Consider the following 115,343-nt stretch of genomic DNA (forward strand, 5'->3'; position numbering starts at 1 on the left):
TGGATGGCCATTTGGGTTGCCCTGATGGCGGTGCTGTTTACGCTATCCGGCCAAAGCTGGCTGGATACGCAATCGACGGCGTTTGGTTTGGTGGTATTGCTGTGGCCGACGGCGGCCATTATGGTGAAACGACTGCACGACCGCAATAAGAGCGGCTGGTGGGCGCTGTTGTTAGTGGTTGCATGGATGCTGGCTTCGGGCAACTGGACGATGTTCTCTGCCGTCTGGCAGTGGGGAATTGGCCGCTTCCTGCCGATCCTGATTGTCGTGATGACGCTGCTCGACTGCGGCGTTTTTCTCGGCACAAAAGGGGAAAACCGCTTTGGCGTAGAGGCGGAACCGTTTCGCTTCCGCCGCTAGTTAAAACAACCGATGGTTTACCAATAGTTTTCAGCGGTCATATGACCGGGTCTGCGGCGCAGGTGCTTGGTCATTTGCCGTTCTTCTTTCAGCAGCAGCTGGGTATCACGCACCATCTGCGGGTTGCCGCACAGCATGACGTGGCTGGTTGCTGCATCCATCGGCAAGCCCACGGCGGCTTCCAGCGAACCGTTGCTGATCAACGTCGGAATACGGCCTGTCAGCGACCCCGCTTCCTCTTCCCGGCTGACTACTGTCTGAATACGCAGCTTGCCGTGGTAGCGCTGCTGTAATTGCTGCATCAGCGGTAGATAGCTCAGATCGTGTGAGAATCGGGCGGCGTGAACCAGCACGATGTTCTTAAAGCGTTCCAGATCCTTACCTTCCTGAAGAATCGACAGGTACGGGCCAATGCCTGTCCCTGTGGCCAGCATCCACAGCGTTTCACAATCAGGAACTTCTTCCAGCACGAAAAAGCCGGCAGCCTCTTTGACGATCATGATGTCTGAACCGGGTTGCAACGCATGCAGATGAGGGCTGAGCTTGCCCTCTGGCACGGTGACCAGATAGAACTCAAGCGTGGGATCGCTGGGCGCATTCACATAGGAATACGCGCGCTGCACTTTCTCTCCCTCAATCTCCAGCGCCAGTTTGCCATACTGTCCAGCAGTGAATGCATCGGTGGGTGCGTGAACCCGAATGCTAAACAGACTGTCTGTCCAGTTTTCTACCTGAACTACTTTGCCTGTCACCCATTCAGCCATATTTTTCTGCTCCTGTTGCCGATATTAGACGCCACTATATTTGAGCGTCTACGATACGCTATTTATTAACAACTGTGAAACAATCAGTCAGCCGGGTAATCGCCTGTTACAGCAAAAATTCGTGCAGGGTGCGATCCTTGCGATCCAGATAGTGCGTCGATTTAATCCGGCGGATCGTGCGGGATTTACCGCGGATCAGCAGCGTTTCCGTGGTGGCCATGTTGCCTTTACGCGCGATCCCGTCCAGTAAGTCGCCTTTGGTGATGCCGGTCGCGGAGAAAATCACGTTATCGTTACGCGCCATGTCATCAAGCTTGAGAACGCCGCCGGCTTCGATGCCCATTTGTCGGCAGCGCGCCAGCTCATCTTCACCGATACGGCGGTTTTCGGCGTTATCGCCTTTGACCTGATGACGTGCCAGCAAACGTCCTTGCATGTCGCCATCAAGCGCGCGAATGACGGCCGCCGAGATCACGCCTTCTGGCGCACCACCGATGCCGTACAGCACGTCAACTTCGCTCTCCGGCATGCAGGTGAGAATGGATGCGGCTACGTCGCCATCTGGAATCGCGAACACTTTCACGCCCAACTGCTGCATTTCCGCGATGCAGGCATCGTGACGCGGTTTAGCCAGCGTAATCACCGTTAACTGGCTGAGTGGTTTGCCCAGTTTGATCGCGACATTACGTAGGTTGTCCGCCAGCGGCAGGTTGAGGTCAATTGCGCCTTTCGCGTCGGGCCCGACGATCAGTTTTTCCATGTACATGTCTGGCGCGTGCAGAAATGCGCCTTTTTCACCGACAGCCAGCACGGCCAGTGCATTCGCCTGACCCATTGCTGTCATCCGCGTACCTTCAATCGGGTCGACGGCGATGTCCACGGCATCGCCATGACCGGTGCCGACCTGCTCACCGATGAATAGCATCGGCGCTTCGTCGATTTCCCCTTCGCCGATGACAATCTGACCGTTGATATTGACCTGGTTCAGCATGATGCGCATCGCCTGTACGGCAGCATTGTCGGCGGCATTTTTGTCGCCACGACCTAACCACTTATAGCCTGCCAGCGCGGCTGCTTCGGTGACGCGCGAGAACTCGATGGCTAATTCACGTTTCATAAATACCTGTCTGTTGTCGATCGGGAAAGGTGTTGCCTTATGTTAGCCACTTAAGTCTGAATTTTAGGGGAAACACGGTGATGAGGTTCCCGCAGGGATGCCTCGCACCGTGGTCGCCCCGGTATCTCGGTTCTTAAACGAGCAACATTAGGATGTGGCAGCGATTTTATCACAACGGAGGGAGAGTGGCGGTTGAGCGGTAGGGAAAAAACGGGCGCGACAAGCGCGCCCGATGTTGATATTTGTGGCTGGATTAATCGTCGTGATCTTCCCAGTTACGGGCGCGGGCAACGGCTTTCTGCCAGCCGCTGTAGCGATAATTACGCTCCACGGTTTCAATGCTGGGGCGGAATTCGCGCTCGATCGTCGCTTTGCTCTTCACTTCGTCCAGATCGTTCCAGAATCCTGTGGCAAGGCCTGCCAGGAAAGCGGCACCCAGCGCGGTGGATTCACGCACTTCCGGGCGTTCCACGCGCGTGCCAAGAATATCGGACTGGAACTGCATCAGGAAGTTGTTGGCGACCGCACCGCCATCGACACGTAGCGCTTTCAGGCGCGTATCGGCGTCTGCCTGCATGGCATCCAGTACGTCGCGGGTCTGGAAGGCGATGGATTCCAGCGTCGCACGGATGATGTGGTTCGCGTTCACGCCACGGGTCAGCCCGAAGATCGCGCCACGGGCATACGGATCCCAGTAAGGGGCGCCCAGACCGGTGAAAGCGGGTACGACATAGACGCCGTTGGTGTCCTTCACTTTCGTTGCGAAGTATTCGGAGTCCATTGAGTCGCCGATCAGCTTCAGCTCGTCACGCAGCCATTGGATAGAAGCGCCGCCAACGAACACCGAGCCTTCCAGCGCGTAGTTAACTTCGCCGCGTGGGCCGCAGGCGATGGTGGTCAGCAGGCCATGTTTGGATAGCACCGCTTCTTTACCGGTATTCATCAGCAGGAAGCAGCCGGTGCCGTAGGTGTTTTTCGCCTGCCCAGGGTTAACACAGAGCTGGCCGTACAGCGCCGCTTGCTGGTCACCCGCGATACCGGCGATAGGAATACGTGTACCGCCTTTACCACCAATGTTGGTCTGGCCGTAAACTTCTGACGACGCGCGCACCTCTGGCAGCATCTCACGCGGGATATCCAGCGCTTCCAGCATGCGGGTATCCCATTCCAGCGTATGAATGTTAAACAGCATAGTGCGGGAAGCGTTGGTGTAATCCGTGACGTGAACACGCCCCTGCGTCATTTTCCAGATCAGCCAGGTGTCAATCGTACCAAACAGCAGTTCGCCGCGTTTGGCGCGTTCACGAGAGCCTTCAACGTGATCCAGAATCCACTTCACCTTGGTGCCGGAGAAGTAGGGGTCGACCACCAGTCCGGTGGTGTTGCGAACGTACTCTTCCAGACCGTCTTTCTTCAGCTTTTCACAAATTTCAGCAGTACGACGACACTGCCAGACGATGGCGTTATAAATCGGTTTGCCGCTCTCTTTTTCCCATACCACGGTAGTTTCACGCTGGTTGGTGATACCAATGCCCGCGACTTCATCCGAGCTGATGTCGGCTTTAGCCAGCACTTCGACCAGCGTGGAGCTTTGTGATGCCCAAATCTCCATCGGGTCGTGTTCTACCCAGCCTGCCTTTGGATAGATCTGAGTGAATTCACGCTGCGAGACGCTCACGATATTGGCATCGTGATCCAGTACGATAGCACGGGAGCTGGTTGTGCCCTGATCGAGCGCGACAATGTATTTTTTTTCCGGGTTCATAAATCCAATCCTGTAATGATTAACCGTGAAATAGGATGGTCGTGGCGTTAAGTTTAACGGCTTTCACGACGCGTGGTAGTTTCTGCCTCGGGTTCGCAGACATCGCATGGCAGATTACGGCCAATTAGCGCGCGATAGCCGAAGGCACCCAGACAGGCACCGATAATGGGGCCGAAGATAGGAACCAGAAAGTAAGGAATGTCGCGTGCACCAGTGAAGGCCACGTTGCCCCAACCCGCCAGGAAAGCGAACAGCTTAGGACCAAAGTCACGCGCTGGGTTGAGGGCGAAGCCGGTCAGCGGCCCCATGGACGCACCGATGACGGCAATCAGAATACCGATCAGCAGGGGAGCGAGTGGCCCACGTGGGATGCCGTTACCATCGTCGGTCAGCGCCAGAATCAGGCACATCAGGATGGCAGTGATGACGGTTTCAACCAGCAGCGCCTGCATGACGGAAATGTGCGGGTTCGGATAGGTTGAGAAAATGCCTGCTAAACTCAGGCTCTCCGTACTGCCACGCACTATATTGTTGGCTTGTTCAAAATCGACAAACAGATTGTGATACAGACCGTAGACCAGTGCGGCGGCACAAAATGCCCCCGCAATCTGCGCCAGAATGTAAGGCACCACCTTGCGACCATCAAAACAGGCAAACAGCCATAGGGCAATGGTGACGGCCGGATTGAGGTGGGCGCCGGAAATGGCGGCAGTCAGGTAGATTGCCATCGCAACCCCCAAGGGCCCCAAATGATGCTGATCTCCCACTGTCCGAAGCTGGCTCCCGCCAGTTTCAATGCGGCGACGCAGCCGACACCGAAGAAAATCAGCAGGCCAGTGCCGAGAAATTCGGCGATACACTGGCCTTTTAGCGTTGAACGTTCTGCTTGGCTCATATTTTTTTCCTGCTGGGTAACGTACAGAGTGGTAGGTCTAAGGATACCGCTTAGTGGCATCCTCTGTTTTAAATGTATTTATGATGTGAATTTATCGTTAATGCTCGAAAACGAGAAATATCGAAATTTAAATGTGTGTTGCGCGTCAAAAAATGATCGTATTCGCTTATTAAATGACTCGTGGTGGTTTTTTGTCCATCGCTGAGAGTAACGCTCAGGTTAAATTTATTAACACCATAGGAGTAATGCGGAAGCGAACAGGAGTCGTTTTCAGTCTATGCCACTCGCTTTTTCCGTTTATGCAGTTTGTTTTTCAGCTCGCGTTGCCCGTTTTTCGGTTTGTACTGCCCGTTTTTCAGTTTGTACTGATAGTGTTACGTAAGAAAAGCTGCCACACTCGCGTAGTGGGGGATGTGCGCTAGACAGGTGGCGGTTGGCTACATACAATTTCGCTATGGTCTGTCTTGCCAGCGGTCCTGCGGTCAGGATTATGTTTACGGGCGGATGGCGACACCGTTGGGTGTTGGTTACAGAGTCCGAAGGCCAGCGTTAACCGATCTTTGCCTTGTTGCGATTAAAAGGGGTTTGAAGAATGTCATTTGAAGTGTTTGAAAAGCTGGAAGCGAAAGTTCAGCAGGCGATTGATACCATCACGCTGTTGCAAATGGAAATTGAAGAGCTGAAAGAGCAGAACAACGCGCTGTCGCAGGATGTTCAGGCGGCAGCGGGTTCACGTGACGCGCTGGTGCGCGAGAACGAACAGTTGAAAGAAGAGCAAGTGGTATGGCAAGAGCGCTTACGCGCGCTGTTAGGCAAAATGGAAGAAGTCTAATAGGGATTGCCGGCTCAGACGAAGGAATCAATTATCGATTGAGCCAAATAAAAAAGGGCGGTTATCGCCCTTTTTTGTGATGATGTTACCGCAATAAAAACGCGGAGATTCAACGATATTATTCAATATCCAGCGGGTCTTCCGCCAGAATGATGCCAGTATTATCGGCATACAAATGATCACCGGAGAAGAAGGTCACGCCACCGAAGTTGACGCGAATATCGCTTTCGCCGATACCTTCGCTACTGGCACCGACCGGAATCGCGGCCATCGCCTGAATACCAATATCCAGCTCAGCTAAATCGTCGACCTGACGCACCGCGCCATAAACGACAATGCCTTCCCATTCGTTTTGCGTCGCCAACCGGGCGATTTCCGCGTTGATCAACGCGCGGCGCACGGAACCCCCGCCATCGACCAGAAGCACGCGCCCCAAGGGCCGTTCTCTTCAAGGAGATCGAACAGCAGGCCGTTATCCTCAAAACATTTCACCGTGGTGATTTTGCCACCAAATGAAGTACGCCCGCCAAAGTTAGAGAACAGAGGCTCAACAACATTCACCTCTTCGTGGTAGATATCGCACAGTTCGGAAGTATCGTATTTCATAGGATTAACGTCTGTTTGCCGCCGGAATCATGAGTATATCCCTTTCTGGCGGCTGTTGGCAAAATCATCAAATGTTAACTTGATGCGCATCAGTAAATACGCGCCGCTTTTCGCCTGCGCTCACTTTACCCGCACTAACTCAGTATCACACCCACGGCGAACAGAATGTTGGTCAGCAGCGCACCTTTCACCGTTTTTTCTAACATCGGGCGCATGCTGAATGCGCTGGTTTCACGCAGCACATAGCGCGCCTGCTTAATCAGCAACGGAAGTGCCAGAATAAAGAGCCAGCCCGCCAGACTGTGCAGATAAAACGTGGCAAACAGACCGAGACAAACCGGCGCCAGCAGCAGCAGCATCGTGTGGTAGAAGCGCGCTTTTTCCGCGCCGAGGCGCACCGCCAGTGTGTTTTTGCCGCTGATGCGATCGTTGTCGATATCGCGCAGGTTGTTGATGTTCAGGACCGCCGTAGCCAGCAGACCGCAGGCCGTGGCAGGCAGCATCACGATGCTGTCGAAGTGGCCGGTTTGCAGATAATACGACCCGGCGACGCTGAGCCAGCCGAAAAAAATCAGCACCGAGATATCACCGAGCCCAATGTAACCGTAGGGCTTGTTACCGACGGTATAGGTGATGGCGGCGAAAATCGCCAGCAGTCCCAGAATCAGGAAACCAAAGATATCTGCGGGCTTTTCACACGCCAGAATCACCAGACTCACGCCGGAAATGATGGTGAGCACCACCGTCACGATCAGTGCATTGCGCAGTTGCACCAGCGTAATGGCACCGGTCTGGATACCGCGCAGTGGCCCGATACGATCCTCGGTATCGCTGCCTTTTACCGCATCCCCATAGTCGTTCGCCAGATTGGAAAGGATTTGCAGCAGTCCGGCGGTCAACAACGCCAGTAATGCTACGCCCGGTTTAAAGCTGCTATGCCAGCTCGCAATCGCCGAGCCGGTGACGATGGACGCGAAAGCTAATGGCAACGTTTTTGGACGCAGACTATCCAGCCAGGCTTTGGTTTTGCTGCTATGGGTTGATAAGGTCATGGTGCGCTTCAATTTTTATTGACGATCCAATTGCGTGAATCATCTGTTTATAAACAAGAAAAGTCAGTGATGGCGGTGTCAGAAACAAAAGTGGGAGGCCAACGCCTCCCACTTTGTCGTTAATCGTGCGATCCGCGAAAACGGATTATAAGATAAATCGACTCAGATCTTCATCTGCTACTAATTCATCCAGATGATTACGTACGTAATCTGCGTCAATGGTAACGCTTTGGCCGTTCATTTCGCTGGCGTCGTAAGAAACGTCTTCGATCAGACGCTCCATCACGGTATGCAGACGGCGTGCGCCGATATTCTCGGTGCTTTCGTTTACCTGCCAGGCTGCTTCGGCAATACGGCGGATGCCATCGGCCGTGAACGAAATATCCACACCTTCCGTCGCCATCAGCGCTTTGTACTGCTCTGTCAACGAGGCGCTAGGTTCTGTCAGGATGCGCTCGAAATCTTCCGTCGTCAGCGCCTGCAATTCCACGCGAATCGGCAGACGTCCCTGCAATTCAGGAATCAGATCGGACGGGCTGGCAACCTGGAACGCGCCGGAGGCGATAAACAGGATGTGGTCGGTTTTGACCATGCCGTGTTTGGTGGACACGGTACAGCCTTCAACCAGTGGCAGCAGATCGCGCTGAACGCCTTCACGGGACACATCCGGGCCGGAGCTTTCACCACGCTTACAGATTTTGTCGATCTCATCAATGAACACGATACCGTGCTGCTCAACGGCTTCAATCGCCTGCTGCTTCAACTCTTCCGGGTTCACCAGCTTGGCGGCTTCTTCTTCTATCAGCAGTTTGAAGGCGTCTTTGATTTTGATCTTGCGGGCTTTCTGCTTTTGGCCTGCCAGATTCTGGAACATGGACTGGAGCTGATTGGTCATCTCTTCCATGCCCGGTGGTGCCATGATCTCTACGCCAACAGGCGCAGCAGCCAGATCGATCTCGATCTCTTTGTCGTCCAATTGGCCTTCACGCAGTTTCTTGCGGAATGCCTGGCGTGCTGCGGAAGGTTCAGGTGTGCTTTCTGCCTGCCCCCAGTTGTTCTTCGCTGGTGGAATCAGCACGTCCAGAATGCGGTCTTCCGCCATCTCTTCCGCACGGAAACGGTTTTTTTCGATGGACTGGAGGCGCACCATTTTGATCGCGGAATCCGTCAGATCGCGGATGATGGAGTCAACTTCTTTACCGACATAGCCCACTTCGGTGAATTTGGTTGCTTCCACTTTGATGAACGGCGCATTGGCGAGCTTTGCCAGACGACGAGCGATTTCGGTTTTACCGACGCCGGTCGGGCCGATCATGAGAATGTTTTTAGGCGTCACTTCATGACGAAGTGCTTCGTCCAACTGCATACGGCGCCAGCGGTTACGCAGCGCGATGGAAACGGCACGTTTCGCTTTATGCTGGCCGATGATATAGCTGTCGAGTTCGCTGACTATCTCGCGCGGGGTCATTTCAGACATAGTTGATCCTTACGCCTTGGAGGCTAATTCTTCTATCGTGTGGAACTGGTTGGTGTAGATACAGATGTCGCCAGCAATCCCCAGCGATTTTTCGACGATATCACGCGCACCCAGCTCGGTGTTTTCCAGTAACGCACGCGCGGCAGCCTGTGCATAAGGACCGCCGGAACCAATCGCGATCAGATCGTTTTCAGGCTGCACGACATCGCCATTACCAGTAATGATCAGCGAGGCATTTTCGTCCGCGACGGCCAACAGGGCTTCCAGCTTGCGTAGCATACGGTCGGTACGCCAGTCTTTCGCCAGCTCGACAGCGGCTTTCACCAGATGACCCTGGTGCAATTCCAGCTTGCGTTCAAAAAGCTCAAAAAGGGTGAAGGCATCCGCCGTGCCGCCTGCGAAACCGGCGATGACGCGGTCATGGTAGAGGCGACGTACCTTACGCACGTTGCCTTTCATCACGGTGTTGCCCAGAGTGGCTTGTCCATCACCGCCAATGACCACCTGGCCGTTGCGGCGTACGCTTACAATTGTTGTCACGAGTTAGTCCCCGTTTGAAGAAAAAGATCCCCGCATGATTCGGGGCGCATTGATGTTATAGATGGGGGAAGGCGTGGGGTTTTTCAACCCCCGCTGGCAAGAGGAATACAGTTTGATGCGCCCGCACTCTTCAGGCGTTGGATCATGCTATCTGCGGCAGCACGATTGTTATAAGGCCCCAGCATAATACGGTTCCAGCCACCGTTGGAGGTAATGCGACTTTCGATACCGGCAAACGCCAGCTGCGCTCGCACCGATTCGGCAGGATCCAGAGTTTTGAAGGAACCACATTGAATCGCCCAACGTTGAGTTTTTTCGACTTTTGGCGCTTCAGGCTGCTTGACCGGCTGTTGCTTCGGCGCTTCCTGTTTTGGCGTTTCTTGTCTTGCAATGTCTTGTTTTGGAATATCTTGTCTTGGAACCGCTGGCGTCGTTTGCGTGACCGCCGGTGCCCGCGTGGTGGGCTGCGTCGTCACAACAGGTGGCTGCTGCATCGGTTGTGTCGGCGGCTTAATCGTCACCTGAGAGCGCGGAACCTGCGTCTGGTCGTTATACGGCACTTCGGAAAGCTGTGTTGGCTGGCGACGCATATCAGACTGCATCTGTTCCAGCAGTTGGCGCTGTTCATCCGTCAACTGCACTGGCGACTGAATCTCGCCCCCCGCGGAAGGCTCCGTTGGCGCCGTGACGCCCAACTGACGATTTTCCAACTCTTTGATGTAGCGCCAGCGTTCTTCTGGCTTGGGTGGCAGCCCGTTACCTTTACCCACGTTTTGATGCGGCAGAACGGGGGACTCGTCGGGTTTGTTATGGGCGATAAAGTACAGACCGCCCGCGAAGGTGACCAAAACGGCAACAGCCAAGGCGATCATCGTTTTTGATGCACCTGAAGCCTTGCCTTTTTTTCGGCTATTTGTCGTTTTCCGACGCGTCCCTGATGAACGTCCCCGGCTCACGTAGTCTCTTTGTGCCACTGTCGTTTCGCTGTGAATTGATTAGGTAATTAACATAATTAGGGGGTCATGTTACTGAACCCTCAAATATTTGACCAGCACCTGAAGTCTTAAAGCCTGTTACGGGCGTAATTCGGCGCGGCGACGCTATCGCGGATAACCAGTTCACTGGACAACAGACGGGAACCGCTTTGTACTGTGTTACCTTGCAACTGCTCTAAGAGTAGCAGCATTGCCTCGCGTCCGATCTGATAACGCGGCTGGGCGACAGACGTCAGCGGCGGCCAGCTGTATCTCGCCTGTTCAATATCATCGAAACCGACGACGGAAAGGTCGCGCGGGATATCCAGCCCCATCTTTCTGGCCTGCGCCAGCACGCCCAGCGCCATGAGATCGCTATGACAGAAGATCGCGCTGGGCGGCTGCGGGTGCTGCATCAGCGCAATCAGGCCGTGCATCCCGGTTTCATAGGTGAAATCGCCCCGGAAGATGTACTGGTTGTCGATGAGAATCCCGTTGCGCCGTAGAGCCTGAATATATCCCTGTAGGCGATATTGGCTCAGGTGCATATGCTCCGGGCCAGCAATGCAGGCGATGCGCTGATGACCCGCCTGATGCAGATAATGTACGGCTTCAAAGGCGGCGGTCAGGTTATCTATATGCACGGTGGGCAGTGCCAGATCCGGTGAGAACTCATTCGCCATCACCATCGGCGGCAGATTACGCTGCTCTTCCTGACCGGCATCAAATGGCAGATGAGAGCCGAGCAACACCATGCCGTCGATCTGTTTGGTAATAATCAGATCGACGAAGGTTTTTTCTTTCTGATGCTGGTGGGCACAGTCGCCAATCAACACCAGATAGCCGTGTTCGGCTGCGGTTTCCTCGATCCCGCGAAAGATTTCAGAGAAATAAGGATCGCAGATATCCGGTACGATCGTCAGGATCGTACGCGATTCGTTACGCTTGAGGTTCCTGTTGAGCGCGTGGGGCGAATAGCCAACGGCGATGACAGCCTGCTCGACCTTCCTGCGGGTGGCCGCAGAGACTTTTTCTGGGTTCATTAACGTTCGGGATACGGTCGCGGTGGAAACGCCCGCCTCATCCGCCACGTCTTTCATCGTCGCCGTGGTGACGCCTTTCTTCTGCTTCAACGCTTTTCTCCTTGCGTCAGCGTTAACTGGCGCTGACTGTCAGCAGAACGCTCCTGTCTACTGACTTTCTATGATGACGGGTAACGATTTTCGGCACGGTATACCGACTGAATGGCACAGTATGTCAGTACACGACCAGCCTCAGCATACTGCCTGCGCAGACAGTGATAACAGATTGAACGCAGGTTTTGTTGCTTAATTTGCACGGAAAGTGTGATGAATATCGTGTTCTCGACGCTGCTCGCAAAAAAAGCGTGGCAAGAAACCGACATGATCTAACAGGAAACGCTAACCGTCCGTGGGATCGACATCCAGCATCCATTTCACTTTACGTGCTTGCGGCAGCGTGCCGATCAACGCCATCGAGGTTCTGACCAGTTTCTGCAATAGCGCTCGGGAAGGGTGCTGTAGTAAAAGCTGCCAGCGGAAGCGCCCCGCGCGTTTGGGTTGTAAAGCGGGTACCGGGCCCAGCAGCCAGAGTGATTCATCTCGCAATGGGCTCGCCTCCAGCAAATTACGCAATTGCTGGAGGAATAAGGCGGCCTGCTGATTATCGTGATCGTCAGCGCGGAAGAGGATATGGCTGGTAAACGGCGGCAGAAAAACGCTTTTCCGTTCGGTAAGCGCCTGGCTGGCAAAGGCATCGTAACCCTGTTGTAGCAGCGTTTGTAATAGCGGGTGATCCGGGTGGTGAGTTTGCAACGCCACTTCGCCCGCCTTGCCCGCACGCCCTGCGCGACCTGCCACCTGAGTGTAGAGCTGGGCAAAACGCTCTGCGGCGCGGAAGTCGGCAGAAAACAGCGAACCGTCCACGTCCAGCAGGGCAACCAGCGTTACGTCAGGGAAGTGATGGCCTTTCGCCAACATCTGTGTGCCGATGAGAAGACGTGCGCCGCCTTGCCTGACTTGTGAGAGCTGCTGCTCAAGCGCGCCTTTACGGCTGGTGGTATCACGATCGATACGGGTGATCGGAACATCAGGAAATAGCGGAGCAAGGCTTTGCTCCAACTGCTCGGTGCCCAGACCGACGGGCACCATATGCGTTGAACCGCAACTGGGGCACTGTTGTGGCACTGGACGCTGGCTGTCGCAGTGGTGGCAGCGCAACATTTTCTGATGCTGGTGGTAGGTATAGTAGTGATCGCAGCGCTGACATTCGGCAATCCAGCCGCATTCGTGGCACATCACTACGGGAGCGAACCCGCGCCGATTAAGGAACAAAATGACCTGATTATCGTTTGTCAGATGGTGGCGAATGCGGGTAATCAGAGGCTGGGATAATCCCGCCGTCAACGGTAGTCCTTTCAGATCGATAACGTGCTGTTTGGCCAATGCGGCATTGCCCGCTCTTTTGGTCAGATTCAAGCGTCGATACTTGCCGATCTGGACGTTATACAGCGTTTCCAGCGCGGGCGTCGCCGTTCCCATGACGATAGGAATGTCTTCTTCTCTGGCGCGGAACACCGCCAAGTCGCGAGCGTGATAACGCCAGCCTTCCTGCTGTTTATAGGAGTTGTCGTGTTCTTCATCAATCACGATCAGCCCCAAACGGGCAAAAGGGGTAAATAGTGCCGATCGTGTCCCGATGACGATCGCGGCTTCACCGCTGCGGGCGCGTAGCCAGACGGCAAGGCGTTCGCTGTCGTTGAGTGCCGAGTGCAGGACATCCACCGGCGCGTTAAAGCGTTCACGGAAGCGGGCGATGGTTTGCGGCGTCAGCCCAATTTCCGGGACTAACACCAACGCCTGTTTGCCCTGCGCCAGTACGTTTTCCAGCACGCTGAGATAGACTTCGGTTTTGCCTGAACCGGTGATGCCCGCAAGCAACCAGGCGGCAAAGTGATTATCTTCGCTGCGGATCGCACCAACGGCGGTGGCCTGCTCGGTATTTAGACGTAGCCTGTCGGTCGCCAGACTAAAGCTTTGACGCCAGTCATGGAGCGTTTGCTCTGCGACCTGTAGTTCGCACAGCCCTTTGCTACGCAGTGCCTGCAACGCCGTTTCCGTCAGCCCGATTTCGCTCACCTGATGGCGATAAATTGGCGACTGAAGTAAGGCTGCCAGCGCCTGCTGCTGCTTCACGGCGCGTTTGAGCGTGCTGAGCGGGGTCGCCCGACCCTGTTCGGTGGCAAACCACTGCCAGAGCGGGGCACGGTGTGCGGGTTTCCCCTGACGCAGTAATATCGGCAATGCATGGAACAGCACTTCGCCAATCGGATAGTGATAATACTCAACAGCCCACAGCAAAATGCGCCACAGGCTGGGTGGGAACAGCGGCTGTTCGTCCAGCACATCATGTACGGGTTTTAATTGCTCAAGCGGAAGTTCGCTGGTGTCGTTCAGTGCGGTAATAATGCCGATGGCTTTACGGTTACCAAAGGAGACGCTGACGCGCGCGCCAACCTGCGGAGCGATACCTCCAGCGGGCAGCAAATAATCGAATGTACGTGCCAATGGCACGGGCAAAGCGACCTGAGCGACAGACATAACCTCTCCGTGATAATCGACGTGGATTAGCGCGGCGATCCACGACACAACCGGGTGGTTTGTATCACGCGCCGAGCAGGGTGAAAATAACGCAAGGTGCTAGTGTACATGCTGCGAGGGATAATGTGTGGATGCGATTGCATCGGGGTATCAGATTCTGTATGATCCGCCGCCACTATGCTGTTTGCACAAATGATGAATCGTTCGCGAAAATCATTGCGCCGTTCGCATAATGAACTTACTTATACAACTTTCGTGTGGTGTCTGGCGGAACAGGGCTGGATAGCGACACGGCCTTAACTGAGGTTTCCCCATGAAAAAAGGTATTCACCCGAATTATTCTGCAGTTACTGTAACTTGCTCTTGCGGTAACGTGATCAAAACCCATTCTACCGTGGGTCGTGACCTGAACCTGGATGTTTGTGGCGAATGCCACCCGTTCTACACCGGCAAACAACGTGATGTTGCAACGGGTGGCCGTGTTGACCGCTTCAACAAGCGTTTCTCCGTACCAGGCGCTAAAAAATAAGTTCTACTGGCCTCATTGGCACAGTAACTTTGACAAAGGCACCGACAGGTGCCTTTGTTGTTTCTGGTGGTTCAGCGTTGTTCATCGAGAAATTGTTCATCGGGAAGACGAGATTTGCTCTAATGCCGCCTGCGCGAGAAACCCTGAGCGGCTTTTAAATTCAGGATTACTCGCCACGCAACGATCAATTCGGTCAATCAGCGATTTAGGCAGCGTGACGTTAATTTTTTCTGAACCACCCATTAAACGCGTCACATCGATATCAACAACCGCCCACGTGTACCCAGCGTATTCTGCGCTTTTTGCCAACTGGCCTACTGACGACACGGTGGGAATATCCTGACCCATCTCTATCAGCAGTTCGATATGTCCGGTAATTGCCTCTTTCGCATTCGTGATGGCATCGTCTAGCGTATCGCCCGCAGAAAAACAGCCCGGTAGATCTGGCACGGTTACACCGTATGCGTGGGTATCGTCGCCTGCTTCAATTGCAATCGGATAAAACATAGTTAAGCCTCTTCGAGTCAGCGATGATCATATTCCTGCTTGTTTCCTGATGCTTTTTACCGTGCCTATCGGTAAATCTTTCTTAGGGTGGGGGATTGTGACTAACCCCGGTTTGCTAGGGTGCATAAAATGGTGGTGGCTGCCGTTCACTCTTATCAGTTCCCACCCATCGGCCTTGATTTCTGCTATTAACGTCCTGCTATCCATCCCTGCACCCCGTTGCCCTTTACTACGATAATGATAACCCCAATAACTCCATCTGGCAATATTTGGGGGTTATTGGAGTTATTTCAAACCTGCATTTTTCATCCCTGCTGACGTTTTACCAGCATCCCCAGAACGAAGACGCCGCCTAACCCCGCCGTAATAATCCCAATGGGCAATTCCTGTGGTGCCAGTAGCTGCCGGCTGAGCCAATCGCCACCGCATAGCAGTATCGCGCCCAATACGGCGGTCATCGGCAGAAGCCGCTTGTGTAGCACGCCGCTCAGCGGCCGGGCCAGATGGGGAATCATCAGGCCGATAAAACCGATCATGCCGGTCAGCGCGACTAGCAGCGAGGTGGCGAACGCGCAGCAGATAAAAATTTCCACCCGTACGCGAGACAGGTTAACGCCCATTGAGGCTGCGGTTTGTCCGCCAGCCAGCAGCGCATCGAGCGCACGCCAGCGTAGGGCAGTGAGGCCGAATAGCAGCAGAACGCTGAATACTGCAAAAGGTAGCGTGTCCCAACGGGCAAGGCCTAGCCCGCCCAGCGACCAGAAAAGAATCGAGCTGGCAGCTCGCTGATCGCCGGAAAACACCAGGTAGTTCGTCAGTGCGCCGAACAGAAAAGAGATCGCCAATCCGCAAATGATCAGGCGTTCTGCGCCTCGCGCCTGTTGCAGCAGGAATAGCACCGTCACAGCAACGGCCGATAAGATACCGCCACAGAAGGCCGCCATCGGCAGCGCCCAGTCACCGAGTTGCTCGCCAAAACGGGTGATGACAGCGACCGCTCCTGCCGAGGCTCCGGCAGACAGGCCAAACAGAAAAGGGTCGGCCAGATCGTTACGGGTTGCCGTTTGCAAAAAGGCACCGACCATTGCCAATCCCGCGCCGCACAGTGCCGCCAGCAGGCTGCGGGGAATGCGCAGTTCCAGAATGATACGTGACGTCATCGGCGAGACATCCGCCGATGATAGCCCTAAGACGCTGGCGACCTGCGTGAGGGGAATTGTCGTGCTGCCTGTCGCAATATTTAACAGCATCAGCCCGACCAGTATTAGCAGCGCAATAACGAAGGTTGCGGCATAACGTGAAGACGTTGGACTCACTGAAAGGCATCCGGGTAGAGTGCGTGCGCCAGTTTATCGACGGCCGCGATATTCGCCGGCCCCGGCGTGAGCTCCGCATATTGCAGCTTTAGATAGCGATGCTGCTGTACGGCGGGGGTAAATTTCATCAGCGGGTGTGATTCCAGAAAACGTCTTAACGCATCCGCGCCGTTGCCCGTCTGGTAATCCAGCAAAATAATGAAATCAGGCTCGCGTGCCGCTACGTTTTCCCACGATGTCGAGGCCCAGCTCGTTGCCATATCGTCCATTACGTTTCTGCCGCCTGCGGCCTCAATGATGGCGGTTGGCATGGCGAATTTCCCGCTGGTAAAAGGTTTATCGTCGCCAGAGTCATACAGGAAAACCGTCTGCTTTGGCCGATCGCCAATACGGGTTTGCAGTTCGGAAATCTGCTGTTTCCAGCCATCAATCTGTTCCTGAGCCTGTTCCTGCTTACCGAAAATTTTCCCCAGTTTCAGCATGTCGCCGTAAAGCAGCTCCATGCTGGCTCGCGGGCGCAGCAGCTGTTGTTCGGTAAACACGCAGCTTTCGCTGAGTACCAGCGTTTGAATGCCGTATTTTTTCAGCGCTTGCGGCGTGACGTCGCCACCGACTTTCATGCCGTAGTTCCACCCGGCAAAGAAGAAATCCGGGTGTACGGCCAACAGGTTTTCCAACGTCGGGTATTTTGCTGCCAGTTCGGGGATCGTGCCCTGCTGTTTGATAAAGTCTGGAGGCGCTTTATACCAGCCAGTGATCCCGGTCACGCCGACGATACTTTTTTGCAACCCAAGCGCAAATGCCATCTCCGTCATATTCAGGTCATGAATCACGGCGCGCTGCGGCGGCTGGGTGAACGTTAATGGTTGCCCACAGCTGTCGACTGTGACCGGAAAGCCAGAGGCGTGCGCCCAGCACGACGTCAATGCCAGCACTCCAGACAGAAGCGTTATTTTCATCATGATTCCTTAGTGCAGTTCAGGGGCTTCAAAGATGCGAATGGGCGAACCGTTTATCGGGTGCGGCACCGTAAAGCTTTCCATCCCAAATACGGATTTCACACAGTCGGCGCTCAGCGCGTGTGCGGGCGTTCCCCAGCGGAGTAGCGTTCCCTGCTGCAAAACGGCGACGCGGTCGGCAAAGGGGGTGATCAGTGGCAGATCGTGCAGCACCGCCAGCGTTGAAATACCGCGTTTCCGTACCAGAGACAGCAACTGCGCACGCGCTAACGGATCGAGATGGTTCGTCGGTTCATCCAGCAGCAGAAGTTGTGGCGTTTGCGCAAAAGCACGTGCCAGCGCGGCGCGCTGACGTTCCCCGCCGGAGAGTGTCCCCAGCAGACGGTGTCGCAGCGGTAATAAGCCGGTATCGTCCAGCGCCTCTTCGATGAGCTGGCGATCGTACGCAGGCGTGCTGAATCCGTGGTGTGGAATTCGCCCCAAAGCAACGTATTCCGCGACTCGTAGACGCAGATCCGGCGTATCGTTCTGGGCCAGAATCGCGATGCGCTTTGCTCGCTCATGGCGGCTGAGCGTATTCAGCGGCTGACCATTCAGATGGATGTATCCCGTCGTTGTGCCGAGTTCGCTGGTTAACACGCGTAGCAGCGTGGATTTGCCGCTGCCGTTGGGCCCAATCAGCGCTAAACGTTCACCCGCCTGCATGGACAGCGAAATATCACTGAGTCTCGGTGCACGATTCGCGTCGGCGACGGAAACATCGTGCAGTTGTAGCAGCACGCGGCTGGCGGAGAGAGGCTCTATCATGATGTGGATATATCACCGTTATATGCCATGAAAATGATATGTTATAACATAATAAATTAAATGCAATCCCGATTCACAACGTGAGTGGAAGAAGAAACGGTCGTAAGAAGAGAACGGCGGACGTTAACGAGAGCGGTGAATTGAGTGGGCATTATCTGCATAGCAAAACCCCGCCGGGGAAGGCGGGGTTAGCGAGAAAATCGATAGCGCAAACGCGATCAGTATTCCCACGTATCCGGGTCGATACCCATTTCACGCATGATGATTTTCGCGGCTTCAGGAATTTCATCGCTGCGTTCTTTGCGCAGGTCTTCGTCATTCGGTAACGGTTGACCCGTGAACGCGTGCAGGAACGCCTCGCACAGCAGTTCGCTGTTGGTGGCATGGCGCAGGTTGTTCACCTGACGACGCGTGCGTTCGTCAGTCAGTATCTTTAATACTTTCAGAGGGATAGATACTGTTATCTTCTTGACTTGCTCGCTTTTTTTACCGTGTTCAGCGTAAGGGCTGACATACTCGCCGTTCCACTCAGCCATGGGATACCTTAAAAATTAATCTAATGAAGACAGCATCTGTCATGAAATGCCACGATTCTAACGGTTATTCTGCCTGTGCTCAATCTATACGCAAAGAGGTTTAGATGTCTAGATGTATTGACGTCCATTGAAACTGCGTTTACTCTTAAGTTCCTATCTTTTCAGCCTCCAGCCAGGAAATGAGCCGATGACGCGTAAACAGGCAACGATCGCAGTCCGCAGTGGGTTAAATGATGATGAACAGTATGGCTGCGTCGTTCCCCATTCACCTTTCCAGCACGTATAATTTTACCGGGTTCAACCAGCCACGCGCACACGACTATTCGCGGCGCGGCAACCCCACGCGTGATGTTGTACAGCGTGCGCTTGCCGAACTGGAAGGCGGCGCGGGTGCGGTAATGACGAGCAGCGGAATGTCGGCGATTATGCTGGTTTGCACGGTGTTCCTGCGTCCCGGCGATCTGCTGGTGGCGCCGCATGATTGCTACGGCGGCAGCTATCGTCTGTTTGATAGCCTGAGCAAGCGCGGCGCGTTTCGCGTCAAATTTGTCGATCAAAGTGATGCCGATGCGCTCAACGCGGCGCTGGCAGAAAAGCCGAAGCTGGTGCTGGTGGAAAGCCCGAGTAACCCTCTGCTGCGTGTCGTGGATATTGCCGCAATTTGTCAGGCCGCGCGGGAAGCGGGGGCGGTCAGCGTGGTGGATAACACCTTCCTGAGCCCGGCGCTGCAAAAGCCGCTAGAGCTGGGTGCCGATCTGGTTGTGCATTCCTGTACCAAATATCTGAACGGCCACTCTGATGTCGTCGCGGGTGCCGTGATTGCCAGAGATGCCGATACCATTACTGAACTGGCCTGGTGGGCGAACAATATCGGTGTCACGGGTGCGGCATTTGACAGTTATCTGTTGCTACGCGGCCTGCGTACGTTGGCACCGCGTATGGCCGCCGCGCAGCGTAACGCGCAACAAATCGTTGAGTTTTTACAGACGCAGCCATTGGTGAAGGCGCTGTACCATCCTTCACTGCCAAACAATCCCGGCCATGATATTGCCCGCCGTCAACAATCCGGTTTTGGCGCTATGCTAAGTTTTGAGCTGGATGGGGATGAAGACACGCTGCGGCGTTTTCTGGCGTCGCTGGAGCTGTTCACGCTGGCGGAATCGCTGGGCGGGGTTGAGAGTCTCATCTCTCATGCGGCAACGATGACGCACGCCGGTATGGCGCCAGAAGCGCGTGCCGCAGCGGGTATCTCTGAAACATTACTGCGTATTTCCACCGGCATTGAAGACGGCGATGATCTGGTTGCCGATCTGGATCGTGCGTTTCAAGCCGCAGCCAAGAGGTAAGAATGAGTGCATTAGGAGTAGCGCCATCGGTAACGGGCCGACAACTGCATAAGTTTGGCGGTAGCAGTCTGGCCGATGTGAAGTGTTACCTGCGCGTTGCCGGTATTATGGCGGAGTATAGCCACCCCGGTGATTTAATGGTGGTATCTGCCGCAGGCAGTACCACAAACCAGCTGATTAGCTGGTTGAAACTCAGTCAGAGCGATCGCCTGTCGGCGCATCAGGTGCAGCAGGCGTTACGCCGTTATCAAAGTGAGCTGATCGCCGGCCTTCTGCCTGCGCAAGCGGCAGAATCGCTGACCGCCCAGTTTATTCGCGATCTGGAGCGTTTGGCTACGCTGCTGGATGGCAAAATTACCGAGGCCGTTTACGCCGAAGTTGTCGGGCACGGTGAAATCTGGTCGGCCCGCCTGATGTCCGCGGTGTTGAATCAGCTGGATATGAATGCGGCCTGGCTGGATGCGCGCGATTTTCTCTGCGCGGAACGTGCCGCACAGCCGCAGGTTGATGAAGGCCGTTCCTGGCCGCTGTTGCAGCAATATCTGACGCAGCATGCGGGGCAGCGTTTGGTGGTCACCGGTTTTATCTGCCGCAATGACGCGGGTGAAACGGTACTGCTGGGGCGCAACGGAAGTGACTACTCAGCCACGCAAATTGGTGCGCTGGCTGGGGTGGAACGCGTGACCATCTGGAGCGACGTTGCCGGGGTTTATAGCGCCGATCCGCGCAAAGTGAAAGATGCCTGCCTGTTGCCGCTGCTGCGGTTAGATGAAGCCAGTGAGCTGGCGCGTCTGGCGGCGCCGGTACTGCATACCCGTACCTTGCAGCCCGTTTCCGGTAGCGATATCGACCTGCAATTGCGTTGCAGCTATCAGCCTGAACAGGGGTCGACGCGCATTGAACGCGTGCTGGCCTCGGGCACGGGCGCCAAAATTGTCACCAGCCACGATGACGTGTGCCTGATTGAAGTTCAGGTTCCTTCAGAACATGATTTCGCGCTACTGCAAAAAGAAGTCGAACAGCTTCTGAACCGTGCGCAGCTGAAACCGCTGGCAATCGGCGTTCATCAGGATCGTAACCTGTTGCAACTGTGCTACACCTCCGAAGTGGTGGATAGCGCGCTGCAACTGCTGGCGCAGGCCGCGCTGCCGGTTGAACTCAACCAGCGTGACGGACTGGCGATGGTCGCGATGGTCGGTGCGGGCGTGGGTAAAAATCCACTGCACAGCCACCGTTTCTATCAGCAGTTGAAAGACCAGCCGATTGAATTTGTCCGCCAGGCCGATGATGGCATCAGTCTGGTGGCGGTGCTGCGTGTCGGCCCGACAGAGCACCTGATTCGCGGGCTGCACCATTCACTATTCCGTGCAGAGAAGCGCATCGGTCTGGTGCTGTTCGGCAAAGGAAATATTGGTTCACGCTGGCTGGAACTGTTTGCGCGTGAGCAGAGCAATCTGTCTGCACGTACCGGCTTTGAGTTTGTTCTGGCTGGCGTGGTAGATAGTACGCGCAGCCTGCTGAACTATGATGGGTTGGATGCCAGCCGGGCGTTGGCCTTCTTTGAAAGTGAAGCGCAGGAGCGGGATGGTGAAGATCTGTTCCTGTGGATGCGTGCGCACCCCTTCGATGATTTGGTGGTGCTGGATGTCACTGCCAGTGATTCCGTCGCCGATCTGTATCTGGATTTCGCCAGCTATGGTTTCCATGTCATTAGCGCCAACAAGTTAGCCGGTGCATCCGGTGGCAATAACTATCGCCAGATCCGCGATGCGTTCGCGAAAACGGATCGCCACTGGTTGTATAACGCGACCGTCGGCGCAGGGTTGCCGGTCAACTTTGCGGTGCGCGATCTGCGGGAAAGCGGCGACAGTATTCTGGCGATTAGCGGGATTTTCTCCGGCACCCTCTCCTGGTTGTTCTTGCAGTTCGATGGCACCGTACCGTTCACCGATCTGGTCGATCAGGCTTGCCAGCAGGGGCTGACTGAGCCGGATCCGCGCGTTGACCTCTCTGGTCAGGACGTTATGCGCAAGCTGGTGATTCTGGCGCGTGAGGCCGGTTATGACATCGAACCTAGCCAGGTTCGGGTTGAGTCGCTGGTGCCGCCGGGCTGTGAACAGGGATCAGTCGATTACTTCTTCGAGAATGGCGATTCGCTGAACGAGCAGATGCTGCAACGTCTGGAAGCGGCACAGGAAATGGGCTTAGTTCTGCGTCACGTCGCACGCTTTGACAGCAATGGTAAAGCGCGTGTGGGCGTTGAAGCGGTTCGCCCCGATCATCCGCTGGCCTCGCTGCTGCCGGGTGATAACGTGTTTGCGATTGAAAGCCGCTGGTATCGGGATAACCCGCTTGTTATCCGTGGGCCGGGCGCGGGGCGCGATGTCACGGCGGGTGCGCTTCAATCTGACCTAAACCGTCTGGCGCAGTTGTTGTAGAACCTGCTGTAGTCGCGACATTATTGTTGGCCGTCTCCGTGCATTAGGAGATGGCCAATACTCAAGAGACCCATTCCCTCGTTTCCCTTCTCGCTAAAACGTTTTCGCTGCTATTTTCACCGTAATTCGTGTCATTGAAATGTCACGGTGACAACACGCCACTGACACGATCTCACCGCACAATCGGCGCATTGTTTGATTATCGCGGAATGCACAGCTGTGCAAAAAAATACTTCCCCTGCGGCAGCCCCGCACATTGTTATCGACCACCTACACGCTGGGTACGGCACGACCGCCGTATTGAACGATATCCATCTGGAGATCGCGCAGGGCGAATTCGTGGCGTTGCTCGGTTCATCAGGATGTGGCAAGACGACGTTACTGCGTACGGTCGCGGGGTTTTCATCGCCGCGTTCAGGGGCAATTCGCGTTAACGGGCAAGATATGACGCAAGCGCCACCGGAGAAACGCGGAATGGCGCTGGTGTTTCAGAGTTACGCACTGTGGCCGCATATGACGGTGGCACAACATATTGCTTACGGGCTGCGTTTGCGCCGCGTGCCGCGTGCGGAGATTGCCAGTCGCGTGGCGGAACTGGAAACCATGCTCGGGTTGACGGGGCTGAGCGCCCGTAAGCCTGCGGAGCTGTCCGGTGGGCAGCGTCAGCGCGTAGCCTTGGGCCGTGCACTGGCGGTGAGACCCGATATTTTGCTGCTGGACGAACCGCTCTCCAATCTGGATGCCCGCATTCGCCTACAGCTGCGCGATGAGATCCGTGCGCTGCAACAGCGGCTGGGATTGACGGCGATCCACGTGACGCACGATCGCGAAGAAGCGATGGTGATGGCGGATCGCATCGTGATTTTGAATCAGGGTCGCATCATGCAGGCGGGTAGCCCGCAAGAGGTGTACCACCATCCGGCCAGCGCGTTTGTCGCGGCGTTTATGGGCGCAGAAAACCGGCTGGTGCTGGAAGCGCGCTATGACGGTGAGACGCTAATGATCCCTGGGGATGCCGAAAGTCACTCGCTGGTGCCAGCGCATACGTCGCTACAGCCCGGCTCGATAGAAGCGCGCTTTCGTGCGGAAGCGGCTTGTCTTTACGATGCGGCAGAGGTTCCGCTCATCCAGCCCGGTATGTTGATGCGTTACGGTACGGTGCAGGCACAAAGTTACCCCGGTGGATACTGGTTGCATACGATTTCCAGCGGCTCTTGGCGGATACAGGTTCACGCTGCGCATCCGTATGCCATTGGGCAGCGGGTTGCGGTGCAGATCCCTGCCGAGGCGCTGTTTCTTTTCCCGCTGGCAGAACAGGCGATGTCTTCGCCAGCGGTACCGGATACCCCTTCACGTTATTCCTCGCTTCCCGGCCTGACGGCCTGATCCTGAATTGGAGACAAATGATATGAAACGCATTTTTGCTGCAACGCTGATGATGAGTACGCCACTGGCTGCTGTACAGGCTCAGGAATTAACGGTGTTGACGGCGGGTGACCAGAACATGGTCGACTATGTTAATGAGTATCTGGGGCCGCTGTTTGAGAAACAGCATCCCGGCGTAAAAGTACGCGCCGTCGGCACCGGACCGGGTGATGCGGGGTCGCAGAAGATTCTTGAGCGTTTCAATGCACAGCAGGCCGCGGGTGCCAAAGTCTGGGACACCGATGTGGCGGTCGTGCATGAGAAATTTGTCGGTCCAATGGTGCAAAAGGGCGACCTGCTGAAATATCGCGATGATATCGCCAGCGGCAAGCTGGTGAGCATGGCCGCGGCGGATAAAGCCATGGGGACGGACGTAAAAGGCTATGTCATGCCGATGTTCAGTAGCCAGACGGCGCTGGCCTATAACCCTGGCATGGTAGCGAATCCGCCTAAAAGCTATGACGAAATTCAACAGTGGGCTGCCGCGAATCCGAAAATGTTCGGCTATAACGGGATTAAAGGCGGTGCGTCGGGTGTGAGCTTCGTGATGGGCTGGATTTACGCTTACGGCGGCGATGCCCAGAAGCTGATGAACGGACCGTTTGATGAGACGGAAGCGAAGAAATGGCAGCCAGCGTTTGAACGCCTGAAAGCTTTTAACAAGAACGTGACGCTGACGCCGGGCAACGCTGGCACGCTCGATATGTTGAGCCGTGGCGAAATCGCGATGGGGCCGGTGTGGGTCGACATGTTCTACTCCTGGAAAGCGAGCGGACAACTGCCGGACAATTTCAAATTGCTGTTGCCTGCGCCCGGTATGCCGGGGCAGCCGATGCACTATGTCATCCCCGCGCAGGCACCGAATCGCGAGCTGGCTAAACAGTTTGTCGAACTGGCAACCAGCGCCAAAGTGCAGGCCGAAGGGATTGTGGAACGCTTTAACTGGTATCCGGGGATCGATGCCAAGTACGTTCAGGCTGAGCTGAAGCCCGCCGTATGGCAACGTCTGTTCACGGATGTGACGCCGGATGAGCTGGCGAGCAAAGGAAAAACGTTCCCTATCGCGCCTTATCACACCGCGATTCTGAACGCCTATGAGCAGGCGATGGCGAAATAGTGCCGCTGGCTTAGATACCCCTTAGCATCACATGCGCTCTGGCGGGATGAAGCCAGAGCGCGGAGACATTCATGTTGCACGTATCCCAATTTTCCTCCCGACTGGCGGGTATCGCGCTTGTGCTACCCGCGCTGGCGGTGGTGGCTGTCTGTTTTATCACGCCGCTGGGGCTGTCGGTTGGGGGCGCTTTTGTCAGTCAGAATGGCGTGGGCATTGATAATTTTGTCACGGCATTGACGCTGTATCTGCCCGATATCCTGTTTACCTTACTGATAGTGAGCCTCTCAACGCTGCTGATTGGCCTGCTATCGGTCATGATCGGCGGTTACCTGACGCTAGGGGAAAGCCCGCGTATGGTGGCGTTGCTGCGCTGTGTCTATCGCTGGCCCCTGTTTATTCCGTTTATCGTGACCGGGCAAATTTTACGCACGTTTCTGGCTAAGAACGGCTGGCTGAATGGCGCACTGGATACGCTCGGCATTGTCGATATGGCCAGTCCCAGCAACTGGCTGGACTGGCGTGGCATTGTGTTCGCCTTTGTCTGGAAACAGACGCCGTTTGTGGCGCTGCTGATCGCTGGTGCGATGGCGTCGCTGGATCGCACAATGATAGAGTCCGCCCGGAACTTAGGCGCGTCGCGCTTGCGTATCCTGTGTGAAATTGTGGTGCCTCAGGTTGGGCAAACGCTGCTCACCGGACTCATTCTCTCTTTTGTCACCATGATGTCGGTACTGTCTGTACCGATGATGATTAATGCCCAGTCGCCGACGATGTTAACCGCCAACATTGCCTTCCGCATTAACGCCTACGGAGATTATGGCGTGGCGAATGCGTTGGGGGTTATTTCCCTGCTGATGACCGGTCTGTTTGCCGTGATTTATCTCCGCTTGAACATGAGGGATAAAGCATGAAGAACGTACTGTGGTGGATCCCGAGAATGCTGATTCTGGGGACGCTGATCTTCTTGATCTTTGGGCCATTGGCTAACCTCTTGCTGTGGTCGGTGGCGGAAAAATGGTTCTACCCTCATCTGCTGCCTAATGACTGGGGCTTCGCCTTCTGGAAACGGGTGTTTTCACCGCGCGGGGTGGCTTGGGAAGCGCTAGGGAATAGCGTGCTGGTGGCGGTGTTTACGGTGCTGGCCTCGCTGTCGCTGGCAATTCCGGCTGGGTATGCACTGGCGCGTCTGCCGCTGCCTGCTCGTGGATTGATACTGCTGATATTCCTGATTCCACAGGCGTTTCCGAATTTGACGGTGTACGTCAATATCGCTCGCCTGTTCTATCAGTGGGGGCTGAACGGCACGCTGCTGGGTGTGGTGCTGGTCCACACGGTTCACGGGTTGGTGTTTGCCGTCTGGATTGCCTCGGCGGCGTTCTCGGCGGTGGGACGTGAAATGGAACAGGCGGCACGCTCGATTGGTGCCGGGCCGTGGCGTGCCTTTGTCGATATCACCCTGCCGCTGGCTATGCCGGGGCTGATGGCGTCTGCCATCTTTGTTTTCCTTGAGTCGCTGGATGAATTTACCGGCAGCTATTTCGTGGGGGCGCCGGATGTGCAGATGATGCCGTTACTGCTCTATACCGCCGGGGCGGGTGGCAACTACCAGATCGCTTCTATTACTGCGCTGGTGCTGCTGCTCCCTTCCGTGCTGTTCATGCTGGTGGTGGAACGTTTTTTGAAAGCCGACGTAATGGCAAGGATAGGGAAATGACGGTAGGTAAACAGGGATACGTCAGCGCACAGGATGTGGCGCGCCGGGCTGGCGTATCGCGCTCGGCGGTATCCCGTAGCTTTACCCCCGGCGCCAGTGTGTCGGCAGCTACCTATGCCAAAGTCATGACGGCGGCGCAGGAACTGGGTTATCAGGTTAACGATCTGGCGCGTGGCCTGCTGACGAACAGCAGCCGTCTGGTTGGGCTGGTGGTGACACACCCCGAGGTTGGGTTTCGTGCCAATCTGGTTGCGGAACTGTCGCAGGCGTTAATTCAACGCGGCTCAATTCCCGTTCTCATCAATACCAGCCATGTGCGGGAAGCGATGGCGGCCGCGCGCTCCATTCTATTTGGGCATCGTGCGGAAGCGACGATTGTGCTTTCCGGCTCGCCGCCAAAAGAATTTGTCGAACTGGCGCAGCTAAATGGCCAGCCGCTGATTGTTATTGGGCGGCACGAACCGGCGTGTGACAGCGTACACATCGATAATGACACCGCCGCGCGTATGGCAGCGCGGCTGTTTGCCTCATCGGGCAGGACACGTCTGGCTTTGGCCGGAGCGGCGTCGGCAACGCCCAATATTATTGAACGCGAGCAGGCGTTTTGTGAGGAGGCACGCGCGTTAGGGCTGCCCGTGGCCGTAGTGCGCGGTACTGATACAGATTATGACGATGGACTGGCAGTGGGGCAGAAGCTGTTTTCGCTCCCGGAAAGCGTCAGACCAGATGCGGTGTTCTGTGTTAACGATTTAGTCGCGTTCGGCGTGCTCGATCGCGCAAAGCAGTGTGGGCTTGCCGTTCCGCAGGATCTTATGGTCATCGGGTTTGATGATATTCCGGCCGCGGGGTGGGATGCCTATGCGTTGACGACATTTCGTCAGGATCCCGCAACGATGGCAGCGCAGGCGTTGGCGTTGCTCGATCGACGCCAGTCTCAGGTACAAGAACCCGCGTGTAGAGCGAAAGTGGCTGCCCCGCTAATCCGCCGCCAGTCGGCGTAACGGTAGTGACGGGCGAGAGCCCGTAGATAGTGAGAACCGAGGATAATATGAAACTGATTCAGCTCTCCGACCTCCATCTGACCGCGCAAGGCGGCAATTTGCATGGTCGCGATCCCGAGCAGCAGTTGAAGGCGGCGATTGCCGATATCAACGCACACCACCGCGATGCCGATTTGGTGGTTATCTCAGGCGATCTGTCCGATGACGGCAGTGTGGCATCCTATACGTTTCTGGCTACGGCGTTGGCTGAATTGCAGCTTCCCTGGCGTGTGACGATGGGGAATCACGACGACCGAGAGGTGTTTTTGGCTCAGTTCCCGACGCTGGCGGATGAAAATGGGTTTGTGCAGAACTCGACGTCTGTGGGGGATGATTGCGTCATTCTGCTGGACTCGTTGCAGGCCGGCGAGGTAGCCGGAACGCTGTGTTCTGCGCGGCTGTCGTGGCTTGAGCGACAGCTTCAGGCTGCGGAAAGCAAGAATGTGTTCCTGTTCCTGCACCATCCTCCAATGTCGATCGGGCTTCCGGCACTGGATAGCGTTCGATTGGCTTCCGAGGCGGCAGACGCGCTGTATCAGGTGTGCCATCGTTTCGGCAATGTGCGGCATATTTCCGCAGGGCACGTCCATCGGCCTGCCAGCGGCGGCTGGCGAGGCATATCGTTCAGCACGGTACGCGGCACCAACCATCAGTCCGCCCTGCGTTTCGCGCCCGGATTTGAAACCAGTCTGGAAGCCCCGCAGTACGCCATTTTTCTGACGACAGAAGAAGGTCATACTGTACATTTTCATGATTTCCCCTGTGGCTGAGGGTGTATCCTCTTTCGCTCATGTAGCCTGAGAGATGGTTTCGTGCGTCACAATCCCGCCATTTTCATGCTACCTCGTAGCACACGCCCGATACGGGGCGGCTCAGCGCCGCTCGCCCCGTGACCCCTGGCTTTCCGGCGCAAATTATGCCGCTAACGCGGTGCCTTCGTCGGTATTAGGCTTAACGGACCGCTTGCGACACGTTCCCTACGTGGCGCAAGCTTGAGCCGCGTCCCTGCGGCTCATCCTAAGCCTGCTATCTCCTCAGCATAATTTTTTACGCCGGATAACGGCAAAACCCACGACATCTCTGGGGTTTGCGTATAAAAGTCACCACGCCTGATCCATCATGAACTTTTTTCATTTATCGTGAGCAATCATCACGGCTTGCGTGCTGAAAAGCGTTGACTCTTTAAGTAGATTACGTCATTTTCTATATAGACGTCTAAACGTATAGACGTTTGGCGAATGATAATAACAATCACGGTCAACGGGGTAGCAGGTATGAGCTTTTTTCACGCAAACCAGCGGGAAGCGCTGAATCAAAGTCTGGCGGAATTACAGGGACGGATTAATGTGTCGTTCGAGTTTTTCCCGCCGCGTACCAGCGATATGGAAGAAACTCTGTGGAGCTCTATCGATCGACTGAGCAGCCTGAAGCCCAAGTTTGTTTCCGTGACCTACGGGGCGAATTCCGGCGAGCGTGACCGTACTCATAGCATTATCAAAACGATCAAAGAACGTACCGGTCTGGAAGCGGCGCCTCACCTGACTTGTATTGATGCGTCGCGTGAACAGCTGCGTGAAATTGCTCAGGATTACTGGCAGAGCGGTATCCGCCATATTGTCGCGCTGCGTGGCGATTTGCCGCCAGAAGGTGGTAAACCGGACATGTATGCGGCGGATCTGGTTTCCCTGCTGAAAGAGGTTGGCGATTTCGATATTTCCGTTGCCGCCTATCCTGAAGTGCACCCTGAAGCGAAAAGCGCACAGGCTGACCTGATTAACCTGAAACACAAGATTGATGCCGGCGCGAATCGCGCGATCACACAGTTCTTTTTCGACGTAGAAAGCTACCTGCGATTCCGTGACCGCTGTGTAGCGACGGGTATTGATGTAGAAATTGTGCCAGGCATCCTGCCCGTGTCGAATTTCAAGCAATTGCAGAAGTTTGCCACGATGACCAACGTCCGCGTGCCAAACTGGATGACGGCCATGTTTGACGGCCTGGATAACGATCCCGAAACCCGCAAAATGGTGGGGGCGTCTATCGCGATGGACATGGTGAAAATTCTCAGCCGCGAAGGCGTAAAAGATTTCCATTTCTATACGCTGAACCGTGCTGAGCTGAGCTACGCGATTTGCCATACACTGGGCGTCCGCCCTGATGTGGCACGCTGAGGCGACGCGCAACATTTCAGGAAGAACGAGGCCGCAGCGGTGATGGAGAATGACGGTATCGGAATACCTTTCAACGTCACTTACCGCGGCCATGAAAAGAGGGACTTTCAGGGATGAGATTCCTATCCAGCGATTTTAGCTTAGCCGTTGGAGACTGAATCGCTTTCCTATCACCTTACTGACCGCCGCTTTACAAGCCTCCAATCCCTATCCGCTTTCCACTGATTCACATGATACATTCTCAGACTACGCATCAAATTTCCTCGCATTCATCATGCTTGCCTGACTGAGAGACACAAAATGCTGTCATCGTCAAATCACTTGAATATATTAGCCTGCTCGGTATAGCGTTACAGGTGGCTGGAATAAGCCGACACGCTTCGGTGGGATATATTATTCATTTTGGATGTTGATAGAAATTGTCGTTCATTGATATCCTATCTATCGCTGTTAGCTATCATAATAAGGAGAATAATAATGAATATTCGGGATTTAGAGTATCTTGTCGCGCTGGCAGAACATCGGCACTTTCGGCGTGCGGCAGATTCCTGCCATGTGAGTCAGCCAACACTCAGTGGACAGATTCGTAAACTGGAAGATGAACTCGGCGTGATGCTACTGGAGCGAACCAGTCGTAAAGTCTTGTTTACCCAAGCGGGGCTGCTGCTGGTCGAGCAGGCACGAACGGTATTACGCGAGGTCAAGGTACTAAAAGAGATGGCGAGCCAGCAGGGGGAAAACATGTCCGGGCCTCTGCATATCGGCCTGATCCCCACGGTGGGGCCTTATCTGCTGCCGCAAATTATTCCGATGCTGCATCGCACCTTCCCCAAACTCGAAATGTATCTGCACGAAGCGCAAACCCATCAACTGCTCGCGCAATTGGACAGCGGCAAACTGGACTGTGCCATTCTGGCGATGGTGAAAGAATCTGAAGCCTTTATCGAAGTTCCTCTGTTTGACGAGCCGATGAAGCTGGCCATTTATCAGGATCACCCTTGGGCGAACCGCGAACGCGTGGCGATGTCCGATCTGGCGGGTGAAAAGCTGCTGATGCTGGAAGATGGCCACTGCCTGCGCGACCAGGCCATGGGCTTCTGTTTTCAGGCGGGGGCGGATGAAGATACGCATTTCCGGGCAACCAGCCTGGAGACGTTGCGTAATATGGTTGCAGCGGGAAGCGGTATTACACTGCTGCCGTCGTTGTCGGTCCCGCGCGAACGCGAACGCGATGGCGTCTGCTATTTACCGTGCTATAAACCGGAGCCCAAGCGCACTATCGCGCTGGTGTATCGCCCCGGTTCACCGCTGCGCGGACGCTATGAGCAACTTGCTGATACCATCCGCGAGCATATGCAGGGCTATATGGAAAACCTGTCAAAATAAGCGGTTCAATCCGTTCAGCGCCGCCACACGGTAAGCTTCTGCCATGGTTGGATAGTTGAAGGTGGTATTAACGAAGTATTCGATAGTATTACCTTCACCTTTTTGTTCCATGATGGCCTGCCCGATGTGGATAATCTCAGCGGCGCGCTCACCAAAGCAGTGAATACCCAAAATCTGTTTCGTTTCGCGGTGAAACAGAATCTTCAAACTCCCCACGTTCATCCCGACAATCTGCGCCCGTGCCAGATGTTTGAACTGCGCGCGCCCGACTTCATAAGGCACTTTCATCGCGGTAAGCTCTTGTTCGGTTTTCCCCACGGAGCTGATTTCTGGGATGGTATAAATGCCGGTTGGAATATCTTCGATGAGATGCGCGCTGGCATCGCCTTTGATAATCGCCTGCGCGGCGAGCCGGCCCTGATCGTACGCCGCTGATGCCAGGCTAGGATAGCCGATGACATCACCAATCGCATAAATATGCGCCAGCGCCGTCTGGTACATGCTGTTGACCTTGAGCTGGCCGCGGCTGTCGGTGCTCAGGCCAATATTCTCCAGCCCCAGCGTTTCCGTATTCCCCGTGCGTCCGTTGGCATAGAGCAGGCAGTCTGCCTTCATCTTTTTGCCTGATTTCAGATTGACGATGACGCCGTCGGACAGCCCTTCAATACTTTCGAACTCTTCGTTGTGGCGGATAACCACGCCGTTATTCCAGAAGTGATAGGACAGCGCATCCGACATTTCCTGATCGAGAAACGCCAGCAGCCTGTCGCGGGTATTGATTAAATCGACCTTAACGCTCAGGCCGCGAAAGATAGAGGCATATTCGCAGCCAATCACGCCCGCGCCATAGATGATGACGTGCTGGGGCTCATGGTCGAGTTGCAGAATAGAGTCGCTGTCGTAAATACGCGGGTGGTTGAAGTCGACTTCTGCCGGATGGTACGGACGTGAGCCTGTCGCGATAATGATATTGGCGGCGGTCAGCGTTTCATGGGTGTTGTCTGGGTAGTGAACGGCAATCGTATGGGCGTCGATGAAGCTGGCCTCGCCGGAGAACAACTCGCACTGGTTACGCTCATAAAACCCTTGTCGCATACGGGTTTGCTGACCGATGACGCTGTCGGCATGGCGTAGAATATCGGAAAATGAGGAGCGGATAATGCGGGAGTTGTCACTGTAGAGGGGATTTTGATTGAACTCGATAATGCGGCTGACGGCGTGGCGGAGGGCTTTGGAAGGAATCGTACCCCAGTGGGTACAGCCGCCGCCGACATTGTAGTGACGTTCAATCACCGCAATTTTGGCGCCGTGCTTGGCTAATCCCATTGCTGCACCTTCACCGCCGGGACCGGAGCCAATCACAATGGCATCATAATCGTATTGATGTTGTAGAGTCATGGTAGGTTAAACCTGTTTTTATACAAAATAATAACGTGGCCTTAACATCGTGCGATTGTAACATCGACTGCGGCAGAACCCAATCATCCCTGCCTTTACTATGGAAACAGATTCTCACATTCTTAATATGGCAAACTTTGTCTCATTCTGCGGACAATAAAGTTTGCTATAGTGCCCCTTTGGAAAGGGGAGTAGATCATTTGGGCAGCATAATGGGTGTCAGAGCACAACAAAAAGAACGGACTCGTCGTTCCCTTATTGAAGCTGCATTTAGCCAGTTAAGCGCTGAGCGTAGTTTTGCCAGCCTGAGTCTGCGTGAGGTTGCCCGTGAAGCGGGTATCGCGCCGACATCTTTCTATCGTCATTTTCGTGACGTGGATGAACTGGGGCTGACAATGGTTGACGAAAGCGGGCTGATGCTGCGTCAGTTAATGCGACAGGCTCGGCAGCGTATTGCCAAGACCGGTAGCGTAATCAGGACGTCGGTTTCCACCTTCATGGAATTTATCGGCAATAATCCTAATGCGTTCCGGCTGTTGCTGCGTGAACGTTCAGGGACGTCGGCGGCCTTTCGTGCGGCAGTCGCGCGCGAAATTCAGCATTTCATCGCGGAACTGGCGGATTATCTTGAGGTGGAAAACCATATTCCCCGCAGCTTTGCGGAAGCGCAGTCAGAAGCGATGGTGACCATTGTGTTCAGCGCGGGAGCAGAGGCGTTGGATGTTTCTTTGGAACAGCGTAAACAGCTGGAAGAACGACTGGTACTGCAACTGCGGATGATCGCCAAAGGGGCGTATTACTGGTACAGAAAAGAACACGATAGTAGTTTTACCGTGCCATAAATCCTCTATACCAACAACATGAAAAGGGAGAAACCATGACAGAAAAACCTCACCAAGAAAAAGGTACGCTGGTGCTGGCGTTGATTGCGGGCTTATCCGTCAATGGCGCATTCGCCGCCTTGTTTAGCAGTATTGTTCCGTTCTCGATTTTTCCCCTGATTGCGCTGGTATTGTCCATTTACTGCCTGCATCAACGTTATTTGCATCACAGTATGCCGGAAGGCATTCCGATGCTGGCAGCAGCCAGTTTTCTGCTGGGATTATTGATCTACAGTGCCATCGTGCGTGTGGAATATCCCGCTATTGGCTCGAACTTTATTCCCTCGATCCTGTGCGTGGCATTGGTTTTCTGGATTGGCCTGAAACTGCGCCGCAAAAAAGCCACGGAGTCAGTTTCAGCAGAAGAGAGTGATACGCTGTAACAGGTGTGCTCTGGCGGGGTGACCCGCCAGTTGATGTGCGGTTACTGACGCTTTTCTAACAGCACGCCACACTCCATATGGTGGGTGTAAGGGAATTGATCGAACAGTGCCAGACGGCGAATGTCGTGGGTTTCTGAGAGCGTTTGCAGGTTATGGCTCAGCGTTTCCGGGTTGCAGGAAATATAAAGAATACGTGGATACGCCTGAACCAGTTTCACCGTTTCGTCATCCAGTCCGCTGCGCGGCGGGTCAACAAAAATGGTCTCGCACTGGTAGCTCGTCAGATCGATGCCCTGCAAGCGGTTAAACTGACGTACCCCCTGCATAGCTTGCGTGAATTCTTCTGCCGCCATACGGATAATCTGCACGTTCTCTATCTGGTTCGCGGCGATATTATATTGTGCTGCCGCAACGGATGGCTTGGCGATCTCGGTGGCCAGTACGCGTTCGAAATTTCTTGCCAGCGCGAGTGAAAAATTGCCGTTACCGCAATACAGCTCCAGCAAATCCCCTGTCGACCCTGCCGTCGCGTCCAGCGCCCACTCCAGCATCTGAATATTGATTGCCGCATTCGGCTGCGTGAAGCTGTTTTCTACCTGGCGGTAAATCATATCCCGACCCGCAACCGGCAGACATTCATCAACATAATCGCGGTCGAGGCAGATTTTGGTTTTTGTCGCACGACCAATCAACTGTAGACGGAACCCCTGCGCCGTCAGGCTATCGCGCAGCGCGCGGGCATGAGCCTGCCACTCCTCGTCCAGAGTGCGGTGATACAGCAGCGAAACGATCACTTCGCCGCTCAGGGTAGACAGATAGTCTATCTGGAACAGTTTGCGGCGTAGAACGGAATCGGGCTGGATTGCAGCAAGCAGCGCCGGCATCAGGCGGTTGATCAACTCGCTGGCTGCCGGAAAGCGATCGACCCGAATGCGCTGTTTGGTTTGCTGGTCAAACATGATGTGGTAAAGCTCATCACCCTCGTGCCAGATACGGAACTCGGCGCGCATCCGATAGTGGCTGACGGGAGAACGAAAGACGGCAGGTTCCGGTGCATTGAACGGTGCCATCAGCCCACGCAGACGCTCGGTTTTCTCTACAAGCTGGTCGTCGTATTGTTCGATGGGCAGGATCTCTGGCGTCATGGTTTTCTCGTCTGAACAGCGTCTAAAAGGGTGTTATTGGCCGGGAATTGTAGGGAATTCGGCCAGGATGTCCAGTTTTGTTACGTGATTATCCTGTAGTGATATAGAAGTCTAGACTTCCACAATTCGCGATTGTAGGATGAGCATCCGGTCTTGTAACACAAGTCAAAAGGGAATCCAGTGTAAATCTGGAGCTGACGCGCAGCGGTAAAGAAAGCCCCGGCGATAGCATTATTATGCAGACACTGTTATGTACCCTAAATAATTCGAGTTTCAGGCAGGCGGCAAGAGAGGGACAAATTCGTCGGGAACGAATTTGACCAGCCAACGGCTGGCCTTCGGTGAGAGACAGGATGTCTCTCATTTCATCCCGATGAGCTTACTCAAGTAAGTGATTCGGGTGAGTGAACGCAGCCAACGCACATGCAACTTGAAGTATGACGGGTATAGATGGGAAGTCATCGCTTTCGTTGTATCCCTTACCGTTGACGGTTTGTGGTAACAACGGCATCCAAGCCCGAAGACCTGCCGGAATACGTCGCAATTGGCTCTGCATATCGCGTGCTATTAACAGAGCCTGCGGCATCCTTATTATTTCTCGGATGCTTTAACAATGATTAAAAAAGTTTCGCTGCTGACAGTGCTTTCTGTCACGGCATTTTCTGGCTGGGCGCAGGAAAACCAAAATTCGCCATCGGAAAAAAATGCCGATGACATGGTCGTAACGGCAAATCGTTTCGCACAGCCGGTTTCTTCGGTGTTGGCACCCACTACCGTAGTGACAAGAGAAGATATCGACCGCTGGCAGGCCAAGTCGCTCAATGATGTGATGCGTCGTTTACCGGGAGTAGATATTGCTGAGAGTGGTGGCCGAGGACAACTTGGTTCGATGTTTATTCGTGGCAGCAATTCTAACCATGTATTGGTGCTGGTTGACGGCGTTCGTCTTGCCTCTGCAGGAGTCTCTGGCAGTGTTGACTTCAGTCAGATACCTATGTCGTTAGTACAGCGTATTGAATATATTCGTGGTCCTCGTTCTGCTGTGTACGGTTCTGATGCTATCAGTGGCGTCATCAATATTATTACTGAACGTGCTCAGGATGGAGGCGTGCTAAATGCTGGTTACGGTTCTCATGCTTATCAAAACTATGATGGTTCAGTACGTGGTCATGTGAGTGACAATACCGTTGTCAGTGTTGCAGGAAGCTATGAAGCTACCCATGGATATAATGTCTATCCTTCCTCGCCTTGGCCAGCTGACAGAGATAATGATGGTTATCGCAGCAAATCTTTTTGGGGATCGCTGGAACAGCGTTTCTCTGAAAATACTTCCGGTTTTCCGTGCCTATGGATATGACAATAATACGGATTATGATGTTGTTGGTACCTATCAAGGAAATGATAAGCGTTATTTGAATACTCGAAATTATGACGCGGGTCTGAAGTTCAACGAAGGTATATATTCAAGCCAATTAATTGCTAGTTACCAAACCTATGATGATCTCAATTTTAATGATGTGACCGGAAAATATAACGGCACGATTACGCAAATTGAGCAACGTAATCTGCAATGGGGCAATGTCTTCAATGTAGGAAATGGTAGCGTAAGTGTCGGAACTGACTGGCGCAATGAACGAGCGCAACCAGGAGGCAGCGCCGCCTATAATCAGGCTCATAGCCGTGACAATACAGGCATCTATTTAACGACTCAGCAGCAGTTTGGTTCTGTTACGTTAGAGGGCGCTGTTCGTGGTGATGATAATCAACAATATGGCCGACATGGCACGTGGCAAACCGGTGCTGCATGGGAGTTTGTTGACGGTTATCGAATTATAGGTTCTTACGGTACGGCGTTTAAAGCGCCAACGTTTGACAAGATATATGACACGGCATATTCGCAGGGAAATCCCAATTTATCGCCTGAAGAAAGTAAGCAGTGGGAACTTGGCGTGGAAGGCTTAAGTGGCCCGGTGAACTGGCGGGTGTCCGGCTACCGTAATGAAGTTGATAACCTCATTAACTTTCGTTCACTCCCTCTGGGCCAGAGTACCTACGATAATATCGGTAAAGCGGTAATGACCGGTGCGGAGTTTACTGCGGCCTATGATACATGGTGGTTGTCGCATCAGGTGACTCTGGAATATTTGGATGCCAAAGATAAAACGACAGATAAAGCTTTAGCGCGTCGTGCCCATAAGAAAGCGAAGTATGAGCTTTCAACTATGTTAAACGATGTGAACATGTCGCTAACGTGGCTTTACCAAGGTGCTCGCTCTGATTCGGATTTCGATCCTGTCACTTTCCAGCCTAAACCCGTCAAACTAGGTGGCTATAGCCTTTGGAATCTCGCTGCCTCATATCCGATCACCTCTCATCTGACAGTTCGTGGTAGAATCGCCAACCTGTTTGATAAAGATTATGAGACGGCATATGGCTACCGCACGGCAGGGCGAGAATACTATCTCACCGGAAGCTATACCTTCTAACCTGCCATCCCGTCCTACGGTTCTGGTCTTCGATTCCGGCGTAGGCGGGCTGTCTGTTTATGATGAAATCCGGCAACTCTTGCCGGATCTTCACTATATATACGCATTCGATAACGAAGCGTTTCCCTATGGTGAGAAATCACAGCAGTTTATTATCGAGCGCGTGGTTGAGATTGTTAACGCAGTTCAACTACGCCATCAGCTCGCACTGGTTGTGATTGCCTGTAATACGGCGAGTACGATTTCCCTTCCAGCGTTACGTGAGCGTTTTGCTTTCCCTGTCGTGGGCGTCGTTCCTGCGGTGAAGCCGGCAGCTAAGCTGACGCGCAACGGCGTTGTTGGCCTACTGGCGACGCGCGCAACGGTTCAGCGCCCCTATACGTACGAACTGATTGCCCGTTTTGCGACGGATTGCCAGATTTTGTCGCTGGGGTCGTCAGAGCTGGTTGAATTGGCAGAAGCGAAATTGCAGGGGGAGACGATTTCCATTTCCGAACTGCAAAAAATCCTGCGTCCCTGGCTGCGTTTACCGGAGCCGCCAGATACGGTTGTACTAGGTTGTACGCATTTTCCGTTGTTAGCAGAAGAGCTGAAAGCGGCATTGCCAGATGGCACGCGTCTTGTCGATTCCGGTGCTGCTATCGCCAGAAGAACCGCGTGGCTCATTGCCAATCTGGATAATCCACCGCTTTCGACAGATAAGAATCTGGTTTATTGCCTGGCGATTACACCTAAAGTCGCTACGCTGTGGCCAATATTGCAGCGTTATGGCTTCGATTCGCTGGAAAAACTGCCACTTTGATAGCCTTATGGGTAAATAGTAGACAAACGATAATTTTTTTGCATTTAGCGCTTGTCAGGCGGCGAGAAGTCCCTATAATGCGCCTCCACTGACACGGCAACAGCGACACGCGGTTGCGGTAACAGCAAAAAAGATTTCATAAAGCAGTCAGCAATGACTTGACTTTAAAGCGGATTCGCATAGTATATGCGACCCACGCCATGAGAGATTGTGGCACTGCTCTTTAACAATTTAATCAGACAATCTGTGTGGGCACTCACAAGACCGTATCTTGACGATACAAAAAGTCTTGAAGAGTGAACAACAGTAAATTCATTACGAATAAACAGTTTTAATTCTTTGAGCATCGCTGACGAGTTCAGCAAATCAAACAAATCTTAAATTGAAGAGTTTGATCATGGCTCAGATTGAACGCTGGCGGCAGGCCTAACACATGCAAGTCGGGCGGTAGCACAGAGGAGCTTGCTCCTTGGGTGACGAGCGGCGGACGGGTGAGTAATGTCTGGGAAACTGCCTGATGGAGGGGGATAACTACTGGAAACGGTAGCTAATACCGCATAACGTCTTCGGACTAAAGCGGGGGACTTTCGGGCCTCGCGCCATCAGATGTGCCCAGATGGGATTAGCTGGTAGGTGAGGTAATGGCTCACCTAGGCGACGATCCCTAGCTGGTCTGAGAGGATGACCAGCCACACTGGAACTGAGACACGGTCCAGACTCCTACGGGAGGCAGCAGTGGGGAATATTGCACAATGGGCGCAAGCCTGATGCAGCCATGCCGCGTGTGTGAAGAAGGCCTTCGGGTTGTAAAGCACTTTCAGCGGGGAGGAAGGCGGTGAGATTAATACTCTCACCGATTGACGTTACCCGCAGAAGAAGCACCGGCTAACTCCGTGCCAGCAGCCGCGGTAATACGGAGGGTGCAAGCGTTAATCGGAATGACTGGGCGTAAAGCGCACGCAGGCGGTTTGTTAAGTCAGATGTGAAATCCCCGAGCTTAACTTGGGAACTGCATTTGAAACTGGCAAGCTAGAGTCTTGTAGAGGGGGGTAGAATTCCAGGTGTAGCGGTGAAATGCGTAGAGATCTGGAGGAATACCGGTGGCGAAGGCGGCCCCCTGGACAAAGACTGACGCTCAGGTGCGAAAGCGTGGGGAGCAAACAGGATTAGATACCCTGGTAGTCCACGCTGTAAACGATGTCGATTTGGAGGTTGTGCCCTTGAGGCGTGGCTTCCGGAGCTAACGCGTTAAATCGACCGCCTGGGGAGTACGGCCGCAAGGTTAAAACTCAAATGAATTGACGGGGGCCCGCACAAGCGGTGGAGCATGTGGTTTAATTCGATGCAACGCGAAGAACCTTACCTACTCTTGACATCCAGAGAATTTGCTAGAGATAGCTTAGTGCCTTCGGGAACTCTGAGACAGGTGCTGCATGGCTGTCGTCAGCTCGTGTTGTGAAATGTTGGGTTAAGTCCCGCAACGAGCGCAACCCTTATCCTTTGTTGCCAGCGGTTAGGCCGGGAACTCAAAGGAGACTGCCAGTGATAAACTGGAGGAAGGTGGGGATGACGTCAAGTCATCATGGCCCTTACGAGTAGGGCTACACACGTGCTACAATGGCGTATACAAAGAGAAGCGACCTCGCGAGAGCAAGCGGACCTCATAAAGTACGTCGTAGTCCGGATTGGAGTCTGCAACTCGACTCCATGAAGTCGGAATCGCTAGTAATCGTAGATCAGAATGCTACGGTGAATACGTTCCCGGGCCTTGTACACACCGCCCGTCACACCATGGGAGTGGGTTGCAAAAGAAGTAGGTAGCTTAACCTTCGGGAGGGCGCTTACCACTTTGTGATTCATGACTGGGGTGAAGTCGTAACAAGGTAACCGTAGGGGAACCTGCGGTTGGATCACCTCCTTACCAAGAAGATGTGGGTTAAGTGAAGTGCTCACACAGATTGTCTGATGAAAATAACGAGCAGAAATACCTTAATAGGCTTGTAGCTCAGGTGGTTAGAGCGCACCCCTGATAAGGGTGAGGTCGGTGGTTCAAGTCCACTCAGGCCTACCAACTCTTCCGTGAGTGGTATGTAAGGTATCTGTAAGCAACGATGGGGCTATAGCTCAGCTGGGAGAGCGCCTGCTTTGCACGCAGGAGGTCTGCGGTTCGATCCCGCATAGCTCCACCATTAAAAAGACTTCAGAGCGTATTGGAAACAGTATGCTGCGAAGTATTTTGCTCTTTAACAATCTGGAACAAGCTGAAAATTGAAACATGACAGCTGAACATGCATGACTGCCTTCGGGTGAGTTGTGATGATTCTGTCTGTCAATGAGTCTCTCAAATAATCACAGCACGATGATGACTTTGATTTATCAAAGACACCTTCGGGTTGTGAGGTTAAGCGACTAAGCGTACACGGTGGATGCCTAGGCAGTCAGAGGCGATGAAGGGCGTGCTAATCTGCGATAAGCGTCGGTAAGCTGATATGAAGCGTTATACCCGACGATACCCGAATGGGGAAACCCAGTGTGTTTCGACACACTATCATTAACTGAATCCATAGGTTAATGAGGCGAACCGGGGGAACTGAAACATCTCAGTACCCCGAGGAAAAGAAATCAACCGAGATTCCCCCAGTAGCGGCGAGCGAACGGGGAAGAGCCCAGAACCTGAATCAGTTTGTGTGTTAGTGGAAGCGTCTGGAAAGTCGCACAGTAAAGGGTGATAGTCCCGTACACAAAAATGCACAGATTGTGAGTTCGATGAGTAGGGCGGGACACGTGACATCCTGTCTGAATATGGGGGGACCATCCTCCAAGGCTAAATACTCCTGACTGACCGATAGTGAACCAGTACCGTGAGGGAAAGGCGAAAAGAACCCCGGCGAGGGGAGTGAAACAGAACCTGAAACCGTGTACGTACAAGCAGTGGGAGCCTACTTGTTAGGTGACTGCGTACCTTTTGTATAATGGGTCAGCGACTTATATTCTGTAGCAAGGTTAACCGTTTAGGGGAGCCGCAGGGAAACCGAGTCTTAACTGGGCGTTAAGTTGCAGGGTATAGACCCGAAACCCGGTGATCTAGCCATGGGCAGGTTGAAGGTTGGGTAACACTAACTGGAGGACCGAACCGACTAATGTTGAAAAATTAGCGGATGACTTGTGGCTGGGGGTGAAAGGCCAATCAAACCGGGAGATAGCTGGTTCTCCCCGAAAGCTATTTAGGTAGCGCCTCGTGAATTCATCTTCGGGGGTAGAGCACTGTTTCGGCTAGGGGGTCATCCCGACTTACCAACCCGATGCAAACTGCGAATACCGAAGAATGTTATCACGGGAGACACACGGCGGGTGCTAACGTTCGTCGTGAAGAGGGAAACAACCCAGACCGCCAGCTAAGGTCCCAAAGTCATGGTTAAGTGGGAAACGATGTGGGAAGGCACAGACAGCCAGGATGTTGGCTTAGAAGCAGCCATCATTTAAAGAAAGCGTAATAGCTCACTGGTCGAGTCGGCCTGCGCGGAAGATGTAACGGGGCTAAACCATGCACCGAAGCTGCGGCAGCGACACTCAGGTGTTGTTGGGTAGGGGAGCGTTCTGTAAGCCTGCGAAGGTGGCCTGTGAGGGTTGCTGGAGGTATCAGAAGTGCGAATGCTGACATAAGTAACGATAATGCGGGTGAAAAACCCGCACGCCGGAAGACCAAGGGTTCCTGTCCAACGTTAATCGGGGCAGGGTGAGTCGACCCCTAAGGCGAGGCTGAAAAGCGTAGTCGATGGGAAACAGGTTAATATTCCTGTACTGGGTGTTACTGCGAAGGGGGGACGGAGAAAGCTAGGTTATCCGGGCGACGGTTGTCCCGGTTTAAGCGTGAAGGTGGGTGACTTTGGTAAATCCGGGTCATCGTTAACACTGAGGCGTGATGACGAGTCACTACGGTGATGAAGTAACTGATGCTACGCTTCCAGGAAAAGCCTCTAAGCTCCAGGTAACACCGAATCGTACCCCAAACCGACACAGGTGGTCAGGTAGAGAATACTCAGGCGCTTGAGAGAACTCGGGTGAAGGAACTAGGCAAAATGGTGCCGTAACTTCGGGAGAAGGCACGCTGGTGTAAGGTGAAGTCCCTCGCGGATGGAGCTGAGACCAGTCGAAGATACCAGCTGGCTGCAACTGTTTAATAAAAACACAGCACTGTGCAAACACGAAAGTGGACGTATACGGTGTGACGCCTGCCCGGTGCCGGAAGGTTAATTGATGGGGTTATCCGTAAGGAGAAGCTCTTGATCGAAGCCCCGGTAAACGGCGGCCGTAACTATAACGGTCCTAAGGTAGCGAAATTCCTTGTCGGGTAAGTTCCGACCTGCACGAATGGCGTAATGATGGCCAGGCTGTCTCCACCCGAGACTCAGTGAAATTGAACTCGCTGTGAAGATGCAGCGTACCCGCGGCAAGACGGAAAGACCCCGTGAACCTTTACTATAGCTTGACACTGAACCTTGAGCCTTGATGTGTAGGATAGGTGGGAGGCTTTGAAGTGTGGACGCCAGTCTGCATGGAGCCGACCTTGAAATACCACCCTTTAATGTTTGATGTTCTAACGTGGGCCCGTAAACCGGGTTGCGGACAGTGTCTGGTGGGTAGTTTGACTGGGGCGGTCTCCTCCCAAAGCGTAACGGAGGAGCACGAAGGTTAGCTAATCCTGGTCGGACATCAGGAGGTTAGTGCAAAGGCATAAGCTAGCTTGACTGCGAGAGTGACAGCTCGAGCAGGTGCGAAAGCAGGTCTTAGTGATCCGGTGGTTCTGAATGGAAGGGCCATCGCTCAACGGATAAAAGGTACTCCGGGGATAACAGGCTGATACCGCCCAAGAGTTCATATCGACGGCGGTGTTTGGCACCTCGATGTCGGCTCATCACATCCTGGGGCTGAAGTAGGTCCCAAGGGTATGGCTGTTCGCCATTTAAAGTGGTACGCGAGCTGGGTTTAGAACGTCGTGAGACAGTTCGGTCCCTATCTGCCGTGGGCGCTGGAAGATTGAGAGGGGTTGCTCCTAGTACGAGAGGACCGGAGTGAACGCACCACTGGTGTACGGGTTGTGATGCCAATTGCATTGCCCGGTAGCTAAGTGCGGAAGAGATAACCGCTGAAAGCATCTAAGCGGGAAACTTGCCTCGAGATGAGTCTTCCCTGGGTACTTGATACCCCTGAAGGGCCGTTGAAGACGACGACGTAGATAGGCTGGGTGTGTAAGCGTAGCGATACGTTGAGCTGACCAGTACTAATGACCCGAGAGGCTTAACCTTACAACACCGAAGGTGTTTTGTGAGGCGACTCATAAAAAACAATACTCAGCTTGTTCGAAGATTGGTTCTGATGGTTGTGCAGAGAGAAGCGAAAGCGACTGAAGTGCGACGGTTGGAATGAAACAGAATTTGCCTGGCGGCGATAGCGCGGTGGTCCCACCTGACCCCATGCCGAACTCAGAAGTGAAACGCCGTAGCGCCGATGGTAGTGTGGGGCTTCCCCATGTGAGAGTAGGGAACTGCCAGGCATCAAATAGTGGAAGGCCCCTGTCGAAAGACAGGGGCTTTTTGCTGTGCGCGTCGATGCAATCAAGCTGATTTTATCCGTACCCATAGTGAAAGACCGCCTCTATCCTGCGTAGATCAGGTAGACTATGTCATATCTGAATTAGTCGGTATCTCTATTATGGCGTCGAGCGTTATTTCATTGAAGTCTTATAACTCTTTCTCATTACCCGTTTCCGCATCTTGTATTAAGGTTGCGGATACTCAGGAGAAATTGATTGAAGGATGGCGCGTCGCCAGTGAATCACGAGAGCCGATTTTGTTGCTAGGAGAAGGGAGTAATGTCCTTTTTCTCGAAGATTTCTTAGGTACTATTCTGCTAAATCGGCTCAAGGGTATAGATATTCGAGAAGAAAGTGACGGCTGGTATATTCATGTCGGAGCCGGCGAGAACTGGCATCAATTAGTTGAATGTACGCTCAAGTGTGGTGTTCCCGGATTAGAAAATCTGGCATTAATTCCCGGATGTGTGGGTTCTGCACCGATACAGAATATTGGTGCGTATGGTATCGAGTTACAGCATGTTTGTGATTATGTTGACGTGCTGGATCTGACTGAAGGTAACGTCATGCGTTTTACCTCTGAGGAATGCCAGTTCGATTACCGTGAAAGCATATTTAAGCATCAATACCGCGCTGGGTTTGCGATTACCGCAGTAGGGTTCTTTTTAAAGAAAGAGTGGAACCCGGTACTTAACTATGGCGATTTGGTCAAATTGGACCCTGCAACCGTTACGCCACAGCAGATATTTGATTCCGTGTGCCATATGCGTCGAAGTAAGCTTCCAGATCCTACCGTGACAGGTAATGCTGGTAGCTTCTTCAAAAACCCGATAATTACACCACAGCATGCTGAATGCATTTTACGAGAGTATCCGCACGCTCCTCAGTATTTACAAGCCGATGGAAACGTTAAATTGGCCGCTGGATGGCTAATTGATCAGTGTAATCTTAAAGGATTTCAGCTTGGTGGTGCGGCTGTGCACGAGAAGCAGGCATTGGTTCTAATTAATAAAAACAATGCAAAAAGTTCAGATATTGTCGAATTAGCGCGTCATGTTCGTAACCAGGTTGCTGAGAAATTCTCCATACACCTGGAGCCAGAGGTCCGCTTTATTGCTGCGTCTGGAGAGGTCAATGCCATCGAGGTATTATCATGAAAGATATTACGGTTCCCCTTAAATTAATCAGAATTCTCTCTGATGGTGAATTTTATTCCGGTGAGTTACTGGGTGAAATGATGGGGATGAGTCGAGCTGCGATTAATAAACATATTCAGACCATACGTGATTGGGGAATTGATGTTTTTACTGTGACGGGTAAGGGCTATTCTTTACCTGCGCCTATGCAGTTATTAGATGAGGAGATTATCCTCAAGCATCTACCCGAAGGTGGAGTGACAGTTTTACCTGTCGTTGATTCTACTAATCAGTATATTTTAGATCGCCTGGACTCCTTATCCTCCGGTGATGCATGTCTTGCTGAATATCAGCAATCTGGGCGTGGTCGTCGAGGCCGGCAATGGTTTTCGCCCTTTGGTGCAAATTTGTATTTGTCCTTATATTGGCGCCTAGAACAGGGGCCAGCAGCAGCTGTCGGGGTTAGTTTGGTTATCGGTATCGTAATGGCAGAAGTGCTACATAAGCTTGGTGCTGATGGTGTACGAGTCAAATGGCCCAATGATTTATATCTGAAGGATAGAAAACTCGCCGGTATTCTTGTCGAACTCACTGGAAAAACGGGGGATGCGGCTAATCTGGTTATGGGTGCGGGCATTAATTTACAAATGAGAGAACCTGCTTCAGATACAATTAGTCAAGGCTGGATAAATTTACAAGAAGCAGGTATAGGTATTAATCGTAATACGCTTGCTTCGACTCTTATTTCTGAATTAAGGAATGCTTTAGCTATCTTTGAACTACAGGGTCTTGAACCATTCATTCCTCGATGGGAAAAATTGGATAATTATTTTAATCGTCCAGTTCGGTTGATTATTGGTAATCGTGAAATATATGGGACTGACCGAGGAATAGATCGCCAGGGTGCATTGCTATTAGAAAACGACGGTTTAGTTACACCATATATTGGTGGGGAAATTTCTCTACGTGGTGCATGAAAAAGGGGGACTCCCCCTTTTTACATATTTACTCGCTTGTCACTTTCTTAACCTAACACATTCAACTGCATGATTAGCGCTTTTAGTCATAATAAGGCTAGCTCTTTCCCGCGTGGGTAGAATATTTTCTTTTAGATTCAGTCCGTTAATTTCTTTCCATAATTGAGATGCAATGCCGACAGCTTCTTCTTCCGTCAGTTTCGCATAATTATGAAAGTATGAGTTCGGATTTGAGAAAGCACCTTGCCTAAATTTCAAGAAACGATTTATATACCATGTCTGTAGCAATGCTTCAGGTGCATCAACGTAGATAGAGAAGTCTACAAAGTCAGAGACGAAAACTCTATGTGGATCATGTGGATAGTCCATTCCACTTTGTAGAACATTCAAACCTTCTAATATTAAGATATCAGGTTGCTCCAACACTTTATTGTTATCAGGAACGATATCGTAGGTTAGATGAGAATACGTTGGGGCTGTGACTTTGTGTGTCCCTGATTTTATATCAGAAACAAATTTTACCAGGCTATGCATATCGTATGATTGCGGAAAGCCTTTTTTCTTCATCAAATCACGTGCTTTTAACACCTTATTTGGATGAAGAAATCCGTCGGTTGTAATGAGTTCTACACTTCGATGTTCCGGCCAGCGGCTTAATAATGCTTGGAGCACACGGGCTGTGGTACTTTTTCCCACGGCGACGCTACCCGCAATACCAATTATGTAAGGTATCTTTTGGCCATCCGTACCTAAGAACTGCTCAAGCACGGCCTGACGGCGTAAATTAGAGCTGATATAAAAATTGAGCAGGCGGGATAGTGGCAGATAAATTTCTGCGACTTCGTCTAATGAAAGGTCTTCGTTAATCCCTTTGAGCTTAACGATTTCTTCCTCTGTCAGCGTTAACGGGACGGAATCGCGCAAGGCGGCCCATTGGCTGCGATTAAATTGTAGATATGGCGTGGCCAAGGATTGCTCTCTATTGCTCATAAGTCGTGTTCTGCCTGCTTCACAGGTAAGAAAAGGGACTCTCAGCCAGCGAAGAAAACGGGCTATTAGTTTAGCCAACGCTATGATCGCGGCACCTTTTCTTATGTAATAAATTTTTGATAATGGGCAGGTTAACACTTTGCTGATAGAAAGAAGAAGAGAAAATCGGTTCTGTACCCGATGCTTCTATAGTTTACGCATCGGGTACAGGCTAGGCTGTGTCCCTTAACTTAACACTCGCTTCAAAAATAACCGGATCGCCCCCAGTTTAAGCATACTCAGATAATTTCTTGCTGTTTTTTCTGAGCGTGTAGCGATGCGACGATTTTCCTTTAATCCCGCAAAGCAGCGCTCCACAACATTGCGTTTTTTGTACAACCGGCTATTGAGTTTTCTGCGTCTATCCTGACTGGCTTTCTCATTCCGTTCAAAAGGGATGACTGACTTTATTCCCTTAACCTTCAAATAAATACGAAGACTTTTCCCTGAGTATCCCTTATCCGCCAGTACAGCTTTTGGACGCGATTTCAGGCACCCACTTTTACGAATAACACCAACTCGGTTGAGCAGGTCTTTTGCATACTGGCTTTCGTGGGCTTGCCCACCGCTCAGACAGAAACTTAATGGCAATCCGGTGCCATCTGTCGCCAGATGGATCTTGGTGCCAAAGCCGCCGCGAGAGCGACTCAGCCCATGATCGTCGAGTTCATCGGGATGTTTTTTTTAGCTCCTGCAGCGGCTTTCAGGGCTCGAATATTGCTGCCATCAAGCGCGATGACATCCCAGTCAATCAGTGATTTTTCATCCAGAATTTGACGTAGCTTATTGAAAAGGCTGTTCATTATTCCGGTTTTTGACCACCGGTTAAAGCGGTTATAAATCGTTTTCCAGTGACCATAGCGTTCGGGTAAATCCCTCCACGGCGCTCCAGAACAAAGAACCCAAAATATTCCATTCATGACATGCCTGTGCGCAAGATAAGGCCGCCCCCTTTAGCAGAACCTCTCTCAGGTGGCAGCATCGGTGCAATCAGAAACCATGCATCATCAGGGAAATCGTAACGAGCCAAATTGAAGGACTTTTTGTGGTTAAACTATGCTTCGTATTGTACAAAAAATAGTTACGGGACACAGCCTAGCTGGCGATTGCTTTACCTAACCCATTCACGGCAAAGAGGCGTTTATAGTAGATAGCCGTTGGATGGTAATAACCATCGGGTGTGCAAGCATAGTCAGGCAACTCTCCCAGATGGTGATAACCCATGGCTCGGTAGAATGCTTCTGCTGGGGAGCCAGCTTGGGTATCTAAATAGAGTAACCCTCTCTGTTGGAAAAGCGCGTGTTTTTCCAGTAACTGAATGAGCTGTCTGCCTATTCCCGCTCTCCGTACACGGCTATGAACTAACAATTTTTGAATTTCAGCTCTGTTTCTCCCGTTTGGCTTTTGACATAACTCTAGCTGTACACTTCCGACGATACCTTCCTCGTCGCGTGCTGCCCATAGTATGCGATCACCGTTAGCGACAGATGCTTGTAATCCATGAAAATATTCCATAGCTTCTTTGTGGTGCAGAGGCGATTGATATCCAACAGAGGCGCCTTTTTCTACAGCATCTATTAATAGACTGGCCAGTTCTTCACGATAGACAGGTAAGGTTGCCGCATTGAGTGATCTAGCCCCCTGAAACACCAGACAGTAGCTGTATCTCCAGATAAGAGATAGGCTTGAATATATGTCTAATACTAACGCCAATTTTGAGATGACCGGGATCCTGTTAGGGCAAGAAGTCCGTAAACGTAAAACTCCACAGGAGAAGATCGCCATTATCCAGCAGACGATGCAGCCGGGCATGAATGTCTCCCATGTCGCCCGTCTGCATGGTATCCAGCCCAGCCTGCTGTTTAAGTGGAAGAAGCAATATCAAGAAGGCAGCCTCACCGCCGTTGCGGCCGGAGAGGAAGTCGTTCCTGCTTCCGAGCTTACCGCTGCTCTGAAGCAGGTCCGGGAGCTTCAGCGCCTTCTGGGCAAGAAGACGATGGAAGTTGAGATCCTGAAAGAAGCTGTGGAGTACAGTCAGTCGCGAAAATGGATAGCGCACGCGCCCTTGTTGCCAAAGGACGGAGAATAGCTCAGGTCAGCCGTACCATGGGCGTGTCGCGTGCGCAGTTGTCACTGCGGATTAAGCGTTCTGCCGACTGGCAGGACAGTCGCTGTAACCGGCGTAATGACGAAGCTGACGCTGAAATACTGTCGGCCATCCTCGGTATCATCAGCGATATGCCCAGCTACGGCTATCGACGTGTGTGGGGTATCCTGCGTAAGCAACGTCGTGCAGAGGGGCAGCCGCCGGTAAATGCCAAACGGCTTTACAGGATAATGCGCAAACATAAGCTGTTGTTACTGCATGACAAACCAGAGCGGCCGCAGCGCGAGCATAAGGGTAAAATCGCGGTGGCAGAAAGCGATATGCGCTGGTGCTCAGATGGCTTCGAGTTCGGATGCGACAACGGTGAAAAACTACGGGTTACGTTCGCTCTGGACTGCTGTGACCGGGAGGCCATAGAGTGGGCGGCGAGCACGGGAGGCTACGATAGTTCGACCGTGCAGGATGTGATGCTGAGGTCAGTGGAAAAGCGCTTCGGAGACAGGTTGCCGGACATCCCGGTGCAGTGGCTGACGGATAACGGTTCAGCGTATAGCGCGCATGAAACGCGCAGGTTCGCGAGAGAACTAAATCTGGAGCCCTGCACAACAGCGGTGAGCAGCCCGCAGAGCAATGGCATGGCCGAGCGGTTCGTGAAAACGATGAAGGAAGATTATATCGCGTTTATGCCAAAACCGGATGTGAGAACAGCACTGAAAAACCTTGCAGCAGCGTTCACGCATTACAATGAGAACCACCCGCACAGTGCGCTGGGATATCACTCTCCGAGGGAATACCGGCGGCAGCGGGCATCGTTAACTTAAGATACAAAAGCTGTCCGGAGATGGCGGGTCAAGATCAGGTTGCCGCATTGAGTTGAACTATTTTCATCGTATTTTGCTCGTTCTTCAGAAATTTGTTTCTAACTCAGCAAAATTTGTTCCAAGTCTATTTTCTTAGAAAAACGAGCAAAATAGCGTCTGTCAGTGAGGGACATGTTCTCTTTAAGGGCAAAAGGCGCATTTTTGGTGCAAGAGATATAGGGCAAATTTGATGGTGCAATGCGCATTTCCTGGAGAAGATTTGATGGTTCTTTGCACTAATTCTTGTTGCTGACCTAGAATTGTGAGTGAATCTGGATAAAATCTAAGCGAAAGCACATTTTACGCAATTTTTTTGTTGCATCGAGCGCTCTGTCTACCTAGAATGCGCAGCACTTGATGCCGGCTTAGCTCAGTAGGTAGAGCAACTGACTTGTAATCAGTAGGTCACCAGTTCGATTCCGGTAGCCGGCACCATCAAGTACACAATCAGGTGGGGTTCCCGAGCGGCCAAAGGGAGCAGACTGTAAATCTGCCGTCACAGACTTCGAAGGTTCGAATCCTTCCCCCACCACCAAATTCAATCCTGGTAACAGGATATTCGATACGGTAGCAAGACCAAGCCGGATCGACGAACGCGGGGTCTATAAGTTCTTATTCCTCAACTTCAAAATCTACAGAAAAATTAGGTAGCCGAGTTCCAGGATGCGGGCATCGTATAATGGCTATTACCTCAGCCTTCCAAGCTGATGATGTGGGTTCGATTCCCACTGCCCGCTCCAAGATGTGCTGATATAGCTCAGTTGGTAGAGCGCACCCTTGGTAAGGGTGAGGTCGGCAGTTCGAATCTGCCTATCAGCACCACTTCCTTTTCCTCCTCCTGATTTTCTTTCTGTGAATAAATTCAGCAAGCTATTGCTTGGTTGATGTGGTGATACCACCGATTTATCCGTGTCTTAGAGGGACAATCGATGTCTAAAGAAAAATTTGAACGTACAAAACCGCACGTTAACGTCGGTACTATCGGCCACGTTGACCATGGTAAAACAACGCTGACCGCTGCAATCACTACCGTTCTGGCTAAAACCTACGGTGGTAACGCACGTGCATTCGACCAGATCGATAACGCGCCAGAAGAAAAAGCACGTGGTATCACCATCAACACGTCTCACGTTGAATACGATACCCCGTCTCGCCACTACGCGCACGTTGACTGCCCAGGACACGCCGACTATGTGAAGAACATGATCACCGGTGCTGCCCAGATGGACGGCGCGATCCTGGTTGTTGCTGCGACTGACGGCCCAATGCCTCAGACGCGTGAGCACATCCTGCTGGGTCGCCAGGTTGGCGTTCCTTTCATCATCGTGTTCCTGAACAAGTGTGACATGGTTGATGACGAAGAGTTGCTGGAACTGGTTGAGATGGAAGTGCGTGAGCTGCTGTCTCAGTACGACTTCCCAGGCGACGATACCCCAGTGGTTCGTGGTTCTGCGCTGAAAGCGCTGGAAGGCGACGCTGAGTGGGAAGCGAAAATCATCGAACTGGCAGGGTTCCTGGATTCTTATATCCCAGAGCCAGAGCGTGCAATTGACAAGCCGTTCCTGCTGCCAATCGAAGACGTATTCTCCATCTCCGGCCGTGGTACCGTTGTTACCGGTCGTGTAGAGCGCGGTATCGTTAAAGTTGGTGAAGAAGTGGAAATCGTTGGTATCAAAGACACCGCGAAATCTACCTGTACCGGCGTAGAAATGTTCCGCAAACTGCTGGACGAAGGTCGTGCGGGTGAGAACGTTGGTGTTCTGCTGCGTGGTATCAAGCGTGAAGAAATCGAGCGTGGTCAGGTACTGGCTAAGCCGGGTTCAATCAAGCCACACACCAAGTTCGAATCAGAAGTGTATATCCTGAGCAAGGATGAAGGCGGCCGTCATACTCCGTTCTTCAAAGGCTACCGTCCTCAGTTCTACTTCCGTACCACTGACGTAACGGGCACCATCGAACTGCCAGAAGGCGTAGAGATGGTAATGCCGGGCGACAACATCAAAATGGTTGTTACCCTGATCCACCCAATCGCGATGGATGACGGTTTGCGTTTTGCAATCCGTGAAGGCGGCCGTACAGTAGGCGCGGGCGTTGTTGCTAAAGTTATCGCTTAATCGCTGATAACGTTTGACGCGACACGCGATAAAAGGGCATCATTTGATGCCCTTTTTCTACGCTGTCATGGTAGAACCTATCTCATCAGCGATTGTGGGATATAATCATTGGTGAGATAGGCTCTGTAGATACGGCGTAAATACCGAATTATTCGTTTTACAGAACATCTTTCGGTTTGGTTGCCCCGTGGTTACGGGGCAAAGTTATTTGTCTGAATCATTGTGACAGGTTGGTTTATGAGTGCGAATACCGAAGCTCAGGATAGTGGGCGTGGCCTGGAAGTGATTAAGTGGCTGGTAGTAGGTGCCTTGCTGGTTGTTGCGATTGTTGGCAATTATTATTACCGCGAATTTAGTCTTCCTCTGCGTGCATTGGCCGTTGTTATCCTGATCGCCGCAGCCGGTGGTGTGGCACTGCTGACCACGAAAGGCAAAGCAACCGTAGCGTTTGCTCGCGAAGCGCGTACCGAAGTGCGCAAAGTAATTTGGCCGACTCGTCAGGAAACGTTACACACCACGTTAATCGTTGCCGCGGTGACTGCCGTGATGTCACTGATTTTGTGGGGACTGGATGGTATTCTGGTCCGTCTGGTATCGTTTATCACTGGCCTGAGGTTCTAAGATGTCTGAAGCTCCAAAAAAACGTTGGTACGTCGTTCAGGCGTTCTCTGGTTTTGAAGGTCGCGTAGCACAATCACTGCGTGAACATATCAAACTCCATAATATGGAAGAACTGTTTGGCGAAGTCATGGTGCCTACTGAAGAAGTAGTCGAAATCCGTGGTGGCCAGCGTCGCAAGAGTGAGCGCAAGTTTTTCCCTGGTTATGTCTTGGTACAGATGGTGATGGAAGATGCCAGTTGGCATCTTGTACGCAGCGTACCTCGTGTTATGGGGTTCATTGGCGGTACATCTGATCGCCCTGCGCCAATCAGTGACAAAGAAGTGGATGCGATTATGAATCGTCTCCAGCAGGTTGGTGACAAACCTCGTCCGAAAACGCTGTTTGAACCGGGTGAAATGGTGCGCGTTAACGACGGTCCATTTGCTGACTTTAACGGTGTTGTTGAAGAAGTTGACTATGAGAAGAGCCGCCTGAAGGTGTCTGTCTCTATCTTTGGTCGTGCAACGCCGGTTGAACTGGACTTTGCTCAAGTCGAAAAAGGCTAATTTTTCCACAAGATTTGCTGGAAATAGCTACTTGCCTATGGCGCGAAATTAACCTATAATTTCGCGCCTTTTGTTTTTCAGGGGCCTTAAAGGCGTCTGAAACGTAATACAAACCACGGGGGAGCCTTTCACTAGGCGCTATTACCCAATTGAGGAAAGCTAAATGGCCAAGAAAGTACAAGCCTATGTCAAGCTGCAGGTTGCAGCTGGTATGGCTAACCCAAGCCCACCGGTAGGTCCGGCTCTGGGTCAGCAGGGTGTAAACATCATGGAATTCTGTAAGGCGTTCAATGCTAAAACTGAAAGCGTTGAAAAAGGTCTGCCAATTCCTGTTGTTATTACCGTTTATTCTGACCGTTCTTTCACCTTCGTTACCAAAACGCCTCCAGCAGCTGTTCTGCTGAAGAAAGCAGCTGGTATCAAGTCTGGTTCTGGTAAGCCGAACAAAGACAAAGTTGGTAAAGTAACGAGCGCTCAGGTTCGTGAAATCGCAGAAACTAAAGCTGCGGACATGACTGGTTCTGATGTAGACGCCATGGCGCGTTCTATCGCAGGTACCGCTCGTTCCATGGGCCTGGTAGTGGAGGATTAATAAATGGCTAAGCTGACCAAGCGCATGCGCGTGATCCGTGACAAAGTTGATGTAACTAAACAGTACGACATCAACGAAGCTGTTGCTCTGCTCAAAGAGCTGGCCACTGCTAAGTTCGTAGAAAGTGTAGACGTCGCTGTTAACCTCGGCATCGATGCACGTAAATCTGACCAAAACGTTCGCGGTGCAACCGTTCTGCCTCACGGCACCGGTCGTTCTGTTCGCGTAGCTGTCTTCACCCAGGGTGCAAACGCTGAAGCTGCTAAAGCTGCTGGCGCTGAATTCGTGGGCATGGAAGATCTGGCTGATCAGATCAAGAAAGGCGAAATGGGCTTTGACGTTGTTATTGCATCTCCTGATGCTATGCGCGTTGTTGGCCAATTGGGCCAGGTTCTGGGTCCACGTGGCCTGATGCCAAACCCGAAAGTGGGTACTGTAACTCCTAACGTTGCTGAAGCGGTTAACAATGCTAAAGCTGGTCAGGTTCGTTACCGTAACGACAAGAACGGTATCATCCATACCACTATTGGTAAGGTTGATTTCGATTCTAACAAATTGAAAGAAAACCTGGAAGCCTTGCTGGTTGCGCTGAAAAAAGCAAAACCATCTCAGGCAAAAGGCGTGTACATCAAGAAAGTTAGCCTGTCTACCACTATGGGCGCTGGCGTTGCTATCGACCAGAGCGGTCTGAACGCTGCTGCTAACTAATAGCTTTTGTTCCGCTTTACTCGGGTGTGAGATTTACCTATAATTTTACGCCCGTTGTTCCTCAAGTGGAATAACGCAAGAATTTTCGGTTGGAGCCTGGCCTATCCAGGCCTCCGTCCAAGACCGCAGGTGTTTCGAAAGAAACTTAATCCTTCCTGCGTAGACGGTGACAGAGCCTAAATAACGTTTTTCTTTTTTATAAAGAATAATTTTTTACTGGATTCTGCTCACCGTGTTTCAACGCTTATCTCTAATTTTGGCGATAAGTGAAGTGAGTTCCGGAAATTTTCTCCGGCTAAATCCAGGAGCAAAAGCTAATGGCATTAAATCTTCAAGACAAACAAGCGATTGTTGCTGAAGTCAGCGAAGTAGCCAAAGGTGCGCTGTCTGCGGTTGTTGCGGATTCCCGTGGCGTTACCGTTGATAAAATGACCGAACTGCGTAAAGCAGGTCGTGAAGCTGGCGTTTACATGCGTGTTGTTCGTAACACCCTGCTGCGCCGCGTCGTTGAAGGCACTCAATTTGAATGCCTGAAAGACACGTTTGTTGGTCCGACCCTGATTGCATATTCTATGGAACACCCGGGCGCTGCTGCTCGTCTGTTCAAAGAGTTCGCGAAAGCGAATGCAAAATTTGAGGTCAAAGCTGCAGCCTTTGAAGGTGAGCTGATCCCGGCGGCTCAAATTGACCGTCTGGCAACGCTGCCGACTTACGAAGAAGCACTGGCACGTCTGATGTCGACCATGAAAGAAGCCGCTGCAGGCAAACTGGTTCGCACTCTGGCTGCTGTTCGCGATGCAAAAGAAGCTGCGTAATAGCGCTTTCTTTTCTAACGCACTTGCTAACGTATAAACTATTTCTGATTCTTAGGAACAATTGTTATGTCTATCACTAAAGATCAAATTCTGGAAGCAGTAGCAGCTATGTCTGTAATGGATGTTGTTGAGCTGGTTTCTGCTATGGAAGAAAAATTCGGTGTTTCTGCTGCTGCTGCTGTAGCTGTTGCTGCTGGCCCAGCTGAAGTTGCTGAAGAAAAAACTGAGTTCGACGTTGTGCTGAAAGGCATCGGCGCTAACAAAGTTGCTGTAATCAAAGCTGTTCGTGGCGCGACTGGTCTGGGCCTGAAAGAAGCCAAAGATCTGGTTGAATCTGCACCAGCAGTTCTGAAAGAAGGCGTGAGCAAAGATGACGCTGAAGCACTGAAAAAATCACTGGAAGAAGCTGGCGCAGAAGTTGAAGTTAAATAAGCCAATCTTTCAGGTTGCAGCCTGATGTATTAGGCTGATGGCTGGTGACTTTTTAGTCACCAGCCTTTTTGCGCTGTAGGGCATCAATGGGCTTTCGCACTGTTTAGCCATTGATTTCCCCAATATTTTTTTCTATTGACGACTTAATATACTGCTTTCCAGAACGGGCTCCCTGCCTGAGCAAAAGCAATGAAATGGTTTAAGAGTAATAGAAAGATGTATTACGGAAAGTTCCCCATTTTCCGACCAACATAAATAGTGTTGCATGAACTGTCCTTCTTAGGGCAGACAGAGTGGTTCGACTTGTCAGCTAGCTGAGGAACCCTATGGTTTACTCCTATACCGAGAAAAAACGCATTCGTAAGGATTTTGGTAAACGTCCGCAGGTTTTGGACGTACCTTATCTCCTTTCTATCCAACTTGACTCGTTCCAGAAGTTTATCGAGCAAGACCCGGAAGGTCAGTACGGTTTGGAAGCTGCATTCCGTTCTGTTTTCCCCATAAAAAGCTATAGCGGTAATTCAGAGCTGCAATACGTTAGCTATCGCTTGGGCGAGCCAGTATTTGACGTTAAAGAATGTCAGATCCGTGGTGTGACGTTCTCTGCGCCGCTACGCGTGAAACTGCGCCTGGTGATCTACGAGCGCGAAGCGCCTGAAGGCACCGTTAAAGACATCAAAGAACAAGAAGTTTACATGGGCGAAATTCCGCTCATGACCGACAACGGTACCTTCGTGATCAACGGCACTGAGCGTGTAATCGTATCTCAGCTGCATCGTAGTCCAGGTGTGTTCTTCGATAGCGACAAAGGTAAAACCCACTCTTCAGGTAAGGTGCTATATAACGCACGTATTATTCCTTACCGTGGTTCCTGGTTGGATTTCGAGTTTGATCCGAAGGATAACCTGTTTGTTCGTATCGACCGTCGCCGCAAATTGCCTGCGACCATTATCCTGCGCGCGCTGGGTTACTCCACCGAACAGATTCTCGATCTTTTCTTCGATAAAATTGTCTATGAAATCAATGGCAATAAATTGCAGATGGATCTGGTTCCTGAGCGCTTGCGTGGTGAAACCGCATCGTTTGATATCGAAGCGAACGGTAAAGTTTATATCGAAAAAGGTCGCCGTATCACTGCGCGTCATATCCGTCAGTTAGAGAAAGACGGTATTGAGCGCATTGAAGTGCCTGTTGAATATATTGCTGGCAAAGTTCTGTCCAAAGACTATATCGACGAGAGCACCGGTGAACTGATCGGCGCAGCCAACATGGAGCTGTCGCTGGATCTGCTGGCTAAACTGAGCCAGTCTGGCCACAAACGTATCGAGACTCTGTTCACCAACGATCTCGATCACGGCGCATACATGTCTGAAACTGTGCGTGTCGATCCATCAAACGATCGTCTGAGTGCGCTGGTTGAAATCTATCGTATGATGCGTCCTGGTGAGCCGCCAACGCGCGAAGCAGCAGAAACGCTGTTTGAGAACCTGTTCTTCTCTGAAGACCGCTACGATCTGTCTGCGGTCGGTCGTATGAAGTTCAACCGTTCTCTGTTGCGTGATGAGATCGAAGGTTCCGGTATCCTGAGCAAAGATGACATCATCGAAGTGATGAAGAAGCTCATCGATATCCGTAACGGTAAAGGCGAAGTGGACGATATCGACCACCTTGGCAACCGTCGTATTCGTTCCGTCGGCGAAATGGCAGAAAACCAATTCCGCGTGGGTCTGGTGCGTGTAGAACGTGCTGTAAAAGAGCGTCTGTCTCTGGGCGATCTTGATACGCTGATGCCACAGGACATGATCAACGCCAAGCCGATTTCGGCTGCCGTGAAAGAGTTCTTCGGTTCGAGCCAACTGTCACAGTTTATGGACCAGAACAACCCGCTGTCCGAGATTACGCACAAACGTCGTATCTCTGCATTGGGTCCAGGCGGTCTGACGCGTGAACGCGCTGGCTTTGAAGTCCGTGACGTACACCCAACTCACTACGGCCGTGTTTGTCCTATCGAAACCCCGGAAGGTCCGAACATCGGTCTGATCAACTCCTTGTCCGTTTATGCGCAAACGAACGAATACGGTTTCCTTGAAACCCCGTATCGTCGCGTGCGTGACAACGTGGTGACGGATGAGATCCATTACCTGTCTGCGATTGAAGAAGGTAACTTCGTTATCGCACAGGCCAACACCAATTTGGACGAAGAAGGCCGCTTCATCGACGAACTGGTTACCTGCCGTAACAAAGGTGAGTCCAGCTTGTTCAGCCGCGATCAGGTTGAATATATGGACGTTTCCACACAGCAGGTGGTTTCCGTCGGTGCATCCCTGATTCCGTTCCTGGAACACGATGACGCCAACCGTGCCCTGATGGGTGCGAACATGCAACGTCAGGCCGTTCCTACCCTGCGTGCTGATAAGCCGCTGGTTGGTACCGGTATGGAACGTGCTGTTGCGGTTGACTCCGGTGTAACTGCCGTAGCCAAACGTGGTGGTACAGTACAGTACGTGGATGCATCCCGTATTGTAATCCGCGTTAATGACGATGAAATGTATCCAGGCGAAGCCGGGATCGACATCTATAACCTGACCAAATATACCCGTTCTAACCAGAACACCTGCATCAGCCAGATGCCGTGTGTGTCTTTGGGTGAGCCGGTAGAACGTGGCGACGTTCTGGCAGATGGCCCGTCCACCGATCTGGGTGAACTGGCGCTGGGTCAGAACATGCGCGTGGCATTCATGCCATGGAATGGTTACAACTTCGAAGACTCCATCCTCGTTTCCGAGCGTGTGGTTCAGGAAGATCGCTTTACGACCATCCACATTCAGGAACTTGCCTGTGTGTCTCGTGACACCAAGTTAGGGCCTGAAGAAATTACTGCGGATATCCCGAATGTGGGTGAAGCAGCACTTTCTAAACTGGATGAGTCCGGCATCGTTTACATCGGTGCGGAAGTGACCGGTGGTGACATTCTGGTTGGTAAGGTTACGCCGAAAGGTGAAACCCAACTGACGCCAGAAGAAAAACTGCTGCGTGCGATCTTCGGTGAGAAAGCGTCTGACGTTAAAGACTCTTCTCTGCGTGTACCAAACGGTGTTTCCGGTACGATTATCGACGTACAGGTCTTTACCCGCGATGGCGTGGAAAAAGACAAGCGTGCGCTGGAAATCGAAGAAATGCAGCTGAAGCAGGCGAAGAAAGACCTGACTGAAGAATTGCAGATTCTGGAAGCGGGCCTGTTTGCACGTATCCACGCTGTGCTGGTTTCCGGCGGCGTAGAAGCTGACAAACTGGACAAACTGCCGCGCGAGCGCTGGTTGGAACTGGGTCTGACTGATGAAGATAAACAGAATCAGTTGGAGCAGTTGGCAGAACAGTATGATGAGCTGAAGCACGAGTTTGAGAAAAAACTCGAAGCTAAGCGCCGTAAAATCACTCAGGGCGATGATCTGGCACCAGGCGTGCTGAAAATCGTCAAGGTTTATCTGGCTGTTAAACGTCAGATCCAACCGGGTGACAAAATGGCAGGTCGTCACGGGAACAAAGGTGTTATCTCCAAGATCAACCCGATCGAAGATATGCCTTACGATGAGAACGGTACGCCGGTCGATATCGTACTGAACCCACTGGGCGTACCTTCACGTATGAACATTGGTCAGATTCTGGAAACCCACTTGGGTATGGCTGCGAAAGGTATCGGCGAGAAAATCAACGCCATGCTCAAGCAGCACGAAGAAGTGACTAAACTTCGTGAGTTCATCCAGAGAGCCTACGATCTGGGCGACGATGTGCGTCAGAAAGTCGACCTGAGCACTTTCTCAGACGAAGAAGTTATGCGTCTGGCTGAAAACCTGAAGAAAGGTATGCCAATTGCAACGCCGGTATTCGACGGTGCAAAAGAGAAAGAAATCAAGGAACTGTTGCAGATGGGCGGTATCCCTACCTCCGGTCAGATTACCCTGTACGATGGACGTACCGGTGAGAAATTTGAACGTCAGGTTACAGTGGGCTACATGTACATGCTGAAACTGAACCACTTGGTTGACGATAAGATGCATGCTCGTTCCACCGGCTCTTACAGCCTGGTTACTCAGCAGCCGCTGGGTGGTAAGGCGCAGTTCGGTGGTCAACGCTTCGGTGAGATGGAAGTGTGGGCGCTGGAAGCTTATGGTGCAGCTTATACCCTGCAAGAAATGTTGACCGTTAAGTCTGATGATGTGAACGGCCGTACCAAGATGTATAAGAACATCGTGGATGGCAATCATCAGATGGAACCAGGCATGCCGGAATCCTTCAACGTATTGTTGAAAGAAATCCGCTCGCTGGGTATCAACATCGAGCTGGAAGAAGAGTAATCCCAGCTCGTTGTATTGCTGGCATTCGTCATAGGGACACCTGAATTGTGTTGTTAAAGGCATGGTTCAGGTGTCTATCAGGTCTAACTCCGACAGGAGCCAATCCGTGAAAGACTTATTAAAGTTTCTGAAAGCGCAAACTAAAACCGAAGAGTTTGATGCGATCAAAATTGCTCTGGCCTCGCCAGACATGATCCGTTCGTGGTCTTTTGGTGAAGTTAAAAAGCCAGAAACCATCAACTACCGTACGTTCAAACCTGAACGTGACGGCCTTTTCTGCGCCCGTATCTTTGGGCCGGTAAAAGATTATGAGTGCTTGTGCGGTAAGTATAAGCGCCTGAAACACCGCGGTGTGATTTGTGAGAAGTGCGGCGTTGAAGTGACCCAGACTAAAGTGCGCCGTGAACGTATGGGCCACATCGAGCTGGCTTCTCCGACTGCGCACATCTGGTTCCTGAAGTCACTGCCTTCCCGTATCGGCTTGCTGCTGGATATGCCGCTGCGTGATATTGAGCGTGTGCTTTATTTCGAATCTTATGTTGTGGTTGAAGGTGGCATGACCAACCTTGAGCGCCGTCAGATCCTGACTGAAGAGCAGTATCTGGATGCGCTGGAAGAGTTTGGTGATGAATTCGACGCGAAAATGGGCGCCGAAGCGATCCAGGCTCTGCTGAAGAATATGGATCTGGAGCAGGAATGCGAGCAACTGCGTGAAGAGCTGACCGAAACCAACTCCGAAACCAAACGTAAGAAGCTGACGAAGCGTATTAAGCTGCTGGAAGCGTTCGTACAGTCTGGTAACAAACCAGAGTGGATGATTCTGACCGTTCTGCCGGTACTGCCGCCAGATCTGCGTCCGTTGGTTCCGTTGGATGGTGGTCGTTTCGCGACTTCCGACCTGAACGATCTGTATCGTCGCGTGATCAACCGTAACAACCGTCTGAAACGCCTGCTGGATCTGGCTGCGCCAGATATCATCGTACGTAACGAAAAACGTATGTTGCAGGAAGCGGTTGATGCGCTGTTGGATAACGGCCGTCGCGGTCGTGCGATCACCGGTTCTAACAAGCGTCCTCTGAAATCTTTGGCCGATATGATCAAAGGTAAACAGGGTCGTTTCCGTCAGAACCTGCTCGGTAAGCGTGTTGACTATTCCGGCCGTTCTGTAATCACCGTTGGTCCATACCTGCGTCTGCATCAGTGCGGTCTGCCGAAGAAAATGGCACTGGAGCTGTTCAAACCGTTCATCTACGGCAAGCTGGAACTGCGTGGTCTTGCTACCACCATTAAAGCCGCCAAGAAAATGGTTGAGCGCGAAGAAGCTGTCGTATGGGATATCCTGGACGAAGTGATTCGCGAACACCCGGTTCTGCTGAACCGTGCACCAACACTGCACCGTTTGGGTATCCAGGCATTCGAACCGGTTCTGATCGAAGGTAAAGCGATCCAGCTTCACCCGCTGGTTTGTGCGGCCTATAACGCCGACTTCGACGGTGACCAGATGGCTGTACACGTACCGCTGACGCTGGAAGCCCAGTTGGAAGCGCGTGCGTTGATGATGTCAACCAATAACATCCTGTCCCCTGCGAATGGTGAGCCAATCATCGTTCCTTCTCAGGACGTGGTATTGGGTCTGTATTACATGACGCGTGACTGTGTTAACGCCAAAGGCGAAGGCATGGTACTCACGGGGCCGAAAGAAGCTGAACGCGTTTATCGCGCCGGTCTGGCCTCTCTGCATGCGCGCGTGAAAGTGCGTATCACGGAAGAGATCAAGAGCATCGAAGGCGAGATCACGCATCAGACGACGCTGATTGATACGACTATCGGCCGTGCCATCCTGTGGATGATCGTACCGAAAGGTCTGCCGTATTCGATCGTTAACCAGCCTCTGGGCAAGAAAGCGATCTCCAAAATGTTGAACACCTGTTACCGCATTTTGGGTCTGAAACCGACCGTTATCTTTGCTGACCAGATCATGTATACCGGTTTTGCTTACGCGGCGCGCTCTGGTGCTTCCGTAGGTATCGATGACATGGTTATCCCGGAGAAGAAAGCCGAGATTATCGAAGAAGCCGAAACCGAAGTTGCCGAGATTCAGGAGCAGTTCCAGTCTGGTCTGGTTACCGCGGGCGAACGCTATAACAAAGTGATCGATATCTGGGCTGCGGCGAACGAGCGTGTTGCGAAAGCGATGATGGAAAACCTGTCCGTTGAGGATGTGGTTAACCGTGATGGTGTGGTTGAGCAGCAGGTTTCTTTCAACAGCATCTTTATGATGGCTGACTCCGGTGCGCGTGGTTCTGCGGCACAGATTCGTCAGCTGGCGGGAATGCGTGGTCTGATGGCGAAACCAGATGGTTCCATCATCGAGACGCCGATTACCGCAAACTTCCGTGAAGGTCTGAACGTACTCCAGTACTTCATCTCGACGCACGGTGCGCGTAAAGGTCTGGCGGATACCGCACTGAAAACCGCAAACTCCGGTTACCTGACTCGTCGTCTGGTTGACGTTGCGCAGGATCTGGTTGTGACCGAAGACGATTGTGGTACCCACGAAGGTATCATGATGACGCCGGTTATCGAGGGTGGTGATGTTAAAGAACCACTGCGTGAACGCGTACTGGGTCGTGTAACGGCTGAAGACGTGATCAAACCGGGCACGGCGGATATTCTGGTTCCACGCAACACGCTGCTGAACGAGCAGTGGTGTGACATGTTGGAAGAGAACTCCGTTGACGCCGTTAAAGTACGTTCAGTAGTAAGCTGCGAAACCGACTTTGGCGTGTGCGCCAATTGCTACGGTCGCGATCTGGCTCGTGGTCATATCATCAACAAAGGTGAGGCTATCGGGGTTATCGCAGCACAGTCCATCGGTGAGCCGGGTACACAGTTAACCATGCGTACGTTCCACATCGGTGGTGCGGCATCGCGTGCGGCAGCTGAGTCCAGCATTCAGGTGAAAAACAAAGGTAGCCTGAAACTGAGCAACGCGAAGTTCGTTGTGAACAGCAGCGGTAAACTGGTTATTACTTCACGTAATACCGAACTGAAGCTGATCGACGAATTCGGGCGTACTAAAGAAAGCTATAAAGTGCCTTACGGTGCGGCGATGGCGAAAGGCGATGGCGCAGAAGTTAACGGTGGCGAAACCGTAGCGAACTGGGACCCGCATACCATGCCGGTTATCACCGAAGTGAGCGGTAACATTCGCTTCACCGACATGATCGACGGCCAGACGATTACTCGTCAGACCGACGAACTGACCGGTTTGTCCTCTATCGTGGTTCTGGATAGTGCAGAGCGTACCGGTAGCGGTAAAGACCTGCGTCCGGCACTGAAAATCGTTGATGACAAAGGCGAAGATGTTCTGATTCCAGGTACGGATATGCCTGCTCAGTACTTCCTGCCGGGCAAAGCGATCGTCCAGTTGGAAGATGGCGTGAAAATCAGCAGCGGTGATACCCTGGCGCGTATTCCTCAGGAATCCGGCGGTACCAAGGATATTACCGGTGGTCTGCCACGCGTAGCCGACCTGTTCGAAGCTCGTCGTCCGAAAGAGCCAGCTATTCTGGCAGAAATCAGCGGTATCATTTCCTTCGGTAAAGAAACCAAAGGTAAACGTCGTCTGGTGATTTCTCCGTTGGATGGCAGCGATGCTTACGAAGAGATGATTCCGAAATGGCGTCAGCTCAACGTGTTCGAAGGTGAAGTGGTGGAACGTGGTGACGTTGTTTCCGACGGCCCGGAATCTCCGCACGATATCCTGCGTCTGCGTGGCGTACATGCAGTAACGCGTTATATCACCAACGAAGTTCAGGAAGTTTACCGCCTGCAAGGCGTTAAGATTAACGATAAACACATTGAAGTTATCGTTCGTCAGATGTTGCGTAAAGGCACCATCGTTAACGCGGGCAGCACGGAGTTCCTGGAAGGCGAGCAGGCAGAAGTGTCTCGTATCAAGATTGCCAACCGTCAATTGGAAGCGGATGGCAAGATCACGGCAACGTTCAGTCGCGATCTGCTGGGTATCACCAAAGCATCTCTGGCGACCGAGTCCTTCATTTCTGCGGCATCGTTCCAGGAAACAACGCGCGTACTGACCGAAGCCGCTGTTGCGGGTAAACGTGATGAGCTGCGTGGCCTGAAAGAGAACGTTATCGTAGGTCGTCTGATCCCAGCAGGTACGGGTTATGCGTACCATCAGGATCGTATGCGCCGCCGTCAGGCGGGTGAAGCGCCAGTCGTGCCTCAGGTGAGTGCCGATGAAGCTTCTGCTAACCTGGCTGAACTGTTGAACGCAGGTTTTGGTAGCAGCGACGACGAATAAGTCTCTTTGCGCTGCACGACCATGCGGTAAATAACAAAAACCCCGGCTATTATGGTCGGGGTTTTTTTATGGTTGATTCCCTGCGGAAGCCCCGTCGTAAACGACGTTTAGGCATGTCTTCCTGAAATTTTTTATAGCGCACATCCCTGTGTGCTACCAAACGCCGTCGCAAGCGACGTTAAAAATTGATGGAAGGCGTCCTGCCTTCCACCCTGATGGGCCAACGCTATGCGTTGTTATAAAACGCTCCCTGCGTTTTATTTCTTCCTGAAATTTTTTATAGCGCACATCCCTGTGCGCTACCTAAAGGCCATCGCAAGCGACGTTAAAAATGTCATCCCTGAATTTTTTGTTGTACAGTAGTGTAAAGTAAACAGAACGGAACCGACATGGACACCTCAACTACGCCAACACTTTCACAGCCTGGCGGCTCAGTACCTCATCAGGATGATTCAATTTCATCTGGTAAAACCCTACAAACACAGTCAGAAAGCCATTCTCAGCATAAAGCGAAACGTGCAGCATGGGGCAGTTTTGTGGGAGCTGTTGTGGATTGGTATGATTTCTTGCTGTACGGAATTGTTGCCGCTCTTGTATTTAATACCGAATTTTTCCCGCAGGTTAGCCCGACAATGGGGACGCTCGCGGCATTTGGTACGTTTGGCGTTGGTTTTCTGTTCCGCCCGCTTGGCGGTATGGTGTTTGGGCACTTCGGCGATAAGCTGGGCCGTAAACGGATGTTGATGATCACGGTCTGGATGATGGGTATTTCCACGGCGCTGATTGGCCTGCTGCCGTCGTTTGATTCCATCGGCTGGTGGGCGCCGGTATTGCTGGTTACGCTGCGGGCAATTCAGGGATTTGCCGTCGGTGGCGAATGGGGTGGTGCAGCGCTGTTGGCAGTAGAAAGTGCGCCGAAGAAGAAGAAAGCCTTTTATAGCAGTGGCGTACAGGTTGGTTTTGGGGTTGGGCTGTTACTGGCTACAGGGTCGGTATCGCTGGTCAGCAATTTGACGACCAATGAAGAATTTATCACCTGGGGCTGGCGTTTGCCGTTCTTGTTCAGCCTGATTCTGGTTGCGATTGCCTGGTGGGTGCGTAACGGGATGGATGAGTCTCAGGAGTTTGAGGCGAATAAGACGTTGGGAGAAAGAGCAAACAAACTGCGTTCGTTTCCTATTATGGAAGCACTTCGCCAGCACCCGAAGGCATTTCTGCTGATTATCGCGCTACGGCTTGGAGAGCTGCTGACGATGTATATCGTCACCGCGTTCGCCCTCAATTACTCCACCACCCATCTTGGGCTATCGCGGGATATCTTCCTGAATATCGGGCTGCTGGTGGGGGCGATCAGCTGTGTGTCTATCCCGTTCTTTGCCTATCTGGCGGATAGCTTTGGCCGCCGTCGGATCTACGTTACTGGTGCGCTGATTGGTGCCGTGAGTGCAGTGCCATTCTTTATAGCGCTGGAAAGCCATAACACGTTGCTGATTCTGTTCTTTGCCATCATGCTGGCGAATATTGCCCACGATATGATTGTTAGCGTACAGCAGCCGATGTTTACGGAGTTATTTGGTACGGCTTATCGCTATAGCGGAGCGGGTGTAGGTTATCAGGTCGCCAGCGTAGTCGGCGGCGGATTTACGCCTTTTATCGCTGTGCTGCTAGTACAGTTTATGGATGGTTCATGGCACGCGGTGGCGGCTTACCTTGCTATTGGTTGTTTGCTGTCAGCGATTGTCGGGATGCAGATGAAAGCAAAACCGGCGGATGCTTTACCTCACTAATATCCCCATCTCTCTGATCCAAAATGCCGATACAGATGCAGTGTCTGTATCGGCACATTTCTACTGTTTTTGTCTATTGTTCTCTGGCCGGTGTTATCTGAACCGATCGAGATCGCTTCGCTTCAGCCCGATATCCTTAAGCCCGTCATCGCTCAGATTTTGTAGTATCTTCAGCGTTTGTGCCCTGGCCCGCCAGGCTTTCCACAGGCGGTACGGCAAAATCAGCATTAGCCAGAACGGTGACTCGCGGAACGGTTTTTGTGATCGATTCTCATGAAATTCCATATTTTCCCCCTCGCCAGTGAATGATCGCTATGATGGGGCGAAAGGTATTTTCAATACAGACGCAAAAAATCCATTTTTTTAGCATACAGATTGTGTGATATTGCATCTGAATGGTGATTTTTATTTGAATCTGTACTGGTTGTGGTTGGGTATCTTAATAGAGGACGATACTGATGACGCGTTATCAACACCTTGCCGGGCTGTTAGAACAGCGGATCGAACAAGGGCTGTACCAAAGTGGAGAGCGCCTGCCTTCGGTACGGGCGCTGAGTACAGAACATGGTGTAAGCATCAGTACCGTACAGCAGGCCTACCATCTGCTGGAAACCCGGCAATTGATTATGCCGCAGCCGCGTTCGGGATATTTTGTCACGCCGCGTAAGGCAACGCCGCCCGTACCCGCGCTGACGCGCCCTGCCCAACGCCCGGTTGAGATCACGCAGTGGGAATCGGTGCTGGAGTTGGTTAACGTGCGTCTGGAAACCAACGTGCTGAAATTTGGTAGCGGAATGCCGGATGTGAGCCAGCCGACCATCAAACCACTGTGGAAAGAGATGGCTCGCCTCTGCCAGTATCAGGATTCCCGCATCTTGCAATATGACAGCGTATATGGCGTGCCTGCGCTGCGTGAGCAGATTGCCCGTCTTACCGTGGACTGCGGCTGCCAGCTGACTCAAGATGATATTGTGGTCACGACCGGATGTCAGGAAGCCCTATTTGTTGCCGTCCGCGCGGTTTGCCAACCCGGCGATATCGTGGCCGTTGAATCACCCGCTTTTCCAGGCACGATGCAGATCCTTCGTGGGCTGGATATCAAAGCGATCGAGATCCCAACCGATTCAGTGACTGGGATCAGCCTCGAAGCGTTGAGGCTGGCGCTGGATCAATGGCCGATCAAGGCCGTCCTGCTGGTGCCGAGCTGCAATAACCCGCTTGGTTTTATTATGCCTGATGCCCGTAAGAAAGCGTTGGTGACGCTGGCGCAGCATTTTGATATCGCGATTATTGAAGATGATGCCTATGGTGAGTTGGCCTATGAATACCCGCGTCCCCGCGCGATAAAGTCGTTTGATGAGGATGGGCGCGTGCTGTTGTGCAGTTCGTTTTCTAAAAATCTGGCACCCGGTTTGCGCGTTGGTTGGATCGCGCCGGGGCGTTATCTGGAACGGGTGATCCATACAAAATACATCAGTACGGGATCGACGGTGGTGCAGCCGCAGATAGCTGTGGCGGAGTTTATTCGTCAGGGGCACTATCAGCCCCATCTTCGCCGCATGCGCGCCCAATACAAAGCTAATCTGAGTACGTTTACCTGCTGGGTGCGTGAGTATTTTCCGTCCAATATTTGCGTCAGTCGTCCGCAGGGAGGATTCCTGATGTGGATTGAACTACCTGAATATTTTGATTCGCTCAAGCTCACACGTGAGGTCAGAAAATCAGGCATACAGATCGCCGCAGGGTCGCTCTTCTCTGCCTCAGGGAAATACCGCAATTGTATTCGACTCAACTATGCCAATCGTTTCACGGAAGAGATGAGAGAAGGGCTGCGTATCGTGGGCAGTGAAGTTGCGAAGATGATGCATACGCCTCCTGATTAGGGCGTCACTGAGGGTGTTAGGGAAGGGCCGATACGGGTAAGGATAAGCCCCGTATCGGCGGGTTGATGTGCAGAACCGATGAGTGGCAAACGGCTCCGGCCAGCAAGCTCCGTAATGCTCAGGCCTGCCAACGACGCCACTGTATTCTTCGTCACAGACTGTGGCGATAGGCCGAATGTCATGTTGCGCGGCGCTCTCCTGAGAATATTGCCTTCCGTGTAATTCTCATGTCAGCCTGCGAGCCGCTTCGCAAATCAGGCGTATCGCCGTCTTATCTGCTCAGTAACTTATCCGCTCAGTAGCTTATCCTCTCAGTAATTACCGGCCTAAATAACCGTCCCAGTCTTTCCATACGGGCTGGAGACCTGCCCGAATGATGGCCTGCGCCACGTCTTCAGGGCGTCGTGAGTCGTGGGGTGAAAACTGTTCCAGCTCAGGATGGTCATCGGCATAGCCACCCGGTTGGGTTTTGGAAAAGGCGCTGACGTTGTTAATCGCGATAGGGATGGCATGATCGCGAAAGAACGGTGATTCGCGCGTGGACAGCGACAGTTCAATATCCGGTGCCAGCAACCGGAATGCACAAATTACCTGCATGAGCTGGGCTTCATCCATTAACGAGGCGGGTTCAATGCCGCCCGCACAGGGGCGCAGGCGCGGGAACGAGATAGAATATCGGCTTTGCCAATAATTCTGCTGCAAGTGCAACAGGTGTTCCGCCACCATATAGCAGTCGGTGCGCCAGCTAGTGGACAGGCCGATTAATGCACCCAGCCCGATCTTGTCGATCCCGGCTCGACCAAGCCGATCCGGCGTGGCGAGCCGCCAGTGGAAATCCTGTTTTTGTCCTTTTAGATGGTGCAACTGGTAGGTCGCCGGATGATAGGTTTCCTGATAGACCATCACGCCATCCAGACCCAGTGCTTTTAATTCGGCGTACTCATCCTGCGACAAGGGCTGAACTTCAATCATCAGCGAACTGAAGAGCGGCCGGATCAGCGGAAAGACACGGCGAAAATAATCCATCCCCACTTTGCGCTGATGTTCGCCCGTCACGAGCAACAGGTGCTCAAACCCGAGTGCCTTGATAGCGGCGCATTCACGCAGGATCTCTGCCTCATCCAGCGTTTTCCGCTTGATGTGGTTGCTCATCGAAAAGCCGCAGTAGGTACAGTCGTTAGAGCACAGATTGGACAGATATAGCGGTACATAGAAGCTCACCGTATTACCGAAACGCTGTCGGGTAAGCTGCTGTGCCCGCGGAGCCAGCGGTTCCAGATAAGCGCTGGCGGCGGGTGAAATGAGCGCCATGAAATCGTCACGCGTCAGGTGTGGTGCAGCAAGCGCGCGCTCAACATCCAATGCGGTTTTACCGTTGATGCGCAGCGTCAGGTCATCCCAGTCGAGCTGTTCCCAGACAGTTTGGAAATCGACGTTCATCTCGCCGCCCCTCCAGTTGGCTGATGCAGAAAACCGGTGAGTGGGCTGGTGGCGCTGGCGACGAACTGCTTACTTCCCAGACCCGCCTGACGAGCAAGCCCACCGGCATCGACTGCCAGTCTGAATGCGTGCGCCATAGCGACGGGATCGCGAGCAACGGCGATTGCCGTATTGACCAGCACGGCGTCGGCGCCCATTTCCAGCGCGTCGGCCGCATGACTAGGGGCGCCAATGCCCGCATCGACAATCACCGGAACGCGCGCTTGTTCGATGATGATGCGGAGAAAATCACGCGTTTGTAACCCTTGATTAGAGCCAATGGGCGCGCCGAGCGGCATCACCGCCGCGCAGCCAGCCTCTTCCAGCCGTTTGCACAGTACCGGGTCGGCCCCGCAGTAAGGTAGAACCGTGAATCCTTCTTTTACCAGTTGTTCGGCGGCCTTCAGGGTTTCGATGGGATCGGGCAGCAGATATTTCACATCGGGATGAATTTCCAGTTTCAGCCAGCGAGTGCCCAGTGCTTCTCGCGCCAGTCGGGCAGCAAAAATGGCTTCGTCTGCGGTTTTGGCTCCTGAGGTATTCGGCAGCAGCTTAATGCCGAGCTGACGTAGCGGGGCGAGAATGGCATCGTTGCCGCCGTTCAGGTCAACGCGTTTCATCGCCATGGTAACGAGCTGTGAACCGGAGGCCTCGAGTGCTGCCAGCATCAGTTCTGGCGTGGCGAATTTTCCGGTGCCGGTCAGCAGCCGTGAAGTTAATGTCGTATCGGCAATGTGCAGCATGTCATCCTCCCGCGATTGCCTGAAAAAGCAAAATATCATCACCGTCCTGAACCTGATGCTGTGACCAGGTGGTGTGCGGGATAATGGTCTGATTGATAGCCAGCGCCGTGCCGGGCTGGAGCCGGTTTATCTGGCTTAGCAGCGCCTCAACCGTGATGGCCTCTGGGAATTCAAAGGGCTCATCATTCAGCGTGATTCTCATGCTGCTCCCCCGCATACCGGGCAGTGGGGCGCGCGCGTGAGCTGGAGCGTGTTCCAGCTCTGCTGTTTGCCATTGAACATTCTCAGCTTGCCATCCAGCGCAGACGGCATACCGGCCAGCAGCTTTATTGCTTCCAGCGCCTGAAGCGTGCCAATCACGCCGACCACTGGACCCAGCACGCCGGCGGTGCGGCAGTTGCGCTGTGGTTCGGCCGTATCGGGGTACAGGCAGGCGTAGCAGCCAGCGTGATAAGGCGGTGTGAAGACTGTGAGCTGGCCGCTGAAACCGACGGCACTCCCGCTGATGAGCGGCTTCCCTGCGTTAAAGCAGGCGGCGTTAACCGCGTGGCGAGTGGTCATGTTATCGCTGCAATCCAGCACCAGATCGGCGCGGCTGACGGCGTGGTGTAGTGCGTCACCGCTGAGCCTTTCGGTAAGTGCAATGGTTTCCGAGTACGGGTTTAACGCCTGTAGCTGACGTTGTGCTAACACGGCTTTGGGTTTGTCGGTGTCGCTGGTGTGATAAAGAATCTGGCGTTGCAGGTTGCTGATGTGCAGCGAGTCATCGTCGGCAAGCAGCAGCTTACCGATGCCTGCGGCGGCCAGATAGAGCGAAGCGGGAGCACCCAGCCCGCCCAGGCCAACCAGCAGAACGCAGGCGGCTTTGAGTTTCTCCTGACTCTCCGGGCCAATGTCTTCCAGCATGAGCTGGCGGCTGTAGCGCATAAATTCGCTATCGCTCAGTCCGGCAGGCGCTGGATGGTGAGTCGTTACCATGTCATGCCTCCCGCCCTTCAATCATCCTGAGCAGTGTTGCCGTAGCCTGACGCCAGTCTGTTGCCTGCGTAATGGCGCTGACGACGGCAATACTGCCGACGCCCGTTTCCAGTACCGCAGGGACGCTATCGATGCTGATACCGCCAATCGCAACGGTGGGAAAACGGCCTTGCAGATCGATTATGTGCCGCATCAGTTCGGCCAGCCCCTGCGGCGCTGATGGCATGTCTTTGGTTTGCGTGGGGAAAATGTGCCCCAGCGCGATGTAGGACGGGTTTATCACCACCGCGCGCGCCAGTTCACGATCGTCGTGCGTGGAAACACCTAAGCGCAGACCCGCTTTTTTAATCGCGGCCAGATCGGCGGTGTCCAGATCTTCCTGACCCAAATGTACGCCGTACGCCTGATGTTTTACGGCTAATTTCCAATAGTCATTGATGAAAAGCTGTGCCTGATAGCGACGACCCAAGGCGATCGCCTGGATCACATCGGCTTCGGCTTGTTCATCTGACCGATCTTTGATCCTCAACTGGATCGTTTTCACCCCGACGCCGAGTAGTCGCTCGATCCACTCCACGCTATCGACGACGGGATACAGCCCCAGCCGCTGTGCCGTTGGGGCAAAAGGCGTCGAGTCTGTCATTTGCTTTCCTCGGTTTGCAGGCTGGTGGCGCTGTGATAAAGCTCGCTGCCGCGAGAGCGGAATTCTTGCGACATCTGCGCCATACCCACTTCAATCGGTTTGGCTTCCGCTTCCTGTTTCGCGGCGTAGTTGCGTACTTCCTGTGAGATTTTCATCGAGCAGAATTTGGGGCCGCACATAGAACAGAAGTGAGCGACTTTACCGGATTCCTGCGGCCACGTTTCATCGTGGTAGGCACGTGCCGTTTGGGGATCGAGCGCCAGATTAAACTGGTCTTCCCAGCGGAATTCGAAGCGTGCTTTTGACATGGCGTTATCACGGATCTGTGCGCCGGGGTGACCTTTTGCCAAGTCGGCAGCGTGGGCGGCGATCTTGTAGGTAATCAACCCTTGTTTAACGTCGTCTTTGTTTGGCAGGCCGAGATGCTCCTTCGGCGTGACGTAACAGAGCATTGCGCAGCCGAACCAGCCGATCATGGCGGCGCCGATGCCGGAGGTGAAGTGATCGTAACCCGGTGCGATATCGGTGGTTAACGGGCCGAGTGTATAGAACGGGGCTTCGTGACAGTGCTCCAGCTCTTCGGTCATGTTGCGGCGAATCATCTGCATCGGAACATGGCCGGGGCCTTCGATCATCACCTGCACGTCGTATTCCCAGGCGATTTTGGTCAGCTCGCCCAGCGTATGCAGCTCGGCAAATTGGGCTTCATCGTTGGCATCCTGAATGGAACCGGGGCGTAAGCCGTCACCCAGCGACAGCGCGACATCGTAAGCGGCACAGATTTCACAGATTTCACGGAAGTGCTCGTACAGGAAGCTCTCTTTGTGATGCGACAGGCACCACTTCGCCATGATGGAACCCCCGCGTGAAACGATGCCGGTCAGGCGTTTAGCGGTCATTGGCACGTAGCGCAGCAGCACGCCGGCGTGGATAGTGAAATAGTCCACGCCTTGTTCCGCCTGCTCCAGCAGCGTGTCACGGAACATTTCCCAGTTCAGGTTTTCCGCCACGCCGTTCACTTTTTCCAGCGCCTGATAGATTGGCACGGTACCGATGGGGACGGGGCTGTTACGCAGAATCCACTCGCGGGTTTCATGAATATAACGGCCGGTTGAGAGATCCATCACCGTATCCGCGCCCCAGCGGGTAGACCAGACCAGTTTTTCCACCTCTTCTTCGATGGAGGACGTCACGGCGGAATTACCGATATTGGCGTTAACCTTCACCAGAAAATTGCGGCCGATGATCATCGGTTCTGATTCGGGATGGTTGATGTTGGAAGGAATAATGGCGCGACCGGCGGCGACTTCCTGACGAACGAATTCCGGCGTGATGTTTTCCGGCAGAAGTGCACCGAAACTTTGCCCCGGATGCTGCTGGCGCAGCACGTCAGCGCGAATACGCTCGCGCCCCATATTTTCGCGAATGGCGATAAATTCCATTTCGGGGGTAATGATCCCCTGCCGTGCATAGTGCAACTGAGTGACGCGTTTGCCTGCTTTGGCACGTAGCGGTCGTGGCAAGTGTTCGAAGCGCAGATGATCCAAACCCGCATCTGCCAGACGCTGCTGAGTGAAATCGGAACTGACGCCGGATAGCGCCTCGGTATCGTGACGTTCTGCAATCCAACTGGCGCGCAGCTTCGCTAAGCCAACGCGGACATCGGGTTGAGCGTTGGGGTCGCCATAAGGCCCTGACGTATCATAAACCGGGATCGGTTCATTGGGTTCGTATTGCGGATTGTCTTTGCTGCCGCCGAGTAGCGTCGGGCTGAGCTGAATTTCTCGCATTGGCACGCGAATATCGTCGCGCGAACCTGCAAGGTAGATACGTTTGGAATTAGGGAAGGCTGTTCCCTGTAAGGTGTCGATAAATTGCTGGGCGGCGGCACGCTGCTCGCGGCGACCCGATTTGGATGCTGTAGATAACTCTGTTTTTACCGACGAGGTTTTTATAGACAAAGGTTCTGTAGACATAGCAAGTTCCTGTTAGACGTAAAGGGAAGATTGCTTGTCTGGAGCCCGGAGGGAGTAATAATGATATTGGGCATCAGAGCAGGTATGTAGGAATACGTAGCCTTGGGCTCAATCTCAATGAGGTGCATTACTCTTGTTCCCTTCGCAGGTATTAACCCGATCAGGTTCCGCGGATCCCGAATTAACGGTCTCAGCCTGTGCGCTCATAGATTTCGTAAAACGATTGCTTTCGTAAAACGATTGCTTTCGTAAAACAAAACATGAGCACGCTAGGCACTCCGACAAGATATGCCCGTTTCTTAAACGGGCCAATAAAACCCCTACACTGTATGACGGCAAAACGCGGATGTCAAAGCGTGACGGTTTTGCCTGTACAGCGTGTGGCGATGTTCTTAAATAACGTCAAATGACCGCTAGTTGTCGTAAACCAGACGGATCATGTTGTCTTCTAACGTAAAACGCTCCTCCAGAGCTTCACCGACGCTGGAGAGTGCCTGCTGAAATTCGAGGCAGTTATCATGGTCGATAGCCGTCGCCAGATGGTTATCGTAAAACGTCATGATTTGCTGCGTGTTGTTTTGCAGGGCGAGGTCGAGCTGGGTAGAAAGGGCTAATAGTTGTTCGCTGTGTGTCGCTGCTTCGTGCAGCATCTTTTCGTATAAGTGAAAGTGACCGGTAGAAAGATAGTCCACCAGATTCTGGCAAAAATGATCCAATGCTTCTTCATCCAGAAGAGAAAGCGCATCCTTGTTCGGCTTGATGCCAACCAGATGATAGTAAGCCACCAGAAGCTGCTTACGCGCTTGTAGCCATTGGTCGATTAACGCATTATTGCCACCAACGTATTCAGTCAGACTTTGTAGCTGGTTTAGCATTGTTGACTCCGTGAACGGTAAGAAATAACTGAAATCCCAGTTATAAAACTTATGTAATCACTCTGAATGTAAAATGCCAGTGAAGTGGCAGTGGAGCAATAAAAAGATATGGAACAGACGCTAAAAGGTGATGAGACCGGCTGGTGGGTGGTTAGCGATGCGGTACAAATCTGGCTGCCCCAGGGAGAATTACCGTGTGGAACGGCGACGAAGTGGTCTCTGCAGGGGAAAACGGCTCGCCAAATCGGCGAATGGCAAGAACAGCCTGTCTGGCTGGTGTGTCAGGGCCGTGATACCGATATGGCCTCGGTTCGCCAACTGCTCGATCAGGACGTGGGGTTATTCCAGCTCGCGGGGCGAGGCGTACAGTTGGCTGAGTTTTATCGTTCCCATCGTTTTTGTGGTTACTGCGGCCATGAAATGGTGCGGAGCAAAACGGAGCTGGCGTGCTTATGTCACCACTGCAAAGAACGTTATTATCCGCAGATCGCGCCTTGCATCATCGTCGCGATTCGCCGTGGTGATGAGATTCTGCTGGCGCAGCACAATCGACATCGCGGAAACATGTACACCGTGCTGGCTGGGTTTGTAGAAGTCGGCGAAACGCTGGAACAGACGGTCGTGCGTGAGGTAATGGAAGAGAGCCAAATTCAGATAAAAAACCTGCGTTACGTGAGTTCGCAGCCTTGGCCATTCCCTCATTCTCTGATGATGGCGTTTATGGCCGATTATGCGGGTGGAGACATTAAGCACGACCCAAAAGAGCTGCGTGACGCGGGCTGGTTCCGCTATGACCAACTCCCGCAACTGCCCCCGCCGGGCACCGTGGCGCGTCGACTTATCGAGGATACGGTGGTGTTGTGTCGCGCTTATCACGAGAACGAAGGCTGACGTGGTACTATTTGCGCCATGAATGACTCATGTACACAACGTACTCGCGTCATAGCGTATTCGTTTTATAAAGCGTTCGTTTTATAACGCATCCGTTTCATCACATCTATCCGGTGTCGAACCGCCGTGAGGTTGAAAGGAAAAGAACATGACTGATCTGAAAAACGATCGCTACTTGCGGGCGTTATTGCGCCAACCCGTTGATGTCACCCCGGTGTGGATGATGCGTCAGGCGGGGCGTTATTTGCCGGAATATAAGGCAACGCGCGCACAGGCGGGGGATTTTATGTCGCTGTGTAAAAACGCAGAACTGGCTTGCGAAGTCACGTTACAACCTTTACGGCGCTATGCGCTGGATGCGGCAATCCTGTTCTCCGATATCCTGACCATCCCTGATGCCATGGGATTAGGGCTCTATTTTGAAGCGGGGGAAGGCCCACGCTTTCACTCTCCCATTACGTCTCATGCCCATGTGGTTAACCTGCCGATTCCCGATCCTGAGCAGGAGCTCGGTTATGTGATGAATGCAGTGCGGACGATTCGTAAAAACCTCGCCGGTGAAGTGCCGTTGATCGGTTTCTCGGGCAGCCCGTGGACGCTGGCGACCTACATGGTTGAGGGCGGTAGCAGCAAAGCGTTTACCGTCATCAAGAAAATGATGTTTGCTGAGCCTAAAACGCTACACCTGTTGCTGGATAAGCTGGCGGATAGCGTCATTCTCTATCTCAATGCGCAAATTCGTGCTGGTGCGCAGGCAGTGATGGTATTCGATACCTGGGGCGGCGCGCTGAGCGGACGTGACTACAAAGAATTCTCCCTGCGGTACATGCATAAGATTGTTGATGGTTTACTGCGTGAGAACGACGGTCGCCGTGTGCCAGTGACGCTCTTCACCAAAGGTGGAGGCCAGTGGCTGGAAGCGATGGCGGAGACAGGCTGCGACGCGCTGGGGCTAGACTGGACAAGTGATATTGCTGATGCACGCCGCCGTGTAGGCGATAAAGTGGCGCTACAGGGAAATATGGATCCGTCGATGTTGTATGCCGATCCTGCACGGATCGAGCAGGAAGTGGCGTCGATCCTTGCTGGATTTGGGCAAGGCAACGGGCATGTTTTCAATCTGGGTCATGGCATTCACCAAGATGTGCCGCCGGAGCATGCGGGCGTGTTTGTTGAGGCTGTCCATCGGTTGTCTCGCCCTTATCACGCATGATTCACAGGAGATGATGTGATTGATACACAACAGCTGCGGGTTGAGCAACTGGCCCGCGCTTTTGATGTGATTCGGCACGACGATGTACCTTTTGAGCAGCCTGCGTTTATCGCGGGTGCTGACGTTGGCTTTGAGCAAGAAGGCTCGGTCACTCGCGCGGCGATTGCGCTAATGCGCTATCCTTCGTTGGAGCTGGTAGAATACAAGATTGCGCGTATCAGCACGACGATGCCCTATATCCCCGGTTTTCTTTCATTTCGCGAATGCCCTGGGTTGCTTGCCGCGTGGGCATTGCTTGAACAGAAACCCGATCTGCTGTTTGTCGATGGGCATGGGATTTCTCACCCACGGCGCCTCGGCGTTGCCAGTCATTTTGGCCTGCTGGTTGATGTTCCGACGATTGGTGTGGCAAAAAGTCGGCTGTGTGGCCGATTTGAACCGTTGGCGGAGAGCGTCGGCAGCCAGCAGCCGTTACTGGATAAGGGCGAGCAGATTGGCTGGGTCTGGCGCAGCAAAGCGCGCTGTAATCCGCTGTTTGTGGCGACGGGGCACCGAGTTGGACAAGACAGTGCATTGCACTGGGTGCAACGTTGTATGCGCGGTTACCGTTTACCGGAGCCGACCCGCTGGGCTGATGCGGTTGCATCGAATCGTCCCGCATTTGTGCGTTGGCAACGGCAGCAAGATGCTAACGTATTGTCGTAAAACTTTAGGAATTCAGGCATAGGGCGTCACTGTGATTTCAGGTACACTGCCGTCCGTCGCTGTTAATGAGCATAAAAATGTTACGTAACCCCATTCATTTACGTCTGGAAAAACTGGCAAGCTGGCAGCATGTCACTTTTATGGCATGCCTTTGTGAACGTATGTATCCCAACTACCACGAGTTCTGTCGTCAAACAGAGTTCGGCGATGCGATGGTTTACCGCCGCATTCTCGATTTGGTATGGGAAACATTGGTTGTTAAAGATGTGAAGGTTAATTTCGATAGCCAGTTGGAAAAGCTGGAAGAAGCGATTCCCGCTGCGGAAGATTACGATCTTTACGGTGTTTACCCGGCTATTGATGCCTGTATCGCGCTGGGCGAGCTGATTCATTCGCGTTTAAGCGGTGCAACGCTCGAACATGCGGTAGCGATTAGCGAAACGTCTATCCGCACGGTGGCCATGTTGGAAATGACGCAGGCAGGCAAAGAAATGACCGACGATGAGCTAAAGGTTTTGCCTGCAATTGAAGAAGAATGGGACATCCAATGGGAGATTTTTCGCCTGTTGGCGGCCTGTGAAGAACGCGACATTGAGCTGATAAAAGGGCTCCGTTCCGATCTGCGCGAGGCCGGAAGTAGTAACATCGGGATAAATTTGCATCAATAACGCGATAAAACGTGATTTAAGGCCTGAAATGGCCTGTCTTAAGGCTTCACATTCGCACCCTGTCTGGTCTACATTTGGGGGGCGTAAAAAAAGTGGCTGTCGGTGCGTGTATGCAGGAGAGTGCTACCACACCCTGAAAAGGGAGATGGCATATCCGTCGCACTCGATGCTTAGCAAGCGATAAACACACTGTAAGGATAACTTATGAATAAGACTCAACTGATTGATGTAATTGCGGACAAAGCTGATCTGTCAAAAGCACAGGCTAAAGCAGCTCTGGAATCAACTCTGGCGGCAATTACCGAGTCTCTGAAAGAAGGTGATGCAGTACAATTAGTTGGTTTTGGTACATTTAAAGTCAACCATCGTAATGAGCGCACTGGCCGCAACCCACAAACCGGTAAAGAAATCAAAATTGCTGCTGCCAACGTGCCAGCGTTTGTTTCTGGCAAGGCTCTGAAAGACGCTGTTAAATAAGCCCATGTCGGTTAAAAGTTTAAGCAGAGGGGCGTTTTCGCCCCTTTTGCTTTTACGACGATTGTGTGGCGCAGGCCTCGTGCTTATTGCCGTGGTGGCCTGTAGTAGCCGCACCGCACCGCCGGAGTTTTTTGCCAGCGGTTATGTTGCCGATCGCGGTATTGTGCGTTTGTGGCGTAAAGATGATGCGCAGAATACGACGGCGCTGACCACCGTGTTCAATCCACTTCAGGGTAACGGTCTGGTGGTGACTCGCTATACGTTCCAGCAGGATAAGCTGCGTGAGATACAGCGTAATCAGCTCGGCGCGCAAAAAGAAGATATGCGCTTGCGCTTTGCAGAAGATGGAACCGTCAGTTTTATGCAGCGGCAACTTGCCGAAAGGCGTGAATCGGTTTCTGACGATGATATCGCGCTCTATCAGTTTGATGCTAAGCGTATGCTGGAGTTGAGTGATGTACTGCGTGCAGGCAAGGTGACGCTAAAGCAAGGGAAATGGTTGGAAGGGCAAGTACAGTCTTGTGACGGTACGGTAGTTAGCCCTGATTTTGACAATGATTCGCGTGAATGGATTGCAGAGCAAAAAGTGCATGCCACGCGCCCGCTAAATGTCGCATGGCTGGAAGCGCCGGAAGGGACGCAGTTATTGCTGGTGGTGGAAGATGATGTTTGCCAGTGGCAGCCTAAATAACGTTAATCTAAAAATCTGGCAATAAAAAACCCGGATTTCTCCGGGCTTCAGTATTTATCAGACAATCGTTATCAGATCGCCTATCAGGCTTGCTCGCGCTCAATGGCGCGGTAACCGATGTCTTTTCGACAAAATACACCCTGCCATTGAATACCTGCTGCGATTTCGTAAGCGCGCTGCTGCGCTTCAGCGACGGTATTGCCCAGTGCGGTGACGCACAGTACGCGGCCGCCGTTGGTGACGACATCAATACCGTTCAGCTTGGTACCAGCATGGAAGACCTTGCCATCTTCGGCATCTTGCTGCGGTAAGCCGGAAATCACATCGCCCGTGTTGTAGTCAGCCGGGTAGCCGCCTGCGGCCAATACCACACCCAGAGACGGACGTTCATCCCAGATGGAATCTTTCTGATCCAGCGAGCCGTCACAGGCTGCCAGACACAGTTCCACCAGATCAGAGCGTAAGCGCAACATAATTGGCTGTGTTTCTGGATCGCCAAAACGACAGTTGAACTCGATCACTTTTGGCTGACCATCGGCAGAAATCATCAGGCCCGCATACAGGAAACCGACGTAGGTATTTCCCTCTGCGGCCATGCCGTTGACGGTTGGCCAAATTACCTGATCCATCACTCGCTGGTGGATTTCATCAGTCACGACCGGGGCTGGAGAATAAGCACCCATACCGCCAGTATTCGGGCCTGTATCTTTATCCCCAACACGTTTATGATCCTGACTGGTTGCCATTGGCAGCACATTCTTGCCATCCACCATCACGATGAAACTGGCTTCTTCGCCATCAAGGAATTCTTCCACCACGATACGGTGCCCGGCATCACCGAAGGCATTGCCCGCCAGCATATCCTGAATGGCGTTTTCTGCTTCCTGCAACGTCATGGCGACAATCACACCCTTGCCAGCGGCTAATCCATCCGCCTTGATGACGATAGGCGCACCTTTGCTACGCACATAGGCCAGTGCAGGTTCAACTTCGGTGAAGTTTTGGTATTCCGCTGTCGGGATGTTGTGGCGTGCCAGAAAATCTTTAGTGAAGGCTTTGGAGCCTTCTAACTGTGCTGCGCCCTGCGTTGGGCCAAAGATTTTTAGACCCGCGTTCTGAAATGCATCGACAACACCGAGAACTAACGGTGTTTCTGGGCCAACGATGGTTAAATCGATGTGGTTTTCCTGCGCAAAAGTGACTAACGCTGGAATGTCGGTTGCGGCGATATCGACATTGGTCAGCGCTGGCTCAAGCGCGGTGCCGGCATTTCCCGGAGCGACATAAACGCGTTTTGCCAGCGGTGACTGTGCGGCTTTCCAGGCCAGCGCGTGCTCGCGTCCGCCATTACCAATTACTAAAATGTTCATTTCGGTCAAGCTCCAGAATTAATGGCGGAAATGGCGCATGTCGGTAAAGATCATCGCAATGCCGTGTTCGTTGGCGGCGGCAATGACCTCATCATCGCGAATGGAGCCGCCCGGTTGGATCACACAGGTAATACCAACAGCTGCAGCAGCATCAATACCATCACGGAATGGGAAGAACGCATCAGATGCCATCGAGGAACCTTTTACCTCCAGCCCTTCATCACCTGCTTTGATTCCGGCGATTTTTGCTGAATAAACGCGGCTCATCTGACCGGCACCTATTCCGATGGTCATATTGTCGCGTGCATACACAATCGCATTGGATTTAACGAATTTAGCCACTTTCCAGCAGAAGAGGGCGTCGCGCAATTCCTGCTCGCTCGGCTGGCGTTCAGTCACGACACGCAGTTGAGAGGCATCGACCATGCCCAGATCGCGATCCTGTACCAGCAAACCGCCGTTGACGCGTTTGAAATCCAGGCCAGCAACGCGTTGCTGCCAATTGCCACAGGTCAGGACGCGTACGTTTTGTTTGGCAGCGGTCACCTTCAATGCGGCCTCGCTGGCAGATGGCGCAATAATGACTTCGACAAACTGACGGCTGATAATAGCCTGCGCCGTTTCTTCATCTAGCTCACGGTTGAAAGCGATTATGCCGCCGAATGCCGATGTTGGGTCGGTTTTATAGGCGCGTTCGTAGGCATCAAGAATTGAGCCGCCAATTGCTACACCACATGGGTTTGCATGTTTAACGATAACGCAGGCCGGTTCGGAAAATTCTTTCACACATTCCAGCGCCGCATCGGTATCGGCGATGTTGTTATAAGACAGTGCCTTTCCTTGTAACTGTATAGCCGTCGCGACAGAAGCCTCACTAATATTCTCTTCTATATAGAAGGCAGCTTGCTGATGGCTGTTCTCGCCATAGCGCATGTCCTGCTTTTTGATGTAGTTCAGGTTTAACGTGCGCGGGAAGTTACCTGATGGTTTATCGGTTTCACCGTGGTAAGGCGGAACCAGTGCGCCAAAATAATTGGCAATCATGCTGTCGTACGCGGCTGTATGTTCAAAAGCTTTAATGGCTAAATCGAAACGGGTTTCGTAGGTCAGCGAACCTTCGTTGGTGTCGATTTCATTAATAATGGCGCTGTAGTCGCTGCTCTTGACCACGATAGCCACATCTTTATGGTTCTTGGCGGCGGAGCGAACCATCGTCGGGCCGCCGATATCGATATTCTCGACAGCGTCTTCTAATGTGCAGTTCTCACGCGCCACGGTCTGGGCAAACGGATACAAATTCACAACCACGATATCGATCGGCTTAATGTCATGCTGCGTCATGATCGCATCATCTTGATCGCGACGTCCCAAAATACCGCCGTGTACTTTCGGGTGCAGAGTCTTTACACGCCCATCCATCATTTCCGGGAAGCCAGTGTAGTCAGAGACTTCAGTCACCGGCAAGCCAGCATCAGCCAGCAAACGGGCGGTTCCACCAGTTGAAAGAAGCTCGACGCCACGGTGGGACAGAGCTTGAGCAAATTCGACAATACCTGCTTTGTCAGAAACGCTGAGCAGAGCGCGGCGAATTGGACGGCGTTGTTGCATGATGATGTTATCCCCTGGATTTGGGTAGTCAGTAAAGAACGGTATGTGAATATCGTCTTTGTCAGAGCAATAATTGCGGAATAAAGAGAAATATTCAGTTAGCGTTCGCAAAAACACGACGATTTTGAACGAGGTGAATTGTAGCGAAAACGTTTGCGTGATGCTCGTCAATTTTTGAATAGAATGCTTTCTGTGGATAAGTTTGTGCAAAAATAGGTATAAAGCGGGGTTTTGCTGTGGAATGCAGCAAACAAACATTTTTCTTTAAAATAGCTATTGCGGCCTGCCGAGAAGTCCCTATAATGCGCCTCCACTGACACGGCAACAGCGCAAACGCAGTTGTGATGACAGAAAAAAGATTTCATAAAGCAGTCAGCAATGACTTGACTTTAAAGCGGATTAGCATAGTATATGCGACCCGCGCCACGAGAGATTGTGGCACTGCTCTTTAACAATTTAATCAGACAATCTGTGTGGGCACTCACAAGACCGTATCTTGACGATATAAAAAGTCTTGAAGAGTGAACAACAGTAAATTCATTACGAATAAACAGTTTTAATTCTTTGAGCATCGCTGACGAGTTCAGCAAATCAAACAAATCTTAAATTGAAGAGTTTGATCATGGCTCAGATTGAACGCTGGCGGCAGGCCTAACACATGCAAGTCGGGCGGTAGCACAGAGGAGCTTGCTCCTTGGGTGACGAGCGGCGGACGGGTGAGTAATGTCTGGGAAACTGCCTGATGGAGGGGGATAACTACTGGAAACGGTAGCTAATACCGCATAACGTCTTCGGACCAAAGCGGGGGACTTTCGGGCCTCGCGCCATCAGATGTGCCCAGATGGGATTAGCTGGTAGGTGAGGTAATGGCTCACCTAGGCGACGATCCCTAGCTGGTCTGAGAGGATGACCAGCCACACTGGAACTGAGACACGGTCCAGACTCCTACGGGAGGCAGCAGTGGGGAATATTGCACAATGGGCGCAAGCCTGATGCAGCCATGCCGCGTGTGTGAAGAAGGCCTTCGGGTTGTAAAGCACTTTCAGCGGGGAGGAAGGCGGTGAGATTAATACTCTCACCGATTGACGTTACCCGCAGAAGAAGCACCGGCTAACTCCGTGCCAGCAGCCGCGGTAATACGGAGGGTGCAAGCGTTAATCGGAATGACTGGGCGTAAAGCGCACGCAGGCGGTTTGTTAAGTCAGATGTGAAATCCCCGAGCTTAACTTGGGAACTGCATTTGAAACTGGCAAGCTAGAGTCTTGTAGAGGGGGGTAGAATTCCAGGTGTAGCGGTGAAATGCGTAGAGATCTGGAGGAATACCGGTGGCGAAGGCGGCCCCCTGGACAAAGACTGACGCTCAGGTGCGAAAGCGTGGGGAGCAAACAGGATTAGATACCCTGGTAGTCCACGCTGTAAACGATGTCGATTTGGAGGTTGTGCCCTTGAGGCGTGGCTTCCGGAGCTAACGCGTTAAATCGACCGCCTGGGGAGTACGGCCGCAAGGTTAAAACTCAAATGAATTGACGGGGGCCCGCACAAGCGGTGGAGCATGTGGTTTAATTCGATGCAACGCGAAGAACCTTACCTACTCTTGACATCCAGAGAACTTAGCAGAGATGCTTTGGTGCCTTCGGGAACTCTGAGACAGGTGCTGCATGGCTGTCGTCAGCTCGTGTTGTGAAATGTTGGGTTAAGTCCCGCAACGAGCGCAACCCTTATCCTTTGTTGCCAGCGGTTAGGCCGGGAACTCAAAGGAGACTGCCAGTGATAAACTGGAGGAAGGTGGGGATGACGTCAAGTCATCATGGCCCTTACGAGTAGGGCTACACACGTGCTACAATGGCGTATACAAAGAGAAGCGACCTCGCGAGAGCAAGCGGACCTCATAAAGTACGTCGTAGTCCGGATTGGAGTCTGCAACTCGACTCCATGAAGTCGGAATCGCTAGTAATCGTAGATCAGAATGCTACGGTGAATACGTTCCCGGGCCTTGTACACACCGCCCGTCACACCATGGGAGTGGGTTGCAAAAGAAGTAGGTAGCTTAACCTTCGGGAGGGCGCTTACCACTTTGTGATTCATGACTGGGGTGAAGTCGTAACAAGGTAACCGTAGGGGAACCTGCGGTTGGATCACCTCCTTACCAAGAAGATGTGCGTTGAGTGAAGTGCTCACACAGATTGTCTGATGAAAATAACGAGCAAAAGCGTCAACAAAGTACGGTGTCGTGTCCCCTTCGTCTAGAGGCCTAGGACACCGCCCTTTCACGGCGGTAACAGGGGTTCGAATCCCCTAGGGGACGCCAGCGCATCCGACCATTCCGGTGAAAGCGGGGGTCTTCAGTAAGTAATCTGCTTACCTCATATCTTAAAACTGATTAGCAATAGTCAGGGTTTAAGATATTGCTCTTTAACAATCTGGAACAAGCTGAAAATTGAAACATGACAGCTGAATATGCATGACTGCCTTCGGGTGAGTTGTGATGATTCTGTCTGTCAATGAGTCTCTCAAATAATCACAGCACGATAATGACTTTGATTTATCAAAGACACCTTCGGGTTGTGAGGTTAAGCGACTAAGCGTACACGGTGGATGCCTAGGCAGTCAGAGGCGATGAAGGGCGTGCTAATCTGCGATAAGCGTCGGTAAGCTGATATGAAGCGTTATACCCGACGATACCCGAATGGGGAAACCCAGTGTGTTTCGACACACTATCATTAACTGAATCCATAGGTTAATGAGGCGAACCGGGGGAACTGAAACATCTCAGTACCCCGAGGAAAAGAAATCAACCGAGATTCCCCCAGTAGCGGCGAGCGAACGGGGAAGAGCCCAGAACCTGAATCAGTTTGTGTGTTAGTGGAAGCGTCTGGAAAGTCGCACAGTAAAGGGTGATAGTCCCGTACACAAAAATGCACAGATTGTGAGTTCGATGAGTAGGGCGGGACACGTGACATCCTGTCTGAATATGGGGGGACCATCCTCCAAGGCTAAATACTCCTGACTGACCGATAGTGAACCAGTACCGTGAGGGAAAGGCGAAAAGAACCCCGGCGAGGGGAGTGAAACAGAACCTGAAACCGTGTACGTACAAGCAGTGGGAGCCTACTTGTTAGGTGACTGCGTACCTTTTGTATAATGGGTCAGCGACTTATATTCTGTAGCAAGGTTAACCGTTTAGGGGAGCCGCAGGGAAACCGAGTCTTAACTGGGCGTTAAGTTGCAGGGTATAGACCCGAAACCCGGTGATCTAGCCATGGGCAGGTTGAAGGTTGGGTAACACTAACTGGAGGACCGAACCGACTAATGTTGAAAAATTAGCGGATGACTTGTGGCTGGGGGTGAAAGGCCAATCAAACCGGGAGATAGCTGGTTCTCCCCGAAAGCTATTTAGGTAGCGCCTCGTGAATTCATCTTCGGGGGTAGAGCACTGTTTCGGCTAGGGGGTCATCCCGACTTACCAACCCGATGCAAACTGCGAATACCGAAGAATGTTATCACGGGAGACACACGGCGGGTGCTAACGTTCGTCGTGAAGAGGGAAACAACCCAGACCGCCAGCTAAGGTCCCAAAGTCATGGTTAAGTGGGAAACGATGTGGGAAGGCACAGACAGCCAGGATGTTGGCTTAGAAGCAGCCATCATTTAAAGAAAGCGTAATAGCTCACTGGTCGAGTCGGCCTGCGCGGAAGATGTAACGGGGCTAAACCATGCACCGAAGCTGCGGCAGCGACACTCAGGTGTTGTTGGGTAGGGGAGCGTTCTGTAAGCCTGCGAAGGTGGCCTGTGAGGGTTGCTGGAGGTATCAGAAGTGCGAATGCTGACATAAGTAACGATAATGCGGGTGAAAAACCCGCACGCCGGAAGACCAAGGGTTCCTGTCCAACGTTAATCGGGGCAGGGTGAGTCGACCCCTAAGGCGAGGCTGAAAAGCGTAGTCGATGGGAAACAGGTTAATATTCCTGTACTGGGTGTTACTGCGAAGGGGGGACGGAGAAAGCTAGGTTATCCGGGCGACGGTTGTCCCGGTTTAAGCGTGAAGGTGGGTGACTTTGGTAAATCCGGGTCATCGTTAACACTGAGGCGTGATGACGAGTCACTACGGTGATGAAGTAACTGATGCTACGCTTCCAGGAAAAGCCTCTAAGCTCCAGGTAACACCGAATCGTACCCCAAACCGACACAGGTGGTCAGGTAGAGAATACTCAGGCGCTTGAGAGAACTCGGGTGAAGGAACTAGGCAAAATGGTGCCGTAACTTCGGGAGAAGGCACGCTGGTGTAAGGTGAAGTCCCTCGCGGATGGAGCTGAGACCAGTCGAAGATACCAGCTGGCTGCAACTGTTTAATAAAACACAGCACTGTGCAAACACGAAAGTGGACGTATACGGTGTGACGCCTGCCCGGTGCCGGAAGGTTAATTGATGGGGTTATCCGTAAGGAGAAGCTCTTGATCGAAGCCCCGGTAAACGGCGGCCGTAACTATAACGGTCCTAAGGTAGCGAAATTCCTTGTCGGGTAAGTTCCGACCTGCACGAATGGCGTAATGATGGCCAGGCTGTCTCCACCCGAGACTCAGTGAAATTGAACTCGCTGTGAAGATGCAGTGTACCCGCGGCAAGACGGAAAGACCCCGTGAACCTTTACTATAGCTTGACACTGAACCTTGAGCCTTGATGTGTAGGATAGGTGGGAGGCTTTGAAGTGTGGACGCCAGTCTGCATGGAGCCGACCTTGAAATACCACCCTTTAATGTTTGATGTTCTAACGTGGGCCCGTAAACCGGGTTGCGGACAGTGTCTGGTGGGTAGTTTGACTGGGGCGGTCTCCTCCCAAAGCGTAACGGAGGAGCACGAAGGTTAGCTAATCCTGGTCGGACATCAGGAGGTTAGTGCAAAGGCATAAGCTAGCTTGACTGCGAGAGTGACAGCTCGAGCAGGTGCGAAAGCAGGTCTTAGTGATCCGGTGGTTCTGAATGGAAGGGCCATCGCTCAACGGATAAAAGGTACTCCGGGGATAACAGGCTGATACCGCCCAAGAGTTCATATCGACGGCGGTGTTTGGCACCTCGATGTCGGCTCATCACATCCTGGGGCTGAAGTAGGTCCCAAGGGTATGGCTGTTCGCCATTTAAAGTGGTACGCGAGCTGGGTTTAGAACGTCGTGAGACAGTTCGGTCCCTATCTGCCGTGGGCGCTGGAAGATTGAGAGGGGTTGCTCCTAGTACGAGAGGACCGGAGTGAACGCACCACTGGTGTACGGGTTGTGATGCCAATTGCATTGCCCGGTAGCTAAGTGCGGAAGAGATAACCGCTGAAAGCATCTAAGCGGGAAACTTGCCTCGAGATGAGTCTTCCCTGGACACTTGATGTCCCTGAAGGGCCGTTGAAGACGACGACGTAGATAGGCTGGGTGTGTAAGCGTAGCGATACGTTGAGCTGACCAGTACTAATGACCCGAGAGGCTTAACCTTACAACACCGAAGGTGTTTTGAGTGATGATGACTCATAAAAAACAATACTCAGCTTGTTCGAAGATTGGTTCTGATGGTTGTGCAGAGAAAAGCGAAAGCGACTTGGTTACAACGGTTAGAATGAAACAGAATTTGCCTGGCGGCGATAGCGCGGTGGTCCCACCTGACCCCATGCCGAACTCAGAAGTGAAACGCCGTAGCGCCGATGGTAGTGTGGGGCTTCCCCATGTGAGAGTAGGGAACTGCCAGGCATCAAATAGTGGAAGGCTCCTGTCGAAAGACAGGGGCTTTTTGCTGTCTGCGTTAGGAAAGGCTGTTTATCCGTATCCGGTGCCTGCCAGCAGTTCGTATTACAAATACGGTGAATGGACGGCTGTTGAGGATGGAGAAGTCTATTTGTTACCAGCGACTATTCAATGGCTTAGCGTGAAAGCTGCCTACCTGTGTCGCCCGTACTCATGAAGTTATAGCGAGAGCTGTTTACTGGTGCTATTAGGAAAGGCCTGCGCAGACACGCAGGCAGAGTGTTTCGGTATTAGTGCAGAATCTGCGAGAGAAATGACTGCGTGCGTTCTGAGCGAGGGCTGGAGAAGAAGATATCTGGTGGCGCTTGTTCCACGATCTCCCCCTGATCCATAAAGATCACCCGGTCAGCGACCGTTCTTGCGAAACCCATCTCGTGCGTTACGCAGAGCATCGTCATCCCGTCCTGAGCCAGTCCAAGCATGGTATCGAGTACCTCTTTTACCATTTCAGGATCCAACGCGGATGTCGGTTCATCAAACAACATAATCTTAGGTTTCATGCACAGTGAACGGGCGATGGCCACACGCTGCTGCTGACCTCCAGATAACTGTCCCGGAAATTTATGGGCATGGGCGGCGATACGCACGCGTTCCAGATAGTGCATTGCCAGCTCTTCCGCTTCTTTTTTTGGCATGTGGCGCACCCAGCATGGCGCCAGCGTGCAGTTCTGTAATACGGTTAAGTGTGGGAACAAATTGAAGTGTTGGAAAACCATGCCGACTTCAGTACGAATTTTTTCGATATTACGCAAATCATGATTCAATTCGATCCCATCAACGACAATTCGCCCTTGTTGATGCTCTTCGAGATGATTAATGCAGCGTATGGTGGTTGATTTCCCCGAGCCAGATGGGCCACACAGTACGATACGTTCCCCTTGTCTGACCTGCAAATTGATATCTTTAAGTACATGAAATTGCCCGTACCATTTATTCACATTTTCTAAGGTAATCATGTGATCGGTTGATTGAGTGAATGCAGTCTGATTCATGGATGGCCTCAGTGTGACTTGTGTCCGGTGTTAAAACGATTTTCAAGATGCTGGCTATAACGCGACATGCTGAAACAGAAAATCCAATAGACCATGGCGGCGAAGACATAGCCTTCTGTCGACATACCTAGCCAGGTGGGATCGACCGTGGCCTGTTGGATGCTGCTGAAGAGATCGAAAAGGCCGATGATGATCACCAGACTCGTGTCTTTAAAGAGAGAAATAATGGTATTCACCAGACCTGGGATAACCATTTTCAGCGCTTGCGGGAGAATGACCAGACCCTGCATACGCCAATAGCCTAAGCCCAGAGATTCAGCGGCTTCATACTGTCCTTTAGGTAGCGCCTGCAAGCCACCGCGAACGACCTCGGCGACATAGGCGGACTGGAATAAAATCACGCCGACTAGCGCCCTTAGCAGTTTGTCGATAGTCGTGCCCTCCGTTAAAAACAGCGGCAGCATCACGGAGGACATAAAAAGCACGGTGATAAGCGGTACGCCGCGCCAGAATTCGATGAAGACAACGGAAAGCATACGCACAATCGGCAGTGTGGAACGGCGGCCTAATGCGAGTAAGATGCCAAGTGGTAACGCACCCGCGATACCCACGGCGGCGATGATCAGCGTTAACGTTAACCCGCCCCACTGATAGGTTTCCACTCGGCTAAGTCCGCCAAAACCGCCGTAAAGCAACCACCATGCAATGAGCGGATACACCACCGCCCAGACCGCAATGTAGCGCCCGCGATAGGGAATGCTTTTCAGAAACATCGGCAGGATACTCAGCAACCCGATAGCGAGTGCAAAGTTGATACGCCAGACTTCCGCTGCCGGATACAGGCCATACATGAAATGACCAAATCTTTCATGAATGAAGACCCAGCAAGCGCCATCACGCGTACAGTCATTGCGGGTGGTGCCAATCCAATTCGCCTGAAAGATCGCCCAGTTGAGCAGCGGCGGTATGGCAACCCACAATAGCCAGAGGCAAAACAGCGTTAGCAGGCTATTGCTGATACTGGAGAAGAGATTACGTCGAGCCCATAACATCGCTCTGAAAAGAGAGGACTGACGGCCTTGCGTATAATGGTTCATCGTCATGACGTCCTCTTAGCGTTCGACTAATGCGATCTTTCGGTTATACAGATTCATCAGCAGCGAAATCAGCAGGCTGATAATGAGGTAGACCGACATGGTAATGGCGATGGTCTCAATGGCCTGGCCGGTCTGATTGAGAACCGTTCCTGCGAACAGCGACACCATATCGGGATAGCCAATGGCGGCAGCCAGCGAAGAGTTCTTCACAATATTCAGATACTGGCTGGTGAGTGGCGGAATGATGACGCGCAGCGCCTGTGGGAGGATCACTTTGCGTAGCGTAACGGGATTTGGCAACCCGAGAGAACGTGCCGCCTCATGTTGACCGTGGGAAACCGATTGGATACCTGAACGAATGATCTCGGCGATAAACGATGAGGTGTAGACTGAAAGCGCGACGGTTAATGCCGCCAGTTCAGGGATCAACACCATACCACCACGGAAATTGAAGCCTTTCAATTCCGGCATATCCCAGTGAAAAGCGGAGCCGAAAATCAAATGACTGAGTGCGCACAGCACAAGCAACAGGCCTAACGCCAGCGGCCAGGTTCTGCGTGGCTGGCCGGTTAACGCGTGGTAGCGCCGGTTACGCCGAAAGACGATCCATGCCACAACTGCTGCGATCAGCAGAGAAAGGAAAAATGCCGCCGCGCCTGGCCCCAATTCAGGAGAGGGTAGATAAAAGCCCCGATTGCTGAGGAACGCGATATCAAAGGCGCTGATCGACTGGCGTGGCCCCGGCAAATTTCGTAGTACCGCAAAGTACCAAAAGAAGATCTGCAATAGCGGTGGAATATTACGAAATATCTCGATGTAAACGTTGGATATTTTTCGCAGTAACCAGTTATCGGATAGTCGGGCAAGGCCAACGGTAAAGCCGAGAATCGATGCAAACACGATACACAATGCTGAAACCAGCAGTGTGTTGAATAACCCAACAAGAAAAACGCGGGCGTAGGTGTCGCCTTGTTGATAGTCAATCAGGTGCTGGACGATGCCAAAACCGGCGCTTTTATTCAGAAAATCAAAGCCAGAGGTGATGCCCCTCTGTGCCAGATTGGTTACGGTGTTGTGCAACAGGTAGGCTGCGACAGCCAATACCGCGATCACAACGACAATTTGATACAGCCAGGCGCGCACCGCTGGGTTAGTCAGTGATAAATCACCTTTTACGGTTGGGCGTTGTAGCATGCTGGAACCTCGATGCGGGGTACTGAAGGGCGCAGCCATACGCTGCGCCCGGTTTTTTCTGATAATTAACGTACCGCTGGCGCGTACTGGATCCCGCCTTTGTTCCACAGTTCGTTCAGGCCGCGCTTAATTTTCAACTCACTGCCCATACCGACATTACGTTCAAAGATTTCGCCGTAGTTACCGACTTGTTTGATGATTTTAAATGCCCAATCGTTTGGTAATTTGAGATCTTTACCATAGCTGCCTTCGTGACCCAGCAGGTGAGACATATCTGGCGTAGTCGGTTTTGCTGCCAACTGATCGACGTTTTTCGAGGTCACACCCATCTCTTCGGCGTTCAGCATGGCGAATAATGTCCAGCGCACGATAGAGAACCACTCTTCATCACCACGGCGTACCACCGGGCCCAGCGGCTCTTTAGAAATCACTTCTGGCAGAACGATAAACTCAGCAGGTTTGCTCAGCTTGATGCGCAGCGCGTACAACTGTGACTGGTCGGATGCCAGCGTATCGCAGCGGCCGGATTCCAGCGCTTTGGCGCTTTCATCAGAGCGGTCGAACGTGACAGGGGTGTACTGCATTTTATGGGTCTTGAAGTAATCTGCGACGTTCAGCTCAGTATCGGTACCGGCCTGAATACAAACGGTTGCGCCATCCAGCTCTTTTGCACTGGTTAAGCCTGCTTTGTTGTGCGTCAGGAAGCCAATACCGTCGTAGTAAGTGACACCGGTAAAGAGCATACCCATGCCGCCGTCGCGGGAAGATGTCCACGTGGTGTTACGTGACAGCACGTCAACTTCACCGGATTGTAGCGCGGTAAAGCGTTCCTTCGCCGTTAGCGGCGTATATTTAACTTTATTGGCATCGCCGAATACGGCTGCGGCAAGGCCGCGACACACGTCAACATCAATACCGGAGTATTTACCGCTTGCATCGGCATAGGAAAAACCGGGTAAGCCATCGCTGATACCGCATTGCACAAATCCTTTCTTCTGAATGGCGTCCAGTGTTGCACCAGCATGGGCTTGATTGATTGCGGCAAAGAGTGACGCGCCAGCAACCAGAGTAGAAATCACTATTCTTTTCATAATCATCCTAGCGTCTAGAGTTATTTGCTGTTTTTGAAGTACACAATTGTTTTTGACGTACACAATAAGGTGCACCATACCTGCCTGTCGGGATGCCGACGTGAGCAGAGCGAAGCAAATAAAATGCCAATTTTCTATTTGCTTGATAATGAAGACGAAATGAAAGGCTTATTGATCTAAATAGGTAATTCTAAATGGGTATGTTCGCACCGTGACAAATGCAAAGAGGGCGGTGTGCCCTCTTTTGGTGCGCCGAAATAGAGGGTGCGAGGCTACGTCAGCCAATATACGCATTTTTCTGGTATGGGGAGTCGTCGTTCGAGCAGCTTTAAAAGCGGAGTGACTGTGAGGGAGCATCAGCCCAGCGGAGTGCATAGGCTGATGTCGGCATTAGTGTGCGATATGGCGCTGATAATACTTTTCGAGTTTCACCTGTAGCTGGCTCAGTACGGTGCTGAACATCAAGTAAATCAACGCCGCTTCGATATACAGAATCAGAGGCTCATAGGTAACGGAAACGATGCGCTGAGCGGATAAAAACATCTCCGGTACGGTGATCACGGCAGCCAGCGACGTATCCTTGATTAAGGAGATAAACGTATTGGAAAGCGGCGGTAGCGACACGAAAACGGATTGCGGAAAGATGACCCAGCGAATCGCTTGCCTGCCATTCATGCCGAGAGAATAGGCGGCATTCCATTGGCCTTTCGGGACAGACAAAATGGCTCCACGGACGATCTCCGAGCTGTAGGCACCCACGCTGATGGTGAAACCAATGAGCGCAGCGGGGAAGGCATCGAGAGTAATCCCCGCGCTGGGCAGCCCATAAAAAATCAGGAAAAGCTGCACCAGTAACGGTGTGCCACGAATAACCCAAACGTAGAAATCACCCAGCCATTTCAGCGGCTTCGGGCCATAAAGGCGAACCAGCGCGATGAGAATGCCGAGGGCTAAGCCAAAGATGAAAGACAGAATCGCCAGAGGGACAGTAAATTTAAGTCCCGCAGACAGCAGACTCCAAAAGGAGTCTGCCATGAGTTGTAGCCAAGGCGGCATGAAAACGAGCTCCGATAAAGATATGCTCTAATTACAGAGCGATTATTGAGAAACATCCTCCCCGAAGTATCGCACAGATATGGTTTTATAGGTGCCGTCGGCTTTGATTTCATCCAAAGCTTTATTCAATGCTTCCACCAGTGGTGCCTGATTCTTACGCACCAGAATCGCGGAAGGTTCGCCGTCTTTTGAGGTCGCTGCAATCTTCACGTTGGCATCTGGCTTCTGCTTTTTGAAATCCAGGAATGACAGATTGTCGTTCAACGTGGCGTCCGCACGGCCGCTGAGAACCAGATCCAGCGACTGATTAAAGCCGTCCGTCGGCACAATGTCCGCGCCGTAGCTGGTGGCTTGTTTAGAGTAATTGCTGGTCAGGCTTTGTGCTGATTTTTTGCCTTTCAAATCGCTGAAATCTTTAATGGTGGTGTTATCGCCACGGACAACTAGCACCGCTTTGGAGTCGATATACGGCTTGGAGAAATCATACTTGGCTTGGCGCTCTTTGGTCACACCAACCTGATTGATGACCGCATCGTAGCGCTTGGCATCAATACCGGCGATTAAGCCGTCCCAACGTCCTTCAATGAACTGAGCTTTCACGCCGAGCTTTTCTGCCACCGCGCGGCCAATATCCACATCGAAACCAACCAACTGGCCTGATTTATCATGATAGGTATAAGGCGCGTAGGTGCCTTCTGTGCCGATCTTGATAACCCCTGCGGACTTGATGGCGCTAAGGTCATCGGCATGAGCGAATACGCTGGTAGCAAGCAGGGCGCTGGTCAGTAAAGCAAAACGTATTTTTTTCATTATGAATTCCTGTGAGTGGTATGCAGTGATGCGCTTATAACTTTTGTTAATAACGAATCTACGCGACAACACATCTGTTTATAAATCACGTTGTGTGATGATTTATATCAGAAGTGAATATAGTGGCTTTATGTCATTTTCGCGATATCGCTCGCGTTACTGCGTGAATAGACTATCTGTCTCACGTGAAGTGTTTTGAGCATCCAGGATTGAGGGGAGGTTGCCCTCTATCCAGATAGCCAACCCCTCGACAAGGTTGCTGACTTCTCTGCCCATTGGCGTCAATGAGTAATCAACATGTGGCGGGATAACAGGATGTGACACGCGTAAAACAAAGCCGTCATGCTCCAGTGTTTGCAACGTTTGCGCCAGCATCTTTTCGCTGACACCGCCGACGGTGCGCCGTAATTCGCTAAATCGATAGGTGCGCTCTCGCAGTGCCAACAGAACCAATACTCCCCAGCGGCTTGTAACGTCGCGCAGAATAGTTCGTGATGGGCACGCTTCTGCCATCACATCAGCACAGATAAAACGTTGTGAGGATTCTGGCGTCATGTTTCTCTCCTGATTCAATCATATGCACTAACTTTTTGGTGCGTACTTGTAAAAAAGTTAACGACATCGTAATTATCTCAAATGTTATTTCCTGATACCACCGTACACGATTCCCGACCACTCAATAGCAAGGTGATTCTTATGATAAAGACGCTGTTTCTGACGGCAACGCTGGGATTAAGCCTCACGATCGGCGCCGTATACGCACAAACGCCGGCGTCCGTTCCCAGTAACCCTGATGCGCTGTTTACCAGCCCCGATCCCACACTAAACGCGAACAAACAGGTGGTTTACCGCATCCTCCGTGAATTGCTTGACGCGGGGCATTGGGATAAAGCGGATGAACTCCTTTCTGCTGAGTATTTACAACATAATCCGAACGCCCAGAGCGGTCGTGCTGCCGTTGTGGATTACTTTACCAAGGTGCTCAAGGTGAAGCCTCAGCCGCTCCCTGAACGGCTCAATATGAAAGTGATTGCGGTGATGGCTGAAGGCGATCTGGTTACGGTGCTTTACCCGCGCACCGTTCGTGACCCGAACGTCGCAGGGGGAGCCTACACCACAACATGGTATGACACGTGGCGCATTAAAGACGGTAAGGCCGTAGAGCACTGGGATCCGGCGTTACTGGGGGAAGCGCCCGATTTACGTTAGCAGACGATTTTTGCACCGTTTTTCTGTAGTGAACATAGCGTAATCAATGGATATAGGCGAAGAGGTACTCAGTATGGAACGCAGAAATTTTCTGAAGCTGGCTGCTGGAAGCGCTGCCCTTGTGGCAACAGGGCGCGCGTTTGCTCAAACGGAGAAAGCGAAGGGGGCGATGTCAGTTTTTCAACCCCAGACGGTGCAGGGAACGGTGCTGCCGACGCGTGGCCGGGTGACGGGGACGTCATTGCCGCTCAATGCGCCCGCCACCGGGGACATTCGTTATCGGACACCCTTCCGCTTCGGCATGGGGGGAACACAGATTGGCAATATCTTCGCACCGATCAGTGACGATCAGGCGCAGTCTACTCTACAAGCCGCGTGGGACGGCGGGGTTCGCTACTATGATACCTCACCGTTCTATGGTCACGGCCTGTCCGAACATCGGCTCGGGAGGTTCCTGCGTGACAAGCCACGTGACCAGTACATCGTTTCTACAAAAGTGGGACGAATCTTTCATCCTAGCAGAACGCCGTTGCCTGCTTCGCTCTGGGCGGACAAACTCAACTTTTCTTATGAATATGATTATACCGCCGCAGGCGCGCGGCGTTCGGTTGAGGACAGTCTGCAACGGCTAGGGTTGTCCAGTATTGATATCGTCTACATCCACGATCTCGGTCCGGAGAATACGGAATTGCCAGCACCGTGGACGACATCATTTGAGATTGCGCGTAATGGCGCGATGACTGAGTTGGAAAAAATGCGTGCGGAAGGGCTTATCAAAGCCTGGGGCTTCGGTATTAATCGCCCTGATGCCGCGGTGATGGCGGCGGCGTTAGAGAACGGCCCCACGCCGGATATTGTGCTGCTGGCTTGCCAGTACAGCATCATCGACCATGAGGAAACCTTGACGAAAACGTTTCCGGCTTTGGCGAAAAAAGGTATTACGGTGACAGTGGGGACACCGCTTAACGATGGTTTTCTCGGAGGGAGAAATCGTTACCACTTCAGCAACGATCTCCCTCCCGGCGTTGTTGAGAAGCGAGCGCGTTTAGCCGCTGTCGCCGATCGACACGGTATTGATATTCGTACTGCGGCGCTGCAATTCGCTGCTGCGCCGCCTATCGTATCGGCCATTATTCCCGGTGCTCGCGCGTCTGGGCAGGTCGAGGCCAATATCCAGTCAATGAAGGTGAGCATTCCCAAGGGCTTTTGGGATGAGCTCAGGGAACAGAAGTTAATCACTGCCGATGCGCCGATACCTACCTGATTGTGAGGAGGAGCATCAGATCGTTGCATTGGGTTTGTTGAATACAAACGGTGATAATAGGGTCGTCGAGCAACGCGCCTTCACCAAGGCAATTACCTATTATCACCGTTCTATATGATGGTTTTTATCATCACGTATTTTCACGTTTTTACTGGTGTAACGGTTAAAGATAAAACCTTTTACGTGTTTCGGCCGTCACAATGGGAAGCTACGCTTAAAGAGGACTATTGCTTCTGTCGTTATCCGTTAAGGAGACAACAAATGAAGATCCGTATCGCCAGTTATAACGTTGAGAACCTGTTCCATCGTACCGCCATCCTCAACCTCCCCGACTCCCGGCAGATTGATGCCTTATTGGAACAGGTCAGGCAGCTCCAGCAACTTCTCGAACAGCCCCAATACGATGATGCTCTGAAGGATAAGGTATTCCGCCTTTCTATCGCACTGCGCCCTTATATTGATATTCGCACCGATGCGGGCACGTTGGGACGATGGAAAAAGGAGGAGGCTGGCACCGGATTCAGGATCAACAAAAGCTGCCGTGGCCGTGGGGATTGGATCGGCGAAATCGTGTTTAAGGCACAAGAGTTCAGCAGTCAGCAGCGTAAGAATACGGGCAAGGTTATTACTCTACTTAACGCCGATATCCTGTGCGCCGTTGAAGTTGAAAATATGGACGTCTTACGTGATTTCAACAGCCAGGTGCTGGGGAAAAAGAAGTTTAACCAGTTCGTGATGATCGACAGCCCGAATGATCCACGCGGCATTGATGTTGCCTGCCTGACGCGTTACCGGATTGCCCAGCTTCGCACGCATATTTTTGATGCCGGAAAACAATTTGACCCTGTCTTTAGCCGTGACTGCCTTGAAGTCACGCTGGATGTTGGTCTCAAGCAGCCGATTTATGTTCTCTGTAACCATTTCAAAAGCCAGAATGGTCAAACGGAAGCAGAGCGACAGCGTGGGGCAGACAAGCGCCGTGACCAATCCGAACGTGTCGCGGAGATTGTCCAACAGACTTACGATCTCAAGAAGGATTACGTGGTCATTCTCGGTGATTTGAACGAGGATTCTTCAAACCCCTGGCACAGTTTGGCTCCGCTGTTTTCTCTGTCAGATTTACACCCGGTTATCGATCCTGCACGCCCGGAAAAAGAGCGCTACACCTACTATTTCGCTGGCGGAAAGAAAGGCGCGCGGTTAAATCAACTGGACTATATTTTCCTGTCTGCGCCGCTGCATCAGGCGGTGGTGGAGTGGGGCGTCGAACGTCGGGGTATTTATAATATCGACAAGATTACCGCCAAAGAGGGCGCGGAACCCGTTACGCCGTTACCCGAAGTAACATCATGGGACACCGCGGCGTCCGACCATGCCGCGCTCTGGGTGGACGTGGACATTACCTGATCGCCGCTTTACGGCTATGATGGCGTGAGAAAATAGAGCAGTCATAGCCGTATAAACTGAGGACGATGATGAGTCATAAACAAGGACTAGATAAATACCCAGGTGCGCTGCGCTGGTCGTTTGGCGACAGCCCCGAGCTGGCGGATGAGCTTTTACAACTGGTGCGGGAAGGGCATAAAACGGCAACCTGTAGCTCGTATCACATGTTCAAAAATGAAGAAACGCCGCAGGTAGGCGATTACAACATCGTTCTGGACGGTGCTGGGCAGCCTTCCTGCGTAATTCGGACACGCTCGTTAACGCTGGTGCGCTACTGTGATGTGACGGCGGAAATGGCAGCAAAAGAGGGTGAAGGCGACAAAAGCCTGGCTTTCTGGCGCGAAGGCCATCAGACGTTTTTCGAACGAGAAGGCACGTTCGCCCCGGATATGCTGCTGGTGTTTGAAGAGTTTGAGCTGGTTGAGGTGTTGTGATTCTGGATGAGCTGCTGCGAAACCCGACGGTGTTTTGTCGTCGGGGCGGCTGAATTAAACTGTTGGGGTGTGTGAGAACCTGATGCCCGCAAGTGGCGAAAAATGTCTAAATTATCTGTGACGGTTCACGATGCTGAAAGCATGATCATCTGTTTTTTAGCTTGCCGTCGACATTATTAAACATTGTCTTTTCATGCTCGATGAGCCATTTCTTGCGGGCGATACCGCCACCGTAGCCTGTCATCGCACCATTTTTACCGATAATTCTGTGACATGGGATGACGATTGCTATTCGGTTTGCGCCATTTGCAGCAGCCACCGCCCGTACAGCATTAGGTTTCCCTATCAGTCCAGAAAGCGCTTGATAGTGCGAAGTTTGACCATAAGGAACAGCACGTAGTGCTTGCCAGACAGTACGTTGAAAATCACTGCCAGGGGTATCAAGCAAAAGAGTAAACTGTTGGCGCGTGCCTGAAAAATATTCGTTAATCTCTTTTTCTGTTTGCCGGGTATGATTATTTTCACCTGACATTATTCGCGCTTTGAGCCGGTGCTGAAGATCGCGAAATTCGGTCTCCAGCATTCGACGGTCAGTAAATTCCAGAAGGCAAACGCCACGTTCAGTGGCACAAACAAACATGGGGCCGAGCGGTGTGGTAAAACGGTGAATCATAATCACCTGGCTTTGTTCGGTTGGGCTAACGCCCGTGAGACGTTTATAGGTATAGCCAAAACCACTTAATGATTCGTAGCCGTTATCAAATGCAACCTCGGTAGCATTACGCCCTCCTTTCAGTTCCTGAAGCGCGATATTTACTCGCTGCATGCGTTGAAAAGCCTGAAAGGTAATGCCGTGATTTTGCAGAAACCATCGTCGAACTCGCTCTGGGCTGAGGTCGTGTTTACGAAGCTCCGTGTCGCTTATACGTGTTTTAGGGTTGGCGCGCACGAGTGCAAGCGCCTGTTCAATGAAAAGCGGTGCGCTATGGGCATTTTCCGTTGGCCGACAGACTTTGCACGGGCGAAATCCTGCATCCAAAGCAGATTTAAAATCTTTATAGAACTCGACATTTTCACGTTTCGGTTTTCGTGCCCGACAGACTGAAATACAAAATACACCTGTCGTTATTACCCCAACAAAAAATACTCCCGTATATTCTGAATCGCGCTCAAGTAGCGCCTGATACCAGACATCGCACTGATCATTATCGAGAACTTTCATCAACAAAAACTCCAGCAAACGACTGTTGCGATTGGATAATTAGCATTAAATCTTCAAGCTTTGATTGAACTGCGGAATGAATAAAATTACCCATCGAGATGCGATTTACGCCTAGTTCTTTTAGCCTGTCGAAAGTGGGGAGGTCTGGCATGCACATGACGTTTAGGGGCAAATTAACCCCTTGGGAAATGGCCTTAATATCATGTTCAGATGTTAGGCACGGAACAAAAATACCGTCTGCACCAGCCTTTTCATATAATCGACCACGCAACAGCGTTTCCTGTAGCGCCTGCTCATGACCCAGAAGAAAAGTATCGGTACGAATATTAAAAAATAGTTGGTAATTCTCTGTGATCAACGCATTACGAACCTCTTTTAATGTTCTGGTAAATGCTACGGCGTCATCAAGTTGTCTGACACCATTAATCACTCTGCTATCCTCAAGGTTTATGCCAACAACACCGAGCAGGGCGAGACGTTTAAGATGGGAGGTTATCTCGTTTGCTGTTCTACCAAACCCAGCCTCAACGTCAACGCTTAATGGTAAGGTACTGACGGATTTGATACGAGTGACGATATATAGCAACTCATCAAATGACATTGCTTCTCCGTCCTCGTAGCCTAACATGGCGGCAATGGCTGCGCTTGATGTTCCCAGTGCTTGATAGCCCGCCCGCTGAGCGGCAATAGCACTGCCTGCATCCCAGACATTTGCGATGAGTAATGGTGTGTTTTGATTATGAAGTCCAGCGAAGTCCATGATGATCTCCTTTTGCGATATACAGGATTAATCTTGAACATCCTACGACACTCTCACAACCGAAAATCAGACGACCATTTTCTGTAAACCGTCACGCATACCGGAACGGCTGGATAACTTGCACCGGCTCTTTCATGCGTCAGAAACGGATAAACAAGAAGGGATGAGTCATTAACAACGAATTCCCCATCTCGCGGACGCCACCGCTCAGCGCGTCCACGCTAAGGCCGTTGTTGCCTAAATAGAAGGCAAAGAAAAAGGCGCTTAACCAAGAGGTAAAGCGCCTTTTTTCAAATGCTTAACTGATTAGTATCAGTTCATGCCGTATTTTTCAATTTCTTACGCAGAGTACCGCGGTTGATGCCCATCATCAGGGCAGCGCGGGTTTGGTTACCGCGGGTGTATTGCATCACCATGTCCAACAGTGGCTGTTCAACTTCAGCCAATACCAGCTCATACAGGTCACTTACATCCTGACCGTTCAATTGAGCAAAATAGTTCTTCAGTGCCTGTTTAACCGAGTCGCGCAGGGGTTTTTGGGTTACCTGAGCCTGAGAGTTTACAGTGGAAACGGTCAGTACGTCAGAATTCACGCGTTGTTCGAACATAGTTCTGTCAGCTCTTTTTCTGTTTACGCAAGATTTTCAAAATATGCCTTCAACGCCTCCAGCTGCTCGCTGGCATCCTCAATGGCGTTGAATGTGCGCCTAAACTGGTCGTTTGGGGCATGTTCCTGGAGATACCAGGATACGTGCTTACGAGCGATACGAAATCCCTTGCCTGGACCATAAAAGTCGTGCAATTCCCGTATGTGCTCGATCAACAAGCGCTTAACCTCTGCCAACGGCATTGGTGCCAGCAACTCCCCTGTGTCCAGATAATGCTGGATTTCCCGAAAGATCCAGGGTCTTCCCTGAGCGGCTCGTCCTATCATCAGGGCGTCAGCCCCGGTGTAGTCCAGAACCGCTCTGGCTTTATGCGGGTCTGTAATGTCGCCATTCGCAACAATAGGAATGGTAACGGCCTGCTTAACTGCCCGAATGCTGTCGTATTCCGCGAAACCATTGAACAGGCACGCACGGGTGCGTCCGTGAATGGTTAACGCCTGAATGCCACAGTCTTCGGCCAGTTTGGCAATTTCTACACAGTTGCGGTGCTCTGGTGCCCAACCGGTACGGATTTTCAGTGTCACCGGCACGTCTACCGCTTTCACTACCGCAGAGAGGATCTGTTTGACCAAATCCGGATACTGCAATAACGCAGATCCTGCCATCTTGCGGTTCACCTTCTTCGCCGGGCAGCCCATATTGATGTCAATGATTTGCGCGCCGGAATCAGCATTGATTCTCGCTGCCGCCGCCATCTCATCGGGGTCACAACCGGCAATCTGCACGGCTCTGATACCCGGTTCATCGCTATGAACCATTCGCAAACGCGATTTGTCTGAACGCCACACTTCCGGGTTGGAAGAAAGCATTTCAGACACGGTCATTCCAGCGCCCATCGCGTGACAGAGTGCTCTAAATGGGCGATCGCTAATACCAGCCATTGGGGCTGCTATCAAACGATTGGTAAGCTGAAATTGTCCAATGTGCATAGACAAAAATTGACCATACTGTGCCTGCAAGGGCGCGTATATTACGCATTTTTTACGTCAGATGAAAGGCCAAACTTTGACCAATTTACGGCTATCGATCAATGAAAATGCACATCGTGAAGATGTGTAAAAATATTATCCATATTTAACAGCTAGTTATATTTTCATGGCGATTTTGTTCTGGGAAATATTCATCGGTTTACAGAATTTTATCTGTAAGCGTAGCCATTTTTAGTGGAGATACAGCAGGCTATCAATGCGTTATCAGTGAAATGCGTTGGTTAATGCGGTGATTGGGTGTGCCCACCGTTGTACATACGGTGGGCGGGACTCGCGGGGTAATGCTGTTACGATGCGCGGCGTTGGCCGGTAATGCGGCACCACTCTTCGCGTTCAGCGACTGGGTCGAGCGTGAATTTGTCTTCGTATGCTTCTGCGACGCCTTCGGCCTGCGTCGCCAGCACGCCGGACAAGCCGAGGTGACCACCCACTTTAGGCAAATCGCTAATCAGCGGTGCCAGCTCGCGCAGCGGGCCAGCAAGGATGTTGGCGACGACGACATCGGCAGACAGGTCGGCAGGCTGGTCTTTCGGCAGATACAGTTCAAGACGCTCAGAAACGCCGTTGCGCTGTGCGTTGTCGCGGCTGGCCTGAATCGCCTGCGGATCGATATCAATCCCGATAGCGCGCGCCGCACCCAGTTTCAGGGCGGCAATCGCCAGAATGCCGGAACCGCAGCCGAAATCGATGATGGTTTTCCCTTCCAGATCCAGTCCGTCGAGCCATTGCAGGCACAGCGCGGTCGTTGGATGGGTGCCGGTGCCGAATGCCAGACCCGGATCGAGCATCACGTTGACGGCCGTCGGGTCAGGAATGTCACGCCAGCTTGGGCAAATCCACAGGCGTTTGCCGAACTGCATCGGGTGGAAGTTATCCATCCACTCGCGTTCCCAGTCTTTGTCTTCCAATTGTTCGATTTTGTGTTTAAAACCCACGCCCAGTAGCGGCTCTTGCTCCAGCATGGCGATAACCGCGTTCATGTCGGTTTCAGCATCGTACAGCGCAATCGCGTCGGTATCGCCCCACAGGCGGGTCTCGCCCGGTAGCGGTTCGAACACCGGGGTATCGTGCGTATCCTGAAACGTAACGGATACCGCACCGCTTTCCATCATGACGTCACCCAGTTGTTCAGCAACCTTTCCTGAGGTGTTTATTTTCAGTTGAATCCACGGCATAGCAGTCTCTATTACATTTAAAGTGAAGATGAAGCAGCAACCGGCGCTGGTGGATTATGACCAAAGCGGTTGCCAATAATAAACGCCATCAGGCTCAGTAACAGCGATGGCACAATCGGGTGATAGCCAGCCAACTGAAGATTGAAGCTGGCCAGTAAGGTATAGCAAATCGCCCCGGTGAACATGGCGCTAAGCGCACCCGCGGCGTTCGCGCGTTCCCAGTACAGGCCCAGCACCAGCGGCCATAGGAACACCGCTTCCAGCCCGCCAAATGCCAGCAGGTTCAGCCAAATGATCATATCCGGCGGCCGCAACGAGGCCAGTAGCACCAGCAGGCCCAATAGCAGCGTGGTCATGCTGGAGAGGATCTTGATGCGGCGTTCGTTATGGATCTGCTGCGGGCGCACGCTGAGATAGAGATCTTTGATGATCGTCGCGGAGGCCTGAAGCAGATGCGCATTAATGTTGGACATGATAGCGGCCATTGGCGCGGCGAGAAAGATCCCTGCGGCCAGTGGCGGGAGGACGGTGACCATCAGCGCGGGCAACACCTGATCGGGAATGGTCAGATTCGGCATCACGGCACGACCCAGCGCGCCAGCCAGATGCATGCCGAGCATCAGGATGCCGATGACGATCGTGCCGATGATAATGCCACGGTGCAGCGCTTTGCTGTCACGATAAGAGATACAGCGGACGGCGGTGTTTGGCAGGCCGATGACGCCGAAGCAGACCAGCACCCAGAATGAAGCCATAAACGGCATCGACAGAATACCGTTGCTGCCCTGCGGTGACACCAGCATCGGGTCAATCTGTTGCAGTTTATCCACCGCGCTGTGCAAGCCCCCTGCGGCATAAATCACGCCGACCAGCAGGATGACGGTGCCGATCAGCATCACGATGCCCTGCATTGCATCATTGAGCACGCTGGCGCGGAAGCCGCCAAATGTGGTGTACAGCGCAATAGTGACGCCGAAAATCAGCAGACCGATGTCGTAAGGGATGTTCGCTGCGGTTTCCAGCAGGCGCGCGCCGCCGATGAACTGCACGGCCATGGCGCCGATAAACGCGACCAGCAGGCTGATGCTGGCAAACCATACCAATAGCGGACTGTTGTAGCGGGCGTACAGCATGTCATTCAGCGTGATGGCGTTGTAGCGTCGTGCCAAAATGGCGAACTTTTTCCCCAGAATACCGAGCGACAGCAGCATGGTGGGAAGCTGGATCATCGACAGCAGCACCCAGCCCAGCCCGTATTTATACGCGGCACCCGGCCCGCCGATAAAAGAGCTGGCGCTGACGTAAGTGCCGATGAGCGTCATCGCCAGTACAAACCCGCCCATTGAGCGGCCGCCGAGGAAATACTCGTTAAGAAAGTTACCCGCCTGACGGCGGCGGTACGCATAGACCGACAGCCCGAAGACCAGCAGCAGGTAGCCAATCAGCGGCAGTAAAATTTCAATTTGCATCGTCACTCTCCAGTGAGATATCGCGGAAAATAACGCGCACCATCAGCCAGCACAGCAGCGTAAACACGAGCGGCAGCAGCAGGCAGGCCATCTCAAACCAGTGTGGAAGGCCGGTGATCCCTTGTGTGTTGTCTGGCAAATAGGCGGCAAGCACCCAGGCCACTAAATAAACCAGCGTCAGGCCAAAAGCCCAGCGGGCCTCTTTGTGCGCCTGAGGAAAGCGTGTATCCATGTTCTTCTCCACCGTAAATGGGAGCATCAACCCGCCATTTTAGGGCATGGGGATTGTTATGGGCGTCATATTGTTATGGACGTCGTGATGACGAAAGCGGGAATTTTACGGCATGTGAGCCAATTGACTAGTAAGAATTACGCCATCAGCGTAAAAGCCAGTCTCGGGAGGTAATGCTAATCGTTTAAGAATCGAGATACCGTGTTTCCCCTAAATCCAGAAGTAAGCGTTCAGCATTCAATTGCGGGGCGCTCATTGTCTGACAGAAAAAGCCTGCTTTGCGATAGGGGTTAAAAAGGAAGTACGACGGGTATATTTCGCTCTGGTGAGCAACAGAGCAAGACGGAAATAAAATCTATCTCACCACAAAATAATACTAAATGAGTATTTTGGCTTATTGATCTTGAGGTAATTGGCGAATGATGGACGTCACATCGCATAATTTTCTCAGGAGAAGGTTTACTGTAGGACTATTATTTATCGTCTGCTCTTTCAGCGCAGAATAGTTAAAGATGAACCAAAGGAGTCGTTATGTCAGTTTCAGCAAGAAATCAGCTTTCGGGTGTTGTGTCTTCCATTGTTGAAGGTGCAGTAAACAATGAAGTCGCATTGACCTTGGAAAGTGGGGATAAGTTAACGACGGTGATTACACGAGCCAGCTGTCAATCGATGAACCTTGCCGTTGGCAAGCCAGCGATTGCGTTGGTGAAAGCCCCTTGGGTCATTCTGGCATCCGCCGAATGTGGTTTGAATTTTTCTGCCCGCAATCAGTTCCACGGTAAGGTGAGCACCGTTACAAAAGGCGCCGTCAACTCGACAGTGCAGTTGGTGACTGCCAGTGGGTTGACGCTGACATCAACCGTTACCAATGAGAGTCTGGAAGAGATGAATATTGATGTGGGCAGCGAATTAATTGCTCTGGTTAAAGCGTCCAGTATTATTCTGGCTACCCGGAAATAATTACCGCTTTCTTTAGTGAATTCAAATATCGCTTATTTCCCGTTTAAATAGCCAATGTCTGGTATCGTCGGAAGATTGACCTTGAATAGGATTATTTAAGAGATATACGCAGATATAAATAACAAAGGCCAGCATAAGCTGGCCTTTTGGCTCGATTGCGAAGTGTTTACTGCAAGCCGAGTTTCTTCTCCAGATAGTGGATGTTCGTGCCACCTTTCTGGAAGTTTTCGTCGCTCATGATCTTCATCTGAAGCTCGATGTTGGTTTTAATACCATCGATAATCAGTTCAGCCAGCGCGTTCTTCATACGGGAAATCGCGATTTCGCGGGTTTCACCGTAAGTGATCAGCTTGCCGATCATGGAATCGTAATACGGCGGTACGGTATAACCGGCGTAAATATGCGATTCCCAACGTACACCAAAGCCGCCCGGCGCGTGGAAACGCGTGATTTTACCCGGACTTGGCAGGAACGTGTTCGGATCTTCCGCGTTGATACGGCATTCTACCGCATGGCCGCGAACCTTGACGTCTTTCTGCTTGATGGACAGCGGCAGACCAGCAGCAATACGCAGCTGTTCTTTGATCAGATCCACGCCGGTAATCATCTCGGTGACCGGATGCTCCACCTGAATACGGGTGTTCATTTCAATGAAGTAGAACTCGCCGTTTTCGTACAGGAACTCGAACGTACCCGCGCCACGATAGTTGATATCGATACAGGCTTTGGCGCAGCGATCGCCGATGTTGCGACGCAGTTCGTCGGTGATGCCCGGTGCTGGCGCTTCTTCCACCACTTTCTGGTGGCGACGCTGCATGGAGCAGTCACGCTCAGCCAGATAAACAGCATGGCCCTGACCGTCAGCCAATACCTGAATTTCCACGTGGCGTGGGTTTTCCAGGTATTTTTCCATGTAGACCATGTCGTTGTTGAAAGCCGCTTTGGCTTCTGCACGGGTCATGTTGATGGATTGTTCCAGCTCTTTGTCGCTGCGCACGACGCGCATACCACGACCGCCGCCGCCGCCAGAGGCTTTGATGATGACCGGATAGCCGATGCGTTTTGCATGAGCGCGGTTAGCGTCCATGTCACCGTCTAGCGGGCCATCAGAGCCAGGTACGGTTGGAACACCTGCTTTTTTCATCGCGGTGATGGCAGACACTTTGTCGCCCATCAGGCGAATAGTTTCTGCGCCTGGGCCGATGAAGATAAAGCCAGAGCGTTCAACCTGCTCGGCGAAATCCGCATTTTCGGACAGGAAGCCGTAGCCAGGGTGAATCGCGACGGCACCGGTGATTTCCGCAGCGGAAATAATCGCAGGGATATTCAGGTAGCTTTTTGTTGACGGCGCCGGGCCGATACACACGGTTTCGTCCGCCAGCAATACGTGTTTCAAATCGCGATCCGCACTGGAGTGAACAGCGACGGTTTTGATGCCCAGTTCTTTACAGGCACGCAAAATACGCAGCGCGATCTCTCCGCGGTTAGCGATAACGATTTTATCTAGCATGATAAGCCTCGTTATTCGATGACAACCAGTGGCTCGTCAAATTCAACCGGCTGACCGCTTTCGACCAGGATGGCTTTCACCACGCCTGCTTTGTCGGCTTCGATCTGGTTCATCATTTTCATGGCTTCGACGATGCACAGGGTATCGCCAACGTTGACGTGCTGACCCACTTCCACGAAGGCTTTAGCGTCCGGGCTTGGGGTGCGATAGAAGGTTCCAACCATTGGAGAACGAACGATGTGTCCACTGATGGCAGCCGGTGCTGCTGCAGCTTCCACTGGCGCTGGTGCAACGGCGGCGGCCAGAGCAGGCTGTGGCTGCATCATTGGCGTAGCGTAAGCCTGTTGCATCATCGGGTAGTTAACCGCTGCTGGGGCACGACTGATACGTACTGATTCTTCACCTTCAGAAATTTCCAGTTCGGCGATGCCGGACTCTTCAACCAGTTCGATCAGTTTTTTGATTTTACGAATATCCATGGATGTGGTTCCGTACTCTTTTGTTTAATTGGAAGTTGACAGGCGTTTTACCGCTGTCTGTAAAGCATACTGATAACCATCTGCCCCCAGGCCACATATCACGCCTACCGCAACATCAGAAAGATAGGAGTGATGACGAAAAGGCTCGCGTGCATGCACGTTGGACAGATGAATTTCGATAAACGGAATCGAGACCGCCAGCAGGGCATCACGCAGCGCAACGCTGGTGTGGGTGAATGCCGCTGGGTTAATCAGAATGAAGTCTGTGTTTCCTCTGGCCTGATGGATGGTATCGATCAGGATATGTTCCGCGTTGGATTGCAGATGGGAAAACTCCACGTTCAATGTCTGCGCCTGTGTTTCCAGTTCGCTGACAATGTCTGCTAGCGTCGTCTTACCGTATTTGTCGGGCTCTCGGGTTCCTAGCAGATTCAGGTTTGGACCGTTCAAGAGCAAAATGTGAAACTTTTCTGCCATTGTGCTGCTATCTCCCGCGATTGACCTAGATTGGCAAAACCGTGTCGCACAAAATAGCGCGAAGCTATTCGTTTGTCACCTTTCGTGATGCAAATTGTCCGACCCGAGAAATTAAAGTCGTGCATTATAACCATATCGTGGCAATTCGCAGCTAAATACTGGTCTTATCTGCGGAGATATTCCTGAGCCAGACCGTGAGACGGTGTGAATCTTGCTGTGACTTACGCCCGGTTTTCCCCGTGCCAACGCGGTGTTTAGCGCCACCATTGACGAAATTTCTTATAACGGAACAGCAGCAATATCAGCGCCGCCAGTGCATATAAAATAGGCTGTGGAGACAGTGTTTTAACTGACCAAAGATAGTGTATAGGCGCAAGGATGGCGACTAAATAGACGAAATTATGCAGTTTTTGCCATTGCGATCCCAACTTGCGCATCATTATCTGTGGCGACGTTACCGCCAGTGCCAGCAAAATCAGCCAGCTTATGACACCCAGCGTCAAATAGGGACGGGATATCAGTTCCTTACCCAATAGCTCCAGATGACTCAGACCCAGCTCCAGCAGCGTATAGCTCACCAGATGTAACGTCGCCCAGAAAAAGCACCACAGCCCGAGGAGCCGACGACAGCGAATGAGCAGCGGCTGCTTGCCATCGCGCGCCAGTGGGGTGACCAACAGCGTCGCCAGCAGCAATTTCAGCGCCATCCTGCCGGTAAAGTGCTGGATATCCTTGGCCGGATCTGCGCTGAACCACCCTTGGTCAACCGACAATATCAGCCACAGCAGTGGCAGAAAACCAGCCAGATGGAGTAGCGCTTTTAACCGGGTAATGTGTTGTAGCGTCAGTCTCATGCTGATGTGGATTCCTATCCTGACAAGGTGTTATTGGTTAGACGTTTTGTGTCATTTGTTCACGTTTTGGTATCAGTCGCTAAAAGTTTTCACGCAGATTCAAGCCGCGATACAGCGAAGCGACCTGTTCCGCATAGCCGTTGAACAACAGCGTGGGTTGACGCTCAACGTTAAGTAGGCCGCCTGAACCGATGACGCGTTCTGTCGCTTGCGACCAGCGCGGGTGATCCACATGGGGGTTAACGTTGGCATAGAAGCCATATTCGTCCGGGGCTGCCAGATTCCAGGTGCAGGGTGGTTTCTCACGAGTGAACCGGATATGTACGATGGATTTGATGTTTTTGAAGCCGTATTTCCACGGCGTGACTAACCGGATGGGGGCACCGTTCTGCGGCGGCAGTGTCTTGCCGTAAACGCCGACGGCCAGCAGCGCCAAAGGGTTCATGGCTTCATCCAACCGTAGCCCTTCTACATAGGGATAATCCAGCCCGCCGCCCATAAAGCGATCTTTTTGTCCCGGCATTTGTTCCGGGTCGTAAAGCGTTTGAAATGCTACGTAGCGTGCGTTGCTGGTGGGTTCGGCGAATTTGATCAGCTTGGCCAGCTCAAATCCAACCCACGGAATCACCATCGACCACGCCTCAACGCAGCGAAAACGATAGATCCGCTCTTCCAGCGGAAAGCGTTTGAGCAAGTCGTCGATATCCAGCGTGAGGGGTTTGGCGACATCACCGTCTATCTTGATGGTCCAGCCTTCGGTTTTTAACCCACCAGCATTCGCTGCCGGGTCGGCTTTATCGAGCCCGAATTCATAGAAGTTGTTATACCCCGTGACCTTATCTTCCGGCGTGAGTGGTAAATCGATCTTCCAGCCCGCAGGTTGGCTAAACGTGAGCGGTTTACCCGGCGGCGCTTTGGGTTTATCGGCACCTTTAAACCAGGCCAGCAGGTCGGCCTGTGCAGAAAACGGCAGTGCAAGCGCCGCAGCGGAAATACCCAGCGCTTTGAGTACGCGCCGGCGCTGATAGAAGAGGGATTCCGGGGTAACGTCGGCTTCCGTGAACTTGCGATGTTTGTGCATGTGAACTCCCGCCAGTCATTATTTTTTTGACACAAAGTGGCGTTTTTACTGCTTACTGTTCACTTAGTTATAGATGAAGTACGGTAGAAACCGCGACAGGAGAGATGAAATACTTTTTTGCAGGGTGTAACAGCGCTCAAGATTACTGATAATGCGTTGGGCGATGATAATGGATAGATCGTAAAGACGCTGTGAATACATCCATGTACGCTCGAGCCGCGCAGATATGAATCTCATCCCTGAGATTCACCCTTTCAGAGCCGTCGCAAGCGACGTTCAAAGGCGTTCCTGACGCCTTTGTCCCTGTCGCGGACGCTTTACTCTTCTATTCCATTATCACCGTTTTCGTTCCGCAAATTAATACGTCAACGAACGGCGTTAGCTGATTTTCACCAGCGTGCGGCCGGTGACTTTGTTCTCCAGCAGCGCCGCGGCGGTGGCAGGGACGTCTTCTAACCCAATTTCCCGCGTGACCTGCTGGTAGAACGACTCGGGCAGGATGGCGGCCAGACGCTCCCACGCTTGCTGACGGCGAGCCAGCGGCGCCATGACGGAATCCACGCCTTGCAGGCGAACATTACGTAAAATAAATGGCATCACGGTCGTTGGCAGGGCAATACCGCCAGCCAGGCCGCATGCGGCAACCGTCGCGTTGTAATCCATCTGCGCCAGCAGCGTCGCCAGTACGTTATCGCCGACGGTATCCACCGCGCCAGCCCAGCATTGTTTTTCCAGCGGGCGAGGGTTTCCGCTGAATTCGCTGCGATCCAGTACCTGCTTCGCCCCGAGTTTTTTCAGGTAATCGGTGTTGTCGGCACGGCCGCTGACGGCGGTGACCTGATAGCCTAGCTCTGCAAGCAGCGCAACAGCCGTGCTACCAACGCCGCCGCTGGCACCAGTCACAATAATGTCGCCGCTTTCCGGTGTGATGCCGCCGTCTTCCAGTGCCATGACGCACAGCATCGCGGTGAAGCCCGCCGTACCCAGGATCATGGCTTTACGTGCATCCAGTGAAACAGGCAGGGGCACCAGCCAGTCGCTCTTCACGCGAGCCTGTTGCGCCAATCCGCCCCAGTGGTTTTCACCCACGCCCCAACCCGTCAGAATGACTTGTTGGCCGACGGTAAACCGATCGCTGTCGCTGTGGCGTATGGTTCCTGCGAAATCGATCCCAGGAACCATCGGGAAGTTACGAATAATTTTGCCTTTGCCAGTAATGGCAAGCGCATCCTTATAGTTAATACCAGACCAGTTAATATCGACAGTTACATCCCCGGTGGGAAGCTGCTCGGCGTCAATCTCGCGAATCTGAGCGTGGGTCAGTCCGTCTGACTGTTCAAGAACTAAAGCCTGCATGGGCTATCTCCTGTAGCAGGATTAAATAGGGGGAGTCATTCGACTATAGTTATTACAGATACTATTTGTTAATACAGTTACCTGCGTTAGTACTGGTACTATGCGTTATAGCTGGCCTATGCGAACTGATAAAAAACAACAAACTCGCAGAAATGACAATTATTTGGAATAGGACGTAGGGATGGGATTTACGACCAGATTCTCGATACTCGTGGTATTGCTGACGGTTCTCGCCATTTTTCTTATGCTTTTCAGTAGTATATTTAGCCTCTGTTATTACAGCCAGTTGCGGACAGAGCAGCAACTGCGTGAGGTTACGGCCAGTATCGATCAGGCATTATTAGTGCAATCGCCCGAGAATATCCAATATTGGCTGCCGGCAATGATGAAGACGGCAGGCATTGTTGTGCTGGATATTCAGGACAACGATTCGACACTCTATTCAATACAGTTGCCTGAGGCTGGCTGGGAACGCACACACCTCTATCACGAGGTTGAATTTCCGCTGATGCATCATCTGAACATGACGATCGCCATCAGGTATGTTGATCCGCTGATTGGTTTACCGCGCTTTGTGGTGCCGATGTTATCGGTGTTACTCGCTGCGGGCCTGATGCTCCTGATGCTGTATTTCTCCATCCGCTGGCTGCGTCGTCAGGCCGCCGGGCAGGAAGAGTTGGAGGAGCGGGCACAGCGTATTCTCAAGGGCGAACGTGAATCGGTTATGCAGGGCTCGGTACGTGAATGGCCAGTGAATACCAGCGGCGCGCTCGATAAACTGTTGTCTGATTTAGTCGAAGCGCGTGAGGAACGTGGGCGGGTGGATACCTTAATTCGCGCTTTCGCCGCGCAGGACGCCGAAACCGGGCTGAGTAATCGTCTGTTTTTTGATAATCAACTGACCACACAGCTTGAAGAAGGTGCAGAAGTGGGGACGCACGGCGTTGTCATGATGATCCGCGTACCCGATTTTGAAACCTTGCAGGAAACGCACGGCTATACCAGCGCACTTCAGGAATACCGTTTCACGCTGGTTAACCTGCTATCGACGTTTGTCATGCGTTATCCCTCCGCGCTGCTGGCGCGTTACTTCAGCAGCGATTTCACCGTATTGCTCCCCCATAGCACCTTAAAAGAAGCCAATGCGATTGCTACGCAACTGGTGAAGGCCATTGATATTCTCCCCGCCTGCCCGCTGATCGATCGGGAAGAGGTGCTCCACATTGGTATTTGTGCCTATCGCGGCGGGCAAAGTGCCGATCAGGTGATGGAAAGTGTGGAAGATGCGACGCGTAATGCAGTGTTGCAGGGCGGTAACAGCTGGTGCGTGTTTGACAGACAGGTGCCAGACAAAGGGCGCGGCAGTGTGAAGTGGCGCACTTTGCTGGAACAGACGTTGGCGCGCGGCGGCCCGAGGCTGTATCAGAAACCCGCTGTCACGAAAGAGGGCGTGGTACATCATCGTGAAATGATGAGTCGGATCTACGACGGCGAACAGGAACTGCTCGCTGCGGAGTATATGCCGCTGGTGCAACAATTGGGGCTGGTGGCCAGCTATGATCGGCAATTGGTGGCGCGTATTATTGATTTATCAGCGAGCTGGCCCGGAGAAACATTGGCTTTGCCGGTAAGTGTGGACTCACTTTTACAGAAGCCTTTCCTACGTTGGTTGAAAGAAATCTTACTGCAATGTCCGAAAACGCAGCGGCAGCGCATTTTATTTGAACTTGCAGAGGCAGATGTTTGTCAATATATCGGCCACCTGCGACCAGTTCTTGAGGTGATCCTGGGATTAGGCTGTCGCCTGGCCGTCACGCAGGCGGGTTTAACGCTGGTCAGCACGACGTATATCAAGTCACTCCCCGTGGAGATCATCAAGCTTCATCCCGGCTTGGTTCGGAGTCTTGAGCGCCGCCCGGAAAATCAGTTGTTTGTACAAAGCCTGACCGAAGCCTGTAAGGGTACGCAAACACGGGTGTTTGCCGCTGGTGTGCGAACCAAAGAGGAGTGGCGAATGCTGTTAGGCAAGGGAGCCTATGGTGGGCAAGGGGATTTTTTTGCCGCATCAGTCCTTGTCACCGATGAGCTGAAAAAATATTCATCGCAGCATCGTGTTTAATATAAACCTCCTGTGCAAATTGACGTAGAATGAGGCGGTTGTTAAATCGGTTAGTGTGTGCTTACGATAGCGGCAATCCGATTAAATGTTAGATTTTATGTCCTGTGTTAGCGCAATGCTGTCGGGTGGACAGCGGTAAGAGGCCTTGCCGCGTGAGGAGAAAGCATGTTGTGCCTTCTTCCTGACGCCGACGTGCGCAACGCAGACTCATTTTTCACCGAAGCAGAGCCTTTTCGTGCCTTGTCGCTGCTTCGTGTGGTTGGTAAAGTAGGCGGATTTATTTTTCGCCCCCAGCTTGCAGGATTATCCTTTAGTTATGTTTAAGAAATTTCGTGGCATGTTTTCCAACGACTTGTCCATCGACCTGGGTACCGCCAATACCCTGATTTACGTTAAAGGGCAGGGCATCATACTGAATGAACCCTCTGTCGTTGCGATTCGTCAGGATCGTTCCGGTTCCCAAAAAAGCGTGGCGGCAGTAGGCCATGACGCTAAGCAGATGCTGGGCAGAACGCCTGGGAATATCGTGGCGATTCGCCCGATGAAAGACGGTGTGATCGCCGATTTCCAGGTCACGGAAAAAATGTTGCAGCACTTCATCAAGCAAGTGCATAGCGACAGCTTTATGCGTCCGAGCCCGCGCGTGCTGGTGTGTGTTCCGGTAGGAGCAACCCAGGTTGAACGTCGTGCCATTCGCGAATCTGCACTCGGTGCAGGTGCCCGTGAAGTGTTCCTGATCGAAGAGCCGATGGCGGCTGCGATCGGTGCTGGCATGCCGGTATCCGAAGCGACCGGTTCCATGGTGGTGGATATCGGTGGTGGTACCACGGAAGTGGCGGTGATCTCGCTGAACGGCGTGGTGTACTCCTCTTCTGTCCGTATTGGTGGTGACCGCTTTGATGAAGCGATCATCAACTACGTTCGTCGTAACTATGGTTCACTGATCGGTGAAGCGACGGCGGAACGTATCAAGCATGAAATCGGCTCCGCTTATCCGGGTGACGAAGTGCTTGAGATTGAAGTACGCGG

91 protein-coding genes, 7 tRNA genes, 6 rRNA genes, 6 pseudogenes and 2 riboswitches (2 of these 112 only partly in view) are annotated in these 115,343 nt (G+C 52.4%); of the genes and pseudogenes, 58 read left to right on the forward strand and 52 right to left on the reverse strand.

Annotated elements, in window-relative coordinates; translation table 11 throughout:
* On the forward strand, window positions 1–360 hold the 3' portion of the coding sequence (locus NAL19_RS00765) for a DUF805 domain-containing protein (RefSeq protein WP_263058497.1). 63 nt of this gene lie to the left of the window's left edge; the window shows 360 of its 423 coding nt (coding positions 64–423); the start codon falls outside the window, past its left edge; the stop codon is at window positions 358–360.
* A 17-nt stretch (window positions 361–377) separates the two neighbouring features.
* Here NAL19_RS00765 and fpr read toward each other — a convergent pair whose 3' ends face one another.
* From fpr to NAL19_RS00785, 4 genes and pseudogenes are all read right to left on the reverse strand, one after another.
* A complete protein-coding gene (gene fpr, locus NAL19_RS00770; protein ID WP_263058498.1) occupies window positions 378–1,124 on the reverse strand; it encodes a ferredoxin--NADP(+) reductase in 747 nt (248 codons plus the stop codon).
* Between the two features lie 106 nt (window positions 1,125–1,230).
* A complete protein-coding gene (gene glpX / locus NAL19_RS00775) occupies window positions 1,231–2,241 on the reverse strand; it encodes a class II fructose-bisphosphatase (protein ID WP_225086494.1) in 1,011 nt (336 codons plus the stop codon).
* 253 nt (window positions 2,242–2,494) lie between these two features.
* Window positions 2,495–4,006: a glycerol kinase GlpK gene (gene glpK / locus NAL19_RS00780; protein WP_225086495.1), complete on the reverse strand. Its 1,512-nt coding sequence runs from the start codon at window positions 4,004–4,006 to the stop codon at window positions 2,495–2,497.
* 53 nt (window positions 4,007–4,059) lie between these two features.
* A pseudogene (locus tag NAL19_RS00785) lies at window positions 4,060–4,901 on the reverse strand (MIP/aquaporin family protein).
* A gap of 592 nt (window positions 4,902–5,493) precedes the next feature.
* Between NAL19_RS00785 and zapB the strand changes: the two are divergent.
* On the forward strand, window positions 5,494–5,733 hold the full coding sequence (zapB, locus tag NAL19_RS00790; RefSeq protein ID WP_225086497.1) for a septal ring assembly protein ZapB: 240 nt from the start codon (window positions 5,494–5,496) through the stop codon (window positions 5,731–5,733).
* Between the two features lie 118 nt (window positions 5,734–5,851).
* Here zapB and rraA read toward each other — a convergent pair.
* The 7 genes and pseudogenes from rraA to priA form a co-directional block, all read right to left on the reverse strand.
* Window positions 5,852–6,339: pseudogene (gene rraA, locus NAL19_RS00795) on the reverse strand (ribonuclease E activity regulator RraA).
* A gap of 134 nt (window positions 6,340–6,473) precedes the next feature.
* Complete coding sequence (locus NAL19_RS00800) at window positions 6,474–7,391, reverse strand: 1,4-dihydroxy-2-naphthoate polyprenyltransferase (protein WP_225086498.1); 918 nt, start codon at window positions 7,389–7,391, stop codon at window positions 6,474–6,476.
* Between the two features lie 145 nt (window positions 7,392–7,536).
* Entirely contained in the window at window positions 7,537–8,868 is a 1,332-nt protein-coding gene (hslU, locus tag NAL19_RS00805) for an HslU--HslV peptidase ATPase subunit (RefSeq protein ID WP_010299298.1), read from the reverse strand.
* A gap of 9 nt (window positions 8,869–8,877) precedes the next feature.
* Entirely contained in the window at window positions 8,878–9,408 is a 531-nt protein-coding gene (gene hslV, locus NAL19_RS00810; protein ID WP_005973334.1) for an ATP-dependent protease subunit HslV, read from the reverse strand.
* Between the two features lie 83 nt (window positions 9,409–9,491).
* Window positions 9,492–10,382 carry a cell division protein FtsN gene (ftsN, locus tag NAL19_RS00815; protein ID WP_263058499.1) on the reverse strand — a complete coding sequence of 297 codons (891 nt, stop codon included), beginning with the start codon at window positions 10,380–10,382 and terminating at the stop codon, window positions 9,492–9,494.
* A gap of 89 nt (window positions 10,383–10,471) precedes the next feature.
* Window positions 10,472–11,515 (reverse strand): DNA-binding transcriptional regulator CytR, encoded by a 1,044-nt coding sequence (gene cytR, locus NAL19_RS00820; protein ID WP_263058500.1) that lies wholly within the window; start codon window positions 11,513–11,515, stop codon window positions 10,472–10,474.
* Between the two features lie 288 nt (window positions 11,516–11,803).
* Window positions 11,804–14,002, reverse strand: coding sequence for a primosomal protein N' (gene priA, locus NAL19_RS00825; protein ID WP_263058501.1), 2,199 nt, complete (start codon window positions 14,000–14,002; stop codon window positions 11,804–11,806).
* Window positions 14,003–14,315: 313 nt separating this feature from the next.
* On the opposite strand from priA, the gene rpmE reads away from it, so the two are divergent.
* Window positions 14,316–14,531: a 50S ribosomal protein L31 gene (gene rpmE / locus NAL19_RS00830; RefSeq protein ID WP_010281510.1), complete on the forward strand. Its 216-nt coding sequence runs from the start codon at window positions 14,316–14,318 to the stop codon at window positions 14,529–14,531.
* A gap of 96 nt (window positions 14,532–14,627) precedes the next feature.
* Here the strand turns inward: rpmE and NAL19_RS00835 are convergent, their stop codons facing one another.
* The 6 genes from NAL19_RS00835 to metJ form a co-directional block, all read right to left on the reverse strand.
* A complete protein-coding gene (locus tag NAL19_RS00835) occupies window positions 14,628–15,038 on the reverse strand; it encodes a type II toxin-antitoxin system HicB family antitoxin (RefSeq protein ID WP_263058502.1) in 411 nt (136 codons plus the stop codon).
* A gap of 27 nt (window positions 15,039–15,065) precedes the next feature.
* Window positions 15,066–15,245, reverse strand: coding sequence for a type II toxin-antitoxin system HicA family toxin (locus tag NAL19_RS00840; RefSeq protein ID WP_010281507.1), 180 nt, complete (start codon window positions 15,243–15,245; stop codon window positions 15,066–15,068).
* Between the two features lie 98 nt (window positions 15,246–15,343).
* A complete protein-coding gene (locus NAL19_RS00845) occupies window positions 15,344–16,354 on the reverse strand; it encodes a FecCD family ABC transporter permease (RefSeq protein WP_263058503.1) in 1,011 nt (336 codons plus the stop codon).
* Window positions 16,351–17,313, reverse strand: a complete 963-nt coding sequence (locus NAL19_RS00850) for an ABC transporter substrate-binding protein (RefSeq protein WP_263059770.1) — start codon at window positions 17,311–17,313, stop codon at window positions 16,351–16,353. Before NAL19_RS00850 ends, NAL19_RS00845 begins: the two co-directional genes overlap by 4 nt.
* A 9-nt stretch (window positions 17,314–17,322) precedes the next feature.
* Window positions 17,323–18,120: an ABC transporter ATP-binding protein gene (locus NAL19_RS00855; protein ID WP_263058504.1), complete on the reverse strand. Its 798-nt coding sequence runs from the start codon at window positions 18,118–18,120 to the stop codon at window positions 17,323–17,325.
* 218 nt (window positions 18,121–18,338) lie between these two features.
* Window positions 18,339–18,656 carry a met regulon transcriptional regulator MetJ gene (gene metJ, locus NAL19_RS00860; RefSeq protein WP_005973355.1) on the reverse strand — a complete coding sequence of 106 codons (318 nt, stop codon included), beginning with the start codon at window positions 18,654–18,656 and terminating at the stop codon, window positions 18,339–18,341.
* A 187-nt stretch (window positions 18,657–18,843) separates the two neighbouring features.
* On the opposite strand from metJ, the pseudogene metB reads away from it, so the two are divergent.
* The 10 genes and pseudogenes from metB (at window position 18,844) to oxyR (ending at window position 31,293) form a co-directional block, all read left to right on the forward strand.
* Window positions 18,844–20,002, forward strand: a pseudogene (gene metB / locus NAL19_RS00865) (cystathionine gamma-synthase).
* Window positions 20,003–20,004: 2 nt separating this feature from the next.
* Window positions 20,005–22,440 carry a bifunctional aspartate kinase/homoserine dehydrogenase II gene (locus NAL19_RS00870; RefSeq protein ID WP_263058505.1) on the forward strand — a complete coding sequence of 812 codons (2,436 nt, stop codon included), beginning with the start codon at window positions 20,005–20,007 and terminating at the stop codon, window positions 22,438–22,440.
* Window positions 22,441–22,659: 219 nt separating this feature from the next.
* Window positions 22,660–23,826 (forward strand): ABC transporter ATP-binding protein, encoded by a 1,167-nt coding sequence (locus NAL19_RS00875; protein WP_263058506.1) that lies wholly within the window; start codon window positions 22,660–22,662, stop codon window positions 23,824–23,826.
* A 22-nt stretch (window positions 23,827–23,848) separates the two neighbouring features.
* Complete coding sequence (locus tag NAL19_RS00880; protein ID WP_411561412.1) at window positions 23,849–24,982, forward strand: extracellular solute-binding protein; 1,134 nt, start codon at window positions 23,849–23,851, stop codon at window positions 24,980–24,982.
* Between the two features lie 71 nt (window positions 24,983–25,053).
* Window positions 25,054–25,893 carry an ABC transporter permease gene (locus tag NAL19_RS00885; RefSeq protein WP_263058507.1) on the forward strand — a complete coding sequence of 280 codons (840 nt, stop codon included), beginning with the start codon at window positions 25,054–25,056 and terminating at the stop codon, window positions 25,891–25,893.
* Entirely contained in the window at window positions 25,890–26,696 is an 807-nt protein-coding gene (locus tag NAL19_RS00890) for an ABC transporter permease (protein WP_263058508.1), read from the forward strand. Before NAL19_RS00885 ends, NAL19_RS00890 begins: the two co-directional genes overlap by 4 nt.
* The gene (locus tag NAL19_RS00895) at window positions 26,693–27,697 is read left to right on the forward strand and encodes a LacI family DNA-binding transcriptional regulator (RefSeq protein ID WP_263058509.1); all 1,005 of its coding nucleotides are present in this window, start codon (window positions 26,693–26,695) and stop codon (window positions 27,695–27,697) included. Before NAL19_RS00890 ends, NAL19_RS00895 begins: the two co-directional genes overlap by 4 nt.
* 47 nt (window positions 27,698–27,744) lie before the next feature.
* Window positions 27,745–28,506, forward strand: coding sequence for a phosphodiesterase (locus tag NAL19_RS00900; RefSeq protein ID WP_263058510.1), 762 nt, complete (start codon window positions 27,745–27,747; stop codon window positions 28,504–28,506).
* A gap of 504 nt (window positions 28,507–29,010) precedes the next feature.
* Entirely contained in the window at window positions 29,011–29,907 is an 897-nt protein-coding gene (metF, locus tag NAL19_RS00905) for a methylenetetrahydrofolate reductase (protein WP_180743861.1), read from the forward strand.
* A gap of 477 nt (window positions 29,908–30,384) precedes the next feature.
* Window positions 30,385–31,293: a DNA-binding transcriptional regulator OxyR gene (oxyR, locus tag NAL19_RS00910; RefSeq protein WP_263058511.1), complete on the forward strand. Its 909-nt coding sequence runs from the start codon at window positions 30,385–30,387 to the stop codon at window positions 31,291–31,293.
* Here oxyR and sthA read toward each other — a convergent pair.
* Window positions 31,285–32,691 carry a Si-specific NAD(P)(+) transhydrogenase gene (gene sthA, locus NAL19_RS00915; RefSeq protein WP_225086512.1) on the reverse strand — a complete coding sequence of 469 codons (1,407 nt, stop codon included), beginning with the start codon at window positions 32,689–32,691 and terminating at the stop codon, window positions 31,285–31,287. The genes oxyR and sthA overlap by 9 nt on opposite strands.
* 212 nt (window positions 32,692–32,903) lie before the next feature.
* Here sthA and fabR point away from each other — a divergent pair, with 212 nt between their 5' ends.
* Together fabR and NAL19_RS00925 are read left to right on the forward strand one after the other, a co-directional pair.
* On the forward strand, window positions 32,904–33,533 hold the full coding sequence (gene fabR / locus NAL19_RS00920) for an HTH-type transcriptional repressor FabR (protein ID WP_010308157.1): 630 nt from the start codon (window positions 32,904–32,906) through the stop codon (window positions 33,531–33,533).
* A 35-nt stretch (window positions 33,534–33,568) separates the two neighbouring features.
* The gene (locus NAL19_RS00925) at window positions 33,569–33,955 is read left to right on the forward strand and encodes a YijD family membrane protein (protein ID WP_225086513.1); all 387 of its coding nucleotides are present in this window, start codon (window positions 33,569–33,571) and stop codon (window positions 33,953–33,955) included.
* Window positions 33,956–33,996: 41 nt separating this feature from the next.
* Here NAL19_RS00925 and trmA read toward each other — a convergent pair whose 3' ends face one another.
* Window positions 33,997–35,100 (reverse strand): tRNA (uridine(54)-C5)-methyltransferase TrmA, encoded by a 1,104-nt coding sequence (gene trmA / locus NAL19_RS00930; protein ID WP_263058512.1) that lies wholly within the window; start codon window positions 35,098–35,100, stop codon window positions 33,997–33,999.
* 131 nt (window positions 35,101–35,231) lie between these two features.
* Window positions 35,232–35,648: riboswitch (cobalamin riboswitch) on the forward strand.
* A gap of 65 nt (window positions 35,649–35,713) precedes the next feature.
* Between trmA and btuB the strand changes: the two are divergent.
* The 9 genes and pseudogenes from btuB to birA all read left to right on the forward strand — a co-directional run bounded on the left by btuB (window position 35,714) and on the right by birA (window position 46,094).
* Window positions 35,714–37,586, forward strand: a pseudogene (btuB, locus tag NAL19_RS00935) (TonB-dependent vitamin B12 receptor BtuB).
* Window positions 37,531–38,388, forward strand: coding sequence for a glutamate racemase (gene murI, locus NAL19_RS00940; RefSeq protein WP_225086516.1), 858 nt, complete (start codon window positions 37,531–37,533; stop codon window positions 38,386–38,388). Before btuB ends, murI begins: the two are co-directional and overlap by 56 nt.
* A 379-nt stretch (window positions 38,389–38,767) precedes the next feature.
* Window positions 38,768–40,309 (forward strand): 16S ribosomal RNA (locus NAL19_RS00945).
* A 73-nt stretch (window positions 40,310–40,382) separates the two neighbouring features.
* Window positions 40,383–40,459 (forward strand) — tRNA-Ile (locus NAL19_RS00950).
* A 42-nt stretch (window positions 40,460–40,501) separates the two neighbouring features.
* Window positions 40,502–40,577: transfer RNA gene (locus NAL19_RS00955), tRNA-Ala, on the forward strand.
* Window positions 40,578–40,787: 210 nt separating this feature from the next.
* Window positions 40,788–43,694: ribosomal RNA gene (locus NAL19_RS00960) — 23S ribosomal RNA — on the forward strand.
* 132 nt (window positions 43,695–43,826) lie between these two features.
* Window positions 43,827–43,942 (forward strand): 5S ribosomal RNA (gene rrf, locus NAL19_RS00965).
* The 16S, 23S and 5S rRNA genes sit together here with 2 tRNA genes alongside, the layout of an rRNA operon.
* 158 nt (window positions 43,943–44,100) lie before the next feature.
* A complete protein-coding gene (murB, locus tag NAL19_RS00970; protein ID WP_225086517.1) occupies window positions 44,101–45,138 on the forward strand; it encodes a UDP-N-acetylmuramate dehydrogenase in 1,038 nt (345 codons plus the stop codon).
* A complete protein-coding gene (gene birA / locus NAL19_RS00975) occupies window positions 45,135–46,094 on the forward strand; it encodes a bifunctional biotin--[acetyl-CoA-carboxylase] ligase/biotin operon repressor BirA (RefSeq protein WP_225086518.1) in 960 nt (319 codons plus the stop codon). The genes murB and birA overlap by 4 nt, the downstream gene beginning before the upstream one ends.
* 39 nt (window positions 46,095–46,133) lie before the next feature.
* Here birA and coaA read toward each other — a convergent pair whose 3' ends face one another.
* The 3 genes and pseudogenes from coaA to NAL19_RS00990 form a co-directional block, all read right to left on the reverse strand.
* Window positions 46,134–47,084, reverse strand: a complete 951-nt coding sequence (coaA, locus tag NAL19_RS00980) for a type I pantothenate kinase (protein WP_225086519.1) — start codon at window positions 47,082–47,084, stop codon at window positions 46,134–46,136.
* 225 nt (window positions 47,085–47,309) lie between these two features.
* Window positions 47,310–48,153 (reverse strand): annotated as a pseudogene (locus NAL19_RS00985) (IS5 family transposase).
* Window positions 48,154–48,218: 65 nt separating this feature from the next.
* On the reverse strand, window positions 48,219–48,773 hold the full coding sequence (locus NAL19_RS00990) for a GNAT family N-acetyltransferase (protein WP_263059642.1): 555 nt from the start codon (window positions 48,771–48,773) through the stop codon (window positions 48,219–48,221).
* Window positions 48,774–48,843: 70 nt separating this feature from the next.
* Here NAL19_RS00990 and NAL19_RS00995 point away from each other — a divergent pair.
* The 15 genes from NAL19_RS00995 (at window position 48,844) to shiA (ending at window position 66,391) form a co-directional block, all read left to right on the forward strand.
* Window positions 48,844–50,051, forward strand: a protein-coding gene (locus NAL19_RS00995; protein WP_263059643.1) for an IS3 family transposase whose coding sequence is annotated in 2 segments (ribosomal slippage) — window positions 48,844–49,165 and window positions 49,165–50,051 — 1,209 coding nt in all. Because the reading frame shifts where the segments join, the coding sequence is not laid out codon by codon here.
* 398 nt (window positions 50,052–50,449) lie between these two features.
* A tRNA-Thr gene (locus NAL19_RS01000) sits at window positions 50,450–50,525 on the forward strand.
* A gap of 15 nt (window positions 50,526–50,540) precedes the next feature.
* Window positions 50,541–50,625, forward strand: a tRNA-Tyr gene (locus NAL19_RS01005).
* A gap of 130 nt (window positions 50,626–50,755) precedes the next feature.
* Window positions 50,756–50,830: transfer RNA gene (locus tag NAL19_RS01010), tRNA-Gly, on the forward strand.
* 6 nt (window positions 50,831–50,836) lie between these two features.
* Window positions 50,837–50,912, forward strand: a tRNA-Thr gene (locus tag NAL19_RS01015).
* A gap of 107 nt (window positions 50,913–51,019) precedes the next feature.
* Window positions 51,020–52,204 carry an elongation factor Tu gene (tuf, locus tag NAL19_RS01020; RefSeq protein WP_225086522.1) on the forward strand — a complete coding sequence of 395 codons (1,185 nt, stop codon included), beginning with the start codon at window positions 51,020–51,022 and terminating at the stop codon, window positions 52,202–52,204.
* A 237-nt stretch (window positions 52,205–52,441) separates the two neighbouring features.
* The gene (secE, locus tag NAL19_RS01025; protein ID WP_010285488.1) at window positions 52,442–52,825 is read left to right on the forward strand and encodes a preprotein translocase subunit SecE; all 384 of its coding nucleotides are present in this window, start codon (window positions 52,442–52,444) and stop codon (window positions 52,823–52,825) included.
* Window position 52,826: 1 nt separating this feature from the next.
* Window positions 52,827–53,372: a transcription termination/antitermination protein NusG gene (nusG, locus tag NAL19_RS01030; protein WP_005970339.1), complete on the forward strand. Its 546-nt coding sequence runs from the start codon at window positions 52,827–52,829 to the stop codon at window positions 53,370–53,372.
* A gap of 163 nt (window positions 53,373–53,535) precedes the next feature.
* Window positions 53,536–53,964, forward strand: coding sequence for a 50S ribosomal protein L11 (gene rplK / locus NAL19_RS01035; protein ID WP_012772932.1), 429 nt, complete (start codon window positions 53,536–53,538; stop codon window positions 53,962–53,964).
* A 3-nt stretch (window positions 53,965–53,967) separates the two neighbouring features.
* Complete coding sequence (rplA, locus tag NAL19_RS01040; protein ID WP_180742832.1) at window positions 53,968–54,672, forward strand: 50S ribosomal protein L1; 705 nt, start codon at window positions 53,968–53,970, stop codon at window positions 54,670–54,672.
* 317 nt (window positions 54,673–54,989) lie between these two features.
* Window positions 54,990–55,487: a 50S ribosomal protein L10 gene (gene rplJ / locus NAL19_RS01045; protein ID WP_012772934.1), complete on the forward strand. Its 498-nt coding sequence runs from the start codon at window positions 54,990–54,992 to the stop codon at window positions 55,485–55,487.
* 66 nt (window positions 55,488–55,553) lie between these two features.
* Window positions 55,554–55,919, forward strand: coding sequence for a 50S ribosomal protein L7/L12 (gene rplL, locus NAL19_RS01050; protein WP_012772935.1), 366 nt, complete (start codon window positions 55,554–55,556; stop codon window positions 55,917–55,919).
* Window positions 55,920–56,245: 326 nt separating this feature from the next.
* On the forward strand, window positions 56,246–60,274 hold the full coding sequence (gene rpoB, locus NAL19_RS01055; protein WP_225086523.1) for a DNA-directed RNA polymerase subunit beta: 4,029 nt from the start codon (window positions 56,246–56,248) through the stop codon (window positions 60,272–60,274).
* 106 nt (window positions 60,275–60,380) lie between these two features.
* On the forward strand, window positions 60,381–64,604 hold the full coding sequence (rpoC, locus tag NAL19_RS01060) for a DNA-directed RNA polymerase subunit beta' (protein WP_263058513.1): 4,224 nt from the start codon (window positions 60,381–60,383) through the stop codon (window positions 64,602–64,604).
* 389 nt (window positions 64,605–64,993) lie between these two features.
* Complete coding sequence (gene shiA, locus NAL19_RS01065) at window positions 64,994–66,391, forward strand: shikimate transporter (RefSeq protein ID WP_263058514.1); 1,398 nt, start codon at window positions 64,994–64,996, stop codon at window positions 66,389–66,391.
* A 93-nt stretch (window positions 66,392–66,484) separates the two neighbouring features.
* Here shiA and NAL19_RS01070 read toward each other — a convergent pair whose 3' ends face one another.
* Window positions 66,485–66,676, reverse strand: coding sequence for a DUF1127 domain-containing protein (locus NAL19_RS01070; RefSeq protein ID WP_263058515.1), 192 nt, complete (start codon window positions 66,674–66,676; stop codon window positions 66,485–66,487).
* A 173-nt stretch (window positions 66,677–66,849) separates the two neighbouring features.
* Between NAL19_RS01070 and NAL19_RS01075 the strand changes: the two genes are divergently transcribed.
* Window positions 66,850–68,274: a PLP-dependent aminotransferase family protein gene (locus NAL19_RS01075; RefSeq protein ID WP_263058516.1), complete on the forward strand. Its 1,425-nt coding sequence runs from the start codon at window positions 66,850–66,852 to the stop codon at window positions 68,272–68,274.
* Window positions 68,275–68,592: 318 nt separating this feature from the next.
* Here the strand turns inward: NAL19_RS01075 and thiH are convergent, their stop codons facing one another.
* From thiH to rsd, 7 genes are all read right to left on the reverse strand, one after another.
* Window positions 68,593–69,714 carry a 2-iminoacetate synthase ThiH gene (gene thiH, locus NAL19_RS01080; protein ID WP_263058517.1) on the reverse strand — a complete coding sequence of 374 codons (1,122 nt, stop codon included), beginning with the start codon at window positions 69,712–69,714 and terminating at the stop codon, window positions 68,593–68,595.
* Entirely contained in the window at window positions 69,711–70,496 is a 786-nt protein-coding gene (locus NAL19_RS01085) for a thiazole synthase (RefSeq protein WP_263058518.1), read from the reverse strand. The genes thiH and NAL19_RS01085 overlap by 4 nt, the downstream gene beginning before the upstream one ends.
* A gap of 1 nt (window position 70,497) precedes the next feature.
* On the reverse strand, window positions 70,498–70,698 hold the full coding sequence (gene thiS / locus NAL19_RS01090; RefSeq protein WP_119872053.1) for a sulfur carrier protein ThiS: 201 nt from the start codon (window positions 70,696–70,698) through the stop codon (window positions 70,498–70,500).
* Complete coding sequence (locus NAL19_RS01095) at window positions 70,695–71,474, reverse strand: HesA/MoeB/ThiF family protein (RefSeq protein ID WP_263058519.1); 780 nt, start codon at window positions 71,472–71,474, stop codon at window positions 70,695–70,697. The genes thiS and NAL19_RS01095 overlap by 4 nt, the downstream gene beginning before the upstream one ends.
* A gap of 1 nt (window position 71,475) precedes the next feature.
* Complete coding sequence (thiE, locus tag NAL19_RS01100; RefSeq protein ID WP_263058520.1) at window positions 71,476–72,117, reverse strand: thiamine phosphate synthase; 642 nt, start codon at window positions 72,115–72,117, stop codon at window positions 71,476–71,478.
* Window positions 72,114–74,093, reverse strand: a complete 1,980-nt coding sequence (gene thiC, locus NAL19_RS01105) for a phosphomethylpyrimidine synthase ThiC (protein ID WP_263058521.1) — start codon at window positions 74,091–74,093, stop codon at window positions 72,114–72,116. Before thiC ends, thiE begins: the two co-directional genes overlap by 4 nt.
* A gap of 120 nt (window positions 74,094–74,213) precedes the next feature.
* Window positions 74,214–74,384: riboswitch (TPP riboswitch) on the reverse strand.
* A gap of 122 nt (window positions 74,385–74,506) precedes the next feature.
* Window positions 74,507–74,968, reverse strand: coding sequence for a sigma D regulator (gene rsd / locus NAL19_RS01110; protein ID WP_225086530.1), 462 nt, complete (start codon window positions 74,966–74,968; stop codon window positions 74,507–74,509).
* A gap of 108 nt (window positions 74,969–75,076) precedes the next feature.
* Between rsd and nudC the strand changes: the two genes are divergently transcribed.
* The 6 genes from nudC (at window position 75,077) to NAL19_RS01140 (ending at window position 79,613) form a co-directional block, all read left to right on the forward strand.
* On the forward strand, window positions 75,077–75,859 hold the full coding sequence (nudC, locus tag NAL19_RS01115; protein WP_225086531.1) for an NAD(+) diphosphatase: 783 nt from the start codon (window positions 75,077–75,079) through the stop codon (window positions 75,857–75,859).
* A 148-nt stretch (window positions 75,860–76,007) separates the two neighbouring features.
* Window positions 76,008–77,072 carry a uroporphyrinogen decarboxylase gene (gene hemE, locus NAL19_RS01120; RefSeq protein WP_225086532.1) on the forward strand — a complete coding sequence of 355 codons (1,065 nt, stop codon included), beginning with the start codon at window positions 76,008–76,010 and terminating at the stop codon, window positions 77,070–77,072.
* Between the two features lie 15 nt (window positions 77,073–77,087).
* The gene (nfi, locus tag NAL19_RS01125; RefSeq protein ID WP_263058522.1) at window positions 77,088–77,777 is read left to right on the forward strand and encodes a deoxyribonuclease V; all 690 of its coding nucleotides are present in this window, start codon (window positions 77,088–77,090) and stop codon (window positions 77,775–77,777) included.
* 77 nt (window positions 77,778–77,854) lie between these two features.
* Window positions 77,855–78,445 carry a YjaG family protein gene (locus NAL19_RS01130; protein ID WP_263058523.1) on the forward strand — a complete coding sequence of 197 codons (591 nt, stop codon included), beginning with the start codon at window positions 77,855–77,857 and terminating at the stop codon, window positions 78,443–78,445.
* Between the two features lie 204 nt (window positions 78,446–78,649).
* Window positions 78,650–78,922, forward strand: a complete 273-nt coding sequence (hupA, locus tag NAL19_RS01135; RefSeq protein ID WP_005970302.1) for a nucleoid-associated protein HU-alpha — start codon at window positions 78,650–78,652, stop codon at window positions 78,920–78,922.
* A gap of 4 nt (window positions 78,923–78,926) precedes the next feature.
* A complete protein-coding gene (locus tag NAL19_RS01140) occupies window positions 78,927–79,613 on the forward strand; it encodes a DUF1481 domain-containing protein (protein WP_263058524.1) in 687 nt (228 codons plus the stop codon).
* An 83-nt stretch (window positions 79,614–79,696) separates the two neighbouring features.
* Here the strand turns inward: NAL19_RS01140 and purD are convergent, their stop codons facing one another.
* Window positions 79,697–80,983, reverse strand: coding sequence for a phosphoribosylamine--glycine ligase (purD, locus tag NAL19_RS01145; RefSeq protein ID WP_263058525.1), 1,287 nt, complete (start codon window positions 80,981–80,983; stop codon window positions 79,697–79,699).
* Window positions 80,984–81,001: 18 nt separating this feature from the next.
* A complete protein-coding gene (gene purH, locus NAL19_RS01150) occupies window positions 81,002–82,591 on the reverse strand; it encodes a bifunctional phosphoribosylaminoimidazolecarboxamide formyltransferase/IMP cyclohydrolase (protein WP_263058526.1) in 1,590 nt (529 codons plus the stop codon).
* Between the two features lie 604 nt (window positions 82,592–83,195).
* Between purH and NAL19_RS01155 the strand changes: the two genes are divergently transcribed.
* The 4 genes from NAL19_RS01155 to rrf (NAL19_RS01170) all read left to right on the forward strand — a co-directional run bounded on the left by NAL19_RS01155 (window position 83,196) and on the right by rrf (NAL19_RS01170) (window position 88,316).
* A 16S ribosomal RNA gene (locus NAL19_RS01155) occupies window positions 83,196–84,737 on the forward strand.
* 86 nt (window positions 84,738–84,823) lie between these two features.
* Window positions 84,824–84,899, forward strand: a tRNA-Glu gene (locus NAL19_RS01160).
* Window positions 84,900–85,159: 260 nt separating this feature from the next.
* Window positions 85,160–88,065: ribosomal RNA gene (locus tag NAL19_RS01165) — 23S ribosomal RNA — on the forward strand.
* Between the two features lie 135 nt (window positions 88,066–88,200).
* Window positions 88,201–88,316 (forward strand): 5S ribosomal RNA (gene rrf / locus NAL19_RS01170).
* A gap of 284 nt (window positions 88,317–88,600) precedes the next feature.
* On the opposite strand, the gene NAL19_RS01175 is transcribed toward rrf (NAL19_RS01170), so the two are convergent.
* From NAL19_RS01175 to NAL19_RS01205, 7 genes are all read right to left on the reverse strand, one after another.
* Complete coding sequence (locus tag NAL19_RS01175; protein WP_284144941.1) at window positions 88,601–89,362, reverse strand: amino acid ABC transporter ATP-binding protein; 762 nt, start codon at window positions 89,360–89,362, stop codon at window positions 88,601–88,603.
* Between the two features lie 8 nt (window positions 89,363–89,370).
* Entirely contained in the window at window positions 89,371–90,465 is a 1,095-nt protein-coding gene (locus tag NAL19_RS01180; protein ID WP_263058527.1) for an amino acid ABC transporter permease, read from the reverse strand.
* 9 nt (window positions 90,466–90,474) lie between these two features.
* The gene (locus NAL19_RS01185) at window positions 90,475–91,653 is read right to left on the reverse strand and encodes an amino acid ABC transporter permease (protein WP_263058528.1); all 1,179 of its coding nucleotides are present in this window, start codon (window positions 91,651–91,653) and stop codon (window positions 90,475–90,477) included.
* A 65-nt stretch (window positions 91,654–91,718) separates the two neighbouring features.
* Window positions 91,719–92,744, reverse strand: a complete 1,026-nt coding sequence (locus NAL19_RS01190) for an amino acid ABC transporter substrate-binding protein (RefSeq protein WP_005975324.1) — start codon at window positions 92,742–92,744, stop codon at window positions 91,719–91,721.
* Window positions 92,745–93,134: 390 nt separating this feature from the next.
* Entirely contained in the window at window positions 93,135–93,800 is a 666-nt protein-coding gene (locus NAL19_RS01195) for an amino acid ABC transporter permease (RefSeq protein WP_180743621.1), read from the reverse strand.
* Window positions 93,801–93,842: 42 nt separating this feature from the next.
* A complete protein-coding gene (locus tag NAL19_RS01200; RefSeq protein WP_225086540.1) occupies window positions 93,843–94,610 on the reverse strand; it encodes an amino acid ABC transporter substrate-binding protein in 768 nt (255 codons plus the stop codon).
* 156 nt (window positions 94,611–94,766) lie between these two features.
* On the reverse strand, window positions 94,767–95,165 hold the full coding sequence (locus NAL19_RS01205) for a winged helix-turn-helix transcriptional regulator (protein ID WP_263058529.1): 399 nt from the start codon (window positions 95,163–95,165) through the stop codon (window positions 94,767–94,769).
* 141 nt (window positions 95,166–95,306) lie between these two features.
* On the opposite strand from NAL19_RS01205, the gene NAL19_RS01210 reads away from it, so the two are divergent.
* From NAL19_RS01210 to NAL19_RS01225, 4 genes are all read left to right on the forward strand, one after another.
* Window positions 95,307–95,819 (forward strand): nuclear transport factor 2 family protein, encoded by a 513-nt coding sequence (locus NAL19_RS01210; protein ID WP_263058530.1) that lies wholly within the window; start codon window positions 95,307–95,309, stop codon window positions 95,817–95,819.
* Window positions 95,820–95,892: 73 nt separating this feature from the next.
* The gene (locus tag NAL19_RS01215) at window positions 95,893–97,083 is read left to right on the forward strand and encodes an aldo/keto reductase (RefSeq protein ID WP_263058531.1); all 1,191 of its coding nucleotides are present in this window, start codon (window positions 95,893–95,895) and stop codon (window positions 97,081–97,083) included.
* A gap of 261 nt (window positions 97,084–97,344) precedes the next feature.
* Window positions 97,345–98,490, forward strand: coding sequence for an endonuclease/exonuclease/phosphatase family protein (locus NAL19_RS01220; protein WP_263058532.1), 1,146 nt, complete (start codon window positions 97,345–97,347; stop codon window positions 98,488–98,490).
* 68 nt (window positions 98,491–98,558) lie between these two features.
* Entirely contained in the window at window positions 98,559–98,963 is a 405-nt protein-coding gene (locus NAL19_RS01225; protein WP_263059644.1) for an ASCH domain-containing protein, read from the forward strand.
* A gap of 145 nt (window positions 98,964–99,108) precedes the next feature.
* Here NAL19_RS01225 and NAL19_RS01230 read toward each other — a convergent pair whose 3' ends face one another.
* From NAL19_RS01230 to NAL19_RS01260, 7 genes and pseudogenes are all read right to left on the reverse strand, one after another.
* Window positions 99,109–100,185 (reverse strand): bifunctional transcriptional activator/DNA repair enzyme AdaA, encoded by a 1,077-nt coding sequence (locus tag NAL19_RS01230; RefSeq protein ID WP_263058533.1) that lies wholly within the window; start codon window positions 100,183–100,185, stop codon window positions 99,109–99,111.
* A complete protein-coding gene (locus NAL19_RS01235; protein WP_263058534.1) occupies window positions 100,169–100,945 on the reverse strand; it encodes an isocitrate lyase/phosphoenolpyruvate mutase family protein in 777 nt (258 codons plus the stop codon). The genes NAL19_RS01230 and NAL19_RS01235 overlap by 17 nt, the downstream gene beginning before the upstream one ends.
* Window positions 100,946–101,257: 312 nt before the next feature.
* Window positions 101,258–101,553: pseudogene (gene fis / locus NAL19_RS01240) on the reverse strand (DNA-binding transcriptional regulator Fis).
* Window positions 101,554–101,576: 23 nt separating this feature from the next.
* Complete coding sequence (dusB, locus tag NAL19_RS01245; protein WP_180743614.1) at window positions 101,577–102,542, reverse strand: tRNA dihydrouridine synthase DusB; 966 nt, start codon at window positions 102,540–102,542, stop codon at window positions 101,577–101,579.
* Window positions 102,543–102,889: 347 nt separating this feature from the next.
* A complete protein-coding gene (gene prmA, locus NAL19_RS01250) occupies window positions 102,890–103,777 on the reverse strand; it encodes a 50S ribosomal protein L11 methyltransferase (RefSeq protein ID WP_263058536.1) in 888 nt (295 codons plus the stop codon).
* A gap of 17 nt (window positions 103,778–103,794) precedes the next feature.
* On the reverse strand, window positions 103,795–105,246 hold the full coding sequence (panF, locus tag NAL19_RS01255) for a sodium/pantothenate symporter (RefSeq protein WP_039507251.1): 1,452 nt from the start codon (window positions 105,244–105,246) through the stop codon (window positions 103,795–103,797).
* The gene (locus tag NAL19_RS01260) at window positions 105,236–105,478 is read right to left on the reverse strand and encodes a YhdT family protein (RefSeq protein WP_010681541.1); all 243 of its coding nucleotides are present in this window, start codon (window positions 105,476–105,478) and stop codon (window positions 105,236–105,238) included. Before NAL19_RS01260 ends, panF begins: the two co-directional genes overlap by 11 nt.
* A 531-nt stretch (window positions 105,479–106,009) precedes the next feature.
* On the opposite strand from NAL19_RS01260, the gene NAL19_RS01265 reads away from it, so the two are divergent.
* Window positions 106,010–106,438 carry a molybdopterin-binding protein gene (locus NAL19_RS01265; RefSeq protein ID WP_225086550.1) on the forward strand — a complete coding sequence of 143 codons (429 nt, stop codon included), beginning with the start codon at window positions 106,010–106,012 and terminating at the stop codon, window positions 106,436–106,438.
* 166 nt (window positions 106,439–106,604) lie between these two features.
* Here NAL19_RS01265 and accC read toward each other — a convergent pair whose 3' ends face one another.
* From accC to NAL19_RS01295, 6 genes are all read right to left on the reverse strand, one after another.
* Window positions 106,605–107,948: an acetyl-CoA carboxylase biotin carboxylase subunit gene (gene accC, locus NAL19_RS01270; RefSeq protein WP_263058537.1), complete on the reverse strand. Its 1,344-nt coding sequence runs from the start codon at window positions 107,946–107,948 to the stop codon at window positions 106,605–106,607.
* Between the two features lie 11 nt (window positions 107,949–107,959).
* The gene (gene accB, locus NAL19_RS01275) at window positions 107,960–108,427 is read right to left on the reverse strand and encodes an acetyl-CoA carboxylase biotin carboxyl carrier protein (RefSeq protein WP_225086552.1); all 468 of its coding nucleotides are present in this window, start codon (window positions 108,425–108,427) and stop codon (window positions 107,960–107,962) included.
* 24 nt (window positions 108,428–108,451) lie between these two features.
* A complete protein-coding gene (aroQ, locus tag NAL19_RS01280) occupies window positions 108,452–108,904 on the reverse strand; it encodes a type II 3-dehydroquinate dehydratase (RefSeq protein WP_225086553.1) in 453 nt (150 codons plus the stop codon).
* Window positions 108,905–109,158: 254 nt separating this feature from the next.
* The gene (gene msrQ / locus NAL19_RS01285; RefSeq protein ID WP_263058538.1) at window positions 109,159–109,758 is read right to left on the reverse strand and encodes a protein-methionine-sulfoxide reductase heme-binding subunit MsrQ; all 600 of its coding nucleotides are present in this window, start codon (window positions 109,756–109,758) and stop codon (window positions 109,159–109,161) included.
* 79 nt (window positions 109,759–109,837) lie between these two features.
* Window positions 109,838–110,839, reverse strand: coding sequence for a protein-methionine-sulfoxide reductase catalytic subunit MsrP (gene msrP / locus NAL19_RS01290; protein ID WP_225086555.1), 1,002 nt, complete (start codon window positions 110,837–110,839; stop codon window positions 109,838–109,840).
* 378 nt (window positions 110,840–111,217) lie between these two features.
* Window positions 111,218–112,195 (reverse strand): MDR family oxidoreductase, encoded by a 978-nt coding sequence (locus NAL19_RS01295; RefSeq protein WP_263058539.1) that lies wholly within the window; start codon window positions 112,193–112,195, stop codon window positions 111,218–111,220.
* Between the two features lie 181 nt (window positions 112,196–112,376).
* On the opposite strand from NAL19_RS01295, the gene csrD reads away from it, so the two are divergent.
* From csrD to mreB, 3 genes are all read left to right on the forward strand, one after another.
* Window positions 112,377–114,314: an RNase E specificity factor CsrD gene (gene csrD / locus NAL19_RS01300; protein WP_263058540.1), complete on the forward strand. Its 1,938-nt coding sequence runs from the start codon at window positions 112,377–112,379 to the stop codon at window positions 114,312–114,314.
* A gap of 165 nt (window positions 114,315–114,479) precedes the next feature.
* Window positions 114,480–114,638, forward strand: a complete 159-nt coding sequence (locus NAL19_RS01305; RefSeq protein ID WP_156890158.1) for a hypothetical protein — start codon at window positions 114,480–114,482, stop codon at window positions 114,636–114,638.
* On the forward strand, window positions 114,631–115,343 hold the 5' portion of the coding sequence (mreB, locus tag NAL19_RS01310) for a rod shape-determining protein MreB (protein ID WP_039303992.1). It continues 331 nt past the right edge of the window; 713 of the gene's 1,044 nt are visible here — the first part of the coding sequence; the start codon lies at window positions 114,631–114,633; its stop codon lies beyond the right edge, outside the window. The genes NAL19_RS01305 and mreB overlap by 8 nt, the downstream gene beginning before the upstream one ends.

Source organism: Pectobacterium sp. F1-1, assembly GCF_025643735.1.
Lineage (GTDB): Bacteria > Pseudomonadota > Gammaproteobacteria > Enterobacterales > Enterobacteriaceae > Pectobacterium > Pectobacterium colocasium.

Excerpts from the sequence above, each read along its gene's own strand:
- NAL19_RS01085 (WP_263058518.1), bottom strand. The coding sequence starts at position 70,496 with ATGCTGCACATTGCCGATACGACATTAACTTCACGGCTGCTGACCGGC.
- NAL19_RS00925 (WP_225086513.1), top strand. The coding sequence starts at position 33,569 with ATGACAGAAAAACCTCACCAAGAAAAAGGTACGCTGGTGCTGGCGTTG.
- rplL (WP_012772935.1), top strand. The coding sequence starts at position 55,554 with ATGTCTATCACTAAAGATCAAATTCTGGAAGCAGTAGCAGCTATGTCT.
- purH (WP_263058526.1), bottom strand. The coding sequence starts at position 82,591 with ATGCAACAACGCCGTCCAATTCGCCGCGCTCTGCTCAGCGTTTCTGAC.
- NAL19_RS01225 (WP_263059644.1), top strand. The coding sequence starts at position 98,559 with ATGAGTCATAAACAAGGACTAGATAAATACCCAGGTGCGCTGCGCTGG.
- NAL19_RS00840 (WP_010281507.1), bottom strand. The coding sequence starts at position 15,245 with ATGGATAGCAGGACGTTAATAGCAGAAATCAAGGCCGATGGGTGGGAA.
- dusB (WP_180743614.1), bottom strand. The coding sequence starts at position 102,542 with ATGCACATTGGACAATTTCAGCTTACCAATCGTTTGATAGCAGCCCCA.
- thiH (WP_263058517.1), bottom strand. The coding sequence starts at position 69,714 with ATGAACGTCGATTTCCAAACTGTCTGGGAACAGCTCGACTGGGATGAC.
- hemE (WP_225086532.1), top strand. The coding sequence starts at position 76,008 with ATGACTGATCTGAAAAACGATCGCTACTTGCGGGCGTTATTGCGCCAA.
- sthA (WP_225086512.1), bottom strand. The coding sequence starts at position 32,691 with ATGACTCTACAACATCAATACGATTATGATGCCATTGTGATTGGCTCC.
- NAL19_RS01235 (WP_263058534.1), bottom strand. The coding sequence starts at position 100,945 with ATGGACTTCGCTGGACTTCATAATCAAAACACACCATTACTCATCGCA.
- NAL19_RS00870 (WP_263058505.1), top strand. The coding sequence starts at position 20,005 with ATGAGTGCATTAGGAGTAGCGCCATCGGTAACGGGCCGACAACTGCAT.
- coaA (WP_225086519.1), bottom strand. The coding sequence starts at position 47,084 with ATGAGCAATAGAGAGCAATCCTTGGCCACGCCATATCTACAATTTAAT.
- rpoB (WP_225086523.1), top strand. The coding sequence starts at position 56,246 with ATGGTTTACTCCTATACCGAGAAAAAACGCATTCGTAAGGATTTTGGT.
- priA (WP_263058501.1), bottom strand. The coding sequence starts at position 14,002 with ATGTCTGTCGCTCAGGTCGCTTTGCCCGTGCCATTGGCACGTACATTC.
- NAL19_RS01230 (WP_263058533.1), bottom strand. The coding sequence starts at position 100,185 with ATGAAAGTTCTCGATAATGATCAGTGCGATGTCTGGTATCAGGCGCTA.
- accC (WP_263058537.1), bottom strand. The coding sequence starts at position 107,948 with ATGCTAGATAAAATCGTTATCGCTAACCGCGGAGAGATCGCGCTGCGT.
- NAL19_RS01210 (WP_263058530.1), top strand. The coding sequence starts at position 95,307 with ATGATAAAGACGCTGTTTCTGACGGCAACGCTGGGATTAAGCCTCACG.
- fabR (WP_010308157.1), top strand. The coding sequence starts at position 32,904 with ATGGGTGTCAGAGCACAACAAAAAGAACGGACTCGTCGTTCCCTTATT.
- NAL19_RS01215 (WP_263058531.1), top strand. The coding sequence starts at position 95,893 with ATGGAACGCAGAAATTTTCTGAAGCTGGCTGCTGGAAGCGCTGCCCTT.
- NAL19_RS01195 (WP_180743621.1), bottom strand. The coding sequence starts at position 93,800 with ATGCCGCCTTGGCTACAACTCATGGCAGACTCCTTTTGGAGTCTGCTG.
- NAL19_RS01260 (WP_010681541.1), bottom strand. The coding sequence starts at position 105,478 with ATGGATACACGCTTTCCTCAGGCGCACAAAGAGGCCCGCTGGGCTTTT.
- NAL19_RS00900 (WP_263058510.1), top strand. The coding sequence starts at position 27,745 with ATGAAACTGATTCAGCTCTCCGACCTCCATCTGACCGCGCAAGGCGGC.
- NAL19_RS01095 (WP_263058519.1), bottom strand. The coding sequence starts at position 71,474 with ATGGTAACGACTCACCATCCAGCGCCTGCCGGACTGAGCGATAGCGAA.
- NAL19_RS00885 (WP_263058507.1), top strand. The coding sequence starts at position 25,054 with ATGTTGCACGTATCCCAATTTTCCTCCCGACTGGCGGGTATCGCGCTT.
- thiS (WP_119872053.1), bottom strand. The coding sequence starts at position 70,698 with ATGAGAATCACGCTGAATGATGAGCCCTTTGAATTCCCAGAGGCCATC.
- rpmE (WP_010281510.1), top strand. The coding sequence starts at position 14,316 with ATGAAAAAAGGTATTCACCCGAATTATTCTGCAGTTACTGTAACTTGC.
- murI (WP_225086516.1), top strand. The coding sequence starts at position 37,531 with ATGGCTACCGCACGGCAGGGCGAGAATACTATCTCACCGGAAGCTATA.
- NAL19_RS00880 (WP_411561412.1), top strand. The coding sequence starts at position 23,849 with ATGAAACGCATTTTTGCTGCAACGCTGATGATGAGTACGCCACTGGCT.
- thiC (WP_263058521.1), bottom strand. The coding sequence starts at position 74,093 with ATGTCTACAGAACCTTTGTCTATAAAAACCTCGTCGGTAAAAACAGAG.
- rplA (WP_180742832.1), top strand. The coding sequence starts at position 53,968 with ATGGCTAAGCTGACCAAGCGCATGCGCGTGATCCGTGACAAAGTTGAT.
- hupA (WP_005970302.1), top strand. The coding sequence starts at position 78,650 with ATGAATAAGACTCAACTGATTGATGTAATTGCGGACAAAGCTGATCTG.
- msrQ (WP_263058538.1), bottom strand. The coding sequence starts at position 109,758 with ATGAGACTGACGCTACAACACATTACCCGGTTAAAAGCGCTACTCCAT.
- shiA (WP_263058514.1), top strand. The coding sequence starts at position 64,994 with ATGGACACCTCAACTACGCCAACACTTTCACAGCCTGGCGGCTCAGTA.
- rsd (WP_225086530.1), bottom strand. The coding sequence starts at position 74,968 with ATGCTAAACCAGCTACAAAGTCTGACTGAATACGTTGGTGGCAATAAT.
- msrP (WP_225086555.1), bottom strand. The coding sequence starts at position 110,839 with ATGCACAAACATCGCAAGTTCACGGAAGCCGACGTTACCCCGGAATCC.
- metJ (WP_005973355.1), bottom strand. The coding sequence starts at position 18,656 with ATGGCTGAGTGGAACGGCGAGTATGTCAGCCCTTACGCTGAACACGGT.
- NAL19_RS01140 (WP_263058524.1), top strand. The coding sequence starts at position 78,927 with ATGTCGGTTAAAAGTTTAAGCAGAGGGGCGTTTTCGCCCCTTTTGCTT.
- NAL19_RS00835 (WP_263058502.1), bottom strand. The coding sequence starts at position 15,038 with ATGTTTTATCCGATTGCAATTGAAGCAGGCGACGATACCCACGCATAC.
- trmA (WP_263058512.1), bottom strand. The coding sequence starts at position 35,100 with ATGACGCCAGAGATCCTGCCCATCGAACAATACGACGACCAGCTTGTA.
- zapB (WP_225086497.1), top strand. The coding sequence starts at position 5,494 with ATGTCATTTGAAGTGTTTGAAAAGCTGGAAGCGAAAGTTCAGCAGGCG.
- oxyR (WP_263058511.1), top strand. The coding sequence starts at position 30,385 with ATGAATATTCGGGATTTAGAGTATCTTGTCGCGCTGGCAGAACATCGG.
- NAL19_RS01205 (WP_263058529.1), bottom strand. The coding sequence starts at position 95,165 with ATGACGCCAGAATCCTCACAACGTTTTATCTGTGCTGATGTGATGGCA.
- prmA (WP_263058536.1), bottom strand. The coding sequence starts at position 103,777 with ATGCCGTGGATTCAACTGAAAATAAACACCTCAGGAAAGGTTGCTGAA.
- nudC (WP_225086531.1), top strand. The coding sequence starts at position 75,077 with ATGGAACAGACGCTAAAAGGTGATGAGACCGGCTGGTGGGTGGTTAGC.
- NAL19_RS01305 (WP_156890158.1), top strand. The coding sequence starts at position 114,480 with ATGTTGTGCCTTCTTCCTGACGCCGACGTGCGCAACGCAGACTCATTT.
- NAL19_RS00855 (WP_263058504.1), bottom strand. The coding sequence starts at position 18,120 with ATGATAGAGCCTCTCTCCGCCAGCCGCGTGCTGCTACAACTGCACGAT.
- nusG (WP_005970339.1), top strand. The coding sequence starts at position 52,827 with ATGTCTGAAGCTCCAAAAAAACGTTGGTACGTCGTTCAGGCGTTCTCT.
- NAL19_RS01295 (WP_263058539.1), bottom strand. The coding sequence starts at position 112,195 with ATGCAGGCTTTAGTTCTTGAACAGTCAGACGGACTGACCCACGCTCAG.
- hslU (WP_010299298.1), bottom strand. The coding sequence starts at position 8,868 with ATGTCTGAAATGACCCCGCGCGAGATAGTCAGCGAACTCGACAGCTAT.
- NAL19_RS01190 (WP_005975324.1), bottom strand. The coding sequence starts at position 92,744 with ATGAAAAGAATAGTGATTTCTACTCTGGTTGCTGGCGCGTCACTCTTT.
- NAL19_RS00895 (WP_263058509.1), top strand. The coding sequence starts at position 26,693 with ATGACGGTAGGTAAACAGGGATACGTCAGCGCACAGGATGTGGCGCGC.
- rplJ (WP_012772934.1), top strand. The coding sequence starts at position 54,990 with ATGGCATTAAATCTTCAAGACAAACAAGCGATTGTTGCTGAAGTCAGC.
- NAL19_RS01265 (WP_225086550.1), top strand. The coding sequence starts at position 106,010 with ATGTCAGTTTCAGCAAGAAATCAGCTTTCGGGTGTTGTGTCTTCCATT.
- secE (WP_010285488.1), top strand. The coding sequence starts at position 52,442 with ATGAGTGCGAATACCGAAGCTCAGGATAGTGGGCGTGGCCTGGAAGTG.
- NAL19_RS00800 (WP_225086498.1), bottom strand. The coding sequence starts at position 7,391 with ATGACCTTATCAACCCATAGCAGCAAAACCAAAGCCTGGCTGGATAGT.
- murB (WP_225086517.1), top strand. The coding sequence starts at position 44,101 with ATGGCGTCGAGCGTTATTTCATTGAAGTCTTATAACTCTTTCTCATTA.
- NAL19_RS01070 (WP_263058515.1), bottom strand. The coding sequence starts at position 66,676 with ATGGAATTTCATGAGAATCGATCACAAAAACCGTTCCGCGAGTCACCG.
- NAL19_RS01075 (WP_263058516.1), top strand. The coding sequence starts at position 66,850 with ATGACGCGTTATCAACACCTTGCCGGGCTGTTAGAACAGCGGATCGAA.
- NAL19_RS01130 (WP_263058523.1), top strand. The coding sequence starts at position 77,855 with ATGTTACGTAACCCCATTCATTTACGTCTGGAAAAACTGGCAAGCTGG.
- glpX (WP_225086494.1), bottom strand. The coding sequence starts at position 2,241 with ATGAAACGTGAATTAGCCATCGAGTTCTCGCGCGTCACCGAAGCAGCC.
- glpK (WP_225086495.1), bottom strand. The coding sequence starts at position 4,006 with ATGAACCCGGAAAAAAAATACATTGTCGCGCTCGATCAGGGCACAACC.
- birA (WP_225086518.1), top strand. The coding sequence starts at position 45,135 with ATGAAAGATATTACGGTTCCCCTTAAATTAATCAGAATTCTCTCTGAT.
- thiE (WP_263058520.1), bottom strand. The coding sequence starts at position 72,117 with ATGACAGACTCGACGCCTTTTGCCCCAACGGCACAGCGGCTGGGGCTG.
- fpr (WP_263058498.1), bottom strand. The coding sequence starts at position 1,124 with ATGGCTGAATGGGTGACAGGCAAAGTAGTTCAGGTAGAAAACTGGACA.
- tuf (WP_225086522.1), top strand. The coding sequence starts at position 51,020 with ATGTCTAAAGAAAAATTTGAACGTACAAAACCGCACGTTAACGTCGGT.
- NAL19_RS01180 (WP_263058527.1), bottom strand. The coding sequence starts at position 90,465 with ATGACGATGAACCATTATACGCAAGGCCGTCAGTCCTCTCTTTTCAGA.
- metF (WP_180743861.1), top strand. The coding sequence starts at position 29,011 with ATGAGCTTTTTTCACGCAAACCAGCGGGAAGCGCTGAATCAAAGTCTG.
- NAL19_RS01185 (WP_263058528.1), bottom strand. The coding sequence starts at position 91,653 with ATGCTACAACGCCCAACCGTAAAAGGTGATTTATCACTGACTAACCCA.
- aroQ (WP_225086553.1), bottom strand. The coding sequence starts at position 108,904 with ATGGCAGAAAAGTTTCACATTTTGCTCTTGAACGGTCCAAACCTGAAT.
- accB (WP_225086552.1), bottom strand. The coding sequence starts at position 108,427 with ATGGATATTCGTAAAATCAAAAAACTGATCGAACTGGTTGAAGAGTCC.
- NAL19_RS00850 (WP_263059770.1), bottom strand. The coding sequence starts at position 17,313 with ATGAAAATAACGCTTCTGTCTGGAGTGCTGGCATTGACGTCGTGCTGG.
- NAL19_RS01175 (WP_284144941.1), bottom strand. The coding sequence starts at position 89,362 with ATGAATCAGACTGCATTCACTCAATCAACCGATCACATGATTACCTTA.
- rplK (WP_012772932.1), top strand. The coding sequence starts at position 53,536 with ATGGCCAAGAAAGTACAAGCCTATGTCAAGCTGCAGGTTGCAGCTGGT.
- csrD (WP_263058540.1), top strand. The coding sequence starts at position 112,377 with ATGGGATTTACGACCAGATTCTCGATACTCGTGGTATTGCTGACGGTT.
- panF (WP_039507251.1), bottom strand. The coding sequence starts at position 105,246 with ATGCAAATTGAAATTTTACTGCCGCTGATTGGCTACCTGCTGCTGGTC.
- purD (WP_263058525.1), bottom strand. The coding sequence starts at position 80,983 with ATGAACATTTTAGTAATTGGTAATGGCGGACGCGAGCACGCGCTGGCC.
- NAL19_RS01200 (WP_225086540.1), bottom strand. The coding sequence starts at position 94,610 with ATGAAAAAAATACGTTTTGCTTTACTGACCAGCGCCCTGCTTGCTACC.
- NAL19_RS01220 (WP_263058532.1), top strand. The coding sequence starts at position 97,345 with ATGAAGATCCGTATCGCCAGTTATAACGTTGAGAACCTGTTCCATCGT.
- NAL19_RS00890 (WP_263058508.1), top strand. The coding sequence starts at position 25,890 with ATGAAGAACGTACTGTGGTGGATCCCGAGAATGCTGATTCTGGGGACG.